Raw genomic sequence first — 113487 nt, forward strand, 5'->3', positions numbered from 1 at the left:
CTTTGCCAAATCCAGCCGGCAGCCAGCTTTGCAACTGGGGGGCCAGCACTTGGGCACTGCTGTCAAACAGCTGGCGCAGGAACTTGTCCTTGGTGGACTCCTCCTGCTCGATGGGGGTCACCTGCCACTCCTTGAGGTTGGCCAGTTCGGCGGCGGCCTTGATGGCGTCATCCAGATTGCCGAACTCGTCCACCAGACCCAGGGCCTTGGCATCCTCACCAGTCCAGACACGACCTTCGGCCGCTTTCTCGGCCTCTTCCGGGCTCAGACCACGACCCTTGCTGACCAGACCGATGAAGCGCTGGTAGGTATCTTCCACGCTCAGCTGGATCGCCTTACCGACGTGATCCGGCAGGGCGCGGGTCGGGCCTACGCCAACATAATCTGTGGTGCCAACCCCGTCGGTATGTACCCCGAACTGGGCCAACGCCTTGTCGATGGTGGCGAACATGCCGAACACCCCGATGGAACCGGTGAGAGTAGTCGGGGAGGCGAAGATCTTGTCCGCATCGGCGGAGATCCAGTAGCCACCGGAGGCGGCATAGCTGCCCATGGAGACCACTACCGGCTTGCCAGCCTGTTTCAGGGCCAGCAGCTCGGCGCGGATCTGCTCGGCGGCGAAGGCGCTGCCGCCGGGGCTGTCGACCCGCAGGACCACGGCTTTAACCTTGTCATCGCGACGGGCATCGGCCAGCAGGTCGGAGAGGCTATCACCGCCTATGGTACCGGCAGGCTGTACGCCATCCATGATGGCGCCGCTGGCGACCACCAGACCCACCTCATCCTTGCCGCTCTGGGGATATTGCTCGGGCACTGCGGCCAGATACTCTTTCAGGCCGACTCCTTTCCAGCCGTGATCGTCCGCTTCACCCACCTCTTTAATGACCGCCTGGGTCATCTCGTCGCGGGTGGCCAGCTGATCCACCAGCCCGTTGTCGAGGGCGTAGTTGGCGGCATTGCCACCGGCCTTGCGCAGCAGCTCGAGGAAGCGATCCTTGCCCGGCGCGACCGCATCGGGTTCGATCTCCCGCTGCTCGGCTACGTCAGCCACATAGGATTGCCACAGCTGATCCAGCCAGCGCTGGTTTGCTTCTTTGCTCTCGGGAGACATCTCGTCGCGGGTATAGGGTTCGACGAAGGATTTGTAGGTGCCGACCTTGAACACGTGCGGGGTGATGTTTAGCTTCTCCAGCGCCGACTTGAAGTAGGTCTGGTAGACCCCAAGCCCCTCAATCACCACGGCGCCGCTCTGGTTGAGCAGCACGTGATCGGCGTGGGCCGCCAGCAGGTATTGCCCCTGAGTGTAGAAGTCGGCCATGGCGATCACCGGTTTGCCGCTCTCCCGGAAGGAGTCGATGGCGCTCGCCACCTCCTGCAGTTTGGTGAAGTTGGCCCCCTGCAGCCCTTGCGGCTTGATCACCAGCGCCTTGATGCGCTCGTCATCCTTGGCACTCTTGATGGCCCACAGCAGGTCGGAGAGAACGATCTCGCTCGGCTGCTCGTCGCTGCTGTCCATCTGGCGCAGCAGTTGTACGGTGGGATCTGTCTGGGAGCGTTGCTCCACCAGCACGCCGTTGAGATTGAGGGTTAGCGCCCCTTCGATGGGCGCCTTGGGGGCCTCTTTCTGGCTGACGCTGAAGACGATGACCAGCACTACGATGAGAAACAGCAGATTGACCAGCATCAGCCGGGTGAAATTGAGCAGGCGCCACAGGCTGCGGAACAACCAACCCAGACCTTTGAAAATAGACATAGTCGCGTTATCGCCCTGTTAATGGGTAGAGAAGAGCCATTATTAACCAGTTGCGGGCGAAATTGCCATTTCCGACTGGCGGATCCCGCCTATCTTCGTTCAGGGCACGGCTGTTCGCTGAAAAATTGTCCAAACATTTGTTTGAAAAAGAATTTTCGATTCTTTACTCTAGCCTCAGTTTGATAACAAAAAATTAACTGGAGGCATCGTGAGCCGCTATCCGACCCTGCTGACCCCGCTCGACCTTGGCTTTACCCAGCTGCGCAACCGGGTGTTGGGCGTTGTTCCATGCACCCTGGCCTTAAAGAGGAAGGCATCATGAGTCGCTATCCCCATCTGCTGACGCCCCTTGACCTCGGTTTTACCCAGCTGCGCAACCGCGTGTTGATGGGTTCCATGCATACCGGCCTCGAAGAGGAGAAGGGCGGTTTTGACAAGCTGGCTGCCTTTTATGCCGAGCGCGCCCGCGGTGGTGTTGGCCTTATCGTCACCGGCGGTATCGCCCCCAACCTGCGCGGTCGGCTGGTGCCTCACGGCTCGCAGCTGAGCTTTCCCTGGCAGGTGAGCAAGCACAAGAAGGTGACCAGCGCCGTACATCAGGAGGGGGGCAAGATAGCGCTGCAGATCCTCCATGCCGGTCGTTACGCCTATCATCCGTTCAGTCTGGCCCCGAGCGCCCTCAAGGCCCCCATCTCCCCGTTCAAGCCACGCGCCATGAGCGAGCGGCAGATCCGCGGCACCATTCGCGACTTCGCGGCTACAGCTGCGCTTGCCAAGGCGGCCGGTTATGACGGCGTCGAGGTGATGGGCTCGGAAGGCTATCTCATCAACCAGTTCATCTGCGAGCGCACCAACAAACGCACCGATGGCTGGGGCGGCAGCAGCGAAAAGCGGATGCGCTTTCCGGTGGAGATTGTCCGCGCCATCCGCGAGCGGGTCGGCACCGACTTCATCATTATCTTCCGCCTCTCCATGCTGGATCTGGTGGAACAGGGCTCGACCCTGGAAGAGGTGATTGCGCTCGGCAAAGCGCTGGAAGCGGTGGGGGTGACCCTGATCAACACCGGCATCGGTTGGCACGAAGCGCGTATTCCCACCATTGCCACCAGTGTGCCGCGCGGCGCCTTCAGCTGGGTCACTGCCGAGCTGAAAAAACACCTCAAGGTGCCGCTTATCACTACTAACCGGATTAACACCCCCGAGGTGGCCGAGCGGATTCTGGCGGGGGGAGAGGCGGATATGGTCTCCATGGCGCGCCCCTTCCTGGCGGATCCCGAGTTTGTCATCAAGGCGGCCGAAAATCGGGCGGACGAGATCAACACCTGCATCGCCTGCAACCAGGCTTGCCTTGACCATGTGTTCAAGCAGAAGCGAGCCTCCTGTCTGGTCAATCCTCGCGCCTGTTTCGAGACCGAGCTGACCTTTGGCCGCGTGCCCCAGCCCAAGAAGCTGGCGGTAGTGGGGGCGGGCCCCGCCGGCCTGGCGTTCGCCTGTTACGCCGCCGAGCGCGGTCATCAGGTGAGCCTGTTCGATCAGGCCAGCGAAATCGGCGGCCAGTTCAACTTCGCCAAGCAGATCCCGGGCAAGGAGGAGTTTCACGAAACCCTGCGCTATTTCGCCAAACGGCTGGAGAAGTGCGGTGTCGAGCTCTATCTGGGCCAGCGCCAGAGTGCCGAGAGCCTGCTCGGCGGCGGTTTTGACGAGGTGATCCTCGCTACCGGTATCCGTCCGCGCACCCCCAATATTCCGGGCATCGAACATCCCAAGGTGATGAGTTATCTCGATGTATTGCGGGATCACAAGCCGGTCGGCCAGAAGGTGGCGGTGATCGGCGCCGGCGGCATCGGCTTTGATGTTGCTGAGTATCTGGTCGAGAAGAAGGTTGAGATGGATGCCGAGGGGCACCGTGATCACTGGCTCAAGGAGTGGGGCATCGACAAGCAGCTTGGCGAGCGCGGTGGCCTCACCACCCCTGAAATCGATGCGCCAGAGCGCCAGATCTGGCTGCTCCAGCGCAAGGAGAGCAAGGTGGGCGACGGCCTTGGCAAAACCACCGGCTGGATCCACCGTACCGTGCTCAAGAACCGCAAGGTGCAGATGCTCTCCGGCGTGCAGTACCTGCGCATCGATGACGACGGGCTTCATATTCAGGTGGGTGACAAGCAGCAGTGTCTGCCGGTGGATCAGGTGATCATCTGCGCCGGACAAGAGCCCCTCAAGGAGCTGCAGGCCGGTCTGCAGGCCGCAGGCAAGCCGGTGCATATCATAGGTGGTGCCGATGTGGCTGCCGAGCTGGATGCCAAGCGGGCGATCAGACAGGGCGCCGAACTGGCGGCGGTCATCTAATCTCTCCCCGCCATCATGAAGGAGATAAACCCCTGAGCCTCAGGGGTTTTCTTCATTCGGCGCTGTGCTAAGGTAGCGCCATCATTGCCCAAGAAGGAATTGCCCATGGATGCCCTCACCCTGCTGCTCAACCGCCACTCCTGTGGCCGTCTCGCCGATCCCGCTCCTGCTGGCGAGGTGCTGGACAATATTTTGAAGGCGGGGCTGCGCGCGCCGGATCACGGCACCCTGACTCCCTGGCAGTTCATTCTGTTTGAAGGGGAAGGCCGCGAGCGGCTGGGCAAGCTGCTGGCCGAGGCGGCCCGTGCCCGTGGCGAGGATGAAGAGAGCATCAAGAAGTGCAGCGAGGCGCCGCTGCGGGCACCGCTGGTCATCGCGGTGGCAACCCGTTATCAGGAGCACCCCAAAGTGCCGAAGCTGGAGCAGGAGCTCTCTGCCGGTTGCGCCGTGATGGCGATGCAGATGGCGGCACAGGCGCAGGGTTTCAACGGCATCTGGCGCTCCGGCTGGTTTATCTTCGACGAGCAGATCAACAAGGGGCTGGGACTGGCGGCAGAAGATCAGCTGGTGGGCTTCCTCTATCTCGGTACCCCCATGCTGGAAGCGCGTAAACTGCGCGAGCTGCCGCTCGATGAGTTTGTCCGCCGTTTCTAACTTTTCGGCCACGTTGCGGTTGAGAGAAGCAAAGCCTCGAGAAATCGGGGCTTTGCTGTTTAACCGTGAATAGTAACCAGAGTGATTGGGGAAAATAAATGGCTCAAAGAGGCTTCGCGCGCCATAGCAGGTAATTATTTAAATAGTGCGATGTACCTCGCAATCCTGTTGTATTTCACTATGTAAAACGTTTGCGTGTTCGCTAGTATCTCCCTGCCAGTTTAGAAGGGCACTCCTTCTAATTTTTCTGCGATGAGAGTCGCAATTCCGTAGCACCTTTTAACAGCCCAACGTCTTCGTGACATTGGGCTTTATTTTTTATGGGGTGTCGGGGCTGTTGTGAACTGATGGCGGTATCAAGATGCAGCCAGGTTGGCAGCCTTATGCCCTGTTTTTGGCTGGCAGGATCCGGGCTGGGTTGCCGACTACCCGAGTACCGGCCGGTACATCTTTGGTGACTACGGCACCCGCGCCGACGATCGCCTCCCGCCCTATGGTGACGCCGGGCAGCAAGATGGCGCCGCCCCCAATCCAGACCTTGTCTTCAATGGTGACCGGCAGTGCCGTCTCTGTTCCCTGAATCCGTTCGTCGGCCTCCAGCGCATGGGCTGCGGTATAGATCTGCACGTTTGGCCCAATCATCACGTTGGCTCCGATGCGGATGGGGGCATTGTCCAGCAGGGTCGCTCCCATATTGATGTAGGAGTCCTTGCCCAGGTGGATGTGGCGGCCATAGGTACAGTAGAGGGGTGGGCAGATAAAGGCGTTCTCTGCCAGTTCACCAATCAGCTCCGCCAACAGCGCCCGCTGCTCTGCTTCCTCTTCCGCCTGATTGAAACGGCGATAGCGCCGTGCTGCCTCCCGGCGCAACAGGGCCAGCTCGGGTGCCATGCAGTTGTACGGTTGGCTGCAAATCATCTTCTGGTATTCGATCATGGCAGGGCCTCAATGATGTGGAAGAACGATGTTAATCCCTCATTGGCCAGAGAAGCGTGAACCGTCCCCCAGAGTGGGAAAGGGGAGAAACAACAAGAGCACCCTCGGGTGCTCTTGTTTGATAGCGACAATAGCTTGCAACCTTAGTTGCTGACCGCCCTTAGCCGTGCTTGCGGCCGGAGAGGCGGCACCACTCCTCCTTGACGGCGGTCGGGTCCATCTCGAACCACTGGCCGTAGATGGTTTCCAGCTCCGGGGCCTGGCTCTCCAGCACGCCGGAGAGGGCCATCAGGCTGCCCGGCTTGCCGTGGCCGGCGATAAGTGGAGCCAGTTCGCGCAGTGGGCCGGCCAGGATGTTGGCGACCACCACGTCCGCTTCGACATCTTGCGGCTGGTCGGCTGGCAGATAGAGCTCAATCTGGTCGGCGACGCCGTTGCGCGCGGCGTTGTCGCGGCTGGCCTGAATGGCCTGCGGGTCGATGTCGATGCCGATGACGCGGGCGGCACCCAGTTTCAGGGCGGCGATGCCGAGAATGCCGGAGCCGCAACCAAAATCGACCACGGTTTTACCGGTCAGATCCAGCCCGTCCAGCCACTGCAGGCAAAGTGCCGTGGTGGGGTGGGTACCGGTACCGAAGGCCAGGCCCGGATCCAGCATGACGTTGACCGCATCGGGATTCGGCACGTCGCGCCAGCTCGGGCAGATCCAGAGGCGCTCGCCAAACTGCATGGGGTGGAAGTGATCCATCCACTCGCGCACCCAATCCTTGTCTTCCAGCTGCTCGACCTTGTAGCCGACATTTTCGCCGAAGATCTGCTGGAAGAAGGCGATGGTGGGAGCCGGATCGGTTTCGGCATCGAACAGACCCATCACTTCGGTCTCGCCCCAGAGCGGGGTTTCACCGGGCATGGGTTCATAGACGGGCACATCCTTGGCATCCATAAAGGTCACCGCCTGGGCTCCACGCCCCAGCAGCATGTTGCTCACCTTGTCTGCGGTCTTGGCAGTGGCGTTGATTCGAATTTGTATCCAGGGCATGGCGTCGACTCTTCATAAATGTGAAACCGCGAGATTCTACCATCATGGGGCAGTGCTGTCGTGGTTTGCCCATGACGTGGAGGGATACGGGGGCTTTTGCCGGATTGGCACGGTTCCTGTATTGCTCTATGCAGGCGAAGACGACCGGTTTTCGCTGAACGCTTTGCTCAAGTTCCGTCATCTTTCACTGCCACCCTCGGGTGGCATTTTTTTATCTGCACTCCTTTGCCTGGTAAACAGTCTGCCAGACAAAAAAAGAGCAAGGTCGGCACCTTGCTCAAGGATGGACTGACGCCGTTTTGGCGCATTCATGCTGCAGTTGGCACGCCAGATGCAAAGACTAATATGTCCTGCATAAGGATATGTGTGTGATTGTTACCCCAATGTTCAGGTATTCAGGCCATTTCTCGCGAAATGGCCTCTTTTTTGGCTGATTGTTGGATGTTGGCCTGCCGCTGGCTGGCATTAGCGCTGCTGGTTGTGCCCGTTTGGGGCATCTCCTTGGTGAACTTATCCCATCATGGTGCGTTTGAAGGCTTAGTTGGCAAAGCCGCTCATGTCGATCACCAGCTTGCCTACCATGCGGCCCGCTTCAACCTCGGCATGGGCCTGAGCCAGCATGACCGGGGTCAGTGAGGGGATGGTTCTGGTCAGGGTGGTCTGCAGTACCCCTTCATCGACCAGTGCCGCCACCCTGCAGAGCAGGTGGTGCTGCTCGATCATGTCCGGCGTCTGGAACAGGGAGCGGGTGAACATGAACTCCTGGCTGAAGGTGACGCTCTTGCTCTTGAGCAGGGAGAGATCCCACGGCTCACTCGATTCGGCGATGGTACAGATATGGCCAAACGGGCGGATCAGCCCTGCCATGGTGGCCCAGTGCTCGGCGGTGGCGTTGGTGCAGAAGATGGCATCGACCTGAGTGATGCCAAGGGCGGTCAGCTCCTCCTGCAACTTGTGGTGGTTCACAACCTGATGGGCCCCCATCTCGAGGCACCACTCGCGGCTCTCGGGGCGGGAGGCGGTAGCAATCACCTCCATGCCGGTGAGCTGGCGGGCCAGCTGGATGGCGATGGAGCCCACGCCACCGGCGCCGCCGATGATCAGCAGTTTGCCACGGCTTTCGCGGGTGAGGGCGAAGCGCTCGAACAGGGTCTCCCAGGCGGTGATGGCGGTCAGCGGCAGGGCGGCGGCCTCCACATCGCTCACGCTGGTGGGGGCGATCGCGGCGATACGCTCATCCACCAGTTGCAGGGCGCTGTTGCTGCCGGGGCGGCTGATGTCGCCGGCATACCAGACCCGGTCGCCCGCCTTGAACAGGGTCACTTCGCTGCCGGTGGCGATCACTTCCCCCACCGCATCCCAGCCCAGTACCCTGGGCGAGCTTTCAATTTTGGCCTTGGGGGAGCGCACCTTGGTATCTACCGGATTGATGGAGGTGGCGGTGACCCGCACCAGCAGATCCCGCGGGCCCGGAACCGGATCGGGCAGGTTGGCGGCGATGAAGCAGTCGGGGTGGTCGCTTGGCAAATAGTGAGTCAGGGCAATGGCTTTCATGGTTTTTCCTTTCAAATCGCTGTGTTCGGGATTGCCACTCACTCTAGTCTGGTTGATTATCAAGATTAAGATGGGTAATCGGTAAAGACTGTTTGAATATATGAACAATGTCGATCTGGAGTTGATGGGACTGTTTGCCACCGTGGTGGAGCAGGGAAGCTTTACCCGGGCTGCCGAGCTGCTCGGTATGCCCAAGTCATCGGTGAGCCAGAAGATCTCGCGGCTCGAATCCCAGCTCGGGGTGCGGCTGTTGCAGCGCACCACCCGCAGGTTGAGCCTGACCCCGCAGGGGGAACTCTATGTGGAGCACTGTCAGGGACTGCTGGCACTGGCCCGCAGCGCCAATCTGGCGATGGCGCGGCTGCGCTCGGCCCCGGCAGGGCGGGTGCGGATCACTGCCCCCGAGGCGACCGGCACCCTGCTGCTTGGCCGGATCCTCGCCGAGTTTCGTGCCCTCTATCCCGAAGTGGTGCTGGAACTGACCCTGAGTGACGAACAGCTCGATCTGGTGGGGGAAGGTTATGATTTGGCGCTGCGGGCGGCGCCGCTGAAAGACTCCAGCCTCATCTGTCGGCGTATCGGTGAGGTGGCGCGCCATCTGGTGGCGGCGCCCGCCTATCTCGCGGCCCACGGCATGCCACAACAGTTGAGCGAGCTGGGTCGTTATGCCTGTCTGGTGCACTCGGCCATGCCGGTGTGGCCATTGCAGGAGGGGGGCTGGCGGCCACAGGTGGCCTGTGTCAGCAACAGCTTGCTGGCGCTGCGGGAGATGGCGCTTCATGACGGGGGGATTGCCCTGTTGCCCCACCATGTCTGTGAAGGGGATTTGGCGGCGGGGCGGCTGCAGAAGGTGTTGCCGGATCAGCCCATTCCGGCCAACCCGTTCTACCTAATCTATCCGAGTCGGGAGCATCTGGCCCCCGCTCTGCGCACCCTGATGGATTTCGTGGCCGAGCGGTTGCCGTTTGCCTGAGTTACCAGCTGCTCTGGCTGGCCGACTCCTGATTGGGTTTGAGGCCGAGGGGGACCGACTGGCGCTCCGCCAGCATGCGGATCTGCCCTTCAATCAGGCTGGCGCTGGGGCCCAGCACCAGCACCAGCTGGTGCTCGTTGAGCTGGATCCAGGAGAGGCAGCCCAGGCCCAGCAGGCGGGATTCATCCACCAGTGAAATATCGCGCACCCGCAGGCTGAGGCGGGTGATACAGACGCTCATCGCCACCAGATTGTCCATCCCGCCCAGCACCTTGAGGTACTGGATCGCCAGCATCTGCGGGTCTGAGGGGGCAACACTGGCAAGGCGCGGATGCTCCACCGCGATGGGCTTGCTCGGCATGCTGAGGGGGGCACGCTCCAGCAGTTGGTAAAAGAGCAGGGTGTAGGCGACGAAGAACAGGATACCGACCGGGATGAGCCAGAAGCTATGCTCCCCTGCCTGATAGCTCAGCACCAGATCCAGCAGACCGGCGGAGAAGTAACTGCCCACCTTGATCCCCAGCCCGCTGCAGACCGCCAGCGACAGTCCGGTCAGCAGGGCGTGGGCGAGAAACAGCCAGGGGGCGGTAAAGGCGAACAGAAATTCGATAGGTTCAGTGATACCCACCAGTGCCGAGGTGAGCGCCAGGGTGAGCAGCAGCCCGCCCTGCGGCAGCCGCTGCATCCGCTGGCGGTGCAGCCAGATGGCAAAACAGGCACCCGGCAGGCCGAACATGATGATGGGGTAAAGACCGGCTACATATCCTTCATGAAGGGGCTGGGCGGTGGCCAGCGCCTGCAGGTTGCTCTCGCCAAGGCCGATGACGCTGCCCAATACCTGATGCAGCCCGAGCGGGATTAACAAGCGGTTGAGGGTGCCGTAGCAGAAGGCGCCAAACGGCGTGGTAAGCAGCTCCGAGGTGAGCAGGGTCAGCCCGCGCTCCAGCGGCGGCCACAGCAGCGAGAGGGGGATGGCGATCAGCAGGCAGGCCAAGGCCGACACCAGCAGGCTGGGAAACTCTCCCCTGGCGATCTGCAGCCAGCGGGGCAGTGTTTGCTGGTGAACCCAGGGGTAGATGATGGCAGTGGTTAGCCCCGCCAGCAGGCCGCAGATCATGTCGGCGTGCAGGTTGGGAGCCAGCGTATTGAAGGCGGTGCTGAGCAGCAGGAAGTTGACCGCACCCGCCAGCGTCTGTCCGCCCAGCTCCTGCCGACTCAGGCCAAAGGCGATCGCCACCGCATAGATAAGCGGCATCTGGCTGAAGATCGCCTGACCGGTGAGGGAGAGCACCGCCAAATCGAGCACGTCGGGTTGACCAAGCCGGTATATCAGCGCCGCCATCGGCAGGATGGAGACGGGCAGCAGCAGGGCATAACCGAGCCGCTGCAGGGCTTGAGTAACGACTTGTCGAGTGGCTTTAACGGGCATACAGCGGCTACGTTCTGTGACTTGGCGCACAGTTTAACCGGAAAACACCCATTTGGGGATAGTTTTGGAACCCCTAATTTATATTTTTATTATTTCTGCCCGAAAAGCTCGCGCACTTCCCGCGAGGGCGGTGCCGTCAGCAAGCTGACCGTGATAAAGACCACCAGCGCCAGCGTGAGGCTTGGCACGATGGCGTGCAGACCAGCCAGCTTGATCCCCCACTGACTCAGTACCCCATAGCTGACGATGCCGCTGACCATGCTGGCCAGCGCGCCCGGGCCGTTGGCCCGTGACCAGTAGAGGCCGAGCACCAGCGGCCAGAGGAACACAGCCTGCAGACCGCCAAAGGCGAGCAGGTTGAGCCAGATGATCATCTCGGGCGGTTGCAGCGCCGCCAGCAGCACCAGGGTGCCCAAGATCAGGGTGCAGAGCAGGGAGAGGCGCGGAATGCGCACTTCCAGCTTCTCCTGCTTTGGACTCAGATAGTTGAGATAGAGATCTTTCACCAGAGTGGCGGAAGCCTGGATCAGCTGGGAGTCGATGGTGGACATGATGGCTGCCATCGGCGCCGCCAGAAAGACCCCGGCCAGCCAAGGGGGCAGCACTTCCATCATCAGGGAGGGCATGATCTTGTCCGGGCTGTCCATGCCCGGCAGGATGGCGCGGCCAAGGGCACCCGCCAGATGCATGCCGAACATCAGCAGGGCGCTGACCACTGTGCCGATCAGAATGCCGCGATGGAGCGCCTTGCTGTCGCGATAACCAAAGCAGCGCAGCGCCGAGTGGGGCAGTCCCACCACCCCGACACAGACCAGGATCCAGAAGCTCAGCATAAAGGGCTGGGTCAGCATGTCGCCGGCTCCTTGCGGGCTCACCAGTTTGGGATCGATCTCCCTGAGCTGGTGGATAAGGTTTGGCAGGCCGTCACCTGCGACCAGAATCCCCGCCAGCAGGGCACCGGTGCCGATCAGCATGATGATCCCCTGCAGGGCATCGGTCATCACCACGGCGCGAAAACCGCCGATGATGGTGTAGAGCAGCACGCAGCTGGCAAACAGCATCAGCCCCTGCTGGTAGGAGAGGCCGGTGGCGGTCTCCAGCAGGCGGGCGCCGCCGATAAACTGCACCACCATGGTCGCGATAAAAGCGAGGATGATAGTAACGGAGCCGAGGATCACCACCGCCTTGCTCTGATAGCGGGCCCACAGCATGTCGTTGATGGTCACCGCATTGACCCGGCGGGCGATGATGGCGAACTTCTTGCCAAGCACCCCCAGAGTGAGCCAGACGGTGGGCAGCTGGATCATCGCCAGCAACACCCAGCCCAGACCGATCTTGTAGGCCGCGCCCGGCCCACCGATAAAGGAGGAGGCCGAGGTGTAGGTGGCCACTAGCGTCATCGCCAGCACCAGCCCGCCCATGCTGCGGTTGCCGATGAAGTACTCCTGCACGAAGTTGCCTTGCGCGCGATGGCGGCTGGCCCAGAAACCCACCCCCAGCACCAGCACCAGATAGATGACGAGCGGCAGCATCAACTCAAGATTCATGGGATGACTCCTTGCCGGAAGGGGAGTGGGTATCGAGGGGGATCTCCACAAACAGCCGGTTCACCATCAGGGCGCAGAGCAGAATGAACAGCAGCGGCATCACCATGCAGCTGAGCAGGAACCACAACGGCAGCCCCCACAACTCCAGCTGGAGCGGGATAAAATAGGCGGTGCCATACCAGGCAAAGAAGTAGAACAGGGTCAGCAGCAGGCAGAAAGCTGCTTCCCGGCGGGCGAGAGCAAAACGGTTCACCTTGGCCTCCGACAAATTTGAGGGGCGCAAGGATAACAAAAAAGGGCCATGTCGCCATGGCCCTTTTTCAGCAGAGGCTCCTTGCGGAGCAGACTTCCATCGGAAGTCCGGTCTCTATCAGCGATACTTACAGACCCAACTTCTTGTGCAGGTAGTGGGCGTTGGTACTGCCACCGTGCAATGTCATCGGGTCTCTATCAGCGATCCTTACAGACCTAACTTCTTGTGCAGATAGTGGATATTGGTGCCACCGTGCTGGAAGTTTTCGTCTTTCATGATCTCTTTTTGCAGCGGTACGTTGGTCTTGATCCCTTCCACCACCAGCTCGTCCAGCGCATGACGCATGCGGGCGATGGCAATGTCACGATTCTCGCCGTAGCAGATCAGCTTGCCGATCATCGAATCGTAGTGGGGCGGTACCTTGTAACCGGCATAGATGTGGGAGTCCCAACGCACGCCCAGACCACCCGGCGCGTGGAAGCGCTGCACCAGACCCGGAGAGGGCATGAAGGTGGCCGGATCTTCGGCGTTGATCCGGCACTCGATGGCATGGCCACGGATGCGGATATCTTGTTGGGTGATCGACAGGGGCTGGCCGGCGGCGATGCGCAGCTGCTCCTTGATCAGATCGATACCGGTGACCATCTCGGTGACCGGATGCTCAACCTGAATACGGGTGTTCATTTCGATGAAATAGAACTCGCCGTTCTCGTACAGGAACTCGAAAGTACCCGCACCGCGGTAGCCGATCTCGATACAGGCGCGCACACAGCGCTCGCCGATGAACTTGCGCATTTCGGCGGTGATGCCCGGTGCCGGCGCCTCTTCCACCACTTTCTGGTGGCGACGCTGCATCGAGCAGTCACGCTCGCCCAGATAGAGGGCGTTGCCCTGGCCGTCTGCCAACACCTGAATTTCGATGTGGCGCGGGTTTTCCAGGTACTTCTCCATGTAGACCATGTCGTTCTTGAAGAACTGGCCTGCTTCGGATTTGGTCAGCGCGATGGCGCCCGCCAGTTCCGCTTCATTGCGCACCACGCGCATACCGCGACCACCACCGCCACCGGCGGCCTTGATGATCACCGGATAGCCGATGCGCTTGGCAATGGCGGCGTTGTGCTTGGCGTCGTTGTCGACGGGGCCGTCAGAGCCCGGTACACACGGTACGCCTGCTTTCTTCATCGCTTCGATGGCGGAGACCTTGTCACCCATCAGGCGAATGGTCTCGGCGCGCGGGCCGATGAAGATGAAGCCGGATTTTTCGACCACTTCGGCGAAATCGGCGTTCTCGGAGAGGAAGCCGTAACCCGGGTGGATGGCCACGGCACCGGTTACCTCGGCGGCGGCGATGATGGCCGGGACGTTGAGGTAGGATTCAGTACTGGCCGGTCTGCCGATACAGATGGATTCGTCGGCCAGCAGCACATGCTTGAGCTCCCGGTCGGCGGTGGAGTGAACGGCCACTGTCTTGATCCCGAGCTCTTTACAGGCGCGCAGGATCCGCAGGGCAATTTCACCGCGGTTGGCGATGACTACTTTGTCCAACATGGGTGGCGATTTCCCTTATTCGATGATGAACAGCGGCTCGTCAAATTCGACGGCCTGACCATTTTCAACCAGGATCGCTTTGATCACACCGGCCTTGTCAGACTCGATTTGGTTCATCATTTTCATGGCTTCGACGATGCACAGGGTGTCGCCGACATTGACTTGCTGACCCACTTCCGCGAACGGCTTGGCATCCGGGCTGGAGGAACGGTAGAAGGAGCCAACCATCGGGGAGCGCATCAGGTGACCGCTCGGGGCGGCATCGGCGGCGGGTGCAGCGGCAACCGGGGCGGCAGCGGCAGGTGCGGCAACCGGAGCGGCTTGCTGCATCATCATCTGCGGCATGGCGGTGGTCACCTGACCGGAGAAGTTGCGGCTGATGCGAACGGACTCTTCACCTTCGGAGATCTCCAGTTCGGCGATGCCGGACTCTTCAACCAGTTCAATCAGCTTCTTGATTTTGCGGATATCCATTAGCATTCTCTTTCTTCTTTATCTGATCAGTGATTATCAAGCCGCGCGCAGATGGTGCACGGCCGCGGTTAAAGCGAATTGGTAGCCATCGGCCCCCAGACCACAAATGACCCCTTTGGCGACATCAGACAGATAGGAGTGATGACGGAACGGCTCCCTGGCATGGACGTTTGACAGGTGAACCTCGATAAAAGGGATGGCGACACCCAGCAGCGCATCGCGAATGGCGACGCTGGTGTGGGTGAAGGCGGCTGGATTGATGATGATAAAATCCACCTGGCCCATGGCCTGATGGATGCAGCTGACCAACTCATGTTCGGCATTGGATTGCAGATGTTCCAGAGTGACACCGAGTTCGCTGGCGTTAAGCTTCAGATCGGCGACGATCTCATCAAGCGTTTTGCTGCCGTAGATACCAGGTTCCCGTTTGCCCAGCAGATTCAGGTTTGGTCCGTTGAGCAGGAGAATGCGGTGATTTTGCGACATATTGAGTACATCCTCGATGATAATGCTGCTATCTATCAGCTATCTTGTGGACTACCAGAAATCTAGCCATTTTCTGCGCAAATCGGTGTGCCCTGGCACACAGATTTCGCAATTATATTGATTTCGTGAAAATTAGCAGCATTTTACTGGTCTAATCTCTACATCTGGCTATTTAATGCACGTTTTGGTCGGCAAGGCTCCGTAGCTACCGCCTTGCTGTTTGTTGGCAGATAAGAAACGACAAAGCCGGCACAGGGCCGGCTTTGTTGAGCAACAAACGAAGCGGGATCAGGCTGCTTCCGACTTCTCGCGGATGAGTTTGTCTACTACGCCCGGATCCGCCAGGGTGGAGATATCCCCCAAGCTGTCGGTCTCGCCGGTGGCGATCTTGCGCAGAATTCGCCGCATGATCTTGCCGGAACGGGTCTTCGGCAGCCCCTCCGCCCAGTGAATGACATCCGGCGTGGCGATGGCGCCAATCTCCTTGCGGACCCACTCCTTCACCTCTTTATGCAGCTCGCGGCTAGGCTCTTCCCCGGCGATCAGGGTCACATAGGCATAGATACCTTGACCCTTGATCTCGTGAGGAACCCCCACCACCGCGGCTTCAGCAATCTTGGGATGGGCCACCAGCGCCGATTCAATTTCGGCGGTACCCATGCGGTGGCCGGAGACGTTCAGTACATCATCCACCCGACCGGTGATCCAGTAGTAGCCGTCCTCGTCGCGACGGGCACCGTCGCCGGTGAAGTAGCGGCCCGGGAAGGTGGAGAAGTAGGTCTGCTCGAAGCGCTCGTGATCGCCGAATACGGTGCGCATCTGGCCCGGCCAGGAGTCGGTGATCACCAGATTGCCCTCGGTGGCCCCCTCCAGCGGCTCGCCCATGTTGTCGACCAGCGCCGGTTGCACCCCGAAGAAGGGACGGGTAGCAGAGCCCGGTTTCAGGTCGGTGACGCCGGGCAGCGGCGTAATCAGGATGCCGCCGGTCTCGGTCTGCCACCAGGTATCGACAATGGGGCAGCGCTCATCGCCAATGGTGCGGTAGTACCACTCCCAGGCTTCCGGGTTGATGGGTTCACCCACCGAACCCATGATGCGCAGGCTCTGGCGGGAGGTGCCGGTGACCGCTTCGTTACCCTTGGCCATCAGGGCGCGGATGGCGGTTGGGGCGGTATAGAGGATGGTAACCTGGTGCTTGTCCACCACCTGACTCATGCGGTTGGTGGCCGGGTAGTTGGGCACCCCTTCGAACATGATGGTGGTGGCACCATTGGCAAGCGGCCCGTAGACCAGATAGGAGTGACCAGTAACCCAGCCCACATCGGCGGTACACCAGTAGATATCCTCTTCGTGGTAGTCGAACACATATTTGAAGGTGAGGGTGGCGTAAACCAGATAGCCGCCGGTGGTGTGCAGCACCCCCTTGGGTTTGCCGGTGGAGCCGGAGGTATAGAGGATAAAGAGCGGATCTTCGGCGTTCATCGCCTCGGGCGGGCAGTCGCTGCTGACGGCTGCGGTCGCTTCATGCCACCAGATGTCGCGGTGGTTGTGCCAGGCGACATTGCCGCCGGTGCGCTTGAGCACGATCACCTTGTTGACCTGGGTTTCCGGGTTGGTGAGCGCTTCATCCACATTCTTCTTGAGCGGCACCGGACGGCCACCGCGCAGACCTTCGTCGGCGGTGATCACGATGCGCGAGCCGGAGTCGATGATGCGGCCAGCCAGCGCTTCCGGCGAGAAGCCGCCGAATACGATGCTGTGTACCGCGCCGATGCGGGTACAGGCCAACATGGCGATGGCGGCTTCGGGTACCATGGGCATATAGAGGCAGACCACGTCGCCGCGGTGAACCCCTTGTGCTTTCAAGACGTTGGCAAACTTGCACACTTCGCTGTGCAACTCGCGGTAGGTGAGTTTGCGATCTTCGGCAGGGTTGTCCCCTTCCCAGATGATGGCGACCTTGTCACCTCGTTCGGCGAGATGGCGATCGAGACAGTTGGCCGAGACGTTGAGCTGGCCATCTTCAAACCATTTGATGGAGACATGGCCCGGATCGTAGGAGGTGTTCTTGACCTTGGTATAGGGTTTCATCCAGTCGAGAATTTTTCCCTGCTCTCCCCAGAAGGTATCGGGATCCTCGACGGAGGCCTGATACATGGCGGCGTAGTCGCCCTTGTCTAGCAGTGCATTGCTGCTGATGTGGGGTTTGACCGGGTAGACCTTGCTCTCGCTCATCACTCACTCCTTTGAATACATACTTTTAATAATTAAGTAACAACTTATACCTTTGGTGGCGGGGGGCAATTAGACTTTTGGATAGGCGGCAACAGTTGGTTACAGGACAAAGAGTGACAATTATTCGGCGAGTGGGTAAAAGGGGCCGTGTCGATTAATTGGAGGTCATGATGTTTTCTCTGTTGCTCTGTGCATCCCTTTGGCAGTTTGATGCGCCAGTGTCCGCTGGCGAACCTCCGAAAGAGTTTGCGATCACCCATCAGGAGGCCTCACCTGCGCTGCGGGATCGGGTGGCTGATCAGCTTGGTCATGCATGGCAGGCCAAAGAGCCCGGTACCAGACTCACCTTCAGCGAGCCAGCTCCCCGTTATGCTGGCGAATCACCGCTGACGCGCATGCTCAATGATCGTGATGATGGTTGGGAATCCCGCTTGCAGATCGAGTGGTAATCCGGTCGGCAGCCAGGAGGCGGATGCCTCCCAGTTGGTGATGATGATTGCCTGCCGCTATCAGACGTAGCGTTGATGCAGGCGATCTCCCATATGTTCGACATGCAGTGGTTTGCTGAACAGATAGCCCTGTCCTTCGCCGCAGTTGAGTGATTGCAAGAAGGCGTGTTGTGCCTTGGTTTCAATCCCTTCGGCGGTGACCTCCATATCCAGACTGTCGGCCAGATTGATGATGGTGCGGCAGAGCTCCCGACTGTTCTTGTCTTCCGGTAATGCCTGCACAAACGCCCGGTCGATCTTGATGCGATCGATCGGCAGGGTCTTGAGCAGACTCAGTGACGAGAAGCCGGTACCAAAGTCATCGATGGCAATCTGCACGCCGAGATTTTTCAGGCGGGTAAAGAGATCCAGACTCTGTTCGACCCGCTGGATGATGCTCTCCGTCACTTCAATCTCCAGCCGTTCTGGCGGAAATCCGGTCTCGGCCAGAATAGCGGCGACCCGTTCAACATAGCCCGGGGAGCGCATCTCCCGCACCGAGACGTTGACTGACAAGCGGGGCACCGGCAGTCCGGCGGCCAGCCAGTTTTGTCCCTGCTCGCAGGCGTTGCGCATCACCCACTCCCCAATTTTCTCGATCAGGCCGCACTCCTCCGCCACCGGAATAAAGCGGGTCGGCGCTATCATCCCCTCATTGGGATGCTGCCAGCGCAGCAGGGCTTCCAGTCCACTCAGGTGGCCGTTGGCCAGATTGGTCATGGGTTGATAGAAGATGCAGAGCTGTTCGAGCTCCAGGGCCTTGAGCAGACCCTGCTCAATCTGCATCCGCTCGCGGGCTCGAGCCGCCATGCAGGGGGTATAGAACTGGAAGCCGTTGCGCCCCTGACTTTTCGCCTCGTACATGGCGCTGTCGGCGGCGCTGACCAGGGTTTCCGGGCTGTCTGCATGATCCGGATAGATGGCGATACCGATACTTGCCGAGATTGCCACCAGTTCATGAGCCAGCTCAACTGGTTCACGCAACACGGTCAGCAGGGTATTGGCCAGGGTTGCCAGCTCGTCAGGCTCCTCCAGATAGGGGATCAGCACCAGAAACTCGTCTCCCCCGAGGCGGGTCGCCAGATCGTTGTGCTGCAGGCAGCCGCGGATCCGCTCTGCTAGCCGCTTGAGCAGCTCATCGCCAACTCCGTGGCCCAGGCTGTCGTTGATCAGCTTGAAGCCATCCAGATCGATAAAGAGCAGCCCCAACCGTTTGCGATTGAGCTGCGCGGTTTTCAGCTCAAGGGCCAGCCGCTCCTGCAACAGATGACGATTGCCCAGCTCGGTCAGGGGATCGTGATAGGCAAGGTGATTCAGCTCGGCCTCCACCTTGCGAATGGCGCTGATGTCGGAAAGGGCGATCACATAGTGAGTGGTGTTGTTGAAGTTGTCATAGACAGCACTGATCTGCTGCCAGGAGGAGAAGTAGCTGCCATCCTTGCGCAGACAAACCATCTCGCCATGCCAGGCGTTGTTGCCGGGGCGCAGGTGATACCAGGGATAGTCGAGGTCGGTGTAGCGCCTGGGATGCATGATGATATCCGGGGTGCGGCCTATCACCTCCTCGGCATTGTATTGGGTCAGCATGGTGAAGGCCGGGTTGACCGACAGAATATGGTGCTCGCTGTCGAGGATGATGATCCCCTCGGCCGTGGTATCGAATACCACGTTGGCCTGATGGAGTCGCTCCTCCTGGCGGCGGCGGGCGGTGGCATTGTGAATGACTCCCATGACCCGGTGGCCGACCGACTCGGTGGCGGGGACATGGTCGGCATGAATATCGACCCAGTGGCGCTCGTTGAGAGCGGTGAGGTAGCTCAGGGTGAGATGGATGGGGTCATGACTTTGCAGGGCGGCCTTGAGCTGGCTGCCAGATTCCGGTTCAAAACAGTCGACGAACGCTTGCAGCCCGCCGTGGAACTGGTTGGCCTCGATGCCCAGCAGCGGCTCAATCTGGCCGTCGAACAGTAATCTGTCCTCCGCCACGTGCCACTCCCATACCCCGATTTGGGCTGCTCGCATTGCCAGCTGCAGCCGTTGTTCGGTTTCGTACTGCTCGGTGATGTCCCGCACGATGGCAAGGATGCCGTTCAGCTCCCCTTTCTCATCCCGCATCGGGCTGTAGGTGGCCTGAAAGCGGCGGGAGCTGCTGTCGTACGCCGCGGTTTGGCCCGTGATGGCGATATCTACGTAGGGCATGCCGCTGCGCATGATCTGCTGAAACATGGGCTCCAGGGTCGGGGCCAGCTTGGGAACTACCTCTCTGAGGTGCTTGCCCTGATGCTCCTCGATGCTTTTGCCATTGATGTCGGCCAGCACCTGATTGACTTTACGGTAGCGAAATTCGCAGTCAAAGACGCCGATGCCCAGAGGGGCATTATCCATCAGCTGTTCCAGGACGGTGTGATCTGACAGCTGGGTCAACATTGCCTCGGTGTCGGCGTTGAAAAGCTTCCCATCCATGATGACCTCGGCATTGATTGTTTTATCACTTGCATCAGTTCTCAGTATGGCACGAACTGTTTGGCCGGGAGTCAAGCGGAGTTATCTGGTTGTTTTGACGGCAAGAATAGGCAGAAAAACCTGATAAAAAGGATGGAAAAAGGGGCGAGTGGTTATCCCTTCTGGCGACCAAACGCCTGAATACCGCGCACAAATACCAGCCAGCCGAGCAGATGGAACGGGAGGGCAAGCAGATAGAGCAGCAGGAAGTGCGACTCGCTGCCGCTGCTGTTGATGAAGTCGATCCAGGCGGCCAGCAGCGCCAGCATGCCGGCAATCTGGAAGCGGCGGCGCAACACCACCTCGACGCCGAGATTGGCAAGGTAGAGGGTGAGCAGGATGCCGGCAAATCCGGTGAGCTGGGCGGTGCCGTAGAGCTCGCGATCTGGGTTGAACAGCAGCGCAATCAGGGGAGTAATGCCCTGATCCAGCGGGATCAGGGCCAGCAGCCAGCATACAATCAGAAGCAGGGCTGTCTTCATCGCGGCCTCAGTCGGCGGACTGTGCCGGTTTGACCAGAGAGAGGTAGTTGGCATCCATCTTGAGGAAGACCCCCAGCAGACGGGCACTGGCGCCGTAGAAGCCAAACCGGTCGGCGGCGCGACAGGCGCTCTCGAACTTGTCAAACCAGCCCAGCAGATGACCGTGCAGCAGCGCTTCCTGCTCGTCGAGCCAGCGTTCCCGCTCGGCCGCGCTCTTGGCTTCCGCCGCGCGGATGATGAGATTGCCCATCAGGTCCAGCTCGATAGCCAGATGGTCGGCAGGCTCTTTGTATTTGTCGCTGACATTGATGCCGAGGCGATCGAGGCGGGCCTGCATCTCGGCCATCGGGGCCTGCATTAGCAGCTTGGCCTCGCCGCGGTAGAGCGATTCGTAGGGCAGGGCGCCCTGTTTGGGATCCACCAGAAACAGGCCGGCGAAGTCGGCAGCGAGTTCGAGTTGGCGATCCGGGCGCACCAGCAGGCGGGCGATGGCCTCGTTGAGTTCGGCCACGGCTTCGCGCATCGGATCCAGGGTGGAGAGGCTTTTCAGGAAGCTTCGCACATCATAGGTGTCATATTCGGCGATCTGCTCATCACTGAGTTCGGCGGCGAACAGGGTGGAGAACCACCAGTAGAGTTCGGCCCGGCGTTCGCTGGTAGCCATAAATTCCTGCATTTTTCCTCCGTGGATGGCAATCGGGAGCCTTGATGGCTCCCGATTCTAACGACTTTAAAAATAAAGGAAACTCAAGGGGGTGCTTTCGTCCCCCTGGGGTCAGAGTGCCGGGAACATGGGGTCGATGCCCTTGGCCGATTCCGGCGTGCCGAAGGCAGTGACGGCAGGTGCCTGTCCGCGGAACTTCTCGATCTCCACCAGCGCGGTATGGGCCGTGGTGGCCTGCGCCAGGCTGGAGGAGCCGATGTCGGCGGTCAGCACGTTGGGATCGCCGTAGGTACAGATAGTCCCCACCTTGCCACCCTCTTGCGGGCCATACCAGGCTCCTTCCTGAATGCGCACCACGCCGGGGGCGTAGTCATCGCTTACCACCAGACCGGCCAATACCTGACCGCGGCTGTTGAACACCCGCACCAGATCGCCGTCCTTGAGGCCGCGGGATTTGGCATCCTGCGGATTCATGTAGACAGGCTCGCGACCCTGCACTGTGTAGGTGGCGCGATAGTTGTCGGAGGAGCAGAGCTGGCTGTGCAGCCGTTTGTCCGGGTGGCAGGATTGCAGGTGCAGCGGGTACTGTTTGCTGCCCGGCCCGCCGTGTGAGCGCTCGTAGGGTTCGATCCAGACCGGGTGGCCCGGGCAATCCCCATAGCCGTAGTCAGCGATGGTCTTGGAGTAGATCTCGATAAGGCCGGACGGGGTACCCAGTGGCTCCAGATCCGGCTCCTGACGGAACGACTCGTGGCGCACCCAGGGTTGGCCCGCCGGGAAGGTGACGAAGCCTTCGCCGTGCCAGAACTGGCTGAAACGGGGCAGACGAATGCCGATACCGCGACCCTGCAGGCGGGCGTCGTCATAGATGCTCTGGATCCACTCCAGCTTGCTCTTGCCACCGGTGAACTCGGCCTCGCGACCGAAGCGACGGCAGAGATCGGCGAAGATGTCGTAGTCATCCCGCGCCTCGAACAGCGGCTCCACCACCTTGTACATGGCCAGAATGCCCGCGTTGGAATGAGAACCCCACTGCTCGATATCATCCCGCTCATAAGTGGTGGTGGCGGGCAGCACGATATCGGCGAAGCGGCAGCTGGCCGTCCACTGGTGATCGATGCTGACCACGGTTTCCAGCTTGCGCCAGGCCGCGACCATCTTGTTGCGATCCTGCTGGTGGTGGAACGGGTTGTTGCCGCAGAACACCGCCATCTTCATGTGGGGGTAGGTGATGGTCTGGCCGTTGAAGGCGATCTGCTTGCCCGGATTGAGGATGCAGTCGACGAAGCGGGCCACCGGAATGTACTTGGAGTAGCCCTTCCAGTCGCCGTCATGGAGTGGCTTGACCCCGGGGATGACCGAGCTGAAACCGGACATGATGGGGCCGCTGGAGGTGATGGTGCCCGCCCCGTTGTAGTGCCAGCCAAAGCCGTAACCGCCCCCCGGCAGGCCGATCTGGCCAATCATCGAGGCCAGAACCACCAGCATCCAGGCGTACTGCTCGCCGTGGTGCATGCGTTGCACGCACCAGCCGCCGATAAGCTGGGTGCGGCCGCTGCTCATGGTGCGGGCCAGCTCGCGGATGGTCTCGGCTGGTACGCCACAGATGGCGGCGGCCCACTCGGCGTCCTTCACCTGACCATCGCTGGTGCCCAGCAGGTAGGGCAGGAACTTGTCAAAGCCGGTGGTGTAGTTCTTCAGGAACGCCTCGTCATGGCGCTTCTCGCTGTAGAGGGTGTGGGCGATGCCCAGCATCAGCGGTACGTCGGTCTGCGGATTCAGGGTCACCTGATCGCAATTGAGGTACTTCTGGGTCTTGGATTTGACCGGGTCGACACTGATCACCCGGATCTCGCCTTTGGCCACCTTCTCTTTCAGCTGTGCCCAGTAGTCGTAGACGCTGTGATCCGGCACCAGCCAGCCCACCTGCAGGTTCTTGATGGGATCGGAGCCCCAGATAACGATGGTTTTGCTGTGCTCCAGCACCAGCGGCCAGGAGGTCTGCTGTTCATACACCTCCATGGCGCCCGCCACGTGGGGCAGGATCACTTGGGCGGCACCGGTGGAGTAGTCACCGGCCTTGGCCAGATAGGTGCCGTGCAGGTTCATGGCGCGCCCCAGCATGGCGCCAGCGGAGTGCAACTTTCCCACCGACTGCCAGCCGGAGTGGCCGGCATAGAGGGCGCTCGGGCCATAGGTCTTCTGCACCCGCTCCAGCTCGTGATAGAAGAAGTCCAGCGCCTGGGACCAGGTCACCCGCACGAAGCGGTTCTGACCGCGTTCGCTGGTGTCGGACTGGTGGCCCTTGCGCAGCCAGTCCAGTCGCACCATGGGGTAGCGGATGCGGGAGGGGTTGTAGACCACCTCACTCAAGGCCTTGAGCATGTCAGTGGGGTGCTTGTCATGCTCGAACGGCAGGGTCTCGACCCAGAGTCCATCGACCACTCGGGCACGGAAGGCGCCCCAGTGGGAGCCGGACTGCACCAGCTTGTCGCCAGACTCGGCAGCCATCACGGCGCGACCGAGCAGGGAGGGGCCGATCAGGGCAGAGGCACCGCTGGCCAGCAAGCCACCCAGAAAACCACGACGGGAAATATTGATCATCTTGTTATTCCTCTTTCGAATCCGGACTTAGTGGCTGCCCTGACCACCAGTATCGGCGGCATGGTTTTGCAGGTATTTGAGCAGGGTGCGCTCCTCTTCCTTGCTCAGGCGATAGTAGGCAGACATCGCCTTGAGTCCCGAAATCCAGCCGTTGGCAGTGAAGTGAGCGGGATCCGGCGCGCCGTGGCAGGAGTTGCAGGTGGATTTGTACATCTCGCCGGCGTAATCCCAGATCGGCTTGAGCGAGGACTCAAAGCCCTTGCCATCGACCCAGGCCTGCACCTGAACCTGCTCCCACTTGATATGGGTGGCGCTGTCGGTCTCCTGCTTGAGCACTTTCTCGCTCGCTTTCAGTTCATCACGGATGGTGGCGACGAAGACCCGCTTGCCCATGTATTCGCTCAGCACCCGGCCCTTGCCGTCGCTCTCGCGCCACCCTTCGATGGTCACCTTGAGGCGATCGCCGCTGCGGTCTACGACGTCGATACGGGAGGCGGGCAGCAGTTTGCCGACCGGGTCGCTGCTCTGTTCGCTGGCATAGAGATCTTTTTCACCCAGGTTGTAGAGGGTCTCGGCGGCTGGCGCCTCTTGCGTGTCGTTGACCAGGGTGGCGTAAGTGGCCCGGAAGCCGCCCGCCATGTTGGGCAGTTCGTGGGCGATGCCCTTGTGGCACTCGATGCAGTTCATGTTCTTCGCCGCCGCATCTTTCATCGCCAGCGCAGCCGCCGGGGACTGCTTGGCGTGATCCATGTTGTCGTAGCTGTGGCAGGACTTGCAGGTCTTGGAGTTCTGGCTGCTCATCCGCGCCCACACCTTCTCGGCCAGATGCAGGCGCCGGTCCTCGAACTTCTCCTGGGTGTCGATGCTGTGGCCTATGTACTCCTGATAGAGGTCGTTGGCCGCCTCCATCTTGCGGGCCACCTTGCCGACAAAGTCCTTCGGCTGGTGACAGTCGGTACAGACCGCCTGTACCCCTGAGGCATTCTTGAAGTGGATGGACTCCTTGTACTCCGGATAGACGGTGTCTTTCATGGAGTGGCAGGAGATACAGAATTCGAGGCTGCTGGTTTTCTCAAAGCCGTAGTGCAGGCCGACGGTGCCCGCGAGGGTGACGCCGACGCCCACCAGAAGCAGCGCCAGTACCGACCAGCGACGGCTGGGGGTGCGCAGGAAGTGCCACAGTTTTTTCATCATGCTCTCTCACATCACTTTTTTGATGGGAGCCATGATAGGGAGGCGTTGTGAACAGGGCTGCCGCCACAAATTAATGAAATAGGGGTATTTATGACAAAATGTGAATAGAATAATCCTCCCTTGTCGACCATCGTGAACCCTGCCCATGAGCTACCACATTCTGGTTGTTGAAGATGATGCGGTTACCCGCGAGAAGCTGACCGGCTATTTCGAGCGGGAGGGCTATCGGGTGACGGCGGTCGAAAATGGCCAGGAGATGCGCGCCGTGCTGGCGGAACAGAGGGTCGATCTGGTGATGCTGGATATCAACCTGCCGGGGGAAGATGGTCTGCTGCTGACCCGTGAACTGCGGGCGCGCAGCACGGTGGGGATCATTCTGGTCACCGGCCGCAGCGATGCGGTGGACCGGATTGTCGGCCTCGAGATGGGGGCCGACGACTATGTCACCAAGCCGTTCGAGCTCAGGGAACTGCTGGTGCGGGTCAAGAATCTGCTGTGGCGGATCTCGCTGGCGGCCGCCGCGCCGAGCGAGCCTGCGGTGGCTGACGATGCGGTGCGCTTTGGCCCCTGGCGTTTTGATATTCCCCGCCGCCAGCTCAGCAAGGACGGGGTGCCGGTGCGTCTGACCAAGGCCGAATATGAAGTGCTGGTGGCCTTTGTCGCCCATGCCGGGCGGGTGCTCAGTCGGGAGCGGATCCTGACCCTCATCAGCCATCGCGGCGATGGCCCGAGCGATCGCACCATAGACGTGCTGATCCGGCGGCTGCGCGGCAAGATGGAAGCGGATCCGCGGGATCCCCAGCTGTTTGTCACCGTCCATGGTGAAGGCTATCTGTTTGCCGGCGAGATAGCCTCCTGACCCCGTTGCGGTGGCCTTGACCTGTTTGAGAGGTATCAGACCGGCGGGCGGGTATCAAATTGCGGGCAGTCGTCGCCAATCTGGTGCCAGGGCGCCTTGGAGCCGACAAAGATGTGAAACGCGGGTCGCTGGCTCGGCACGTCGTCCAGTACCCCCAACCGCAGATTGATCTTGCCGCTGCTGCTCTTCTGGCTGAACAGGCTGGAGCCGCAGTGACGGCAGAAGGCCAGGGTGGTCTCTGCCGATTTCCGGTAGCGGCCGATGGCCTCTTCCCCCTTCACTATGGTGACCTTGTTGCCATCAAGTCCGCCGACCGAGGCGTAATCTCCCCCTGAAAACTTGCGGCATTCGCTGCAGTGGCAGTTCCCCATATAGTCGAACTGATCCGGCAGGGTCAGGGCGACGGCGCCGCACAGGCAGCTGGCATGTAACTCTTTCATCTCTTCTCCTTGAGTGGGCTGATCGGATTTGGAACGGCTATTCGACCCGATAGACGGGACGAAAAGCGCCATCCGAGAGGGAATCGGCGGGGTTGGCCAGCGGTGCAGACAGCGTCAGAATGGGCGGCCCCATCACCCGAGGGCACTGCTCGGCATTGGCATCAGGGTGTTGCAGCAGGCAGACCGCCTGAGCGACCGCAAGGCGCCCCTGCAGCCGCATCTGATCGCTGTTGGCGGCGAGGATCTTGCCCCGGCGCAGGCCCCGCTGTACCCCGTGGCTGAAGTAGGTGCTCAGCACCCGGGGTCTGTCGAGATGGCGCTGCGCAAGCTCGTTGACCGCCACTTCGGCGGCGATGGCGCCCCCCACCAAATAGTCGAGTTCGGGATAGCGGGCTAGCGTCTGCTGTACCAGTGTGCGCTGGATTTCGCGGCTGTTGTCGCCGCGCTCGGTGGTGACCAGCTTGATGGCGCTCCCCTTGATGGCATCGGCAAAGCCCGGCTCGACGAAGTTGTTGCCGCCACTTGCCTGCGGGCCGGGGAAGAGGGCGACCGAGACCGGCTTGCTGCCGGCGGGGTGACGCTGCGCCAGCCAGTGGCCAATCTGCCAGCCCATCTGGTACCAGGAGACCCCCACTTTGGCGTGCACCAGACCGCTGGGCAGATCGTTGACCAGCCCAAAGAGCGGCAACGGCGTGACCTTGATGGCCTCGCGCAAGCCCTGATAGCTCACCGAGCCGAGCAAGATGGCGTCGCTCCCTTCCTGCACGCAACGCTGCAACTGCTGGCGCTGCTCGGCGAGGGCGCCATAGCCCCCCGCTTCGTGGATCTGCAACTTGACTCCCAGCCGCTTCGCTTCGTCCACCATACCCTGATTGACCGATAGCCAGTAGGCGTCGCGCAGATGGGGGTAGAGGGCACAGAGGGTCAGCGGTTTGGTTGCGGCGGCGGGTTCCTGCCACTGCTGGCGCACCGGCTGGCCGCTGAATTCGCCGCCGGGCCAGATATCGACCGCAAAGGCGAGGGCGGCGCGGGGCAGCGTGAGCAACCAGATCAGCAACAACGGGGAGAGATAGACGCTTCGCATGGCCAGGGGTTTTGTTAAAGTGTTGGGCCATATTATCCGGTCAAAGCTGACCACAACCAAGGGACTTCCCGTGAGAATCTTTTCCGGCCTGGGTGGCAAGTTGCTGCTGGCCTTCTCCCTGATGGCGTTGCTGACCCTGAGTGCCTCCCTGCTGGGCTGGGTGGGGCTTAGCCATCTGCGCCAGCTGGAGCAAGGGGTGCAGCAGACGCTGGCCGATCAGGAGCTGGCCCGCACGCTCTCTCGCCTCAGCGGCGAGATCCAGAGTGCGTCGCGGCTGCTGGCCACCGCAACCAGCGAGCAGGAGCGGGAGCATCAGGGACGCTTACTCACTCTGCAGGGGCAACAGCTGAAGCAGGTGCTGGCGCAACTCGGCCGTGGGCAGGGTTCAACAAGCCTCGATCAGCTCAGTCAGAGCATCATCGGCAATCTGGGTCAGCAAGGCTGGCTGGTGGGAGAGCGACTGACCCTGATGGCGCAGGGCGAGGCGCAGCGGGCCCGTCTGGTGGCGGCAGCCGGGCAGATCGCCGAGCTGGCGAGAAGCCAGATGGAGAATGCCGAAACCGTGATGGTGGCGGGGTTGGGTTCCCTCTACCAACAGCAAGGTGCGCAGGCGGCCCGGACGCTGGACCGCCTGCTGGAGCAGGATCTCGACTGGCTGGAGCAGATGACCGAGCTGCGTCATCGCACCCTGATGCAGCAGCAGCGCATCGAAGAGATGTGGCGCAGCGAACGGCAGGAACAGTTGCAAACGCTATTGCAAGAGGGGCAGCGGGAGCTGGCTATCTTGCAATTGCGGGCCGGGGCAGTGACCGACCCGGCCCGCCGGCAGGCGGTGGAACAGGCGCTGACCGTGCTGGCGCAGAGCGACAAGCTGGTGCAACTGCGCAGCGACTGGCTCGGCAAGGGGGAGGCGCTGCGGGTGCTGGCCAATGCCAATGAGGCTTTGATGAGCAGCCTCAACCAGCAGGTCGGTGAGCTGGTCAGCCGTGCCCGCGATTCGCTGGGGCAGAGCCAGCAGGCGCTAAGCCAGCGCCTCAGGCTGCTGGAGCAGGCGTTGATGGCCATTGGCCTGCTCACCCTGCTACTGCTGATGCTGCTGATGTGGCGCATGGTCTACGGCCGGATCGTCTGGCCACTGCAACGGGCGGTGGCGGGGATGAGCCGGTTGGCGCGCGGGGATCTGGCCCCCCTTGAGCCGATCGCCAGTACCGGGCGCGATGAGCTGGCGGAGCTGGGGCGGGCCCTGCAGGTGTTTCGTGACAATGCGGTGGAGCTGGGCCGCTATCAGCGCGAGCTGGAGTCGCGGGTCGAGGAGCGCACTGGCCAGCTCAGCCACGCCAACGAGCGGCTCAATGAGGAGGTGGAGAAGCAGCGGCAGGCCCGCGCCGAGGCAGAACAGGCCAACCGCGCCAAGTCGGTGTTTCTCGCCACCATGAGCCACGAGATCCGCACCCCCATGAACGGCATTCTCGGGGGCCTGACGCTGCTGGAAGATACCCACCTGAGCGATACCCAGCAGCGCTATCTGGCCGCCATCGAGCACAGTGGCGAATCCCTGCTGGAGATCCTCAACGACATTCTCGACTACTCCAAGATCGAGGCGGGTCATGTGGAGGCGCGCCGCGAACCCTTCCCCCTGTTCCAGCTGGTGGATGAGCTCAGCGCGTTGTTCCGGCCAAAGGCTGCGGCCAAGGGGGTCACCCTGGCGCTGGAATATGCGCCCGGGCTGGCGCCTGTGGTCGAGGGGGATCTGGGCAAGCTGCGCCAGGTGCTCGGCAACTTGCTCGGCAATGCGGTCAAGTTTACCGCCCGTGGCCAGATTACCCTGACGGTGGCGCCTCTTGCCTGCCAAGGCCCTTGCGCCGAGCCCTGCATCCGCTTCGTGGTGCGTGATACCGGCCCCGGCATTCCGGCCGATGAGCAGGAGGCGGTGTTCGAGGCGTTTCGCCAGCGCAAGCGTGATATAGGCCATCAGGGCGGCACCGGGCTGGGACTGGCGATCAGCCGCAAGCTGGTGGCCGCCATGGGAGGCGAGCTGAACCTTGCCAGCGAACCGGGCCTGGGGTGTGAATTCAGCTTCAGCCTGCCCTTGCAACGCTCGAGCGCCCAACTGCCCGCCGAGGCACAGCCGCTGCACCTTGGTCAGTCCCGCGACATCCTGCTGGTGGAGGATAACGAGATCAACCGGTTAGTGGCGCACGGCATGTTGACCCGCCTCGGCCATCGCGTCACCCTGGCGGAGGATGGTCGCAGCGCGCTGGCGCTGGTGACCGAGCGCCCCTTCGAGCTGGCGCTGCTCGATATCAATCTGCCCGATATGGACGGCATGACCCTGCGCGAGGATCTGGCCGCCATCAGTGAGGAGATGCATGAGCGGTCGCTGCCCGCCATCGCCATCTCGGCCCAGATGTATCCGGAGGATATCCGCCACTGCCTTGCCGTCGGCTTCGTCGATTTTGTCGGCAAGCCGGTGCGGCTGGCGGTGCTGGCGAACGCCATCGATCAACTATTTCGGCAAGAGGGCGCCGCTATCGAGCCGCAGGTGCAGTTATCAGTAGCCGTGCCCCCAACTAACCAGCCCGAGTGGACCAATCCGGTGCTGGACGCCGATCTACCCCTGCTCGGTATGGCGCGGATCCGCCAGCTGGTCGCGCTGTTTGAGTCGCAAGGGCGGGTGTTGGTAGATAAGTTGGCTCAGGGTGAGGGGAGTGAGCAACGTCAGCTGGCGCACAAGCTCAAGGGGAGTGCGCTGGCGCTGGGGTTGACCGAATTTGCCAGCCACTGTGCGGCTCTTGAGGCGGGAGGCGGGGAGCCTGCGGCAATCGGGGCGCAATTTGACGCGGCGGTGAGCGGGTTGCAGCAGTGGCTGGCGGCCAACAGGGATTCGCCGTTCTGATCCCTGCTGGCGATGCACAACGTTCAGAGGGGGCCAGTCCCTGCGCCGTTATTCGATCTCGCGAAATAGCACCTGCTTGCACTTGGCACAGACCCATTCCCGACGAAAATCGGTCAGGTGCACCATGCCCACCTCCAGCAACTCGGGGTGGCCGCAGTGATAACAGAAGATGATATCGCCATCGACTGATTCAGGGTGGGCCGCCAGATAGTCGGCTTTGGTGGGGAGCTGCTCCCACGAGGTGGTGGGGACATGTTTGCGTTGGCTGGTGTAGTAGACCCAGTAGAACAGAAAAAACACAGCCAGGATCACGAATGTCAGCAGATGGTCCATCTTGAACTCCTCCGGTTAGGTGCAGCCCCTCGGATGCATGGCTGCAATCAGCTCCATCATCATTAAATTTGTTTCGAATGAATATGTTACAGGATGGATAAAGAGGGCGTTGTGATCCCCTTCGGGTTTTGCCCGCCCGCAGCGGGATGAAAAATGTGCCGTTTGACGGAGCGGCCAGGGTATTGAACGGGGAGGGAATCTTGTTTTTTACAACATAAATTCAACATTTTTTTAGGTGGTTGGACTGTCTCTTTGATCCAGCTCACGTTACAATGCCCGCGCCCACTTCACCTAACGCGCAAACGATTTTCAGGAGAGAAACGGATGTTGAAACGTGACATGACCATCGCCAATTATGATCCGCAATTGTGGCAGGCCATCACAGACGAAACCCGTCGTCAGGAAGAGCATATCGAGCTGATTGCGTCTGAGAACTACACCAGCCCCCGTGTCATGGAAGCCCAGGGCTCCCAGCTGACCAACAAGTACGCTGAAGGTTACCCCTCCAAGCGTTACTACGGTGGTTGCGAGTATGTGGATGTGGTCGAAACCCTGGCTATCGAGCGCGCCAAAGAGCTGTTCGGTGCCACCTACGCCAACGTGCAGCCGCACTCCGGCTCCCAGGCCAACAGCGCCGTTTACATGGCTCTGCTGCAGCCGGGCGACACAGTACTGGGCATGAACCTGGCCCACGGTGGTCACCTGACCCACGGCTCTCCGGTCAACTTCTCCGGCAAGCTCTACAACATAGTGCCTTACGGTATCGATGAGTCCGGCAAGATCGACTACGACGACATGGAACGTCAGGCTGTCGAGCACAAGCCGAAGATGATGATCGGTGGCTTCTCTGCCTACTCCGGCATCGTTGACTGGGCCCGCATGCGCGAAATCGCCGACAAGGTCGGTGCCTACCTGTTTGTCGACATGGCCCACGTGGCTGGTCTGATTGCCGCTGGCGTTTACCCGAACCCGGTTCCCCACGCTCATGTGGTCACCTCAACCACTCACAAGACCCTGGCCGGTCCGCGCGGTGGTCTGATCCTCTCTGCCGCTGACGACGAGGAGCTCTACAAGAAGCTCAACTCTGCCGTCTTCCCGGGTGGTCAGGGTGGCCCGCTGATGCACGTCATCGCCGGTAAAGCCGTTGCCTTCAAAGAGGCGCTGGAGCCGGAGTTCAAGACCTATCAGGCTCAGGTCGTCAAAAACGCCAAGGCGATGGCCGCTACCTTTATCGAGCGCGGTTACAAGATCGTCTCCGGCGGTACCGACAACCACCTGATGCTGGTTGACCTGATCGGTCGCGAACTGACCGGTAAGGATGCTGACGCTGCGCTGGGCAAAGCCAACATCACCGTCAACAAGAACTCAGTGCCCAACGACCCGCGTTCCCCGTTCGTCACCTCCGGTGTGCGGATCGGTACCCCGGCCATCACCCGCCGTGGTTTCAAGGAAGCCGAGTCCATCGAGCTGACCCACTGGATCTGCGACGTACTGGACAACCACGACAACGATGCTGTGCTGGCCACCGTACGCGAGAAGGTGCTGGATATCTGCCGCCGCTTCCCGGTCTATGGCTGATAAGTCAGACCATCCGGTTTGAGACCAATGCCACCTGCGGGTGGCATTGTTTTTTCTGGCTTTTACCGGTTTTGGATGGCCGTGCTACACTGGCCGACCTAGATCCTGGCCCGCCGGGCCGGTCCCTGTTCCATTAACGCCGGAGGTCCGATGCATTGCCCATTCTGTAGTGCGGTTGATACCAAGGTGATCGATTCCCGTCTGGTGGCCGAAGGCCATCAAGTGCGCCGCCGTCGTGAGTGTCTGCTCTGTCACGAGCGTTTTACCACCTTCGAGATGGCCGAGCTGGTGATGCCCCGCGTCATCAAGTCCAACGGCTCCCGCGAGCCGTTCAACGAAGACAAGCTGCGCGCCGGCATCCTGCGGGCGCTGGAGAAGCGGCCGGTGAGCATGGAGGCCATCGAAAAGGCGGTCAACCATATCAAATCCCGCCTGCGTGCCACCGGCGAGCGCGAAGTCGCCTCCGAGCTGGTAGGCAATCTGGTGATGGATGAGCTCAAGAGTCTGGACAAGGTGGCCTATATCCGCTTTGCCTCCGTCTATCGCAGCTTCGAAGATATTCGCGAATTTGGCGAAGAGATCGCCAAGCTGGAGAAGTAAACCTCCACTCTCACCCATGTTGCCGCGTCCGATTACGCTGCGCTAATCGAACCTACGATACTGCGTAAAGTCGAGATGTGTTGTCAAAGGAGCCCGGATGTTTAGTCAAGATGATTACCAATGGATGAGTCGGGCCCTCGAACTGGCCCGCCGCGGCCGCTACACTACGGCCCCCAACCCCTGTGTCGGTGCCGTGCTGGTCAAAGATGGCGTAATGGTCGGCGAAGGGTGGCATCAGAAGGCGGGCGAGCCCCATGCGGAGGTTTATGCCCTGCGCGCCGCCGGTGACAATGCCCGTGGCGCCACCGCCTATGTGACCCTCGAACCCTGTTCCCACCATGGTCGTACCCCCCCCTGCGCCGAGGCGCTGATCAACGCCGGTGTGGCCCGGGTGGTGGCGGCCATGGTCGATCCCAATCCCCAGGTGGGCGGACGCGGGCTGCGGATGCTCTCCGAGGCGGGCATCAAGACCGATTTCGGCCTGCTGGCGAGCGAAGCTGAAGCGCTCAACCCGGGCTTTTTCAAGCGGATGCGTACCGCCTTCCCGCGGGTGACCGTCAAGCTGGGGGCCAGCCTCGATGGCCGCACCGCCATGGCGAGCGGCGAGAGCCAGTGGATCACCTCTCCCGATGCGCGCCGCGATGTGCAGCGGCTGCGGGCCCGTCACGATGCGGTGCTCTCCAGCGCCGAAACCGTGCTGGCCGATAACGCCTCCCTGACCGTGCGCTGGGACGAGTTGCCCCCCTCGGTCAAAGCCGTCTATCCCAAAGAGACTCTGCGCCAGCCGCTGCGGGTCATCGTCGATTCGCAAAACCGGCTCACCCCCGATCTGCCGCTGTTCCAGAGCGAGAGTCCGGTGCTGCTGGCCCGCCACAAGGCATCCGGCGAGTGGCCCGAGTGGGTGCAGCAGCTAGAGCTGCCGCTGCTGGATGGCAAGCTGGATCTGGTCAGCCTGTTCATGCTGCTGGCCAAGCAGAACGTCAACTCGGTACTGATTGAGGCGGGGCCCCGGTTGTGCGGCGCCCTGTTGGATAAGGGGCTGGTGGATGAGCTGGTGCTCTATCAGGCGCCCAAACTGATGGGTGATGAGGGGCGTGGTCTGTTCCATCTGCCCGGTCTGACCCGCTTGTTCCAGGCGCCCAAGCTCGCCATCAAGGATGTGCGCATGGTGGGGCCGGATATTCGCATTACCGCCAAAATAGCCTGATTTATCAATGTTCAATGGGGCATAATCAGCCCCCGTCATCAGCAAGGTGATCTGCATGTTTACCGGAATTATCGAAGCGGTGGGAACCCTGGCCGAGCTGCGCCGTCAGGGCGATGACATGGCCCTCACCGTCCACGCACCAGGTCTGGATTTTAGCGACGTCAAACTGGGCGACTCCATCGCCACCAACGGCGTCTGCCTCACCGTGGTGGCGCTGGGCGAAAAGAGCTATACCGCCGACGTGTCGCTGGAAACCCTCTCCCGTACCGGTTTTGCCGCCGCCAGAGTGGGCGATCGGGTCAACCTCGAGAAGGCGCTGATGCCCACCTCCCGCCTCGGCGGCCATCTGGTCTCCGGCCATGTGGATGGGGTAGGGGAAGTGAAAAGCGTCTCCAGCAGCGGCCGCGCCATCGAGTACTGGATCAAGGCGCCGGGCGAGCTCTCCCGCTATATCGCCGAGAAGGGCTCCATTGCGGTCGATGGCATCAGCCTCACCGTCAACGCCGTGCAGGGCGATCTGTTCCGCCTGACGATCGTGCCCCACACCGCGCAGGAGACCACCATCGCCAGCTGGAAGCCGGGCCACAAGGTCAACCTCGAGGTGGATCAAATCGCCCGCTATCTGGAGCGGCTGATGATGGGAAAAAGTCAGGAGAGCCGCGCCTCTACCCTGACCATGGAGACGCTGGCCAAGGCTGGTTTTCTCTGACGGTGAGCGCTGAATCTGGCCCCCAAAACGATTTTCTGTGATCCCGCTCTGATTGAAATGGAGCCGCTAGCCCCAATCTAGAGCAACATACACTCGCATTTGCGTTGAGCCTGCTGGCTCAACCCCCAAGCACACTGATGGAGTAGCCCATGGCGCTGAGCACAACCCAGGAAATCATTGCCGATATCAAGGCTGGCAAGATGGTGATCCTGATGGATGACGAGGACAGGGAGAACGAAGGGGACCTCATCATGGCCGCCTCCTGCGTCCGTCCGGAGGATATCAACTTCATGGCCCGCTACGGCCGTGGCCTCATCTGCCTGACCCTGACCCGGGATCGCTGCAAGCAATTGGCGCTGCCGCTGATGGTGGATCGCAACAATGCCCAGTTCTCCACCGCCTTTACCGTCTCCATCGAGGCGGCAGAAGGGGTGACCACAGGTATTTCCGCCGCCGATCGCGCGGTGACCGTGCAGGCCGCTGTGGCGCCCAATGCCAAGGCGGCCGATCTGGTGCAGCCGGGCCACATCTTCCCGCTGATGGCACAGGATGGCGGCGTGCTGACCCGTGCCGGTCACACCGAAGCGGGCTGCGATCTGGCCCGTCTGGCCGGTTTCGAGCCTGCCGCCGTCATCGTCGAGATCCTCAACGAAGATGGCACCATGGCGCGCCGTCCGGATCTGGAGGTGTTCGCCGAGGAGCACGGCATCAAGCTCGGCACCATCGCCGACCTTATCGAGTACCGCAACCAGCACGAGACCACTGTCGAGAAGGTGGCCGAATGCAAGCTGCCGACCGAGTTTGGCGAGTTCGACCTCATCACCTTCCGCGACACCATCGACAATCAGGTTCACTTCGCCCTGAAAAAGGGTGAGGTGCAGGCCGACCAGCCGACCCTGGTGCGGGTGCACCTGCACGATGTGCTGAGCGATCTGCTGCTGACCGACCGCCACGCCGCCCGCAGCTGGCCGCTGCCCAAATCCATGGCCCGCATCGCCGACGAAGGCGGGGTGCTGGTGATTTTGGGGGCGGAATCCCACGGCGCCGAGCTGCTGGCCCGGGTCAAGGGTTTTGAAGCCGCCGACAAGGGACTGGCACCGGAAGGGGCCAAGTGGCAGGGCACCTCGCGCCGGGTGGGTGTGGGTTCCCAGATCCTCAAGGCGCTCGGCGTGAGCAAGATGCGCCTTTTGAGCTCGCCGAAGAAGTACCATGCCCTCGGTGGTTTCGGTCTGGAAGTGGTTGAGTACATCGGCGAGTAACGTTCTACCAGAGAAGTACCATCCCCTTCCGGGTGGCTTCGGTCTGGAAGTCGTGGAATTTACCGGCGAGTAAGTGCGCCGGACTGGTTAAATCGCGATCATGGCTGTCTATTGCGGCCATGGTTTTTGTCGTGGGTCTGTTGTGCTAGAATGTGCGCACTTTTGACTCCGGCCCTTTTGATTGCACAGATACAGGATTTCCAATGAAGGTTATCGAAGGAAATATCGCCGCTCCTGAGGCGCGCGTTGCTATTGTTGTTGCCCGTTTCAACAGCTTCATCAACGACAGTCTGGTGAACGGTGCGGTGGACGTACTGAAGCGTCAAGGTCAAGTGCAGGACAGCAACCTGACACTGGTAAAAGTGCCGGGTGCGGTTGAAATGCCATTGGTCATCAAGAAGCTGGCCAAGAGTGGTCAATACGACGCCATCGTGGCGGTCGGTACTGTCATCCGTGGCGGCACCTATCACTTCGACCTGGTGGCAAACGAGAACAGCAAGGGCATGGCCCAGGTAATGATGGAATATGAAATTCCCGTTGCCTTCGGTGTGCTGACCACTGAAAACATTGAACAAGCCATCGAGCGTGCAGGTACCAAGGCGGGTAACAAGGGTGCAGAGGCTGCACTGGCAGCGCTCGAAATGATCAACGTCCTGAAAGAACTGGACGTGTAACGAGGAGAAGTACATTGAAACCGTCTGAGCGCCGTAAAGCCCGCCATTGCGCCACCCAGGCCATCTACCAGTGGCAGATGACCAAGGCTAACGTGGGTGACATCGAAGAGCAGTTCAAGATCGATCAGGACACCAAGGGTGTAGACCTGAACTATTTCCGCGATCTGCTGTTCGGGGTAGCCCTCCACTGCAGCGAGCTGGACAAGGTGTTTGCACCTTTCCTCTCCCGTCCGCTGGAAGAAGTGGACATGGTGGACAAGGCGATCCTGCGTCTGGCGACCTACGAGCTGACCCGTCGTGATGATGTACCGCCGCGCGTGGTCATCAACGAAGCGATCGAGCTGGCCAAAGCTTTTGCTGCCGATGACAGCCACAAGTTTGTCAACGGTGTACTGGACAAGGTGATCAAATCGCTGAACAAGCGTTGATCCTGCTGTCCGTCAGCATCTAAGAGAGGAGCCAGCTTATTGCTGGCTTTTTACTGTATGGGTGAATTTGAGCTGATTGATAAGTACTTCAAGGTTCCCCACGCCCGCAAGGACGTGGTGATGGGCCCTGGAGATGACTGTGCCCTGCTGACCCTGCCCCCCGATACCCAGCTGGCGGTGAGCACCGACACTCTGGTGAGCGGCGTACACTTCTTTCCCGACATGGATCCGGTGGATCTCGGCTACAAGGCGCTGGCGGTCAATCTCTCCGATCTCGCCGCCATGGGTGCCGAGCCACGCTGGGTGTCGCTGGCGCTGACCCTGCCTGCCATCAACGAAGGTTGGGTTGCCGGTTTTGCCGAAGGGTTTCTGGAGCTGGCCGAGTACTACAACGTGGCGCTGGTGGGCGGAGACATGACCCGCGGGCCGCTCTCCATCACCATCTCGGTGAAGGGATCGGTGCCTGCCGGTCGCGCCCTGATGCGCAGCGGTGCCAAAGCCGGTGACGGCATCTATGTGACCGGCACTCTGGGAGATGCCGCGCTGGCGCTCTCCCACCTGCTGGGCAAACGCACCCTCAACGAGAACCAGCTGGCTGCGGTGCTGCCACGGCTCGACCATCCCCATCCCCGCATTCTGGCCGGTCAGGCGCTGCGCGGGCTGGCGGGCAGTGCGCTGGACCTCTCCGATGGTCTGGCATCGGATCTCGGCCATATCCTCAAGGCGTCCGGCGTACGGGCCCAGATCGATCTCGATCTGCTGCCGCTCTCGCCGGTGCTGCAGGATGCGGTGAGCGAGCAGGAGGCGTGGCAACTGGCGCTGGCCGGTGGCGATGACTATGAGCTCTGCTTCACCGTACCGGAGGAGCACCGCGGCGCGCTCGATACGGCGCTGGCCCACAGCGGGGTCAAGTTCAGCCGCATCGGCCGCATCGTGGCGGGCGAGCCGGGCATCGACTACCTGCGTGGCGACCAGGCGGTCGAGTTGCAACTGAAAGGGTGGGATCACTTCGCATGAGTTTGTTCAGGATAAAGCCCGAGCTGACACGACTGGATCTGAAAAATCCGCTTCATTTTTTGGCGGTGGGATTTGGTTCCGGTCTCAGTCCCAAGGCGCCGGGCACCATGGGAACCCTGGCGGCCATTCCGCTCTACCTGCTGGTGAGCGGGCTGCCGACCCACTGGTTTATCGCCTTGCTGGCGGTGGGGTTTGTGGTCGGTATTCGTATCTGCCAGAGCGCCACCGATGCCATCGGTATGCCGGATCACGGCGCCATCGTCTGGGACGAGGTGATAGGTTTCGGCGTCACCATGATCGCAGCGCCTGCCGGCTGGGAGTGGGTGGTGGCGGGCTTCGCGCTGTTCCGGTTGTTTGATGTGCTCAAGCCCTGGCCCATCTCCTGGTTTGATCGCCGGATCCACGGTGGTCTGGGCATCATGCTGGACGATCTGATCGCCGGCCTGTTCGCCCTGTTTTGTATGCAATTACTGGCATTCTGGCTCGGCTGAGAGCCCCCTTCCGGGGGATGACCGTTCTGGCATCCCCCGATTTATATCTGCTTAATTTTCATTCATCGGCATATGCTGCCGTTTATCATCCATTTCACATAAATATTCACTACTCATTCGGGGCTCGTGATTGTTTTGGAAATAGTGATAAATGCTGCTTGTTGCGTTGTTGTTGAAATTAAAGTAATGATACCAATAGATGTACGGACGTACCGGCCATTTGTGTGATGAAAATCATCATTTATCTCTGCCGAATTGGTGGTTATCTGCACAAAACATTGCGGAATTGTATAACTCAATCATTTACACCCGTGGTCAAACCGTCTAAGTTACTCGCGGGTTATTCCAAAAAAATGCAAAAAACCCGCCCGGATCGCTGGTTTCGCTGCCTCATGGATTGAGCAAATATTGCCCAAGGTAACAACCGGCATCTGCGGCTGATTTACGGACGAATTATTTGGGACGGATGTCCCCCGCAGAGGTAAACATGTCCTTGCTCGAAGTAAAGAACTTGCGGATCGAGTACCCCTCCCGCTACGGGGTGCTGGCCGCGGTGAAGGATCTCTCTTTCTCTATCGAAAAGGGTGAGATTGTCGGGGTGGTCGGTGAATCCGGCGCCGGCAAGTCCACCATCGGCAACGCCGTTATCGATCTGCTGAGCCCGCCGGGTCGCATCGCCCGTGGTGATATCTATCTCAATGGCGAGCTCATCTCCGGCAAGAGCCAGAATGAGATGCGGGCCATCCGTGGCTCCCGTATCGGGTTCATCTTCCAGGATCCCATGACCTCCCTCAACCCGCTGTTCACCGTTGAGCATCAGCTGGTGGAGACCATTCTGGCCAATACCGACCTCTCTCGCGAAGCCGCTTTTGCCAAGGCATTGGAGCTGATGGGGGCGGTGGGTATTCCGCAGCCGGAGCTGCGCATCAAGCAGTATCCACACCAGTTTTCCGGTGGCATGCGTCAGCGGGTGGTTATCGCCATTGCGCTCTCCTGCGATCCGGAGCTGATCATCGCCGATGAGCCGACCACGGCGCTCGACGTCTCCATTCAGGATCAGATCCTCCAGCTTATCCGCGCCCTCTGCAAAGAGCGTCAGGTGGGCTGCATGCTGGTGACCCACGACATGGGCGTGGTCTCCAACGTCACCGACAAGGTGGCGGTGATGTATCGCGGCGATCTGGTGGAGTTTGGCCTGACCGAACAGGTACTGGGCAGCCCCAATCACCCCTATACCCGCAGTCTCATCTCGGCGGTACCCCGCTCCGACGTGAAGCTGGTGCGTTTCCCGCTGGTCTCCTATATCGAGGATGCCAGTGCGCCGGATACCAATATCGACCTCAAGACCCACTGGCTCGGCCAGAGTCAGGACGAGCGAGCCTATGAAGGGGCGCTGCTGCGGGTGGAGAACGTCGATCTGAAGTTCGTCACCAAGGACTCCATCTTCCCGAGCCGCCGCCAGTATGTACGCGCTTGCAACAACATCAGCTTCGAGATCTTCGAAGGGGAGACCTTCGGTCTGGTGGGGGAATCGGGCTCCGGCAAATCGACTATTGCCCGCGCCATCACCGGTCTCTATCCGCCTGATACCGGCAAGATTTTCTTCGAGGGGATCGATCTGACCGCCCTCAAGAGCGAGCGCGAGCGTCGCCCGCTGCGTCGCCAGATGCAGATGGTGTTTCAGAACCCCTATTCCTCGATGAACCCGCGGATGAAGGTGCGCGACATCATTGCCGAGCCGATCCGCTTCCATCAGCTGGCGAGCAGCGAGAGCCAGATTGAGGGGATTGTCGGCGATCTGCTGGATCACGTGGGTCTCGGTCGTGGTGCTGGCCTCAAGTACCCCCACGAGTTCTCCGGCGGCCAGCGTCAGCGCATCTCTATTGCCCGCGCCCTGGCCACTCGCCCGCGCTTCCTTATCTGTGACGAGCCGACCTCGGCGCTGGATGTGTCGGTGCAGGCCCAGATCCTCAACCTGCTCAAGGATCTGCAGCAGGAGCTCAAGCTCACCATGCTGTTTATCAGCCACGATCTGCCGGTGATCCGCCAGATGTGCGACCGCATCGGAGTGATGCAGCACGGCCATTTGGTGGAAGTGGCCGAGACCGAGAAACTCTTTACCAATGCCGAGCATGAGTACAGCCGCAAGCTGATCTCCCTCATGCCGGAGTTCAAGGGAATGTCCCGCGAGGGGCTGGAAATCGCAAGCTAGGAGAGCGCCGGTGCGCCGGTCTGCTTGTCAAAAAAAGTGTCATAAGAAAGCCAAAAGCATGGAGAACAAGATGAAGAAAGGATTGTCCAAGATTGCCCTGGCGCTGTTTGCCGCCGGTTTCGCCTTCAGTGTCTCAGCCGCTGATATCAAGGTGGGTGTCGCTTCTGACGCCACTTCGCTGGATCCGCAGGAGCAGCTCTCCGGTCAGACCCTGGAGATGTCGCACCTGGTATTCGATCCCCTGATGCGTTACACCCAGGACTTGCAGTTCGAGCCCCGTCTGGCCGAGAAGTTCGAGCGTGTCGATGACAAGACCGTCCGCTTCCACCTGCGCAAAGGGGTCAAGTTCCACTCCGGTAACGACTTCACCGCCGACGACGTGGTGTGGACCGTCAACCGCCTGAAATCCTCCGTCGATTTCAAGGCGATCTTCGATCCCATCAGCGAAGTGAAGAAGGTCGATGATTACACCGTGGATCTCGTCACCGCCAAGCCGTTCCCGCTGGTGCTGCAGACCGTCACCTACATCTTCCCGATGGACTCCAAGTTCTACACCGGCAAGACCGAAGCGGGCAAAGACAAGGCCGAGATCGTCAAAAACGGCGACTCCTATGCCTCTACCCACGTCTCCGGTACTGGCCCGTTCACCGTCAAGTTCCGCGAGCAGGGTGTGAAGCTGGATTATGCCCGTAACGCCAACTACTGGGACAAGGCCTCCAAGGGTAACGTTGAGAACCTGACCGTGGTGCCCATCAAGGAAGATGCGACCCGTGTTGCAGCCCTGCTGGGTGGCGACGTGGACATGATCTATCCGGTTGCGCCGAACGATCTGGAGCGCGTGAAGAATGGCAAGGACTCCCAGCTGGTTACCCTGTCCGGTACCCGTGCCATCATCATCGAGCTGAACCAGAACACCAACCCGGCGCTGAAAGACAAGCGCGTGCGTCAGGCGATCAACTACGCCATCAACCAGGTGGGTATCGTCGAGAAGATCAACAAGGGCTTCGGTACCCCTGCTGGTCAGCTGAGCCCGAAAGGCTATGCCGGTCACAACGAGGCGCTGGTACCCCAGTATGATCTGGCCAAGGCCAAGGAGCTGATGAAAGAGGCCGGTTACGAGAAAGGCTTCAAGATGACCTTCATCTCCCCGGCAGCCCGCTACGTCAATGACGTCAAGATTGCCCAGGCTGTCTCCGCCATGCTGGCCAAGATCAACATCAAGGTGGATCTGAAGACCATGCCGGTGGCCCAGTACTGGCCCGAGTTTGACAAGTGCGCCGCGGACATGCAGCTGATCGGCTGGCACTCCGACACTGAAGATACCGCGAACTTCTTCGAGTTCCTGACCTTCACCAAGGATGCCAAGACCGGTATGGGCCAGTACAACTGCGCCGGTTACGCCAACGCCGAAGCTGACAAGCTGGTGATGGATGCCAACGCCGAGACCGATCCGGCCAAGCGTGCCGAGATGCTGAAGAAGGTCGAAGCCATGCTGATCGAAGATGCTGCCTACGTGCCGTTGCACTGGGAAGATCTGGCCTATGGCGCCAAGAAGAACGTCGACATCAAGCCGGTGGTCAACGTGATGAACTTCCCTTACCTGGGTGACTTGGTGGTCAGCAAGTAAGAGAACGTCGCAAGGAAGGACGGGGCGGGGTGGTCAGCTGGTCACTCCGCTCACTAACAGAAGCCTGTGCCACGACACAGGCCACGTAGAAGGACAAGCATGTTTACATTCCTGCTGAAACGGTTCTATCAGGCCGTGATAGTGATGTTCGTCATCAGCCTGGTCGCCTTCTCCATCCAGGATAACCTGGGTGACCCGTTGCGTGAGCTGGTGGGACAATCCGTCTCCGAAGCCCAGCGTCACGAGTTGCGCGAGAAGATGGGCCTTAACGATCCCTTCCTCATCAAATACAGCCGCTTTCTGAAAAATGCGGTGCATGGGGATTTGGGCACCTCCTATTTCTTCAAGCGACCCGCTCTCGAGGTGATCCTCGACAAGCTGGTGGCTACCCTTGAGCTGGTGTTTGCTGCCGCGCTCATCATCGTGGTGGTTTCCATTCCACTCGGTGTCTATTCGGCGATCCGCCCGCGCAGCATTCCCACCAAGATCATCATGGCGGGGAGCAGTATCGGCATCTCGATCCCGGTATTTTTGACCGCCATCATGCTGATGTACCTCTTCTCCATCCAGCTGGGCTGGCTGCCTGCCTATGGCCGCGGCGAGACCCGTAACCTGCTGGGCTGGGAGTCGGGTTTCTTTACCTGGGATGGCATCCTGCACCTGATCCTGCCCGCGGTGTCGCTCTCCTCCATCATGCTGCCGCTGTTTATCCGGCTGGTGCGCTCCGAGATGCTGGAGCAGCTCTCCTCCGAGTACGTCAAATTCGCCCGCGCCAAAGGGCTGGATAACAACAAGGTCTACTACAGCCACGCTCTTAAAAACACCATGCTGCCGGTCATTACCGTCGGCGGGGTGCAGATCGGCACCATGGTGGCCTACACCATTCTGACCGAGAGCGTGTTCCAGTGGCCGGGTACCGGCTTCCTGTTCCTTGAGGCGATCCACCGGGTCGATACGCCCCTCATCACCGCCTACGTCATCTTCGTGGGACTGATCTTCGTGGTGACCAATACCCTGGTCGACCTGCTCTACGGGTTGATTAACCCGACCGTTAACCTGACTGCCAAGGGGTAAGCATGAGTAACGCTGTAACTGCAAGCCCAAGCCGTTGGGCACGATTCAAGAACTCTGACATCGTCTACTACTTCCTGCGGGACAAGGTAGCCATGTTCAGCTTTGCGGTGTTTGTGGTGTTCGTGCTGGCGGCGCTGCTGGCGCCCTGGCTCGCCCCGCACAACGTCTATGACCAGACCAGCTTTGATCTGATGGATGCCGAGCTACCACCTTCCTGGCTGGAAGGTGGCGAGGAGCGCTTCTGGCTCGGCACCGACAACCAGGGACGAGATATCTGGAGCACCATCCTCTATGGCGCCCGTATCTCCCTCACCATCGGCCTGTTTGCGGTGGCGCTGCAGCTGGTGCTTGGTATCGTCATCGGTCTGATTGCCGGTTACTTCGGTGGTCGTATCGACAACCTGCTGATGCGCTTTGCCGATGTGCAGCTGTCGTTCTCCACCATGATGGTGGCGATCATCATCTCCGCTATCTTTCAGGCAACATTCGGCTCCGAGTTCTACTCGAAGTTCGCCATCATGATGCTGGTGGTGATCATCGGTATCGCCGAGTGGCCGCAGTATGCCCGTACTGTGCGCGCCTCTGTGCTGGCGGAGAAGAAGAAGGAGTATGTGGAAGCGGCCAAGGTGATGGGGTTCCGCGCCCCGCGCATCATGTTCCGCCACATTCTGCCCAACTGCCTGTCGCCCATTCTGGTGATCTCCACCGTGCAGGTGGCCAACGCCATCATGAGCGAAGCAGCGCTCTCCTTCCTCGGTCTGGGGATGCCGGTTGATCAGCCCTCGCTCGGTTCGCTTATCAGCGTCGGCTTCAACTACATCTTCTCCGGCTCCTGGTGGATCACCGCCTTCCCGGGCATCTGTCTGGTGGTGCTGGTGCTGGTCATCAACCTGCTGGGTGACTGGCTGCGGGATGTATTTAACCCCAAGATCTACAAAGGTTAACGCGGGCTGATTCTGAGGCGCCGAGTCGCAGCTGTCAGGTCATTTGGATGAAAAAAATCCGAAACCGGTTTAGCCGGTTTCGGATTTTTATTGGTCTTGAGCAGACAGCTTGTTGATTGCACACCCATCAGTAGTGCGGCGGCGGGGTCTCTTCGGCCATGCTGGCAATCTGGCTGGGCTGTACGCTTTGCAGTTTGTCGATCAGCAGCTGGATCTGGTATTTGAGCCGATCGAGTTCACGGCCCTGGGTGGTCACCTCGTCGTTGAGCTGCTCTATGGTGTATTCCGCATAGGCGAGACGGGTTTCCAGGGTTTCGATGCGATCGTTAAGTTGCTGACTCATGGGCCTTCGGGTCCTTACTTGATTGTCCAGATTTCGGCCAGACCACTGGAGCTGGCACTGACAAGGTGGCTATTGTCGCGCAAAGCGACGCCGTAGACCACTGCGCTGGGCGGTTTCACCTTGGGTTGCGGCGAGACGCGCCAGCTCTGCAGCAGGGCACCATCGCTCACTTGCCACAGGGAGAGCTGACGGGAAGGGGCGCCGGTGATGAGCCACTTGCCATCGTTGGCAAAGCGGGCGCTGGTGTAGACCTCGAAGCGGTGATCATATTGCAGCTGACTCACCTCCTTGCCGGTTTTCAGATCCCAGATGCTGGCCCGGCTGCTGTCGGCGGTGAAGGCGTAGCGGCCGCTCGGCTCCAGTCTGGCCATGATCACCCGGCCACCATGGTTGAAGCGCCAGATCACCTGCCCGCTACGGGTATCCCACAGATAGGCGCTGTAGTCGTTGCCGCCGGTCAGGGCGTAGCGACCGTTGGCGGAGAGATCCACCGTATTGACCTGTTCGGTGTGCCCCAGAAACTGCAGGCGACGACCGCTTCGGGTATCGAGCCACTCAGCTTTGCCATCTTCCCGCCCGATCAGCACATAACGACCGTCGGCAGAGAGCGTGATGTCCCTCAGCCTGGATTCAGGAAGTGAGTAGTAGCCTTGTGATTGCCCGTCGCTCAGCCGCCAGGTTGCAAAGGTGTCGGGGGTGGCGGTGACGGCATGGCTGTTGCCTTCGGAAAAGCGGGTAATGAATACCAGATCATCCGCCGAGTCGGATTGCTTCCAGCGCCAGCGTTGACGGTTCTGTTCCAGATCCCAGACGATGATGCCCTGGCTGATGCTGGAGACGATGGCTTGCTTGCCATCACTGGAGAGATCTGCGGTCAGCAGACCCGTGCTGGCGAGGGTCATTTGCTGGTTGGGTTGGGAGCTCTGCTCGCAACCGGTGAGCATTAAACAGAGGCTCACCAGATAAATGGCACTTTTTATCATTTTTGCGGTCTCACGCTTTTGTTACCTGCGATCACGGCGTTAGTATAAGGCGCTTATCACGATAAACCTCTCATTTCACGATGGAACCGAGAGCGGTATTTGGAGTTTGGAGAAACTGATGAACAAATTTCTGAAGGTGTCCCTGTTGGCGGCGGCCGTTGCCGTCGGTCTGACTGCTTGCCAAAAAGACGAGAAGCCTGCTGCGGCCAATACCGCCGAAGTGAAGGCAGAAGCCAGCAAGCCGGCAGAGGCGACCAAGGCCGAAGCCAAGAGTTTTGAAGAGCAATCTGGCTACGCAATTGGCCTCTCCATGGGTCGTTACATCGCCAATACCCTGGAGCGTCAGCAGGAACTGGGCATCAAACTGGACAACGCCGTGATCCTGAAAGGGGTGACTGACGGTCTGGGCAAAGAAGCCAAGATGACTGATGAAGAGATCCAGAAGGTACTGCAGGATTACGATGCCAAGATCAACGAGCTGACCAAGGCCAAGGCCGAGAAAGACGCCGTTGAGAATCTGAAGAAGGGCGAAGAGTTCCTGGCTGCCAACGCCAAGAAAGAGGGTGTGAAGAGCACTGAATCCGGCCTGCAATACGTGGTCGAGAAGATGGGCACTGGCGCCAAGCCGAAATCTACCGATATCGTCAAGGTTCACTACACCGGTACCCTGACCGACGGCACCAAGTTCGATAGCTCCGTCGATCGCGGCGAGCCGGCTACCTTCCCGCTCAATCAGGTTATCCCGGGTTGGACTGAAGGTGTTCAGCTGATGCCGGTTGGTTCCAAGTTCAAGTTCTTCCTGCCGTCCAAGCTGGCCTATGGCGAGCACGGTGCAGGCTCCATTCCGGCGAATGCGGTGCTGGTGTTTGACGTTGAGCTGCTGGCTATCGAGAAGCCGACTGCAGACGATGCCAAGAAGTAATCTTTTCTTGTAGTGAAAAACGGCTCCTTAAGGAGCCGTTTTTACTTGTGTATTCCCTGCAATCGCGGGATAACAGAGCTGTCTTGGCGTTGGGTTTGCGCGCGAAAATAAGGCAAAATAGATCGCAGAATCAAATACAAGGATGAGTCCAGTGGCTGAAAATAAATCGCGTGTCCTGCTGGTGGAAGATACCCGTAGTCTGGCGGTGGTCTATGAACAGTACCTGCGCCAGGAGGGGTATGAGGTGGTGCTGGCCGATTGTGGTCAGCAGGCGTTGGCGCAGTTGCTGGCAAGTCCTCCCCCCGTGGTGCTGCTGGATCTGGAGCTGCCGGATATATCCGGTATGGATATTCTGCAAATGATCACCGAACAGCAGTTGCCTTGCTCGGTGGTGGTGATCACCGCTCACGGCTCGGTGGATGTGGCGGTGGAGGCGATGCGCCTCGGTGCCTTCGATTTTCTGACCAAGCCGTTTGACAGCAAGCGGCTCTGCGCCACCGTTCGCAATGCCTTGAAACACCAGCAGTTGAGCTCGCTGGTTGCCCACTATCGGGAGAATTTCGAGCGCAGCTCCTTCTTCGGTTTTATCGGTGCCTCCATGTCGATGCAGGCGGTCTATCGCATCATCGAGAGCGCGGCGCCCAGCAAGGCGACCGTCTTTATCACTGGCGAGAGCGGCACCGGCAAAGAGGTGTGTGCCGAGGCGATTCACCAGTGCAGTCCCCGCAGCGAACAGCCCTTTATTGCCCTCAACTGCGCCGCCATTCCTCACGATCTGATGGAGAGCGAGATCTTCGGTCATGTGAAGGGCTCTTTTACCGGTGCGCAGGGGGATCGCAAGGGGGCAGCCAGTCTGGCCGATGGAGGAACCCTGTTTCTCGACGAGATCTGCGAGATGGACCTGGATCTGCAGAGCAAGTTGCTGCGCTTTATTCAGACCGGGACCGTGCAGCGGGTCGGTAGCGGCAAGCTCGAGACGGTGGATGTGCGCTTTATCTGCGCCACCAACCGGGATCCGCTGGTCGAGGTAAAAGCGGGCCGTTTTCGCGAGGATCTCTACTATCGGCTCCACGTCATTCCGCTTACCCTGCCGCCGCTGCGGGAGCGGGGTGAGGATATCCTGCTGCTGGCGCGTACCCTGCTGCAGAGCTACGCCAAGGAGGAGAACAAACGCTTCAAGGATTTTGATGTCGAGGCTGCACGAGTGCTGCTCGACTACCCCTGGCCCGGCAACGTACGCGAGTTGCAAAACGTGGTACGCAATATCGTGGTGCTCAATGACAAGGAGCTGGTGAGCCCGGATATTCTGCCGCCACCGCTCAATGGGGTTCGTCCCCAGCTACCGACTGCGATTGCGGCAGCGGTGGCATCGGCTCCGGCCGCCACCGGGGTGGCCAACGGGCCAATTCGTCCGCTCTGGCTGGTGGAAAAAGAGGTGATCGAACAGGCCATCGCCAGCTGTGACGGCAACATTCCCAAGGCGGCGGCTTTGCTCGAGATCAGCCCCTCCACCATTTACCGTAAAAAGCAGGGGTGGGAGGAGTCCAATCGGGCCTGAACCATCTTGCCAGCAGAAAGGGCGGCTAGCGTGCCGCCCTTTCTATTTTGGGGATCAGAGTTTGGCGAGGCGCTTGAGGCGGGCCAGTCGCTCCCCCTCGTTGGCGCTGAACCAGCGGTCCTGTGACAGCAGAAACCAGGCGCGGGAGAAGTATTCCGCGGCCAGCGGATCGTCCAGCACCAAGGCATTCTCCCCCAGCTCCTCGAACAGATAACCATCCTCAGGTTCGCCTGCCTCGGCCATATCGGCCTTGAGTTGGTGCAGCTCTGCCTGCGCCTGCTGGTGCTGACCCTGGGCCCGGGTCAGGCGAGCCAGACTCCAGCGAGCGATAAACGCCTTGGCCGGCTGGTTATGTTGCAGATGCCAGGCCAGACACTTCTGCTGCTGGATTTTCGCCTCATCAAAGCGGCCCAATTCGAACAGGGTCCAGCCCTGATTGTTGTAAAGGGGGGCCAGCCAGCCACGCACCTTCTCGTCACTGCTGCGTTCCGCCAGCTCCATCGCCAGTTGATGCCAGCGGCTCTGCTCTTCCAGTGGTGCGGCGATGGCGATCATGTGAGCGGCGTCGATGGCGAGATAGGTTTCTTTCTCCTTGAGCCCCCATTGCCAGGCTTGTTCAAACAGCGGTTTGGCACTGGCTTTGTCGCCCGCCGAGTTAAAGGTGCGGCCCCGTTCCAGCAGGGCCCGGATCCGCGCTCTGGGGGTTGTGTCGGTGAGGCGGGGCTCTATCTCGTCGAGCAGCTGATGGGCTTCGGCAAACTGGCGTTGCAGCGAGTGGGTGCGGGCAATTTGGGTCAGCAACTCCAGTTCGAGTTGCAGGTCGGCGGCGGTGCGCGCTTCGGGAAGAAGGGTGTGAAAACGCAGTGCGCTGGCGGCGGGATCCTGATAATCCCACAACGTCATGAAATCGGGCGGATTGTCCATTTGGCCTCCTTGCTGGTTATCCTGTCACCAAGATGCCTGCAGGCCATTGTTTGTACAAGGGGCGCCCATCACAGAGCGCCCCTTGAGCCATGCTAACGGTTGTGCCAGCCGATCAGTAGACCATGGCCAAGCTCATCAGCATCAGGCCGAGGGCGGCAAAGGCCCCCTCCTTGATCGCGAGCCTTGGCACCAGCGCCTTGGGCAGGGCCGGAAACAGGCTCAGGGCAAAGCCAAGGCCCGGCATCAACCAGTGGAATGCCGGATCGCGCAGGGTGGGATCGGCGGCTCCATTGATGATGATCAGCAAAATAAACAGGGTGAAGGCGGGGAGGATAAACCAGCGTACCCCACCGGCGGCGACCGCCCGCAGCGGCGAAATGCGATAGAGCAGCATGGTCACAAGGAACAGAACAAAAGGGGCCAGCAGATAGAGCGGAGCGGGGTTCATAACATCTTTCCTGAAAACTGAGCGTCAAAAAACAGGGAGTCCGGTGCAAGAGGCGCGGGATTTAATCACTCTTCGCAGGTAATCACCAGCAGCTCGGGTCCGGGCTGTGAAGAGGATCCCGGATAAAGGTTTGCTAGCGCGTCTTAGTGCAACCAGAACCAGGCTGTAGCAAATCCTAGCCAGCTCAGCACCAGCAAGATCCAGGGCAGGGGATGCTGATGGCTTACTTCAATCAGCTCCAGCTGATCGTCTTGTTCTTCGGTTTGGGGCGCCCCCTGTGGCTGCCTGGCTTTGGCCTGCAATTTTTTCTGGCGGCTCGCTTCACGGGCCCGCGCCTTCATCTGTTTCTTGTATTCGTCGATGCCTTTCTGGATCCCTTGCGCGATAAGCTGGGTCTGTTCCTTGGTCTGCCCCGGCTTCTGGTTGGCACGGGCAATTTTCATCGCCTCCTGCTGGGTCTCGGGGGAAATCTTGTCGTACTTGGCCATCAAATCATCTCCTCGGGCATGGCTGGCTGGGAAGTATGCCATAAAGGGGCGTCCGGGTGGCGCCTCCTTGGTGCGGGAGGGGCGCAAGTGAGTGACTGCTCAACAAAAAACCTGATAAATCAGCAGGAAGCCGGATGTTGGGCCGAAGATCACAATTAGCAGAATTTGTGAGTCATCGATGAAAAACGGTCATCTGTTGTTTGTTATATTGGCGCCCGACCCGCTGGACAGGGTTGATAAATAACAAAACAATCAAGGTGATATGGAAATGAATAATAACTTTATCAAAGGCGGCGTGGCACTGGCCGTGCTTGCTGCACTGACTGGCTGTAATACCTCGACTAATGACACCGTTGCACCCTGCACCGAAAATGTCTGCAAACTGACCATCCTGCACACCAACGATACCCACGGCCGTTTCTGGCATAATGAGAAAGATGAGTACGGCATGGCTGCCCAGAAGACCTTGGTCGATCGGCTGCGTAGCGAGGCCAAGGCGGCTGGCAGTGAAGTGCTGATGCTCTCTGGCGGTGATGTAAATACCGGGGTACCCGAGTCCGATATGCAAAATGCCAAGCCTGATTTCGTCGCGATGAATAGCATTCGTTACGATGCCATGGCGGTGGGTAACCACGAGTTTGACAATTCGCTTAAAACGTTGGAAGAGCAGCGCAGCTGGGCCAAGTTCCCCATGCTCTCCGCCAACATCTATGACAAGGCGAGCGGCACGCGCTACTTCGACCCCTACAAGGTGTTCAAGCTGGAGAGCGGCCTCAAGGTTGCTGTACTGGGTCTGACCACTGAAGATACTGCTCAGCTGGCGGCAACTGCCAATGTGGAAACCTTGGAGTTTCGCGATCCAACCACGGAAGCGGCTGCATTGAGCAAGCAGATCCGTGACAAGAGAGAGGCCAATCTGGTCTTCGCCATCACTCATATGGGCCACTATGCCGATGGTCAGCACGGCAGCAACGCGCCGGGCGATGTGGAGATGGCTCGTGCACTGCCGGCTGGCACCCTGGATGGCATCATTGGTGGTCACTCCCAGAACCCGGTCTGTATGGAGCCGAGCACCCCGAACAAGTACAACGCCAATTTCAAGCCGGGTGATAATTGTAAACCGGATAACCAGAATGGCACCTGGATTATGCAGGCCCATGAGTGGGGCAAATATGTGGGCCGTGCCCAGTTTGACTACCAGAATGGCAAGTTGACCCTGACCAGCTATGATCTGATCCCGGTCAACCTGAAAGGCAGTGATGGCAAGTTTGTACAGGACGAAATTATCAAGGATCCTGAGCTCTATAACACCCTGCTCGCCTATCAGGAACAGGGCCAGGAAAAACTCAATGAGCGCATCGGTGATACTGATGGCTTGCTGATAGGTAACCGTTCTGTGGTGCGAGCAAAGCAGACCAACCTAGGTCGTTTAATCACTACCGCCACAGCTTCCCGTTTGAACACTGACTTTGGCATCGTCAACTCCGGCGGTGTGCGTGATGATATTCCTGCAGGTGAAATCACCTACCGCAGCGTTTTGAAGGTGCATCCTTTCGGCAACCAAGTTAACAGGGCTGAGATGCAGGGAAGCGAGCTGGCTGCCTATCTGGGACAAGTTGCGACCAAGACCAGCGGCTCCGGCGGTTATGCCCAGTTTGGCGGTATCGAGATGGTAGTGGATTGCCAAGCCAAGAGCGTGAATATTTCTCGCGTTGGTGGCAAGGCGTTTGACCCTGCGGCTACTTACAGCTTTGCTATTCCGAGCTACAGTGCGGATGGCGGTGATAGTTATCCCAAGATCACAACCAAAAACGCAGGTTTGGTTGATGCTGATGTGTTGAAAAACTATATCCAGGATCAAAAGTTCATTTATGTTGCCGCTTATGAGCCGAAGAACGAGGTGAGCTATATCAACTCAACAGTTAACTATGGTTGCAAGTGAGTTCCATTATTTTGGCATAATCATAACATGAGCTACACTCGGAAGCCCTTTTAGAGAAATCCCCAGGCATTACCTGGGGATTTTTTCGAACCGTTAGTGAATGTTCCAGTCTATTGCATCACATCTTGTCTCGCCAGGCTTGCAGCCAGCTTTCGATGCTGCGCTGGATGCCTGAATCGTCCAGACCGAGCAGGGCATAGATTTCCTGCTGGGTACCCTGTTCCACGAAGCGATCCGGCAGGCCGAGGTTGAGCACCGGCTTGCACTGCTTGCTGCGCATCAGCAGCTCGTTCACCGCCGAACCGGCGCCGCCCATGATGGCGTTGTCTTCGATGGTGACGAACTGATCGTGGCTGGCCGCCAGCGACAGCACCAGTGCCTCATCCATCGGTTTGACAAAGCGCATGTCCACCAGGGTGGCATCCAGTGCTTCGGCGGCCGCTTTCGCGTGGTGCAGCAAGGTGCCAAACGCCAGAATGGCAGTGCCCTTGCCCTCTCGCAGGATACGTCCCTTGCCAAGCGCTAGCGCCTGCATCTCTGACGAGATGGGGGCATCGCTCAGGCTGCTGCCGCGCGGATAGCGCACTGCGGCAGGGCCCTGATGGAGATAGCCGGTATAGAGCATCTGGCGGCACTCATTCTCATCAGATGGCGTCATCACCACCATGTTGGGCACGGTGCGCAGGAAGCTGATGTCGAACGCCCCCTGATGGGTCGGGCCATCGGCGCCCACCAGACCGGCCCGGTCGATGGCGAATAGCACCTGCAGATCTTGCAGCGCTACGTCGTGGATCACCTGATCGTAGGCGCGCTGCAGGAAGCTCGAATAGATGGCCACCACCGGCTTCTTGTCGGCGATGGCAAGACCCGCGGCGAAAGTGACCGCATGCTGCTCTGCAATGGCCACATCGAAGTAGCGATCCGGATATTGCTGGCTGAATTTTACCAGCCCCGAGCCTTCGCGCATGGCGGGGGTGATGCCGACCAGCTTCTCGTCTTTGGCCGCCATGTCGCACAGCCACTGGCCAAAGATGGCGGAGAAGGTGGGTTTGGCACTGCTCGCCTTGGGCAGGGAGCAATCGTCAGGATTGAACTTGGGCACGGCGTGATAACCGATGGGGTCTTTCTCCGCCGGCTCGTAACCCTTGCCCTTCTTGGTCTTGACGTGCAGCAGCTGCGGGCCCTTGAGGTTGCGCATGTTGCGCAGGGTCTCGACCAGCGCCTCGATATCGTGACCGTCGATGGGGCCGATATAGTTGAAGCCGAACTCCTCGAACAGGGTGCCGGGCACCACCATCCCCTTGAGGTGCTCTTCAGCCCGCTTGGCCAGCTCCTTGACCGGCGGCAGACCCGCCAGCACCTTCTTGCCGCCTTCGCGGATGGTGGTGTAGAGCTTGCCGGACATGACCCGGGCCAGATGGTTGTTGAGCGCACCGACATTTTCGGAGATGGACATCTCGTTGTCGTTAAGGATCACCAGCATGTCCTTGTGGACATCGCCAGCGTGGTTGAGCGCTTCAAACGCCATCCCCGCAGTAATGGCTCCGTCCCCTATCACCGCAACCACCTTGCGACCCAGTCCTTCGCTCTCGGCGGCAACCGCCATACCGAGGGCGGCACCGATGGAGGTGCTGGAGTGGCCGACGGAGAGCACGTCGTACTCGCTTTCGCCGCGCCAGGGGAAGGGGTGCAGCCCATCCTTCTGCCGGATGGTGTGGATCTGGTCACGGCGCCCGGTCAGGATCTTGTGGGGATAGGCCTGATGGCCCACGTCCCAGATCAGCCGATCGAACGGGGTGTTGTAGACGTAGTGCAGGGCCACGGTCAGTTCGACCGTGCCGAGACCGGAGGCAAAGTGTCCGCTGGAGCGGCTGACAGAGCGCAGCAGATATTCGCGCAGCTCGTTGCACAGCACCGGCAGCCGATCTTTGGGCAAGGAACGCAGCTCGACCGGAGTGTCCGCGAGGGCCAGGTTGGGGAAATTGCTAATATCAACGCTCATATTGTTACTGTTATCCAGCGTTTAGTGGGTTCGCTCGATGATGTAATCGGCAAACGCTTCCAGAATGTCGGTATTGTAGGGCAAGGATTGCAGGGCTGTTAAGGCTTTCCCATGCAGTTCGCGAGCCAGCTCACGGGCATTTTCGAGTCCGAGCAGGGCCGGATAGGTACTTTTCTCCAGCGCCAGGTCAGAACCTTGCGGCTTGCCCAGGGTGGCGGTATCACCTGTGATGTCGAGGATGTCATCCTGCACCTGAAAGGCGAGGCCAATCGCGGTGGCATAGGTTTGCAGTGCAGCCAGCGTGGCGTCATCGACATCGGCTTTGCACAGGGCGCCGAGCGCCACGGCACATTCAATCAGTGCACCGGTCTTGTGGCGGTGTACCTGCTCCAGCTCGGCGAGCGAGATCTGGCACCCTTCGGCCTGCAGGTCCAGCGCCTGACCGCCACACATACCGAGATAGCCGGAGGCGCGGGCGAGGGTACTCAGCATCCGCACCCGGTTGGCCATCAAGGAGTCGGGCATGGGGTGATCGGCGAGAATGGAGAACGCCAGGGTCTGCAGCGCATCACCGGCCAGAATGGCTGTTCCTTCGTCAAACGCCTTGTGAACGGTTGGCTGACCACGACGCAGGTCGTCGTTATCCATGGCGGGCAAGTCATCGTGCAGCAGGGAGTAGGCGTGGATGCACTCCACGGCAGCCGCGGGGCCATCCAGCAGTTCGCTCTTGACGCCCAGCATCTCGCCGACCGCGTAGACCAGAAACGGGCGAACCCGCTTGCCGCCCAGCAGCAGGCCATAACTCATGGCATCGCGCAGGCGCGGCGCCATGGCGGGCAAGGATTCAAGTTGTGCTGACAGACAGTCGTCAATACGCTGACGATGCAGACGGGAAAAATGGTCCAGCGCCACTCACTCCTCTCCTTGTTCTGGCTGGAAGGGGGCGAGCTGGTCACTGCCATCGGCTTGACTGAGCAGGATCTGGATCTTCTGTTCGGCCAGTTCCAGCTTCTGCTGACCGGCCCGAACCAGATGAACGCCCTGCTCGAACTGCTTGAGTGCCTCTTCCAGGGGTAGGGAACCTTGTTCCAGCTGATGAACGATGGTTTCCAGCTCTTCCAGAGTGGCATCAAAACTCAGACGGTCGATTTTTTTACTGGCCATGTCCATCCTCGGGGATTGAAAAAAACGGCTTATATTAACATCGACCGTCCACAGGGGGGAGGCAGAAAAGCATTGCCCTCTCAAACTCTCGCTAAACTGGCCGATAATGAGCCATCATTCTCAGTGGATGCATGCTTGCCGCTAGGGTCGCAATAGCAGAAAATTCAACAGACTATAAATAGACATAAGAACCGGTGACAGGAGTAGGGACGTGGATCTAGGGAGCTTGTTAGGTATCGTTTTAGGATTCGGTGTCGTGATTTACGGCATGATCCTTGGTGGCTCGTTGAGCATGTTTATCGATATGCCATCGGTCTATATCACTATTCTTGGCTCAATCTTTATCGCCATGATGAAGTTCAATATCGGGCAGTTTTTTCTGGCTTTCAAGGTGGCGGGCAAAGCCTTTATGTACAAGGGCGACAAGCTCGACGACCTGATTGCCAAAGCCGTGGAACTGGCTGACGCGGCTCGCAAAGGTGGCTTTCTGGCACTGGAGGCTGCAGAGATCCCCAATGCATTTATGAAAAAAGGGATCGACATGCTGGTGGATGGTCACGATGCCGAAGTGGTGCGCGCCGTGATGGAAAAGGATATCGACCTGACAGCCGAGCGCCATGTCATTGCCATCAAGGTCTTCCGTACCCTTGGGGATCTGGGCCCAGCGATGGGGATGATAGGTACGTTGGTGGGCCTGGTAGCTATGTTGTCAAATATGAGTGACCCCAAGTCGATCGGTCCGGCAATGGCTGTGGCCTTGCTTACCACCCTGTACGGAGCGATTGAGGCCAACATGATCGCTATTCCTATTGCTGACAAGCTGGAGCTGCGCAGCGGGGAGGAGAAGCTCAGTCGTACCTTGATCCTTGATGCCATTATGGGGATTCAGGATGGCCAGAACCCGCGGGTGATCCAGTCCATGCTGCAGAACTATCTGAGCCAGTCCAAACGCAATACCGGCGCGGAGTAAGCACCATGTCTGATTGCAAATGTCCCCCTCCCGGTCTTCCTGCCTATATGGGAACCTTTGCCGACCTGATGTCGCTGCTGATGTGCTTCTTCGTGTTGCTGCTCTCCTTTGCCGAGATGGACGTACTCAAGTTCAAGCAGATCGCGGGCTCTATGAAGAATGCTTTCGGAGTGCAGAACATCCTTGAGGTAAAAGATATTCCCAAGGGAACCTCGGTGATTGCCCAGGAGTTCAGGCCCGGTCGCCCTGAGCCCACGCCGATTGATACCGTGATGCAGCAGACCATCGATATGACTCAGACCGAACTGGAGTTTCTGCCCGGCGAGGCGGATCAGGCCGGTGGTCAGGACAAGAGTGATGGCAAACAGACAGGGGGCGATACCGCGCAGGATGCGAAGAAGGCGCAAGAACAGTCCAATACCCTGGCCAAAGCCCTCGCCGAACAGATGAAAGATCAGATCCAGGACGGTGCCATCGAAATTGAAGCGCTGGGCCAGCAGATCATCATCCGGATCAGGGAAAAAGCGTCGTTCCCGGCCGGTTCGGCATTTCTGCAGCCCCAGTTCTGGCCGGTCATTCGCAAGGTCGCGACCCTGCTCAAGGATGTGCCGGGTGAAATCACCATCTCCGGTCATACCGACAACGTGGCGACCGAAGATGAGCTGTTCCAGTCCAACTGGGAGTTGTCGTCGCAACGGGCGGTGGCGGTGGCGCACCAGATGCTGAAGGTCCCCGGTTTTGATCAGGGGCGACTGGTGGTGCAGGGGATGGCGGACTCCCAACCATTGGTGCCCAATACCACCCCGGAAAATCGTCGGATGAACCGGCGGGTGGAGATCGCCATCATGCAGGGCAAACCGACTGTTTCGTCCCCCATTTCCGTACCGGAAGGAAAGTAAGCGAGGGGAATGTCGATGACGCAAGTGGGATCTGCATCAGGGGGCTGACGTGGATTTTGTGTTGGCTTCATATTAAGATGCCTCATCCGAACCGATTGCTGCGGCCTCCTTGCAGATGGCCGCAGTTTCTATTTTCAAGCAACCCAGGTTTCGACTATGAATCATACTCCGATGACTGTTCGCGGCGCTGAGAAGCTGCGCGAAGAGCTCGATTATCTCAAGACCGAGCTTCGTCCCCAGATTATCGAAGCGATTGCCGATGCCCGTGAGCACGGTGATCTGAAGGAAAACGCCGAATACCATGCCGCTCGCGAGCAGCAGGGGTTCTGTGAAGGCCGCATTCAGGAGATTGAAGCCAAGCTCTCCAATGCGCAGGTGATCGATGTCACCAAGATGACCAACAACGGCCGCGTTATTTTTGGCGCGACTGTGACTCTGCTCAAGAGCGAGACAGAGGAAGAGGTGGTTTACCGCATCGTGGGTGATGATGAGGCTGATATCAAACAGAACCTCATCTCTGTCAACTCCCCCATTGCCCGCGCCCTGATTGGCAAGGAAGTGGACGATGTTGCAATCGTAAAGACCCCTGCTGGCGATGTGGAATACGAAGTGCTGGAAGTTGCTTATATCTAAGCTAATGCTACAGACAATGAAACAGGGGGGCTTACGCTCCCCTGTTTGTCTTTATCTATGTGATTATTGATAAAAATCAGGACAGATACGCCTCGGTAAAGGCGTCCTGATGACGCTGAAACAACCAGTGGCGCAGCCGTTCGATGTTGTTCTCGCTCATCTGAAAGCTCAGCGCCCAGGTGGCATGGTCGGCATTGGCTTTGATGCGCCTTACCAGTCGTCCCTGCAGTGGAAGAGGGGCCTCTTGCTCGATGCAGAGCTCGCCGTTGATGGGGGTATCGGCCACCATGTCGATGGGCAAATTTTCCACGATGAGGCCGTTGAGGGAGAGGCTGAGTACCTGAAACAGGCCCAGGTCGCTGCATAGCTTGGCTTTTTGGGTGAGACGCCAGGCGCGCGGTTGCGCAAATCCCAGCTCCCTGATGACCGGTGCCGATAACCGGGGCTCGACGAAGCCATCTTCCCCTTGGGTAAAGCTCAGGGGAAAACGCAGCTGATGACCTGCGAAGCGGGCTTCGAGTACAAGGTGTTCGGCTTTTTGCAGCAAGCCAAGCATGGGGGCATCGAGGTGACCACTCAGAACATGGGTGTCCTGATTGCTCCCCAAGTCCCGCAGCATGGCCAGCTCATCGTCGGTCAGAATAGGATGGTGAGCCATAATGCGTGTCCGGAAGTATTCATCGCAGGTTAAGGGCTTTGCGACTACTTTGGCAAGCGACTCGGGAAGAAGTGGAATAAGGAAAGAGCGATGCTCTTTCCTTTTACTTGCGGGGCAACTGGATTTTGGGTTCGTTGGCTTGACGATAAATGGTCAGCACATGACCCATGCTTTGCACCTTGATTGAACCGGTTTCACGGACGATAGCATCCATAACCAGTTGTTTCATTTCGCGATCTTCAGAGGCAACCTTAACCTTGATCAGCTCGTGATGGTTCAGTGCCAGATCGATCTCGGCCAGTACACCTTCGGTCAGACCATGCTGACCCAGCAGGACGACAGGCTTGAGGCTATGGGCAAGGCCCTTGAGGTACTGTTTCTGTTTATTGTTGAGAATCATCGCAATTTCTTCATAAGTCAGGGTTGAAAGGGGCGTATTCTACCCCCACTTAGCCCTTAATACTAATAACCCTTGTGGTTTTTTAAAGTCGATTATCATGACCCAGAAAAAACGTTCCCCCAGTTCAACTCGCTGGTTAAAAGAACATTTCGACGATCAATACGTCAAAAAAGCCCAGAAAATGGGCCTGCGTTCTCGTGCTGTTTTCAAGATTGACGAGATCCAGGGCAAGGATCGCTTGCTGAAACATGGCATGACCGTAGTGGATTTGGGTGCTGCCCCCGGTGGTTGGTCCCAGTTCGCGGTTGAACAGGTTGGTGATTCGGGTCGCGTCATCGCATGTGACATTTTGCCGATGGATCCCATTGCTGGTGTCGATTTCCTGCAAGGGGACTTTCGGGAGGAAACTGTACTCGGCGCCTTGCTGGAACGAGTGGGCCCCGACAAGGTCGATGTCGTGATGTCTGATATGGCGCCCAACATGAGCGGTACCCAGCAGGTGGATCAGGCTCGCGCCATGTATCTGGTCGAGCTGGCGCTGGACATGTGCAATCAGGTATTGCGTAGTGACGGCAGTTTCGTAGTGAAGGTGTTTCAGGGAGAGGGCTTTGATGCCTATCTCAATGAAATTCGTAAACTTTTCTCCGCTGTCAAAATTCGTAAACCAGACTCATCCCGCGCCAGATCACGGGAAGTCTACATTGTGGCTACCGGTTTTAAACTGTAGTACCCTAACCTTCATCGTTAACTGTCAGTCTGCGAGGTTACTGATTTGAGTGACATGGCGAAAAACTTAATCCTGTGGCTGGTCATCGCCGTCGTTTTGATGTCGGTGTTCAATAGCTTCAGCCCCAGCGATACCACCAGTCGCCAGCTGGACTATTCCAGCTTCGTTAAAGAGGTGACCCAAGAGCAGATCCGTGAAGTGCGGATGGACGGTAAGGTCATTAATGGCGTCAAGCGTACTGGTGAAAGATTCACCACCATCATCCCTGCGCCGGATCCCCAGCTGCTCAACGACATGCTCAATCACAATGTCAAAGTGATGGGCGAGAAGCCGGAAGAGCCGTCTCTGTTGACCTCTATCTTCATCTCCTGGTTCCCGATGCTGCTGCTGATCGGTGTCTGGGTCTTCTTCATGCGTCAGATGCAGGGCGGCGGTGGCAAAGGTGCCATGTCGTTTGGCAAGAGCAAGGCTCGCCTGATGAGCGAAGATCAGATCAAGACCACCTTTGCTGACGTTGCAGGTTGCGATGAAGCCAAGGAAGAGGTGAAGGAGCTGGTCGACTATCTGCGCGACCCGAGTAAATTCCAGAAACTGGGCGGCAAGATCCCGACCGGTGTGCTGCTGGTTGGTCCTCCCGGTACCGGTAAGACCTTGCTGGCCAAGGCCATTGCGGGCGAGGCCAAGGTGCCGTTCTTCACCATCTCTGGTTCCGATTTCGTGGAGATGTTCGTCGGTGTCGGTGCCTCCCGGGTGCGTGACATGTTCGAACAGGCCAAGAAATCCTCCCCCTGCATCATATTCATCGATGAAATTGATGCGGTCGGTCGCCAGCGTGGCGCCGGTCTGGGTGGTGGTCACGATGAACGTGAGCAGACTCTTAACCAGATGCTGGTCGAGATGGATGGCTTTGAAGGCAATGAAGGTATCATCGTCATTGCTGCCACCAACCGTCCTGACGTACTGGATCCGGCACTGCTGCGTCCGGGCCGTTTCGACCGTCAGGTTGTGGTCGGTCTGCCTGATGTCCGTGGTCGCGAGCAGATCCTGAAAGTGCACATGCGCAAAGTTCCGCTGGCGGATGACGTCAATCCGGCGCTGATTGCCCGTGGTACACCCGGTTTCTCCGGTGCGGATTTGGCCAACCTGGTCAACGAAGCTGCCCTCTTCTCTGCCCGTGAGAGCCGCCGAGTGGTCTCCATGGCCGAGTTCGAGAAGGCCAAGGACAAGATCATGATGGGTGCGGAACGCCGCTCCATGGTGATGAAAGAGTCCGAGAAAGAGATGACTGCGTATCACGAAGCTGGCCACGCCATCATTGGTCGTCTGGTGCCGGATCATGACCCGGTTTACAAGGTCTCCATCATTCCGCGCGGTCGTGCGCTGGGTGTGACCATGTATCTGCCGGAGCAGGATCGCTGGAGCCACTCCAAGCAGCATCTGGAGTCGATGATCTCCAGTCTGTATGGCGGTCGTCTGGCAGAAGAGCTGATCTATGGTGCCGAGAAGGTTTCTACTGGTGCTTCCAACGACATCGAGCGAGCGACCGACATTGCACGCAAGATGGTGACCCAGTGGGGTATGTCCGAGCGTCTCGGCCCGATGCTCTACGCGGAAGAAGATGGCGAGGTGTTCCTCGGTCGCAGCATGGCCAAGGCCAAGCATATGTCCGACGATACCGCTCGCGTGATCGATGCCGAGGTCAAGCAGGTCATCGACCGCAACTACGCCCGTTCCAAGCAGATCCTGCTGGATAACATGGACGTGTTGCACAGCATGAAAGATGCGCTGATGAAGTACGAGACCATTGACGCCAAACAGATCGATGATCTGATGGCGCGTCGCGAGGTACGTGCTCCGAGCAACTGGCATGACGAGCACGGTGATACCCCGCAAGGCGGTTCCACTGTGGCTGCCGAGGCCAAGCCTGCCGATGAGGCTGCACCGGTGGCGGATGTCACTATCGACAAAGCCAACGACGCGCCGGCCAAATAATCGTGACTCTCCAAACCCCGGGCTTGCCCGGGGTTTTTCTTTATCAGATGGACATGAAAATGCAGTTAACCAGCAAGGGGCTCAGCCTCTCCCTCGATCGTCCCCATGTGATGGGGATCCTCAATGTGACGCCCGACTCATTCTCCGATGGCGGTAATTTCAACCAGTTTGAACGGGCAATGGCCCATGCGCGCCAGATGGTCTCTGACGGTGCGACCCTCATCGACATTGGTGGCGAGTCAACCCGCCCTGGTGCGCCCGATGTGAGCGAGCAGGAGGAGCTGGACAGGGTCATTCCTGTCGTGGAGCAGATGGCCCGTGAGCTGGATGTGATGATCTCCCTCGATACCTCTAAAGCGGCTGTGATGCGGGAGGGTTGCAAGGTGGGTGCCCATCTGATCAACGATGTGCGGGCACTGCAAGAACCTGGATCACTGCAAGCCGCGGCCGAAGCGCGGGTTCCGGTCTGTCTGATGCATATGCAGGGGCAGCCGAGAACCATGCAAGTCGAGCCGCACTATGACGACCTGATCGGGGAGGTACGCGCCTTCTTTGATGAGCGTATTGCGGCTTGTCTGGCGGTCGGGATCCGTCGTGAAGAGCTGTTGCTGGATCCGGGATATGGCTTTGGCAAAACCCTTGCACACAACTATCAGCTGTTGGCGGCTCAAAAGGAACTGCTTGATTATGGCTTGCCGCTATTGGTGGGGATGTCGCGAAAGTCTATGATAGGCAACCTGCTGGGCCGTCCGGTGGATGAGCGTCTGGCGGGCAGTCTGGCATGCGCCCTTATCGGCATGCAGCATGGGGCCCGCATCATCAGGGTACACGATGTACGGGAGACCATGGACGCATTGCGCGTCGGTTGGTTGGCAATGACGGGACAAGATTTTATTTCCAGATAATAAAGAGAACAGACAATGGCAAGAAAGTATTTCGGTACCGATGGTGTGCGCGGCAAGGTTGGCGAATTCCCGATCACTCCTGATTTCGTGATGAAATTAGGTTGGGCTGCCGGCAAGGTGCTCTCCAAGAAGGGCACCAAAAAGGTGCTGATTGGCAAAGATACCCGCATCTCCGGTTACATGCTGGAATCCGCGCTGGAAGCGGGGCTCTCCGCGGCAGGCCTTAAAGCCATTCTGATGGGGCCCATGCCCACGCCGGCGGTTGCCTACCTGACTCGCACTTTCCGTGCCGAAGCTGGCATCGTCATCAGTGCTTCCCACAACCCCTTCTACGACAACGGCATCAAGTTCTTCTCCGCCGACGGCACCAAGCTGCCCGATGATGTCGAGCTGGCTATCGAAGCCGAGCTGGATCACGAGCTCAAGTGTGTCGAGTCGGCCGAACTTGGCAAAGCGGTGCGCATTGATGATGCCGCCGGTCGCTATATCGAATTCTGCAAGAGCACCTTCCCCTCTCACATGAATCTGGATGGGGTGAAAATGGTGGTCGACTGTGGCCACGGCGCTACTTACCACATTGCGCCGTCGGTTTTCCGCGAGCTGGGTGCCGAAGTGATCACCATGGGCTGCGCCCCGGATGGTCTCAACATCAACGATGGTGTCGGTTCGACTGCACCTGACGCTCTGGTTGCCAAGGTACTGGAGTGCAAGGCCGATCTGGGGGTTGCCTTTGATGGTGACGGCGACCGTCTGATCATGGTTGACCATACCGGCTATCTCATCGACGGTGATGAAGTGCTCTATATCATCGCGCGCGATGCCCTGCGCAATGGTCGACTCAAAGGCGGTGTCGTCGGCACCCTGATGGCCAACATGGGTCTGGAGCTGGCGCTGCAAACCCTGGGTATTCCGTTTGCCCGTGCCAAGGTGGGTGACCGCTATGTGCTGGAGATGATGGAAGAGAAGGGCTGGCGCATCGGTGGCGAGAACTCCGGCCACATTATCTGTCTTGATCAAACCACTACGGGTGATGGCATCGTGGCCGCCTTGCAGGTACTTACCGCCATGCGCAGTGCCGAGATGCCGCTTGCCAAGCTGCGCTCCGGCATGAGCAAGTTCCCGCAGGTGCTGGTGAATGTTCGCTTTGCCGAAGGCAAGGATCCGCTGGCCGCTGATGCTGTCATGGCTGAGGTTGCCAAGGTGGAACAGGAGCTTGCTGGTCGTGGTCGCGTACTGTTGCGTAAATCAGGTACCGAACCGCTGATCCGGGTCATGGTCGAAGGGGAGCATGAACAGCAGGTACGTGACATGGCTCAGCGCATCGCCAAGCAGGTTGAATCGGCGTTTTAATGAACAACCAGGGCGGCTTTTTAGCCGTCCTGGTTGTATCTTGTTCAAACGATTCAAAAATTTAAAAATAGCACTTGTCAGCTGAGCATCCTCTGGATATTATCAGCCCCGCTTTCGCAAGGGAGTTGCCGATGGGACATCGCAAGCCGTTTGTAGCAGCCAACTGGAAGTTGCACGGTAGTAGGTCGCAGTTAGAGCAGTTTACGAGTCAGTGCCTAAACGGCGTTGACGGAAAAGTAGATGTGGTTCTCTGTCCTTCCCATGTGCATCTCGACTTTAGCGCTTCACTGCTCAATGAGCAGAAAGTAATAAAGTTGGGGGCTCAGAATGTGAGTCAGCACGCTACTGGCGCTTACACTGGAGAAATCTCGTGTCAGATGCTGGTTGAGGCTGGGTGTCGTTACGTATTGGTAGGGCACTCCGAGCGCAGGCGTCTATTTGGTGAGACTAGTTTTATGGTCGCAGAGAAGTTTGCGGCAGCCAGAGCGGCAGGCTTGATTCCCATCCTCTGTTTAGGTGAATCAGGTGCGGCTAGGCAGGCGAGAAGAGCCTTCGAGGTAATCGCTGAAGAGCTGGATATCGTCATAGAGAAAAATGGCGCGATGGCTTTCGATAATGCTATCATCGCCTACGAGCCGATTTGGGCTGTAGGTACAGGTAAATGCGCCACACCCGAGCAGGCACAAGAGGTTCATTCCTTTATACGTGGTCGCTTGGCGGAGGATACTCCGGTAATAGGTGAGAAAGTTAGAATCATCTATGGTGGGAGCGTAACGCCGAGCAACGCGAGAGATTTGTTTGCACAGCCCGATATTGATGGCGGACTGATTGGCGGAGCAAGCCTCGATAGCGATGCGTTTTTAGGAATTGTTGAAGCGGCAAAGGGTGCAAGTTAAATGTACGAGATTCTTTTAGTCGTTTATCTGCTGGTTTCACTGGCTCTGATTGGTCTGGTGATGATTCAGCAAGGTAAAGGGGCTGATATGGGCGCCTCCTTCGGCGCAGGAGCATCGAACACAGTATTCGGCTCCGGTGGTTCAGGCAGTTTCCTGACCCGAACAACAGCAATTTTGGCTACTCTGTTTTTCGTTATCAGCCTGGTGCTTGGATCTATGTCCAGCAATAAGGTAAAGCAGGGTAGTGAGTGGGAAAATCTGCAACAAACCCAACAGGTTGAGCAGACCAAAGCGCCAGTGAAGAAAGATACTGACGTTCCCGAGTAAGAGTTTTGCCGTGGTGGTGGAATTGGTAGACACGCTATCTTGAGGGGGTAGTGCTCTAGGGTGTGCGGGTTCGAGTCCCGCCCACGGCACCAATTAAGCAGTGAGCTCGGGAAACCGAGTGTATTATAGCCAGTCAGTCTTGTATCGAGAGAGTGAAGTGGCTATAATCTCGCACGATTTCGGACGCGGGGTGGAGCAGCATGGTAGCTCGTCGGGCTCATAACCCGAAGGTCGTCGGTTCAAATCCGGCCCCCGCAACCAAATTTCACGCATTTCCTACGCTCAGGAAGGCGGTCGCTGCGAGGCGACAATCAGGGTAAAGCGCCAAGCCCCGATTTGACATCGGGGCTTTTTGTTATGTGCAATTTACTCTGAATCGATATCTATCTGGGCTTTATGCCCTTTTTTTGTTTTTCGGAGGGTGACTTTGGCTACGTTGGAACAACGTTTGACCGATCTGCTCGAGGCTCCGGTCGTTGCCTTGGGTTTTGAACTTTGGGGTATTGAGTTTATCCGTGCGGGTAAACACTCCACCTTGCGTGTCTATATCGACGGCGAGCAGGGTGTGACTGTCGAGAACTGTGCTGAAGTCAGCCATCAGGTTGGCGCCATCATGGACGTCGAAGATCCCATCACAGAGGAGTACTACCTCGAGGTGTCCTCCCCAGGCCTGGATCGTCCCCTGTTCAAGGTTGCCCATTTCGAAAAATACGTTGGCCAAGAGGCGGCGGTAACGCTTCGGATGGCAACAAACAACCGCCGCAAGTTCAAAGGCGTAATCAAAGCTGTGCAAGGCGACATGATCACCCTGACAGTAGATGGTAAGGACGACGTGTTGGCTTTCACCAATATCCAAAAAGCGAACATAGTGCCGAACTTTGGTTAACGAGGCTATCGGATATGAATAAAGAGATTTTGCTGGTCGTTGACGCAGTATCCAACGAGAAAGCGGTACCCCGCGAGAAGATCTTCCAGGCTCTGGAAACCGCGCTGGCGACTGCGACCAAGAAGAAATATGAAGGCGAGATTGAAGTTCGGGTCGAAATCGATCGCAAGACCGGTGACTACGACACTTATCGCCGCTGGGTAGTCATTGCGGATCAAGCCGCGATGGAGAACCCCTATGCTGAAATCACCCTGGAAGCGGCACAAATTGATCAGCCGGAAATCCAGATCGGTGAGTATGTTGAAGACCAGATCGACTCTGTGACCTTCGACCGTATCACTACCCAGACCGCCAAGCAGGTTATCGTGCAGAAAGTGCGCGAAGCCGAGCGTTCACAAGTAGTTGATCAGTTTAAAGATAAAGAAGGCACCATCATCAGTGGTGTAGTCAAGAAGAGCAACCGCGACAACGTCATCCTGGATCTGGGCAGCAATGCTGAAGCCGTGATCTTCCGTGATGACATGCTGCCGCGTGAAACCTTCCGCCCGGGCGACCGTGTCCGTGGCTTGCTCTATGCTGTGCGTCCGGAAGCCCGTGGTTCCCAGCTGTTTGTCAGCCGTTCCAGCCCGGACTTCCTGAAAGAGCTGTTCCGTATCGAAGTACCGGAGATCGGTGAAGAGATGATCGAAATCATGGGCGCTGCCCGTGATCCGGGTTCCCGCGCCAAGATCGCGGTGAAGACCAACGATCGTCGTATCGACCCGATCGGTGCCTGTATCGGTATGCGTGGCGCCCGTGTGCAAGCTGTCTCCGCCGAGCTGAGCGGTGAGCGCGCCGACATCGTGCTTTACGATGACAACCCGGCCCAGTACGTGATCAATGCCATGGCACCTGCTGATGTGGCCTCCATCATCGTTGATGAAGACAACCACACCATGGATATCGCCGTGGAAGCTGCCAACCTGGCTCAGGCCATCGGTCGCAATGGTCAGAACGTGCGTCTGGCCTCCCAGCTGACCGGTTGGGAGCTGAACGTGATGACCGTTGAGGACATGCGTGCCAAGCACCAGGCCGAAAACGACCGCATCATGAACCTGTTCACCAGCACCCTGGACATCGACGACGATTTCGCCGGTCTGCTGATGGAAGAGGGCTTCTCTACCCTGGAAGAGATCGCCTTTGTACCGGTCAACGAGCTGCTGGCTATCGACGGTCTGGATGAAGACATGGTCGAAGAGCTGCGCAAGCGCGCCAAAGATGCCCTGACTACCAAGGCACTGGCCAAAGAAGAGTCTTTCGATGGCGTTGAGCCGTCCGAAGAGCTGCTCAATCTGAACGGTCTGAGCCGCGAACTGGCTTACGCTCTGGCGGGCCGTGGCGTGGGCACCCTGGAAGATTTGGCTGAGCAAGGTATCGATGACCTTGCTGATATTGAAGGGCTGACTGCCGAGAAGGCAGGTGAGCTCATTATGGCTGCTCGCAATATCTGTTGGTTCGGAGAAGAGCAGTCCGAGTAAGATCAAACGGAGGAAAATGAATGGCAGAAGTATCAGTCAAACAACTTGCCACTGACATCGACACACCGGTTGATCGTCTTCTCCAGCAGTTTGTCGATGCCGGTATCAGCAAGAGCAAGGCCGACGACATGGTCAGCGAGTCTGAGAAACAGGCTCTGCTGGCACACCTGAAGAAACAGCATGGAGGTGACGAGGTCGCCGCTCCTGCCCGCATGACCTTGCAGCGCAAGACCAAGAGCACCATCAGTGTTCAGGGGACTGGCGGCAAGAACAAGGAAGTGCAGGTAGAAGTGCGCAAGTCTCGCACCTATGTAAGACGCTCGGCGCTGGAAGATGAACAGCGTCAGGCGGAAGCCGAGGAAACAGCGCGTTTGGAAGCAGAAGAAAAAGCTCGTCGCGAGGCCGAAGAGAAGGCTCGCCTCGAAGCTGAAGAGAAGGCTCGCCGTGAGGCTGAGCAAGCTCGTCGTGAAGCTGAGGAAAAGGCGCGGATCGAGGCACAATCAAAGGCTCGACAGGCTTCACAGCCCGCCAAAGCAGCCAGTAGCACAGCTCAGCAAGAGGCAGAAAAGATGGCCAAGCGCGAAGCAGAAGAACTGAAGCGCCAACAGGAACAAACAGCTTTGAAAAAAGCTGAAGAACTCGCCGCGAAGAAAGCCGAAGAGGCTCGTCTCATGGCGGAACAGAACGCAGCCCGCTGGGCTGAAGAAGAGGCCGCTCGCGCCAAAGAGAGCAGCGACTACCATCTGACCACCAACAAGCATGCGCAAGCCGCAGAAGACGAGTTGGATCGGAAAGAAGAGACCAGCCGCCGCACTGCCGCAGCTGCCAAGGCACCGAAGAAAGCCGGTCGTCGTGAAGATGATCGCGACTCTCGCAACCCGCGTGCCCGCAAAGGCAAGCGCGGCAAGGTCGCCATGCCGAACGCCATGAAGCACGGCTTCAACAAGCCGGCTGCCGTGGTGAACCGCGACGTCGTCATCGGCGAGACCATCACTGTGGCCGAGCTGGCCAACAAGATGGCCGTCAAGGGCGTTGAAGTCATCAAGGTGATGATGAAGATGGGTGCCATGGCCACCATCAACCAGGTGATCGATCAGGAGACCGCTCAGCTGGTCGCCGAGGAGATGGGTCACAAGGTTGTGTTGCGTCGTGAGAACGAGCTGGAAGAGGCGGTACTGTCCGATCGTGACGAGACCTCCGAAGCCAAGCCGCGCGCACCGGTCGTTACCATCATGGGTCACGTTGACCACGGTAAGACCTCGCTGCTCGACTACATTCGTAAAGCCAAGGTTGCTGCTGGCGAAGCCGGTGGTATTACCCAGCATATCGGTGCTTACCACGTCCAGACTGACAGTGGCATGATCACCTTCCTGGATACCCCGGGTCACGCGGCGTTTACCTCCATGCGTGCTCGTGGTGCCAAGGCGACCGATATCGTTGTTCTGGTTGTTGCAGCTGACGACGGCGTGATGCCGCAAACCATCGAAGCTATCCAGCACGCCAAGGCTGCCGGTGTGCCGCTGGTTGTGGCGGTCAACAAGATCGACAAGCCGGAAGCGGATCCGGATCGCGTCAAGACCGAACTGGCCCGTTACAACGTCATGTCCGAAGATTGGGGTGGAGACTGCCAGTTCGTGCACGTGTCCGCCAAGTCCGGCGAAGGCATCGACGACCTGCTGGAAGCCATCCTGATCCAGGCCGAAGTACTGGAGCTGAAAGCGGTGGTTGATGGCATGGCCAACGGCGTCGTGATCGAATCCTTCCTGGATAAAGGTCGTGGTCCGGTTGCTACCGTACTGGTACAAGAAGGTACTCTGCGTCAGGGCGACATCGTTCTGTGTGGTCTCGAGTACGGCCGTGTTCGCGCCATGCGTGACGAACTGGGTCGCGAGATCAAGGAAGCGGGTCCGTCCCTGCCAGTGGAAATCCTGGGTCTGTCCGGCGTTCCCTCTGCCGGTGACGAAGCCACCGTTGTCCGTGACGAGAAGAAAGCCCGTGAAGTGGCGCTCTATCGTCAGGGCAAGTTCCGCGAAGTCAAGCTGGCTCGCCAGCAGAAGGCCAAGCTGGAAAACATGTTCGCCAACATGACCGAGGGCGAAGTGTCCGAAGTGAACGTGGTGATCAAGGCCGACGTACAAGGTTCTGTGGAAGCGATCTGCGATGCGCTGGTCAAACTCTCCACCGACGAAGTGAAGGTGAAGATCGTGGGTTCCGGCGTAGGTGGTATCACCGAAACCGACGCGACCCTGGCTGCTGCTTCCAGCGCCATCCTGGTTGGTTTCAACGTCCGTGCCGACGCATCTGCGCGCAAGGTCATCGAATCCGAGAGCCTGGATCTGCGTTACTACTCCGTCATCTATGACCTGATCGACGAAGTGAAGCAGGCCATGAGCGGCAAGCTGGCCCCTGAGTATCGTCAGGAAATCATCGGTCTGGCTGAAGTGCGTAGCGTCTTCAAGTCTCCGAAGTTCGGCGCCGTTGCCGGCTGTATGGTTACCGAAGGTGTGGTCAAGCGTTCCAACCGTATCCGCGTTCTGCGTGACAACGTGGTTATCTATGAAGGTGAGCTGGAATCCCTGCGCCGCTTCAAGGATGACGTCAACGAAGTTCGCAACGGCTACGAGTGTGGTATCGCGGTCAAGAACTACAACGACGTGCGCGAAGGCGACCAGATCGAAGTTTACGAGACTGTTGAAATCCAACGGACTCTGTAAGCCGAGAGTTAGACAAAATAGGGGGCCGCGGCCCCCTTTTATCGCAGGATAGAATATGGCCAGAGAATTCAGCCGGACCCGTCGGGTCGGACAGCAGATCCAGCGTGAAATTGCGCTGATCCTGCAGCGCGAGGTGAAAGACCCGCGCATCGGCATGGTGACCGTTTCCGATGTGGAAGTGTCCCGTGACCTCAACTATGCCAAGATTTACGTCACCTTCTTGCAGCTGGAAAATGATGCCGAGCGCATCAAGGAAGGCTTGCAGGGTCTGACCGAAGCAGCCGGATATATCCGTAGTCTGCTGGGCAGTGCCATGCGTCTGCGCGTGGTGCCCGAGCTGCGTTTCTACTACGACCAGACCCTGGTCGAGGGGATGCGTCTCTCCAACCTGGTGACCAACACTGTGCGTGAAGACAAGCGTCGCATGGCCGAATCCGGCCGTGACGAAGAAGCTGAATCCGCACCGGATGACACGACTGAGGATAAAGCCTGAGATGACCCGAAGACGTCGTTTCAAGGGCCGTGATGTGCACGGCATTCTGCTGCTGGACAAGCCGACCGGCCTGACCTCCAACGATGTGTTGCAGAAGGTCAAGCGCATCTACAACGCCGCCAAGGCCGGTCACACCGGCGCACTGGATCCGCTGGCGACCGGCATGCTGCCGATCTGCCTCGGCGAGGCCACCAAGTTCTCCCAGTATCTGCTGGAAGCGGACAAGCGCTATGAGGTGACCGCCAAACTGGGCGAGCGCACCAACACCAGCGACTCCGATGGTGAGGTTGTCTCTACTCGTCCGGTGAACGTGGCTGTCGGTACCCTGATCGAGGCGCTGGACCAGTTCCGCGGCCCCATCATGCAGGTGCCCTCCATGTACTCCGCGCTCAAGCACAACGGCCGTCCGCTCTACGAATATGCCCGCGAAGGCATCGAGATCGAGCGAGAAGCCCGTCCCATCACCGTATTCGAGCTCAAACTGCTGAGCTTTGAAGGTGATGAAGTGCGCCTTGAAGTGCACTGCAGCAAGGGCACCTACATACGCTCTCTGGTGGATGATCTGGGGGAAGTGCTGGGCTGTGGTGCCCACGTGACTCAGCTGCGCCGTACCCAGGTGGCCAGCTATCCGTATGAACGGATGCTGACTCTGGAGCAACTCGAGTGCATCTTCGAGCAGGCCAAGGCCGAGAGCATCCCGCCGCGCGAGCAGCTGGATCCTTTGTTGCTGCCGATGGACACCGCCGTAGCAAGCTTGCCCGAGGTGAACATGCTGGCGGTTGTGGCTGCCTATGTGAATCAGGGCCAGGCCGTGCAGGTGGCAGGTGCGCCGCAAAGCGGTCAGGTTCGCATGACGGTCGGCCCGGAGCGCGAGTTCATCGGGGTTGGCGAGATTGATGATGATGGCCGCGTCGCTCCCAAGCGACTGGTGCGTTATCACGACGAGGAGTGATCCTCAGGCGGTATCAGCGCGTCTTTCCCGTTTCGCCTCTTTATCGTTGCGAAAAGGGGCGGGGACGATTATGATACCGCCCTCATTTCACGGCTGAATTAGAGATTGGCTGTGAACCTTTAAACACTCTACTGGAGTATTACCATGTCTCTAAATGCTGAGATCAAAGCTCAAATCGTTGCTGACAACGCTCGTTGCGCCAACGACACCGGTTCCCCCGAAGTGCAAGTTGCCCTGCTGACTGCCCAGATCAACCATCTGCAAGGTCACTTCAAAGAGCACTCCAAGGACCACCACGGTCGTCGCGGTCTGCTGCGCATGGTTTCCCAGCGTCGTAAGCTGCTGGACTACCTGAAGCGTAAAGATTCCGAGCGTTATGCTGCTCTGATCGCCAAGCTGGGTCTGCGTCGTTAATCGACCATCAGATTTCGCGAAAAAGGGGAACCGTCAGGTTCCCCTTTTTTATTGCTCTTCAAGCCGTTGCCTGCCTCACAGAATTCACGTCGCCGCTTACCTTTTGCATCGAATCAAGTATACTTGTGCGCGAATTTAAAGAGCCAAATTGTAAAAAGGAAATTCACGTGAATCCTATTGTAAAGTCATTCCAGTACGGTCAACACACCGTCACTCTGGAGACCGGTGTGATGGCCCGTCAAGCCACTGCGGCCGTTATGGTCAGCATGGACGATACCTGCGTATTTGTGACCGTAGTCGGCAAGAAAGAGGCCGATCACGGCCGTGATTTCTTCCCGCTGACCGTCAACTACCAGGAGCGTACCTATGCTGCTGGTCGTATCCCGGGTGGTTTCTTCCGTCGTGAAGGCCGTCCGAGCGAAGGCGAGACCCTCATCTCCCGTCTGATCGACCGTCCTATTCGTCCGCTGTTCCCGGAAGGCTTCCTCAATGAGGTTCAGGTCGTTGCGACCGTAATGTCCGTGAATCCGGCCGTATCCCCCGACATCGTTGCCATGATCGGTGCCTCTGCTGCACTGGCCATCTCCGGTATCCCGTTTGGCGGCCCGATCGGTGCTGCTCGCGTGGGTTACATGAACGGTCAGTATGTGCTGAACCCGACCACCACCGAACTGCCGCAGAGCGACTTGGATCTGGTGGTTGCCGGTACTGCCAACGCGGTACTGATGGTTGAGTCCGAAGCGGCCATCCTTTCCGAAGAGGTAATGCTGGGCGCCGTGGTATACGGTCACGAGCAGATGCAGACCGTGATCAATGCGATCAACGAGTTTGCCGCTGCTGTCGGCACCAAGCCGTGGGACTGGACTCCGCCTGCCGTCAACGAAGCGCTGAAAGCCAAGGTTGCCGAGCTGGCGAGCGCCGAACTGGGTGAAGCCTACCGCATCACCGAGAAGGCAGTTCGTTACGAAACCATCGCGGCCATCAAGGGTCGTGTGGTTGAGCAAGTTATCGCTTCCGGCGTGGAAGAAGATGCCAAGAAGATCGGCGAAGAGTTCCACAGCCTGGAAAGCCGCATCGTTCGTGGTCGCGTAGTACGTGGTGAGCCGCGTATCGATGGTCGCGATCCGGAAATGATCCGCGCCCTGAGCGTAGGTACCGGTATTCTGCCCCGTGCTCACGGCTCTGCCCTGTTCACCCGTGGTGAAACTCAGGCCATCGTGGTCGCCACTCTGGGTACCGAGCGTGATGCCCAGAACATCGACGAGCTGACCGGCAACCGTGCCGATCGCTTCATGTTGCACTACAACTTCCCGCCATACTGTGTCGGTGAGACCGGCATGATGGGTAGCCCGAAGCGTCGTGAAATCGGTCACGGCCGTCTGGCCAAGCGCGGCGTTGCTGCCGTGATGCCGAGCGCCGCCGAGTTCCCGTACGTGGTGCGCGTGGTCTCTGAAATTACCGAATCCAACGGTTCCTCATCCATGGCGTCTGTCTGTGGTTCCTCTCTGGCGCTGATGGATGCCGGTGTGCCGATCAAGGCCTCCGTTGCCGGTATCGCCATGGGTCTGGTGAAGGAAGAAGAAGGTTTCGTCGTGCTGTCCGACATCCTGGGTGACGAAGATCACCTGGGCGACATGGACTTCAAAGTAGCCGGTACCACCGAAGGTGTGACCGCGCTGCAGATGGACATTAAGATCGAAGGCATCACCAAAGAGATCATGGAGATTGCTCTGAAGCAAGCTCGTGGCGCTCGCCTGCACATCCTGAAAGTGATGGATGAAGCTATCCAGGCTCCCCGTGCCCAGATCTCCGATTTTGCACCGCGTATCCACACCATCAAGATCAATCCTGAGAAGATCAAGGACGTGATCGGTAAGGGTGGTTCCGTGATCCGTGCGCTGACCGAAGAGACCGGCACCAACATCGAGCTGGATGATGACGGTACTGTACGTATCTCCGCCGTGGCCAACGAAGCCGCCATGGAAGCGATCCGTCGCATCGAGGCCATCACCGCCGAGATCGAAGTGAACCGCATCTATGAAGGTAAAGTTGTTCGTCTGGCCGATTTCGGTGCATTCGTCAACATTCTGCCGGGCAAAGATGGTCTGGTACACATCTCCCAGATCACCGACGCTCGCGTGCAGAACGTGGCTGACCACCTGACCATCGGTGACGTAGTCAAGGTGAAGGTACTGGAAGTGGACCGTCAGGGCCGCGTACGTCTCTCCATCAAGGAAGCGAACGCTCCGACCGAAGCAACTGCACCTGCTGCTGACGCAGCTCCGGCCGCTGAAGAAGCGCCTGCTGCAGAGTAATCTGCTCGCCTGATACCGGATCGGTTCCGGTTGATGTAAAAAGTCCGGCTCCCCAATGGGAGCCGGACTTTTTTATGGTCAAAACGCGCGATAAGGGATTACTTGCCGAGGATGGCGTATTGCATCTCTTGCAAGGGAAGCACATGGCGGGCAGCTCCCAGCTTGATCGCCTCCTTTGGCATGCCGAAGACCACGCAGGATGCCTCATCCTGGGCATAGGTGTTGGCACCCGCATCCAGCATCTCGCGCAATCCCCGGGCACCGTCATCCCCCATGCCGGTCATGATGATGCCGGTGGCATTCTTGCCAGCATATTTGGCGACGGAGCGAAACAGCACATCCACCGAGGGGCGATGGCGGTTGATAAGCGGCCCGTCGACTACCTCGACGTGATAGTAGGCACCGCTGCGTTTGAGCAGCGTATGCTTTCCTCCGGGGGCAATCAGCGCCAGCCCCGGGATCACCCGGTCATTGTTCCTCGCCTCCCGCACTTCTATCTGGCAGACCCCGTTCAACCGCTCGGCAAACATGGCGGTAAATTTCTCCGGCATGTGCTGCACTATGACGATGCCGGGGCTGACCCGGGGCAAGGCAGTCAGCACGGCTTCCAGCGCTTGGGTGCCGCCGGTCGAGGTGCCGATGGCGATGAGGCGCTCGGTGGTTTGTGCCATGGCGTGCTGGTTGGGCGCCAGCATGGCATCCGCGTTGAGCTTGGCGCTGACTGGTACAGAGGAGGGCTTGCCCACGCGCTTGAGATTGGCCTGGGCCGCAGCACGTACCGCCATGGCCAGGTCGTGGGCAGATTCTTGCAGAAAGCTTTTTATCCCCATGGTCGGCTTGGTGATGATGTCCACCGCGCCGGCAGCCATTGCCTGCAAGGTTGTCTCGGCCCCCTTTTCGGTGAGGGAGGAGCAGATCACCACCGGGGTTGGATGCTCTGCCATGATCTTGGTGAGAAAGGTGATGCCATCCATACGGGGCATCTCCACATCGAGCACGATGACGTCAGGCCACTCTTTCTTCAGTTTTTCCTGGGCAAACAGGGGATCCGATGCTGTGGCTATCACCCGGATATCGGGCTCCTGCTCCAGCACCGCTTGCAATACCTGTCTGACCACGGCGGAATCATCCACCAGCATGACCCGGATCTGCTTCATTCTCGCGACTCCCGTTGATGTGGCAGACGATGATGGCGGAGCCAGACACTGCCGTTGCTGAGCTCAAAGAGCAAGCTTCGGTGGCCGCTATGGCCAAGATGATGAGCCTTGATATCAAGGCCAAGGTGTCGGGTCAGCTGCCAGGCTGCCTGAATATTTTTGGCGGCGACATTGTTGTCGCTCTGTGCGTATTGAGGCTCGGTAAACATGTTGCCACCCCCGAACAACTTGGCCTCATATTCATGGATAGGGGCGGGATAGTGACTGGCCGCTTGCAGCAGCAAGGCGAGGGCCTCATCGGCATAGCGCCCATCCAGCTTGGTAGAGGGATTGCGCCGACTTGGCAGCATGTAGTGACACATTCCTCCCTGTTTCTGCTCCGGATGCCACAAGGTGATGGCAATACAGGAGCCCAGTACGGTTCTGACCACCACATCCTCCTTGCCAAAAAAGAGCTCTCCCGGTTGCAGGATCACCTCCCGAGTCATGACTTATCTCTTCTGATAGATGGAAGGCGAGACAAGCTGCAGGCCGTGGTGCAGGCCATGCAGGCTCTCGGCGTGGCTCACCAGCAGGTAGCCACCGGGTTTGAGTCTGGGTACCAGCCGCTGCAATACTTGCCCTTTGGTCTCCTTGTTGAAGTAGATCATCACGTTTCTGATGAAGATGACGTCAAACATGCCGATGTCCGGCAGATCCTGATTGAGGTTGATCTGCATGAACTGCACCTTGTCCCGCAACTTGCGATCGATGATGAAGATGCCCTCCTGCAGGCCCACACCCTTGAGGCAATATTTCATCAAAAAGGGCAGTGGAATATTTTGCGCCCGCTCGATGGGGTAGCGACCGCTCATCGCCTGTTCCAGCACCCGGGACGAGATATCGGAGGCCAGGATCTCCCAGTTGAAGGTACTGCGTTTTTCCGCGAGGGTCATGGCCAGACTGTAGGGCTCCTCGCCGGATGAGCTGGCAGCGCTCCAGACCCGCAATGGTTGCTCGGGCGGGAGCGCTGAGACTATCTCCCGTGTCAGAAACTCGAAGTGTTTGGGCTCCCTGAAAAAGTAGGTTTCGTTGGTGGTAAGGAGATCGAGCGCCAGCTGCAGTTCGCTGCTGCGATCGTTCATGATGAGCTGGAAGTAGTCGTCATAACTATCCAGCTCATAGTGGCAGAGTCGCTTCGCCAGGCGGCTGGCTACCAGCGCCTTCTTGGCCGGAGACAGCTCTATCCCCGCCGTTTGATGAAGCCAGCGTTGGAAACGGGAGAACTCATCATCATGCAGCTGGGTTTGATACAAAAAACTGTTCCTCTACCTGTGTTGTCGGAGATGGGAGAGGCAACGCCTCTCCCGTGACTAGAACCGGACAAAATCGCCATCGCCGATGGGGCGTTGCACTGTGGCGGCTCGTTCCCGACTGTTGGCAGTGCTCTCGTTCATAAAGCGACCTCGGGTATTGGGGTGAAGATGCGAGCTGGCTGCTTTACCTTCTTTGGCGTGGGCCTCCAGGGTAAAGAACTCCATGGCCAGTTGCAGCTGTTCAGCCTGGCTGCTCATCTCTTCTGCTGTGGCAGCCAGCTCTTCGCTGCAAGAAGCGTTCTGCTGGGTAACCTGACTCAGCTGGTTCATGGCCTGGTTGATCTGGCTGACACCGGTGGATTGCTCAACCGAAGCGGCACTGATCTCCTGCACCAGATCCGAGGTCTTGTTGATTGAAGGAACCATCTGATCCAGCAAACGACCTGCTTTTTCCGCCATCTCGACACTGCTGGAGGCCAGCTCGCCAATCTCCTGTGCTGCAACCTGGCTGCGTTCGGCCAGTTTGCGCACCTCCGCCGCCACTACGGCAAAGCCTTTGCCGTGATCGCCTGCCCGCGCCGCTTCGATAGCTGCGTTGAGAGCCAACAGATTGGTTTGGTAGGCGATGTCATCGATGATGCCAATCCGTCTGGCGATCTGCTTCATGGCATCCACAGTCAGTTTGACCGCTTCTCCTCCCTCTACGGCCTCTTTGGCTGCCTTGCTGGCCATGCCATCGGTGACCTGGGCATTGTCGGTATTCTGGTTGATGCTGGCGCTCATCTGTTCGATGGAGGCGCTGGTCTCCTCCATGCTGGAGGCCTGTTCACTGCTGGATTGGCTGATCGACTGGGCGGTCGCGCTTACCTGCTCGGCGGCACTGGAGAGGTTGTCAGAGGCGCCGCGCACTTCGGTGACGATGTTGGTGAGCGAAGCGATGGTCTTGTTGAGCGCATCCTTGGTGGTGCCAAACACACCGGGGTAGTCCGCCTCAATCTGTTGGGTCAGATCCCCTTTTGCCAAACATTGCACGACCCGGATGACGTCGTTGAGGGTGCTGTCGATCACTTCTGCAATCTGGTTGATCCCTTCTCCCATCGCCTGAAAGAAGCCGCTCTTGCCAGCAAGTTCCATCCTGCGGTGCAGCTCGCCATTAATCACGGCCTGCACAATGTCGGACATCTCTTTCTCTATCATCACTTCCTTGGTTCTGTCGGCCCATTCGACCACGGATCCCAACCGTTCTCCGGTATCGTTGAAGACCGGATTGGCGATCAGGGAGAAGGTGCGCCCCCCCAGCTGTATCTGGGTGCGGTAGGTGCTGTTGAGTTTGGCCAGCATGGCGCGCTGATGGCCGGGATTTTTATGAAAGCTGTCGATGTTGGCGCCCATCAGCTGATTGGCGTTGAAGCTGTAGAGCTCTTTCTTGATGTCGGTCTCAGCCTGATTGAGCATGCCGGTCACTGCCTCGTTCATATAGATAATGTCGAGGTTGGTATCGGCAATCATCACGTTGGTACTGGCGCAGTCGAGGGCTTTGCGAACCAATTGGTTCTCATGGAGCAGTACCTGGTTCTTTTTAATGTCGTTGCGGCTCTGTTCCAGCTTGTCACTGAGCAAGGTGACCACCTCGTTGATGGCATGTCCTACTTCACGCAAGGGGCTATCCATACCGGAAAGATCGAGTGGTGCTGGAACCTGCTCTGCCAAGACTGCGTGTTGCAGCTGGCCGATTGCGTCGAGTAACTGGGTCCGCTGCCTCACTTCGGTGGCATTGTCTCCGAAGAGTTTTCCTAAGAGTGATTGGGTCATGAGCGTTTCCTTATGCTGCATGTCGTGGAGTATGGAGGCCTTTTCAGGAGGGTTGCAGGTTGCCTTGTGGCAACCTTGCCTGTGGCTGGGCCAGTTCGTTGAGTTGAGCCATCTCATCGAGTGACAACACTTTCCCGGTATCGATGAGGATGACGAATTTGCCGTTGACCTTGCCCATGCCGCTGATGAAATCGGCCCGGATGCGGGCACCAAAACTGGGTGGGGGCTCGATATCTGCTTGTGGGATACCCAGTACTTCCGATACGGAATCCACCACAACGCCAATATCCTGACCTAAAGGTTCATCGCCCTGCGGGGCCACCCCCTCAATAATGACGATGCAACTACGGCGAGTGATGACCGAAGGTGCATTGCCAAAGCGGGCATTCAAGTCTACGACCGACACTACCGCTCCTCTGAGGTTGATTACGCCGCGAATAAAACCCGGCATCATCGGAACCGGAGTGATATTGCCGTATTCGATGATCTCTTTGACCCCCAGAATATTGATGGCGAACATCTCGTTGTTGATCAGAAATGTCAGGTACTGGGCATCGCCACTGCTCTCGTCAGCGGCCGCTGATGGCACCGTGATGTCGGTGGATGTATGCATGGTCGCCTCCGGTTAAAAGCGGACAAAATCCGCGTCATCAATGGAATGGGATGATGGTTGATTGGGCTGGCTGGCCCGTTGTGGGGGGGCGATGAAACTGCCTCTGGGAGGCATGCCCTTGTGGCCGGTTTCATGGGGCCTGATGTTGAGCTGCGCACTTTTCTCTAGAGCAAAAAAGGCCATGGTTTGCTGCAGTTCGCTGGCTTGCGAGCTCATCTCTTCGGCTGTGGCTGCCAGCTCCTCGCTGCTGGCCGCATTCTGCTGTGTCACCTGGTTAAGCTGGTTCATGGCCAGACTGATCTGGTTGGCAGCACTGGCCTGCTCGCCTGAGGCAGCATTGATCTCTTGTACCAGATCAGAGGTTTTGCGAATGGAGGGGACGATCCTCTCCAGCAGGTTGCCAGCCCGCTCTGCCTTGCTGACGCTGTCGGAAGAGAGTTCACCAATCTCCTGCGCTGCGATCTGGCTGCGCTCTGCCAGTTTTCTTACCTCGGCAGCAACCACCGCGAAGCCTTTGCCATGCTCTCCGGCGCGAGCCGCCTCGATGGCGGCGTTTAGGGCAAGCAGGTTGGTCTGGTAGGCAATGTCGTCGATGATGCTGACTTTCTTGGCGATTTGCTGCATGGCGGTCACCGTCTGTTGAACGGATTGGCCCCCTTCGGTTGCCTCCAGCACCGAGTTGCTGGCCATGCTGTCGGTGATCTTGGCGTTCTCGGTGTTCTGATTGATGCTGGCGCTCATCTGCTCGATAGAGGCGCTGGTCTCTTCAACGCTGGCTGCTTGCTCGCTGGTGGCCTGGCTCAATGCCTGCGCCGTATTGCTCACCTGATTGGAGGCATTGGTCAGGTTGTCGGCGGCGTTGCGTACCTCTTCGATGATATTGGTCAGCGCAGTGATGGTCCGGTTGAGGCCGTCTTTGGTCTGGCCAAAAATACCTGGGTAGGGCTCATCGATCCGTTGGGTCAGATCCCCTTTGGAGAGCGCGGTGGCGATGCGCATCACATCTTCCAGACTGGTATCTGTCACATGGGAGAGGCGATTCAGCAGCTCGGATACCCGCTTGATATATCCTTGACGATCCTCCAGCGCAATCTTGTGGCTGAAGTCGCCCTGTTCGACAGCGGCGGTGACCAGCGTTTCGATATCCGTGATCAAGGCTCCCAGTTTCTTGACCATGTTATCCATCGCCATCAAGAGCTGACCCGCTTCATCGTTGGACTCTATCTGGATCGATACATCCAGATTGCCATCGGCCAGACTATTGGCCACGCGCAGAGCCTGTTCGATGGGGGTGATGATGCTTTTGATTAGCAGGGTGCCAAACCAGGCTGCGAGTGCGATGCCGACCGCGATAACCACCGCCATGGTTATCAGCATCACGTCATACCAGGATTGCGCTGCGGTATATTCCGACTTGGCCACATTGAGCTGCAGGTTGACCAGCTCGGTGATTTTGTTGCCTATCGGGTCGATGGAGCCATAGAGGGCACCGTCAAAGTTGTTCAGCATGCCAGTAATCATGCCGTGCTGGGTGGCGAGGTATTTCTCCAGCTTGCCAATATCGGTATCGGCCGCGTTGAACAGGGTTGTCGCCTCGGCTGACAAACGCTGTTCATCTGGTGTGAGAGTGGTGGACTGGTAGTGATGCCACTCGTTTTTGATTGTCTGCTGGGCCTGTTGTATCTGCTTCAAAGCCTCTTCTGCCGGGATCAGCCCCGCATTGGCCTTGTTGAGGTTGTCGATGATCGAGACGGCATAGCTGTCGGAGATAGTCTTCAGCTGCTTGAGGGGAACCACCCTGTCGTTGTAAACGCGCTGCAACCCGGTATTGCTGCTCTGCATGTTGTATAACCCGAGGCTGCCAACAGCCAGCAGCAGCAGGCAGAGCATGCAGAGCAGTACGATAAGACGCAATTTGATGGTGGAATTTTTTAACATGATGGTCCCCTCAGTTGATGCTGGATTGAGGCAGGTTGCGCGACACTGTCAACCTGTTGAGCTGACAGGATTCCTGAGTGATTGCGTGCTGGATCAGCGAAGGAATGTCGAGGATCAGGGCGACCTCTCCCCCCCCCAGAATGGTTGAACCACTAATGCCCTGCAGGCGCTGGAACAATTTTCCCAACGGTTTGATGACGGTCTGGAATTCTCCCAGCAGTTCATCCACTACCAGCCCGGATTTTTTGCCTGCATGGCTGACCACGACAATGTTCTCGCGCCTCCCTTTGCTGCCATTGGTATCGAAGTAGTGTTGCAGGCGGATAAAGGGCAGCACCTCGCCACGCAAATTGATGTAATTGCGACCCTGGGTATCGGACAGTGCACTCTGGGTCAATTCAACGCACTCGATCACCATATCGAGGGGAATGACGTAGTGGGTGTCGCAGACTCGCACCAGGAAGCCGTCGATGATGGCAAGGGTGAGCGGCAGGCGGATCTGCACACGGGTTCCTTTTCCCGGGATGCTGTCCAGATCGACCGTGCCGCGCAGGGCAGTGATGTTGCGTTTGACGACATCCATGCCAACCCCGCGACCGGAGAGGTTGGTTATCGCCTCGGCGGTAGAGAACCCCGGCTCGAAGATCAGGTTGTATATCTCCTGATCTGTCAGCGTGGTGGTTGGGCTGATCAGACCGCGCTCGATGGCTTTTTGCTGGATCCTGGCTTTGTTGAGACCAGCTCCGTCATCCCGAATTTCGATGACGATACTGTTGGAGTCGTGATAGGCATTAAGATTCAGGGTGCCACGGGGGGATTTGCCTGCCAGCAGCCGTTGCTCTGCCGATTCGATGCCGTGATCCATCGAGTTTCTGACCAGATGCATCAGCGGATCGCCGATCTTCTCTACCACCGATTTGTCCAGTTCAGTCTCGGCTCCGGAGATCACCAGAGTGATATCCTTGTTCAGCTCCTGACTGACATCGCGCACCACCCGCTGGAAGCGGTTGAAGGTATCGCCGATAGGCACCATGCGCAGGCGCAGTGCACTGTCGCGGATCTCTTCCACCAGCATGGCAATGACTGAGGTGGCTTCCTGCAGTTGGCTTTCGCGGGTACGTTGGGCCAGCAGATTGGCTCCTGAACTGGCGACTACCAGCTCCCCGACCAGATTGATTAGATCATCCAGCTTGTCGGCATGCACCCTGACGTAACGGCCCTCTTTGCTCTTGCTCTCCTTGGTCTGGTTCTGTTTTTTCAGGGCGGCATCGACGACGGCTTCGTTGACGGCACCCTGCGCAATCAGGATTTCTCCGAGTTTGGGCGCTTGTTCTGCCGGGGTCGCTTGTTGTGCCTGCAGACCGCTTGCTAACTCCTCTGCGGTGAGGGCGCCGGTGTTGACCAACAACTGGCCCAGCATGGTGCTATCTTCCGGTAGCGACTCGATCAGGTTGATGAACTCGGTGATCTTGCTGTGGGGCGGCAAGATGGTGATCTGACAGTCATCTCTGACAAATTCAAAGACATCGCTGATGGCCGTCTTGTCTGCCTGCGAGTCGAAGTCTATCTCGTAGCCGAGGTAGCAATTCTCCGGATCGAACTGTTCCCAATCCGGTAGCGCCTGATGGATGGTCTCCACTGAACATATGGTTCCGAGGGTGCCGAGATAGCGCAGAAATGCGGCCGGATCCATGCCATTGCGCAGCACATCGGGGCCAAAACGCAGGGAGATATGCCACAGGGAGGCGGCGCTGGTAATCCCTCCCTCTTTTTCGATCTTGGGTTCCGGCATATGTACAGTATCTGGCAGCGTGGCATGGGGGGCGCACTGATGACGGGTGAGAGTGAGCCTCAGCCGTTCATCCTGGTTGGCATCGCCCTCGCTTAAGGTGCTGCCCTGTTCTGCAACGACACTGATGAGCGTCTGGATGTGGTCACAGCTTTCCAGCAGGTCCTTGATCAGAGGAGAGGTGACGGTGAGCTGCTGATTGCGGATCTGGTCTAGCAGATCCTCGACAATATGGGTAAACCCGACTATTGGTTGCAGACCAAACAGGCCAGCCGACCCCTTGATGGTATGAGCAGCACGGAAGATGGCTCCAATCAGCTCGCTATTGTCAGGGTCCGATTCCAGTGATAGAAGGGCTGACTCCATCTCTTCAAGCAACTCGCGTGCCTCGGCGATATAGGTTTGTAAAGCCTGATCAAGATCGATGCTCACGGTGACTCCTTGTCATGGTGGCTCAGGGCCGTTCGCCATGGGTGATGAGGGTGGGGTCGCCAAAAAAGGCCGAGAGTTGGCAGAGCTCCAGCAGTTCAAGCACAACATGGCTGTGCCAGACCAGCGCCAGGGAGGTGCCCTGCTGCAGAGCGGTTTTCTTCGCTGCCAGCAGCAGTTGCAGCCCTGCGCTGTCTATCTCGGATACCGCCGCCAGATTCAGCTCCAGTTCGTTCCCCTGATGCAATAAGGGCGAGAGAGCATCTTTCAGCTCGCTGACTGTATAAATGGTGATCTCGTCCGGCATGGTCACCACTACCTTGTTGTCGAGTAGCTCACTCTGTAGTTGCATGATGTGCTCCGGATCACGGCATGATGAGCTTGGCGACTGCGGCCAGCATCTGTTCGGGCTGGAAGGGTTTGACCACCCAGGCTTTGGCTCCTGCGGCTTGTCCCTCCTGCTTCTTGCTGTCCTGAGACTCGGTGGTCAGCATGATGACAGGGGTAAATTTGTAGTTGGCCAGCTTTTTGGCCTCTTTGACGAAGGTGATGCCATCCATGTTCGGCATGTTGACGTCACTGATGATCAGGTTGATCTTCTTGCCATCTAGTTTGTTGAGCGCATCTTTGCCGTCAGAGGCTTCCATGACCTCATAACCGGCTCCCTTGAGGGTCATGCCCACGACTTGGCGAATAGTTGCCGAGTCATCCACGATCAGGATCGTTTTGCCCATATCTCTCTCCTAGAAAAATGTGATGTCGGCGCTGCTTGGTTGCGCGTTGACTGTACGGGTGGTGCGACCATGGTGAATATTGCGCTGTTCGTCGGTGGCGTATGAGAGCTCCATCTCTGCCAGCCAGCGATTGGCATCGATCTGGATTGGCCCTGTCGCATTGCTGCTCTGCTCCGAAGCAACCAGATGGCTGGAGAGGCTCTCCATGTTTTGTCTGACGTGGCTGAGGATCTGGCTGACTCTGTCTTGAAATTGCAGCGAGACAATGACGCTGGAGATTTCGCGATGGATATCGGTGCTCTCGTTTTGCAGCAGGGAGGCGGATTCCGCCAGGCTGTCAGTGGCATGGCGAAAACGGGCCAGTACCTGTTCAATTGTCTGCTCCGAATTGAGCGCTGAGGCGTGATCCCGTGCGGCAGCATTTTCGGCAATCTGGAAGGCGCGACCGATAGCAGTATTGATGGTGTCTACCTTGTCGGTCATCTTCTGGGCGGTTTCGCTAGAGAGGCGGGAGAGGTTGCGCACTTCATCCGCGACCACAGCAAAGCCACGGCCTGCTTCCCCAGCGCGAGCCGCTTCAATGGCGGCGTTGAGGGCCAGCAGGTTGGTCTGGGAGGCGATTTTGGCCACATCCATGGCCATGGTGTTGAGCTCTATGGTGTAGGTGGTCAGGCTTTTTATCTCACCCAGCATGGCATCCCGATTGGCTTGGGCGGAGTGCAGGATGGCCACTACCTCATTGAGCTGCTGCTGGCTCTCGCTCAAGACTCCTGCCATGCCACGGGAATTGGCATCACCCAGTTCTCCTGCTGCCAGATGAGAAGCATTGACTGCTTCCTCCAGCTTGTTGGCCAAGCCGCTGAAGCGTTGGGTCAGGTCAATCATCGCGGCTTCGGTTTGTTGACGAGAGCTTTCAATTTGCTGGGACCAGATAGGTAGAGCCTTCTCGCACACCTGTTCGAGCCCGATGATGGAGTGGGCGAGAGGATCGGTCGCGACGGTTTGTTCCTCTCCTGCACGATGTCGGAGTGTGTGCTGGTGGAAGTGACTCGATGTCCAGAGCGCGGCGGCAATACCAACCAGCACATTGAGCAGCAGGTAGAGAGGTGACAGCGCATCGGCGAGCTGCAGCAACAGGCAGCTCAGCAGAGCAAGCCCGATGCAGCAAATCCAGCAAACCGGTTCCCAAAGCGGTGTGTTCACGCCACTTTTGTGTTGTGCCATACGTAGCTTATCCCTGTGCAATTATTTGGTAAGAGGTAAAGGCGCAGGACCGAAACAGTCATGGTGCCCCTTGACGCTCTTTTCTTTATTTATAGTTGGCACAATAAGGTTAGCGGAAAAAAATTAATTGGCTGCAAATCGGAGTTGTTTGTATCAGCGATTGCCGTATCAAGCGGCTTGCGAAGTGGGGGGCGGAGCTTGGTGGGGATGAAAAGGAGAGAGGGAGCCTGAGGATTCAGGCTCCTGATGAGGATCAAGCCTCGTTGGCGTGAGCCTTCTGGCAACCTTCCACGGCGTGGGCGATGAGCTCCAGTGCGCTCTTGTCGCACGGGGGCAGTTCGGCATCGCACGCCTTGATGGGGGTGACGCGATCGCCCCACTTGATGATGGCGGCACCCCAAGTCAGGCCGGCACCGAAAGCGGCGGTCAGCAGATAGGAGTTCGGCTTGACGCGGCCCTGCTCCAGCGCTTCGCAAAGGGCGATGGGCACAGTGGCTGCGGAGGTGTTGCCGTAGTTTTCGATGTTGACCATCACCTTCTCCATCGGCGCATTCATCCGCTTGGCGAGGGTCTCGATGATGCGGATATTGGCCTGGTGCGGCACGATCAGATCGACCTGCTCCGGCGCAATACCGGCCTGCGCCAGCACAGTGCTGGTGGCTTCACCCATGCCGCGCACGGCGCGTTTGAAGATCTCCGGCCCTTCGAAGTTGAAGGTGAACAGCCCATCGATATCGGCAAAACGCACCCGATCGGTACCGAAGTTCGGTACGTGCAGGATCTCCCGCGCTTCGCTGTCACAGCCGAGCTTGTTGGCGATCAGGCCACACTCCTGCTCGTTTGCCTCGATCACCACGGCACCGGCACCATCGCCAAACAGCACGGCGGTATCGCGGCGCGCCCAGTCCAGCAGGTAGGTGAGGCGCTCAGCACCGATCACCAGCACCTTCTTCATCATGCCGGTCTGCACCAGCGAGGTGGCGACCGAGAGAGAGTAGACGAAACCGGTGCAGGCGGCGTTGAGATCAAACACGGCAGCGTTGACGGCGCCCAGTTTCTTCTGCACGGCAGAGGCGGCGCTTGGCAGAAGGTTGTCCGGGGTGGCGGTGGCCAGGATGATGCCATCGAGATCGCTCGCTTCCAGACCGGCGCAGGCCAGCGCGCGGCGACCGGCCAGGGTGGCGAGATCCGAGGTGCTGACATGGGAGATCCGGCGGGCCTTGATGCCGGTGCGCGGATAGATCCACTCGTCTGACGTATCCATGATGGTGCTGAGGTCGTCGTTGGTCAGCACGGAGGGCGGCAGGCATTTGCCCCAGCCGGTGATATTGGCGTATTTCATCTTGTTACCGCTTCTCAAAGTGGATCGCCCGCGGGCGGAAAATCGTGCAATTATGCCGTACGAGACAACCACTGTCATCTTGTGGTCATGGTTATGTGCGGGGGGCTCAGCTGTGCCATCTGGTCGCAAAGGGCTGCAACGTGCTGAACATGGCAGGAAATTTTGCTTAAAACGCGGGACTCCTCTGCCCTAAGATAGGCGTTTCCCACCGATGAGGGTATCTCCTTGCTCAGAGCCAATCTCAACTTGTTGCCGACCCTCAAGGTTCTGCTGGAGACCCGCAATATCAGCCGCGCCGCCGAGCTGCTGCACCTGAGTCAGCCCTCCATCAGCAAGCAGCTTGCCCAGTTGCGCAGCGAGTTTGACGACGAGTTGCTGGTGCGGGAGGGGCAACGCTGGCTGCTGACGCCACGGGCCGAAGCGCTGGCCGCCCAGCTGGCGGATTCTCTCGGTGCGCTGGAGCGGCTCTACGAGGCCCCCGGGTTTGACCCGAGCCGCTGCGAGCGGGTATTTCGGCTCGCCTCCTCCGATTATGTGGCCCAGCATATCCTGCCCGATATCTGCGCCGCGCTCGCCAAAGAGGCGCCGTTGGCGGCGCTGGAGTACAGCCTGTGGGACAAACGTCAGCTGCCGCAGTTGTGGCAGTCCGAGCTGGATCTGGTCTCTACCATCACCGAGCAGGTACCGGAGCAGATCCGAGGTCTGCATCAGGGGGAAGATCGGCTAGCGGTGTTGATGGGACGTCATCACCCGCTGGCGGGCAAGGCGCTGAGTCTCGATGACTATCTCGCCTGGCCTCACCTGCAGGTGAGCGGGGGAGGCGACAAGGACAGCCCGGTTGAGCAGGTATTGGCGCCGCAGGGACTGAGTCGGCGCTGGTTTGCCAGAGTCCCCTTCTTTCAGGCGGCAGTAGAGGTGTTGCTGCGCACCGATTGCCTGATGACCACCCCGGCTCATATCGCCTGGCAGCTCTCCTGTGGCCATGAGCTCACCTTTGTCGACCTGCCCTTTGCTACCCGCGACCAGCAGTATCATCTGCTGTGGCATCAGCGCCACCATCAGGATCCGGCCCATCGCTGGTTTCGCGAGCTGGCCTACCCCTTCCTGCGGGATCACCTGCAACGCACCGTCGGCGAGAGTCGCAAGCTGCTCGATCTCGGCGGTTAGTCCAGTCAGTTGTGTGGCGCTATAGCCATTAGTTATGGAATCTATTCATAACTTTCACTACTGGCATAATGGCTCAGCCCGTACCCTGAGTGCAGGTCATCATATCGAGCATATAAAGAGGAAAAGCATGGAACTGACGAGTTGGCTGGCACTGGCCGCAATCTGCGTGATGGGCGCCATCAGCCCGGGGCCGAGTCTGGCGCTAATCATCCGCAACACGGTGCAGGGCGGGCAGGGGCACGGCGTCGCCACTGCGCTCGGTCATGGCCTCGGGGTTGGTATCTATGCGCTGGTCACCGCTCTTGGCTTATCTATCCTGATCACCCAGACCCCGATCCTGTTTGATCTGATCCGCTACGGCGGCGCCGCATTTCTTGCCTGGCTCGGGGTGAAAGCTCTGCTAGCCAAACCAGCCGGTAGCGAAGCGAATGAAGAGGTACACCAGCTGCGCGGTCGGCAGGGGGCCTTTGAAGGCTTTATGGTGGCCTTCCTCAATCCCCAGCTGGCGGTGTTCTTTATCGCCCTGTTCAGCCAGTTTGTGCGGGCCGATACCGGCTGGAGCGAAGGGGGCATCATGATGCTCACCGCGGGCGGGATCGATGCCGTCTGGTACGTGCTGGTGGCGCTGTTGCTCTCGCGTGGGCCTGTGCTGGCGTGGCTTAAAGCCAAATCCTTTGTGATCGATAAGGTGAGCGGCTTGGTGCTGCTGGGACTGGCACTCAAGGTGGTTATCTAATCCTGCATTTTGCGGATACCTTAAGCGGGATCAAGGTACGCGGGTGGTGAATGGGCTAGAGTAGCGCCCATTTGCTGTCCGCCCTGATCCCGAGACCATGCACCAGAACAAGCACCCGTTAAGCCATAACAACCGGTTGGAGCTGCTGGCTCCGGCCAAGAACCTCGCCTACGGCATCGAAGCCATCAACCATGGTGCCGATGCCGTCTACATGGGCGGCCCAGCCTTTGGCGCCCGCAGCGCTGCGGGCAACACCATCGAGGATATCGAGGCGCTGGCGCGCCACGCCCATCGCTTCGGTGCCCAGGTCTTTGTCGCCTTCAACACCCTGCTGCACGATCACGAGCTGGAGCAGGCCCGGCGGCTGACCCACCAAATTTACGAAGCCGGTGCCGATGCGCTCATCGTGCAGGATATGGGACTGCTGGCGCTGGATTTGCCTCCCATCGCGCTCCATGCCAGTACCCAGACCGACAACCGCACGCCGGAGAAGGTGAAGTTTCTGCAGGATGTGGGTTTCTCTCAGGTGGTGCTGGCGCGCGAACTGTCTCTTGCGCAGATCCGCGAGATCAGTGCAGCGACCAATGTGCAGCTGGAGTTCTTTATCCACGGTGCGCTCTGTGTCTCCTACAGCGGCCAGTGCAATATCAGCCATGCCCGCACCGGCCGCAGCGCCAACCGAGGTGAGTGTGCCCAGCTCTGCCGTCTGCCCTGCTCACTGCAAAAGCCGGACGGTGAAGTGCTGGTGGCCGACAGCCACCTGCTGTCCCTCAAGGATATGGATCAGACCGACAACCTGGAGGCCTTGATCGAGGCGGGGATCCGCTCCTTCAAGATTGAAGGGCGACTCAAGGGGCTCGACTACGTCAAAAACGTTACCGCCTGGTATCGCCAGAAGCTGGACGCCATTCTGGATAGTCGCTCCGATCTGGTGGCTGCCTCTGCTGGCCGTTGCAGCTACAGCTTCACGCCTGACCCCAAAAAGAGCTTCAACCGCAGCAGCACCGATTACTTCCTCCATGGCCGCCAGCAGGGGATCGACTCCACCAAAAGCCCGAAATATGTGGGCGAGCCGCTGGGGCGGGTCACCAAGGTGACCCGTGACGGTATCGAGATTGATGGCAAACAGGTCACCCTCAACAACGGCGACGGTCTGGGCTTCTTCAAGCCGAATAACGAGCTGGTGGGGATGCGTCTCAACAAGGTCGAAGGTAAGCAGTTACTCCTGTCAGAACGCATGCCGGGGCTGAAGGTGGGGACAGAAATCTACCGCAACCACGATCAGGCGTTCAGCAAGATGCTGGAGAAGGCGAGCGCGGATCGCCGCATCCGGGTCGATATGGTGCTGGCAGAGTGCGATGAGGGCGTGATTCTCACGCTCACCGACGAGCAGGGCATCAGTGCCGCGGTGACCCTGCCTTGCGACAAACAGCCTGCCGACAACCCGGAGCGGGCGCTGCAACAGGCGCGGGATCAGCTTGGCAAACTCGGCAATACCCTGTTTGTGGCGCGCAAGATTGAGTTGGCATTCACTCACCCGCTATTTATCGCCGCATCACAGCTCAACGGTTTGCGCCGGGATGGTATCGCTGCGCTGGAGGCCGCGCGGGTGGCCAGCTACCAGCGCCCCGAGCGACGCATCGCCCTGCGGGATATCAGCTATCCCCAGCACCGTCTCTCCTACCTTGGCAACGTGCTGAACAGCGCCGCTGAGCAGTTCTTCCGCGAACACGGGGTGGAGAGGATTGCTCCCGCCTATGAGGCGAACAAGGAGGAGCGGGAAGTGGTGCTGATGATCACCAAGCACTGTATCCGCTATAGCCAGAACCTCTGCCCGAACGAGGTGCCCGGTCTCAAGGCCGAGCCGCTGGAGCTCAAGATGGGTAAGGACACCTTCCGCCTGCGTTTTGACTGCAACCGCTGCGAAATGCATGTGATGGGCAGCCTGAAACGCTGATCAATGAGCCCCTTTCTCCAGCCGGAAAGGGGCAATTTTTTATCGCAGGTGCTCTACTCAGACTCCTTTAATTGCCCCTCTCCAGCGCCAGCAGCGCTTTTTTAATCTCCAATCCCCCCGCATAGCCGGTCAGGCTGCCGTTTTGGCCGATCACCCGATGGCAGGGGACGATGATAGAGAGCGGATTGCGGCCATTCGCCGCGCCCACTGCCCGCACCGCATCGGGTTTGCCGATGGTGCGAGCGATATCGCTGTAGCTGCGGGTCTCGCCGTAGGGGATGTCGCACAGCGCTTGCCACACCGCCTGCTGAAAAGCTGTGCCACGGGCGGCAAGGGGCAGGGAGAAGCGCTGCAAGCGACCGGCAAAATAGGCGTCAAATTCGGCGAGGAAGGGGGCCAGCGCCTCGTGATCTTGCTGCCAGCCGCTCATATCGGGCAGCGCCCGCAGGCCCGCCACAAAGTCCACGTGCACCAAGCCATACTCGTTGATGGCAACCAGCAGATTGCCGCAGCGGGTCGGCAGGATATCGTAGCGGATCATGGGGTTCTCTCCTGTTGTTGGGTATCTGGCTGGTTTTCGTTGCCAGTGGCACGGAACAGCAAATCGGGCGCTTCGCTCATGGCGTGCCACAGCCAGCTGGCCGCATAGCTGCGCCACGGTTGCCATGCTGCGCTTTGCGCCAACACCTCTTTTACCGGCAGCTTGGTGCCGCCTCCGAGTGCCTTTTGCAGCACCAGATCGGAGGTGGGGAAGGCGTCGGTATCCAGCCCGCAACGCAGTCGCCAGTAAGAGACCGTCCAGGGGCCTATGCCCGGCAGCGCCAGCAACTGCTCATCACTGGCTGTCGTGAGGGTCAGCTCACCGCTGGCCAGTGCCTTCGCCACTCCCCGCAGGGTGCGAATGCGGCTGCCGGGCATGCCGATACCGTCGAGATCGAGTTCGCACAACTGGGCGGGGGTCGGTAGTTGCGCCACCCCGAATTGCGCCTCGGTACGGGCTACCAGTCGACCGAGTATGGTGATGGCTCCCTTGACCGACACCTGCTGGCCGACGATGGCGCGCAGCATCACCTCGTATTCGTCCCAGCCACCCGGCAGCCGCACGCCGGGCCAGCGCGCCTGCAAGCGGGCGAGCAGCGGATCCTGACCGAGTAGATCTCCGATCCGCTGCATGTCGGCATCGAGGTCCCACATCCTGCGCACCCGATAGAGCAGATCGGGCAGCGCTGCGAGCGGCAGATCATGGACTGTGAGTTGCAAGTTGTGCCCCTTGCCCTGCGCGATGCGCACCAGCGCGACCTGATCGCCGACCCGGTAGCGCCGCTCATACACCTCACCATCTACCCGCTCCAGCCTGGGGATCGCCCGCAGCCGGTAGAACGCCAGCATGGCCGCCACGTCATACGGAGGGCGGTAGGGCAGTTGCAGCGTCAGGGTTGCGCCGCGCGGCTGATCGCTCATGTGCTCTGGCGCATGACCCTCTTGTTGGCGCAGGGTACGTGGGGCCAGCCCGTAGGCGTTGAGCCAGGCGTCATTGAAGCGACGGATGCTGGCAAATCCGGCGGCAAACGCGATGTCGGTAATGGGCAGCCCGGTTTCGGTCAGCAGCCTTTTTGCAAGCAGCAGGCGGCGTGTTTGCTCCACCTGTTTTGGCGAGGCGCCGAGATGTTGCTCGAACTGGCGGCGCAGGGTGCGTTCGCTGATCCCTGCCTCAGCGGCGAGTTCAGCGAGCGTGCCCTCAGCCAGCTCGCCGCGATCGATGCGCGCCAGCAGACGTGCCAGTTCAACCGGCAGATCGCCACGGGCGGCGGGGGCCAGCTCGGGGCGGCAGCGCAGGCAGGGGCGCAGCCCATACTGCTCGGCGGCCGCGGCGCTTTGGAAGTAGCGCACATTGTGCTCGTGGGGTGGCCGTGCTGGGCAGACTGGCCGGCAGTAGATGCCGGTCGAGAGCACGCCGGTAAAGAAGCAGCCATCAAAGCGAGCATCGCGGGCGAGCCGTGCGGCATGGCACTGCTCACGGCTGAGGGTGTTGATCACCTCATCTTGTGACGACTCTGGGCTGGGCTTTGCATTCATGGTGTGGGCGGCTTTGCTGGAATAGATGGCAAGAGAGTAAGGGGGCTCAGGGGCTGTGACTAGCCAGAAACGGACAGGGATAGCAAAAATTGGCCAAAGGTTTTTTTGCTCTTTTATTGCACGGCCGGGTTTCACTCTTCGTCACGCTGTTATTCATGTATCGCGGCTCGACAGAAGGGGGCATAACGGACGGGTCGTAGGCACGATTGGCTTAGCTTTATTTGCTTAGCGAGATTAGTGGCGGCGAAAACTGCTTAAAAATTAATAACAGATCACATAACTATCTTTTTTACATTGAGTGTGGTGATTTTGTGTTGTTCAATCGAGTCAGTTAATTTTTGGTGATTATTAAGTCATCACATCTGCGGCCTTAGGCCGACCAATAACAACAACACTTGCCAAGGATGATAAGTGAACGACTGTAAGGCATGGCCCCATTGCTGGGGGTTTAGTCTGAGCGAGTTGTTGATCGCCATGACGGTTGTCAGCATTCTCGCGGCCATCGCGTTGCCAGCGTATCAGGGTTATCTGCAACAGGGACGTCGTTACGAAGCGCAGCAGCAATTGCTGGAGCAGGCGCTCGCCCTCGAACGTATCTATACCCAACAGGGCCGTTATCCCGATACGTTTGCTACCCCTTCCAACACGGATTTCTACCAGTTCAGCTACAGCCAGCAAGATGCTGGCGACTACCTGCTCAAAGCCATTCCAACGACGCGACAACAGGATGAGTGCGGCACTCTGACCCTCGATCAGACCGGTTATCGCGCGGCCAATCGCCATGACTGCTGGGGATCATAAGATGAATGTGCGCGGATTTACCCTTATTGAGTTGATGATCACGGTCGGCATCGCCGCCATCTTGCTATTGGTCGGGTTGCCCTCCATGAGTCAGCGCCTCGCGGCCGAACGGCTCGATCGCAGTGCGACCGAACTCGCGTCAGCCTACCGCTTTGCCCGCAGCGAAGCGGTCAAGCTGACCCTGCCGGTGGTGCTGCAGGGCACCGAGAACGGTGGCTGGGAGGTGATGGCCGACAGCCAGCGGTTGCGTCAGGCATCGGCTCCCGGTGGCGGCGTGGTGATCAAGCCGTTTGACCCCATCCAGATTGCGCCAACCGGCAGCAGCAGCCATGCCGAGATCATTCTGGCCAATCGGCTCGGTGAGCAGCGGGTGCTCTGCGTGGCCCCGAGCGGCCAGCTGCTGCAGGGGAGCTGCTCATGAGACACGCCGCACTTGCCCGCCAGCAGGGTTTCAATCTGGTGGAGATCATGGTTTCCATGGTGTTGGCGGTGATGGTGTTTCTCGGTCTCGCCAAGGGGCAGGTGGTCTCGTTGCAGCAGGCGCATTACAGCTTGCAGAGCACGCTGGCCACGATCGAGGCGAGCAACAGCGTGGAGCAGATCTGGAGCTCGCTGTGTGAAGTGCAGCGCAAGCCCGAGCGGTTCACCCAGGCCGATTTTCTTGCCCGCTTCACCCTGCACGAGGGCCACCGGCTGGTACTGCCGAACCGTTATAGCGACAACTTTGTGGTCGCTATCGAGTGGCAGGATGAGCGGGTCTCCGGCGCCAAGCGGGTGGAGCTGAACGCAGGATTTCCGCCTTTATGCTGAGCGTCCACTCCCGGCAACGAGGTGTCAGTCTTGTCGAGCTGATGATCTCTATGGTGCTCGGTCTGATGCTGATGCTGGCGATTTTTGCCGGTTACGCCCCGATCAAGAGCACGGTCGAGCAGAGCAAGGCGCTGGAGCAGGCGAACGAGGTGTTGCGCTTTGCCACTCTGACCTTTACCAACAGCATCAAGCAGGCGGATCAGCTGATAGCCGTCACCCCTGATCGCCTGACGCTGGCCTTCAAGGTAGAGGGGGGCAATCAGGTGCTCTCCTGCCTTGGCAACCAGAAAACCGCCGATTTTACCGAGCAGTACCGCTTCACACCGCCGGTGCTCAGTTGCGATGACGGAGATGGTCCGCGCCTGTTGCTGGCCCATCTTCAGGATCTTGAATTCGGCCAGCAGGGTGCGTTGGTCAATATCCGCATCTTGCCCGAAGGGCTGCCGAGCTATCTGGCACCGGGAGTAGAGGTGCAGGTGGCCCGCCGCAAGGCGGTCTGGGCGGAAGCGTTGGCCACATCCGGTGCCAACGCCACAGCAGGGGGAGCGGGATGAACAAGGGATTGCAGGGGCAGCGGGGAGCCGTACTGCTGGTTGTGCTGGTGGTGAGCCTGCTGTCGAGTCTGCTGGTGTTTACCAGCATTCAGGAGAACCAGTTGCAGGCTCGCCTGAGCGGCAATTTTCACAAGAAGATCAATGCGCAGCTCAGTGCCGAGCAGGGGATGAACGAGAGCTATCGCGCCCTGCATCAGGCGCTTGGCGCCGAACCGCGGATAGAGTGGGAGCAACTGGTGCAGAAGGTGCCTGGCAAGGGGGAAGGAGCCATGGCGGGCAGCCGCTTCCGCATCGATCAGCTGGAAGCCTCCACAGGCAGCAAGCTGGCGTTGCAGAGCCATGGTCACTATCTGGAGGGGAATGCCAGCCTCAACGCGCTGTTTGCCCTTAAGCGCGAGCCCGGCAATCTCATCTTTCAGGATTCGGTGGTGGCATGCGAAGGGCTCAGCCTCTCCGGTAGCGGTTTTATCGACAGCTACGATTCGCGCAAGGGCAAATATGGCGGCACCAACATTAAGCAGAATGCCAAGGTGGCGACTGTCAGTGACAAGGCCAATGTGGTGCTCGACGGCAATTCGCCTATTTGGGGCGATGTACGGGCGACGGGCTCCGTGACCCTGAACGGATCTTCCCCCATCTCCGGCAACGTGAATGCCGGGAGTGACGTCATTATCTCCCCCTCTTCTGACAAGATTGTCCGGGTCTCCGGCAATGTGAAAGGGGGCGGCAGTTTGACCCTGAAAGGGGGGCGCATCGGTGGTCAGGTTGCGGTCAACGGTAATGTCTCCATGGATTGGGGCACCAGCATCGACAGCGGCAAGCTCAATTATGGTGGCGCTGGTTTTTTTAAAGATCAGGAGAACCAGAAATATCTGGATCCCGAGTACCGCAACGATCCCAGGTTACCACCGGTGGCCGGGCAGGTGTGTGACCCGCTCAATGTGGCCGCGCTGCCCAAATCGTTTCCCCCTGCAACGCTGCCCATCAATGGCCCGCTGACGCTCGGGGCCACCCAGCAGATGGTGCTGACCACGGATCCTGCCACTGGCTCGGTCACCAGCAGCAACCAGCACAAGCCCGGGCTACCGCTACCCGGCAAGGGGGAGTTGTTTGGCAAGGAGCAGACCATTTATCAGCTCGACAGCCTCAATATGGGGGCCGATGCCAGTCTCACCATCAAGGGGGATGTGGTGCTGCTGATCGACAAGGATTTCACCATGACTGGCAGCAACAAGTTGACGGTGAGCGAGGGGAGCAGTCTGACCCTGATCGTCAGCGGCAAGGTCGATCTCGGGGCCGGTGCCGAGGTGACGGCAGCCAAGCAGGGGCTGACTGCTGGCGGTACGCCCGCTATCTCCATCTATTCCGCGTATAGCGGCAAGGATGGGATCAAGCTGTCGGGCAATACGCCGCTCTATGCCGCCCTCTATGCCCCGCTGACCGAGATGCAGATCAGCGGAAGTGGCGGTTTGTACGGGGCGGTGCGTGCCAAGCATCTGACCGAGAGCGGTGCGGGCGGTGTGCACTACGACGAGGCGCTGGGCATGGCAGATCTGGGGGACGATCAGGGGCCGCCGCCGACACTGGCGCTGCGGCAGTGGCACTTTGTGCAGTGAGGCTGGCGAGCGGCTAAAAAGGATCGAACGGGGCGCGCAATTGTGAGAAGGTGGAGATCTGTCCACCCAGCCGTTCACTGTTGAGGAGAGCTCCATGCCAGGCCCCGCTCGCGCCGGTGCCCTGATCTATGCCAAGGATCCGGGCCTGCTGACCCACTTTTACCGTACCTTGCTGCAGATGGTGGTCTGCAGTCAGGATGAGCAGCTGGTGGTGCTGGAAAACAGCGATATCCAGCTGCTGATCCACGCCATTCCTGAGCCTTATGCCGGGCAAGTCGTTATCAAGCGGCCGCCGGCACTGCGGGAAGAGGGGGCCATCAAGCTGTTCTTCACCGTCTCCAGCCTCGCTTGGGCAGAAGCGAAGGCGGCGGATCTCGGCGGCGGTTTGTTGTCACAGCAGTGGACGGGGCCCGGCTTTGTGGTGCGCAACGCCTTCGACCCTGAGGGCAATATCCTGCAACTGCGCGAGTTGCTGGGTTCCCCTGATCCTCTCTGAATTTTCTCTTTTTACAGCATGGTGGCGGCGTGCTGTGCCATGCACCGCCATAAAAACGGGGCCCTGTAGTGGTCAACTAAAAAGGGCCCCGTTCTGCTGTTAGCTTACTGCGCTCATTACTTCAGGTAGCGCTGTTCCAGATGCTGGCGCAGCCAGTGCGGGTTGAGCGCTTCACCGGTGGCGCGGCGCACCAGCTCGTCGGTACTGTGCCGGCTCCCCTGTGACCAGATGTTGCGTCCGAGCCAGCCGAAGATCTCCGGCAGGCGGCCCGCCGCGATCACCTCACCCATGCTGCCCAGCTCTTTCTCGAGGGCAAAGCGCAGCTGGGCGGCATACATGGCGCCCAGGGTGTAGCTCGGGAAGTAGCCAAACGAGCCGTCGGTCCAGTGAATATCCTGCATGCAGCCATTGCGGTAGTTGCCCTTGGTGGAGAGCCCCAGCCACTGCTGCATCTTGGCATCCCACAGCTCGGGGATGTCGGCCACCTCGATCTTCCCTTCCACCAGATCGCGCTCCAGCTCGTAGCGCAGGATAACGTGGGCCGGATAGGTCACCTCGTCCGCATCGACCCGGATAAAGCCCGGCTCGACCCGGCTGTAGAGCTTGGCCAGATTGTCCGGCGCAAACGCCGCCTGCTCGCCGAAGTGGTGACGAATGCGTGGTGCCAGCAGCGCGAGGAAGGCCGGATGATGCCCCAGCTGCATCTCGCAAAACAGGCTCTGACTCTCGTGGATCGCCATGGAGCGCGCTTCGGCCACCGGCTGACCCAGCAGATGGCGCGGCAGCCCCTGTTCGTAACGGGCGTGGCCGGTCTCGTGCACTATGCCCATCAGGCTGGAGACAAACTCCTGCTCGTTATAGCGTGTTGTGATCCGCACGTCGGTCGGCACGCCGCCACAGAAGGGGTGACTGCTCACATCGAGGCGACCGTGTGCGAAATCAAAGCCGAGCAGCCCCATTACCTCCTGACCGAGCGCCTGCTGGGTGGGGATGGGGAAGGGGCCTTGCGGCAGCAGCAGGGCATCGCCCTTTTGTTGTTCACTCACGGTCTGGATAAGAGCCGGCAGCCAGCTGGCGAGATCGCCGAAGATCTGATCGAGCCGTGCGCTGGTCATGCCCGGCTCATAGAGGGCCAGCATGGCGTCGTAGGGGCGCACGCCAAGCGCATCGGCTCGCAGTTGCGCCACTTCACGGGAGAGTTTCACCACCTCCTCGAGATTGGGAGCAAAACCGGCCCAGTCGTTGTTCTTGCGCTGGCTGCGCCAGGCGTGCTCGCACTTGCTGCCAGCGAGCGACAGCGCTTCGACCAGCTCACCGGGCAGCAGGCTGGCATCTTGCCACTGGCGCTTGATTTCGCCGAGGTTGGCGCGTTGTACTTCATCCAGCGGCTCACTCTCGGCCTTGGCAATCCAGTCGCCCAGCTCGGGAGCGGTACGCTTCTGGTGGATTAGCAGACCGAGTTCGGCCATCGCTTCGGCGCGGGCATCGTTGCCCCCTTCCGGCATCATGGCCGCCTGATCCCAGCCGCAGATGGCGGCGAGGTGGCTAAAGCGGTGGATCTGCTGCTGATGTTGTTCAAGCTTTTGATATGACATGGGATTGTCCTTGTTATCGTCCCTGATGGTATGCCGCCCCGTACCTGGCATGATCGGGGCCGTTCGATGCTAACACCGCCGCTGTATAGTTGACCACCTTCATGCAGGCGGGCCAAAGGCGTGGGGGGCGAAACGCGGATTAGCCGAGCCGCTTCTGGTGCCGTTCGCGGTTTTCCGCTTTTTTGCGTTCGCTTTTGCGCAGCAGCACATAGAGCGCGCCGCTGCCGCCGTGGCGACGCTCTGCGCTGTGGATCGCCATGACGGCGGGCAGTTGCGGCAACCAGGCGCTCACATAGCTTTTCAGCAGGGCGCGCGGGGTGCTGCGCTCCCCCTTGCCGTGCAGGATCAGCAGGCAGCGGATATCCCGGACTTCACAATCCGCAATGAACTGCACCAGCGTCTGGCGCGCTTCGTTGAGGGTTTTCTGGTGCAAGTCCAGGCTGGCCTGTAGCTCGTATTTGCCGAGCCGCAGCTTCTTGTAGACCCCCTCCTGCACCCCATCGCGTTTGAAGCCGACGATTTCGTGCGGATCGCGCATCTCGATGGCCTCCATGGTGAGGTGGTCGAGGGCGAGTTGTTCGGCGGTGGCAGCCTGACGGCGAGCGAGCTGCGCCTCGGTGGGGGCGGATTTGGCCGCATGGGGATGGATGTTGTCGCTGCGAATGGGCCGCACGTCGGCCACTTCATTCATAAATAGCGAGAGTTCGTCGTTATGAGACACGGCAGGCTCCCCATAAGAAAAAGTGGGGGCCATTATAACGGTCGTAACCGGCACAGAAAACGGGGAAAGGGGGAGGGGATAAGGGGCACCCGGCATGGACGCTGGTGCAGCCTGGCCCGGGAAGCACAGTCGCGAACCATAAAACAGCACAGGCGGTCAGTGTGAGCTGCCGCCTGTGGTCAGAGGATTATTTGCCCTCTTTGGGTTGTTGAGAATGGGGTTGCTGTGAATGAGGTGGTTGCGAGTGCATCACCTTGTAGATGAAGTAGGCCGCGTAAGAGCTGATGAGCAAGAAGGTGCCGATAATCACCAGCATCGACATCAATCCCACGCTGTTGCCAAACATCAGGTCCAGCCAAAAGTCCATTTTATTGCTCCTGTCACCCGGTTGATGACAGGCATGATAAATACCTCTTTGCCCCGTCCGGGATGATCCCGATCAACTCCCTTGCAGGTTGTTTAATAACCAGTGCGATCTGTGATCGTTCTCACTGGACTCCTTGCGACCGAGCCTGCACCGGACCCGGTGTGGTGAGCGGGGTAATGCGCCACCCTTGCTGCTCCAGCAACGCCAGCAACCCCTGTTCGCCGTAAAGGTGCAGGGCGCCTACCACGATAAAGCTCTCGTTGGGCAGGGTGGACCATTTTTTCAGCCAGTTATGGTTGCGCTCGGCCAGCAGGGTCTGCTCCATCCAGCTTTGTAGCGCGGGGGGAGCCATCTCCTCCTTGAGCAGATTGATCAGCGTCGCCTCATCTCCCTGCTGCCACGCTTTCATTACGGCGGCGAAACCTGTCTCCAGCATCGGCAGCTCATCCAGGGTGCTGGCGAGCATCAGGGTCTGGTTGTCACCCACGCTGGCCAGATAACCGAGCTGCTCCAGCAGGGTTTCAAAACCCACTACCGGTTTGCCCTCTTTGGCGGCCCGGACGGCAAAGTGCTGGTCTATCCCGAGTTCACTCTTGAAGTCGGAGCGGGCCATGGCGGCCTGGGTCAGGGTTATGGCGGCAAACCAGGGGCGCAGGGTGGCGAGGGTAGCCTCGTCGATGCCATAGCGGGCTCCCGCCATCAGGGTGCGTTGATAGAGCTCGGTAGGCAGATGATCCTTGAGCGGTTTGCCATCCACCAGTCGGGTGAGGGAGCCGGTCTGTTGCCACTGATCCGGCGTGATGCTGTTCATGTCCACCTCCATCACCAGTGCGCGACTCTGCAGCCAGGCACGTTCCACTGGCTCGGGCAGAGGATAGAGGGCTGGTTTGCCCGCATGGATGGAGCCCAGCAGCCAGTGTTGCTGGTTGCCCTTGCTCACCCGATAGAAGGCGGGATCGGCAAAGGCGTGCAGCGGTAGCAGCAGGCAGAGCAGGAAGGCAAAGAGGGTGCGATGAAATCTCATGGGGATCCTTAATATGCGCCGGGTGACTTCTCTTGCTGACAATAACTCCTATGATAAGTCCTCATTTCAGATAACCAAGAGGTTTGCCATGCCCCATCTTCGTTTTCGCGCCGTGGCGCTCGATACCCTGCAACAGGTGAGCGGCCCGCTGCTGGCCGAGCTTTGCGAGCTGACCGGCGGCAAGCCGGAGTTTGTCACCATGGAGCGGATTGATAGCTGCTGGATACGCAACGGTGAGCCAGAGACGGGTTTTCCGTTTGTCGAGCTGCACTGGTTCGAGCGGCCACAAGAGATGCAGGACGCCGCCGCGCGCCTTATCACGCGCCATTTGAAACGGGTGCTGGGAGAGCAGATCTATGTGGTGGTGCAGGTGATCCCCTTGGTCAAGAGCGCCTACTACAGCAATGGCGAGCACTATTGAAGAGAGGGACAAACCAGGTTGGCGGGACGGGTGACGCCGCTACCCGGCTAACGCCACTTGGGCGGCAGGATGCTTGTCGCCAATCACGGGATCAGGCCGATTTGGCCAGCAGTTTATCGAGCCAGCGAGTGGGCAATACCCGTCGCAGGAATGCAAAAAGCCGGGTCGGAGTGGTCACCGGATAGCGTGCCTTGGGATGGGTGTGGGTCAGCGCATGGAGCAGCGGCGGGATGCAGGCTTCGCTCGGGAGAGTAAAGCCGCTGGTGGCCCCCTCTTTTTCCAGCCGCGTCAGGGTCTGGCGGTAGGCCGACTGATGACGGCTCTGAGCCGGATCGATGTGGCGCAAGAAGGCGCTGCGGGCATTGGCACGAAAACGGGTATCGATGGGGCCCGGTTCAATCAGGCTGATATGTACCCCGCTACCCGCCAGTTCGAGGCGCAGAGTGTCGCTATAACCTTCCAGCGCAAATTTGCTGGCGTTGTAGGCGCCGCGATACTTCATGGCAACCAGTCCCAGTACCGAGCTGTTCTGCACTATCCGCCCCTCCTTGGCCTCCAGCATCGGCGGCAGCACCTGACGGATCAGATGGTGCCAGCCAAACAGGTTGGTATTGAATTGTTCCCTGAGCGCCTCGGTGGGCAGATCTTCCAGCGCCCCGGGTTGGCCATAAGCGCCGTTGTTGAACAGGCCATAGAGGCGCCCGCCTGCCAGATGGAGCGCAGCACTGGCACCCAGCTCGATGGAGGCAGAATCCGCCAGATCCAGCTGTACCGCTAGCAATCCCTGTTGCTGCAGACGGGCCACATCTTCCGCCTTGCGCGCCGAGGCGATCACGGTAAAACCGTGCTGCCCGAGCGCCTGTGCGGCGGCGAGGCCAATACCGCTGGAACAACCGGTGATCAGAACAAAACGGGGCATGATGGCGTCCTTGTGACTGCTGACAAAAGCGTGCGGGCTGGTGAGCGGATAAAACCCTTATCCGGCTCGCATGTTAGCCTGCCAACCGGAAAAAAGAAAACCGGGCCAAGTGGCCCGGTTTGCTGACATCGTATTGCCTGATTACATGAAGGTAAGCGGCATGATGATGTGGAACTTGACGTCTTTCTCTGACGCAAATACGTTCGGGTATGCCCAGCTAGGCAGATCGTTGTTGTAGTCGGTGTAGTGCAGCTTGAACAGGGTGCCTTTCAGCTTGCCATCCTGCACGGTATAGCTGACATCGAAGTTGGCTGCCCATTCAGTATCTTCACCGGAAGCATGCTTCTTGCCATAGCCATCCTCAATATCCCAGCCATAAGCACCGGATACACCGACAGACCAGCCAGGGGCACCAACCAGGTCATCCAGAGAACGGGTCACGCCGAAGAACAGCGCTTTTTCGTTGTTGGCGTTCCAGTCAGAGCGGGAGTCCCACCAAATTTCGTTGGCGCCCTGAGAGTTGGCGTAGCCACGGGTCAGACGGGGCAGGTAGTTGCCTTCATCACCCTCAGCCTTGGTCCACAGACCTTCCAGACGGAAGCCGTATTGGGCGTAGTTCCAAGCTGCGGTCAGCGCTTGTTGCCATGCCAGCCCATCGTAGGTCTTGCCTGAATCGCCGCCAGCAACGGCACTTGCATCAAAGTCAGAAGTTTCGGAACCGTAGAATTGGTAGCTGGTGGAGAGACCGCCAATCACATCAAACTTATGAGCTAGTTTGAAGTGGTAGCTATCCATATAGTCTTTGGATTGACCGAAAGAACCGGTTACAGCAGTGCCATTTTCGAAGGTATAGCGCGCAGCGATACCATGGATGTAATCGATCTTGTATTGCTCTTCTTGCGGGCTGTAGCCAGAAACCCACGGCTTGGATTTAGCTCGTGAGAAAATTTGGGTTTCTTTGAACCATGGTGCTTTGTATTCATCTGCGATGGCGTAGGTCAGGTAGAGACCGCCAAAGTTGCCTTCGACTTGACCACCACGATAGGTACCCGGCTGATAAGACCAGTTAACACCGATAACGCCTGGAACATAGAGCTGGGTATAGCCGCCTTTGGCTGTAATACTGTCACCAAATTTGAACTTCAGAGCTGCGTTAGTGACGCTAAAACCGTTGCCGGCATTTCCATCTTTAAAGTTGTTATCCCAGTTTCTACCGGCGAAAGAAAATTCATTCTCTTGGTTGGCAGGAGAGCGATCATCGGTGAGGTCATAGGCACCATAGCCACCCAAGTCCAATCCAACGACATTCCAAGCGTAACCGGAGTTAAAGTTCAGTGCGGCTTGAGTCGTTGCGTGACTCAGATTGGATGCGTACTCACCTGTGCCGCCAGTATCTTTGCGGTCGCGATCACGCTGGAAGTAGAACAGACCGCCGGTCAGTTTGGAGTCTTTAACGAAGGTTTCATAGGACTGGCCGTATTCCGGGCTCATCATATCCTGAGCTGCCAACGCCATACCGGGGGCGACCAGAGCGGCTACCACAGCGGCACTCAAAGCGGCGCGCTTGAAGATCACTTTTTCCATTTTTATTGCTCCTGATTTTATGGACTTAGCTTTTTTTTCCGGCAGTTGGCATCGGGCCTACCGCTCGGTATTGGCATTGCAATCAAAACCCCGAAGGGCAAAAAATCTTGTCTTGGCTACCTGCAAACCCGGATGTCTTGGCACATCTGTAGTTGGCAGTCCTGATCATCACATGTTGTTTTTTTATGTTCCGATTCTTGGCTATCGGACAACCTCAAGAGTACGTTCGCGGTGCGAAATATCAATGAAAAGTTCCCTCAACGTTTCAAAAGTATGACCGAGTGCAAATAATCATGGGCAAGGTCGTAAACAGCCTCATGGCAGGTATCACGGTGATGAGAGCGTTTTCTTGAGGCTGCGGCCAGCGCCAGTGCGGGTTTTCATCCGGTACGGGGGAAGAGGTGTCAGTTAACCTGCCGATAACAGATAATTTTGTGCTACAAAAAAACTTTCCCTCTCATTGAGGGAAAGTGATCTGGTGAGGAGGCGGGGCGAATAGGGATCAGCCTTGCTGGCCGAGGATGCGGGGGATCTGCTGCGCCTGATGGTGGATATGGGACGAGACCTGCACCGAGAGCTGACTCACCTGACGGGCATGCTGATGGATACGGGTGATCAGATCGGCAAAACTGGCCAGCTTGTGTTCCTGACTTTTGGCGTTGTCGGCGCCCTGCAGGGCTATCACTGCGGTGTTGCGGGCGATCTCCCGCACTGCCTGGGTGGTCTGGCGCAGTTGTTCCGCCTGCGCCCGCTGGCGGCTTGACTCGCTGGTGATCCGGTTCAGTACAGTGCCAAGCTGTTCACCGGATTGGGTCAGACGCCCCAGAATATCGGTGATCTGGTTGAGGGATTGTTGGGTATTGGCCGAGAGGTGGCGCACCTCATCGGCAACCACGGCAAAACCGCGTCCCTGTTCCCCTGCGCGGGCCGCTTCGATGGCGGCGTTGAGGGCCAGCAAGTTGGTCTGCTGAGCGATATGACCGATCACATCGACAATGGCCGTCACATCGGCAACCGAGCGGGTGAGGGCTTGCAGCGCCTCATCGCTTTCGTCAATCGCCAGTCCTGTCTGATGAGTGGCGTGTAGCATGCTGCCCACCAGATCTTCGCTCTGGCTCATCGCCTGTTCGTTATGGTGGGCATGCCGGGCGATGTCGGCGGCGACCTGATGGACCTCTCCGGCCAGCTGGTTAAGCTCATCCATCATCTGACCGCTCTCGTCGACCACCTGTTCGGTGGTGCGGGTGCTGTGGTGGATCTCGTCAACCTGGCTGACCATCCCTTGCAGACTGAGGGATACCGCAGACAGCTGCCCCTCTTTTTGTTGTTGGTCCAGTTGCAGGCGACCGATCAGCCGGTTGTAGCTGGCAACAATATCGGCCAGCTCGTTGCGATCGCGCCCGGTAGGCAACGGCTCGGCCTGCCCCGTCTGATCGAGCTGCAGAAAGGCTCCGCGCAGTCGCAACAAGGGGGCGAGCAGCCAGCGTCGTTGCACCAGCGCAAACAGCAGGGCGACAACCACCAGGCAAAGCGCCAGCGTACCGAGGATGGTGGCCAGCTCCTGATTGACTGCTTGCCGTTTGTGGGCAAGTTGTTCCCCCATCTGTCTGGTCGCTTGCAACATGGCCATGATGTCTTGCTGCACGGTCTGGCGGCCAGCCTGTTGCTGTTGTAGCGCCGTGCGGCTGTTGGCCAGCTCCTGCGGATAGCGGCCCAGCAGTGAGCGTAATTCGCTGCGCGGTTGATCTCCCAGCTCCTTGCGTACCGGCTCCCCCAGCGTGAACTCATCGGCGGGCGCCTCTTCATACAGGCCGATCAGCGGCAAGGCTTGCAGCGCTTGCGCCTGTTTTTGCAGTGCCTCCAGCTCAAAGCGGATCCCTTCGAGCAGCTTCTCATTGCCCTGCTCCATATAGCTTTGGCGCAAATGGGCGAGGCGCGGCAGGCCCGCCAGGATTTCGGCCGCACCGCGGCGATATTGCTGTGCCGCGGCAGATTGTTCCGCGCTGGCGCCTTGCTCCCCATAGCGGATCAGCGCCATGGCTTGGCTGCCCAGCTCACTCTCCGCATTTTGCAGCAGCAGCTGGCTGTTGCCCGAGAGTTTGCCTGCGGCCTGATAGTCGTGCGCGATGCGTTGCGCCATCTGTTCGAGTTGCTGCCTGAGCGGGGCCGCCACGGCATCATCCTGAGCGGCCAGCGAGGAGAGCGCTTGCTGGCGGATCTTCTCCGCAGCGGTCAGTTGCTGTGGATCGCCGCTGTTGAGGTAGTCACGCAGGCTGTTTTGCAGGGTCACCGTCACCAGTTGCTGCAGCGTCTCGTGCTGATGCTGGGCCTGATTGGTATGGGCAAGCTGCTGCCAGCCGTGGTAGAGGGCCAGCGCCTGTCCTCCCGCAACCAGTAGCAAAACAAGGGAGGATAGGGTGGCGTAATGGGCGATTTTCACGGGGTAATTCCTGTCAGCACAGACCATGGGGGAGCGTGGCCCGAGCCTAAACAGGGATGATGGCGTTTTTATGACAGCATGGTCAGGTGGCCCTATTATACCGACTTAACTGGCTGGTGATGCCAGTGCTCTGTTGTGTTGGCCAAGCATACCGAGCAGGGCGCCTCCCATGATAAGTGCACCGGCCAGCAGATGGCGCGAGGTCAGTGCTTCTCCATTGAGCAACACCAGCAGCAAGGTGCTCAGCAGCGGTGTCAGGTAGGCAAGGGCACCGATCCGGCGTGGATCGCCGTCTCGCAGTGCCAGATACCAGGTCACAAAGGCCGCCCCCATCGGGCCCAGCGCCAGCCCGATGATCAGCCACCAGTCACTGGTGGGGATCTGCGCGAGTGGCAGGGGCCCCTCCAGCAGACGGGCGAGCAGCAGCGCCAGCAAACCAGCGGGCAAGCAGGCTGCCGCAGTGACCACGGCAGGGGCTGGCGGCAGACGGCGTGACAGCACCGAATAGGCCCCCCAGACGACAGCTGCACCGAGCGCCAACAGGTATCCCGGCAGATAGGCCTGCTGCAGTTGCAGCTCGCCATTGACCATCACCAGCATGGAACCCGCCAGACCGAAGGCGCCAGCCAGCAGGTGACGGGCATGGAGGGGATGGCCGGGCAACAACAGCGGGGTGAACAGAATGATGCAGAGCGGCCAGAGGTAGTTGATGAGGTTTGCCTCCAGCACCGGGGCATGGCGAAAGCTCATAAAGAGCAGCAGATGGTAGAGTAGCAGTGCCGTAACCGTCACCAGCCAGGTAATGGGACGAGCACGCCATTGTCGCCAAAACAGCAAGGCCCCAACCCCGCAGAAAAACAGCACCAGCCCGACCAGCACCAGCGGTGACACGCTGGTGACCCGTGACGTCAGCGCCGCCAGTGAAGCCCACAGCACAATGGTCAGCAAGGCAAAACCGGTGGATCTATCCCACCAGGAACATCCGGACATCCAACACTCCTTTGCAAGATGAAACAGGGCTTGGCCTCAAAGACAAGCCGAAGAGAAGCAGTCTATCAGAGAGCGCATGCTCTGAACGCAGAAAGGAGAGGGTCATTACGGTTGGATGGTCGGATTCATTGTCGCCAAAAACGACCAAGGGGTTAGCATCGTGAAGATGCCAACCCCTTGTTTTATATGGCGCTCCCGACTGGAGTCGAACCAGTGGCCTGTCCCTTAGGAGTCCAGAAATTATTAGTTTCATATAGAATCAGTTGGTTTTATATGAAATGTTTTTTTGATTAAAAACAGTTGTTTACATAAAATATCTGTACCAAGTGGTTTCATAAAGTCTCACTCCAATGCACTGCGCTGGAGGGGTACGGGGAGGGGTACGGATGGCGATAAGTAAAGACTTGGAGATCTCGTCACTCAAGCCAGTCGAAGGGGTTAAAGTGAAACGCTATGCGATTCAATCGAAGCATGGTGGTGGACTCAAAATAGAAATCCGTGAAAGTGGCCTCAAGCGTTTTGTATATCGCTTCAAGATTGGTGGTAGTGAAGGCGAATTGTTGCTGGGGAGTTATCCTGCCCTGACTCTGGCTAAAGCCAGAGAGGAGCATGGGAAAGCGGTGCTGCTTGTGAAGCGGGGCATTGATCCCACCAAGTTTGCGGCTCAAGAAAAGGCTAAAAATGAAACGGCCCTGACGATGGATGAGTTGCTTGGACGATGGCTCGATGCACAGCGTGTTGCTCAGGTCGTCAAACCCAAAACCCTCCAATGCCATCAGGATCGTTGGAATCGTCATCTCAAGAAGACTCTAGGCAACATTCGCTTAATCGATCTGACTCGTGCCCACTTGGCACAAGCGTTAGAGATAACCAGGCGTGCAACAAAAGATGAAACCCGTAAAGGGTTGGGAACGCTGAACCAGATGTTAGATTATGCAGTGGTTCACTGTCTGCTTGAGGCCAACCCTGCGAGACTGTTGCGCCCAAAAGATTTTGGTGCCAGTGCTGGCTCGCCAAGAGAGCGATGGTTGACCGTCCCCGAATTGCGCAGGTTATGGAAGGCGATAGATGAGGATCTTGGGAGTGGTGGTAGCTTGGCGGCCGGAGGGCGTGGTGTTTCTCGCCATGCAACGATTTCTATACCTGCTGCGAATGCGATTAAGTTATTAATACTGACCGGATGTCGTAGAGGTGAAGTCGCTAATATGCGTTTTTCACAGATAAAAGATGATATATGGACTATACCTGAAACCAAAAATGGTAGAGCTCATACTGTCTTTATTTCCCCTCAGGCGAAATCGGTCATTGAAGAGCAGGCGCAGTATGCCAATGGTGATTTAGTATTCGAATCTGATCGTCCAAAAACAGATGAAATCGAGCCAATTTTAGTTGATTCCATTACTCGGGCTCTAAGGCGATTCATCGCACGATGTTTACCTGATATGGACCCATTTACTGTCCATGATTTGCGGCGTAGTGCGGCTACTAACTGGGCTGAAAGGCTAGATGTTGAGGAAAGAGTTATTGAGCTTTGCTTGAATCACACCCCCATTAACAAACTTATTAGAACTTATCACCGTTCACGTCACACCGAGAAAACCCGACTTGTCTGGATTAATTGGGGGAGACTGGTAGCTGATGAGGTGATGCAAGATCCTGTTACTGAAGCAGCAGTTAATAACGTTGTGAAGGTGAGCTTTAATAGAAAGTAAATGTGGCTATGATGATTTTTAGTGATGGACTGAATGATTTAATCATTCAGTCCACTTTTTATATTGCGCACCGTTTTGCGTATGCCTCTCTAATCAACTCTTCTATGATGGTGTTTTTATTTTTCTGTTCCATTTGGCTTAGTTTGTCAAGAATATTACCTATATCTTTACTCATGTTAATGCTGTATTGTTTCTTTTCTATATTTTTATCACGATATACTTTTTGGCTCCATGCTTTCTTGATGTTGGAAACTAAAAGTTTATATCTATCAATATTAGTGATGCTTAATACATCTAAAAATGAAACAAGATCATCTTTTTGAGCTGATGTACCATTTAAAACTAATGGGACATAATCTATTTCTTTATGCTCAAGATATTTGTGTAGCCATGTTGTTTTTTCCTTGTTTTGTTTGTTAAGCCAAAACTTAACATCATCATTTTTCATTGCTGATTCAGCAGATTTGGATATAGCTCGTACTAATTTTTCCTTTTCTATTTTGTTGCAAGGTAGTCTGTTGATAAGTGCAGTTATATCCTGTGTGCTTATTTCAGTATTCCATTTTTTATTAGTGTGTGTGTGCGTTTTTATGTTTTCATCGAGTATTGATGGGCTCAATAAAAACACGCACTTATGTTCTAGTTGTTGGTCTTTTTTTTCTATGGATATACCTAAGTGACTCAAAAATCTCCATGTGAAGTAATGCAGTCTCGTATTTTTATTATCTAGCCAGTAATAATATTTTTCTGTAAGGCATCTTGTGTGAAATTCATCCAGTAAAGTGTCAATCCATTTTTCAAGTCCATTAGGTCGTTCATTTCTTACATTGTAATTATGCATAAAAGCAAAAGCACTAGCAGTATTGCAGGCATCTTTTAAATTCTTGATTAGTATATGGCGAGGTGGTGTATCTACAGCTTGAGCTTGATTGATTTGACCTGTTCTATACCAGAGGTAGTCCACAAAAACAGGGTCATCTAATTTCTTATAAACTTGCACATCCACACCATTATCATGAATTGCCATAATACCACCTCCCTTAATCTACATTGTAGTGTTTTGTGTTGATTTATAGTTGTGTTTAGTGTGTTATTTTTCATGGTATTTTTCAAGCTTTTATTGTTGCTTATGTTGGCGGGCTGACCTGTGAATGCATGGCTCAGGCTCTGCAATCTAACCTACTTAGTGGCATTGAAGCACTCTGGGATAACTAGTGATTGTTTCTTCTGCATAGCTAATCGGCTTAGGGGCAATGTGAGAAGCTATAAACGTAAATATTAACATTGTTGGTCCAGCTATGGAAAAATAGTCGGATCCAAAAAATGAAACTAATCAAACTCAAAGAAGTCACGGAAATGACGACGCTATCCAAAGCGACAATTTATCGTTTGATGAGCAAAGGGGAGTTCCCTGGTGTCGTTCGCTTAGGGCCTAGAGCGGTCGCTTGGATGCAGAGTGAAGTAATAGAATGGATTGATTCGAAGGCATCTGCTAGATAGGAGAGGGCAAGCTAAGTTCAGAGTAATTTTCTTGCTTTAATAACCGGTATTACTGGGGTTTTATTTAAAATAATTACGTATTCCCCGGTGATTTAGGAGGTCGCTAAGTTCGGTAATAGTAATATATACACCCAGGTGTATAACAAGGTAGAGGGTGTAGGAGATATATCGAGAGAGTGATACACCGTCAGAGTGTATCACAGAGTATACCAACGAGAACATGTGATATATACACGAAGTGTATACCAATCAGATATACATCGGGCTTGTACGTCAGATACAAGCCATTAGCCGTATACATCGGCATAGCGCAGCATATGCAAAGCACAGAGTGCTAAATGCAGGTTGGTATATCAACCTAGTGGTTTAATAAGAGAGCAAGGTATCAGTTGACCGTAAAGTTTTACGCAGCGGTCCTCATTAATGACGATGAGTACTGTCACCTGAGCATCTAACCAACTTGCATGGGTATTCCATGTAAATCATAGGGCCGTATATGAAATCAAATGGCGGGTATTGTTTAATAGGCAACGAGCTAGGCAACTTACGAGTTGTGGCTGAGGCCAAGTATGGTGAAATATCCTTTGAACAGTTGAAAACATCCGTGGAGGTGATCGCCAGCTTTTTGAATAAACATCCGCGAGTGTTTACTGTACGTGTTGATCTACGCTTTCCCCAGATACCAGTTATGGATGATCCGGACATGCCGACAGGCTTTCCACCGGAGGTAGAAGAGGAAAAGGTTATTACGCGCTTTATTGCTTCACTAAAAAGCCAGATACATGCGTTACGTCACCGTAAGGGTAAAACTGGTAAACGATTCTTCTTGGGTTATATCTGGGCAAAGGAGCAGGTAACAAGCCAGTACCCTCATTATCACGTGGTGCTACTATTTAACCGAGATGATTACGGTTATCTTGGTGACTACGCTAATTTTGATGCGGATAACATGGCTACGCGTATTCGTAAAGCTTGGTGCAGAGCATTGAGGCTTGCATACCCTGATTATGCGTCTTTGGTGCATTTCCCTCCTGACGCAGAGTATCGATTTGATCGCAGAGATGCAGATCTGCAGAATGAGAATTTTTATAAATTCTTGGTGAGGATCGGGTATTTATTTAAATTGCGTTCGAAAGTACGAGGTGAGCGTAATTTCGGGCATAGTGAACGGATAAGGTAATGTTCACTCTTAATTCACTGGCCCTAGTGGGGATGCTTGGACATTCAAATTCAATTCGGGAGTTTCTACTCCCGGATCTGTTAAGCTAATCCCTCATTTGTTATCGCATCAGTTGGAGTAACCCATGGCAGCCTATTCCCCTTCCTTCACCCATGACCCATGCCATGTTGAGTCGAGTTGCGGATATCGCTGAGTTGCTGCGGCTGTAGCGGTTTGCTCAGAGCTCTCAGGTTCTTATGTTGCGTCGAGAGAACCGGATCCGCACCATCCAAGCTTCGCTAGCTACTGAGCACAATACTCTGAGTGTTGAGCAGGTGACGGCAGTGATTGAGGGGAAGACGGTACTTGGGCTTCCACGGGAAATCCAAGAGGTCCGTAATGCGTTTGCGGCCTATGAGGCAATGCCTAATAGGGATCCAGCTTCAGCGGAAGATTTACTTGGTGCTCACGGACTACTGATGCGTGGACTCTGTGATGATGCGGGTCACTGGCGTAGGTATTTATCGAGGCGAGCAGTTAGTGCATATGGCTCCCCCTGCGAACCAGGTCCCTCGTCTGATGGGACAGCTATTGACTTGGCTGGCTGAGAACGAGGCTCATCCGCTGCCATATAAAGGGGTTTGGTCGGTGTGAATTGCCCCTAGTTCCCTAGAGACCTAACTGCCTTAAAATGAGGCCAGCATTGGAGGTGCCATGGTCCGTCAGCGTTATCCAGAAACTTTCAAAATCGAAGCTGTTAAACAAGTTACTGAGCGTGAGATGCCTGTGGCTGACGTTGCACGAGCCCTTGGGGTATCCAGCCACATTCTGTATGCCTAGCTCAAGCCGTACGGCAAGCCTGCAGAGCAGCAACACGAAGAGTCTGCCTTGCAAGCCGAGATACACTGCTTGAAAACCGATCTGCGTCAATTAACCGAGGAGAGCGCAACATCTTAAAGGAGGGTGGGATTCAATCGGGTGTGTCACGGCCATGTGAAAACATGCAGTTGCGGAGGATTGTTGAATGCAACGAACATTTACAGCAAAGGAAAAGGGGACTGCCGAAGCAGTCCCTGAGTTAGGCTCATTGCGATAACACATGTCTGAAGTTTGGTTCAATTGTATTATCTACATGTTAACCACAGCTGCTCACAGAGAGCGTTGTTTAACTCAACTAAGTCGAGCGTTCACCGTCTAGCAGGGCGGCTATACCATGACCAGTCTGGAAATACGTGACCATTACAATATTGAGGTGTCAGCGAACATATCAGAGTGGGCCGGCTCCGGCGGAGGGCTTACAGATATAGATGCTCGGGGCCAGACCGCTCACTTGGGGATAACGAATATTAACCTGTTCGCACACTGCTGCTGTCAGTGACTGTGGAACCAATGCAACCACACAGCCACCAAACCCGCCACCAGTCATCCTCACACCACCACGACTGCCGATGATCTCTTTGATCATGTCGACCAAGGCGTCGATAGCAGGCACTGTGATGGCAAAATCATCACGCATCGAGGCATGGGACCGCGCCATTAATTCGGCCATCATGACCATGTCTTCATTCGCAAGCGCATCGGCTGCTGCCAGCGTTCGTTCATTCTCGGAGATGACGTGGCGTGCACGGCTCGCGACGACAGGATCCAGTTCGTTGGCTCGCTCGGTGAACTGGGTCATCGTCAGATCGCGCAGTGCCTTGACCCCAAAATGCCGTGCGGCCTCTTCACACTGTGCCCTGCGGGTATTGTATTCGCTATCCACCAGGCCCCGACGTACGTTCGAGTTGATAATGACCACATCAATGTCGGCTGGCATGCTCACAGGACAGGTATTCAGACTGCGGCAATCGATCAGCAGAGCATGATCTTGCTGACCCAGAGCCGAGATGAACTGATCCATGATGCCGCAGTTGCAACCGACGAACCTGTTTTCCGCCAGTTGTCCATTCAGGGCGATATCTGCTTGGCTGATGTCGAGGTGATTCATCTCTTTGAAGATCTGTCCTACTGCCACTTCCAGAGAGGCGGAAGAGCTCAGGCCTGCTCCCTGAGGTACATTGCCACTGATTACCAGGTCTGCCCCTGTCAGTTGAC

General features: G+C 58.2%; 103 protein-coding genes, 2 tRNA genes and 1 pseudogene (2 of these 106 cut by a window edge). 54 read left to right on the forward strand and 52 right to left on the reverse strand.

Going from position 1 to position 113487, the window contains the following annotated elements:
- Positions 1-1753 carry the 5' portion of a signal peptide peptidase SppA gene (sppA, locus tag AB5Z02_RS08910; RefSeq protein ID WP_368215878.1) on the reverse strand. Its footprint begins 92 nt before the window's first position, so 1753 of the gene's 1845 nt are visible here — the first part of the coding sequence; it begins with the start codon at positions 1751-1753; its stop codon lies beyond the left edge, outside the window.
- 318 nt (positions 1754-2071) lie between these two features.
- Between sppA and AB5Z02_RS08915 the strand changes: the two genes are divergently transcribed.
- Both AB5Z02_RS08915 and AB5Z02_RS08920 read left to right on the forward strand, forming a co-directional pair.
- A complete protein-coding gene (locus tag AB5Z02_RS08915; RefSeq protein WP_368215879.1) occupies positions 2072-4099 on the forward strand; it encodes an FAD-dependent oxidoreductase in 2028 nt (675 codons plus the stop codon).
- Positions 4100-4204: 105 nt separating this feature from the next.
- Positions 4205-4753 (forward strand): NAD(P)H nitroreductase, encoded by a 549-nt coding sequence (locus tag AB5Z02_RS08920; RefSeq protein WP_368215880.1) that lies wholly within the window; start codon positions 4205-4207, stop codon positions 4751-4753.
- A 381-nt stretch (positions 4754-5134) separates the two neighbouring features.
- Here AB5Z02_RS08920 and AB5Z02_RS08925 read toward each other — a convergent pair whose 3' ends face one another.
- The 3 genes from AB5Z02_RS08925 to AB5Z02_RS08935 form a co-directional block, all read right to left on the reverse strand.
- Positions 5135-5689 carry a sugar O-acetyltransferase gene (locus AB5Z02_RS08925; RefSeq protein WP_368215881.1) on the reverse strand — a complete coding sequence of 185 codons (555 nt, stop codon included), beginning with the start codon at positions 5687-5689 and terminating at the stop codon, positions 5135-5137.
- Between the two features lie 160 nt (positions 5690-5849).
- Positions 5850-6728, reverse strand: coding sequence for a 50S ribosomal protein L11 methyltransferase (gene prmA / locus AB5Z02_RS08930; protein ID WP_005358410.1), 879 nt, complete (start codon positions 6726-6728; stop codon positions 5850-5852).
- Positions 6729-7265: 537 nt separating this feature from the next.
- On the reverse strand, positions 7266-8282 hold the full coding sequence (locus AB5Z02_RS08935) for a zinc-binding alcohol dehydrogenase family protein (protein WP_368215882.1): 1017 nt from the start codon (positions 8280-8282) through the stop codon (positions 7266-7268).
- Positions 8283-8382: 100 nt separating this feature from the next.
- Between AB5Z02_RS08935 and AB5Z02_RS08940 the strand changes: the two genes are divergently transcribed.
- On the forward strand, positions 8383-9255 hold the full coding sequence (locus tag AB5Z02_RS08940; RefSeq protein WP_231719493.1) for a LysR family transcriptional regulator: 873 nt from the start codon (positions 8383-8385) through the stop codon (positions 9253-9255).
- 1 nt (position 9256) lies between these two features.
- On the opposite strand, the gene AB5Z02_RS08945 is transcribed toward AB5Z02_RS08940, so the two are convergent.
- The 7 genes from AB5Z02_RS08945 to acs all read right to left on the reverse strand — a co-directional run bounded on the left by AB5Z02_RS08945 (position 9257) and on the right by acs (position 17227).
- Entirely contained in the window at positions 9257-10684 is a 1428-nt protein-coding gene (locus AB5Z02_RS08945; RefSeq protein ID WP_088870041.1) for a PTS transporter subunit EIIC, read from the reverse strand.
- An 89-nt stretch (positions 10685-10773) separates the two neighbouring features.
- The gene (panF, locus tag AB5Z02_RS08950; protein WP_236321215.1) at positions 10774-12231 is read right to left on the reverse strand and encodes a sodium/pantothenate symporter; all 1458 of its coding nucleotides are present in this window, start codon (positions 12229-12231) and stop codon (positions 10774-10776) included.
- A complete protein-coding gene (locus AB5Z02_RS08955; protein ID WP_005349483.1) occupies positions 12221-12484 on the reverse strand; it encodes a YhdT family protein in 264 nt (87 codons plus the stop codon). The genes panF and AB5Z02_RS08955 overlap by 11 nt, the downstream gene beginning before the upstream one ends.
- 207 nt (positions 12485-12691) lie before the next feature.
- Entirely contained in the window at positions 12692-14032 is a 1341-nt protein-coding gene (gene accC / locus AB5Z02_RS08960; protein ID WP_005338910.1) for an acetyl-CoA carboxylase biotin carboxylase subunit, read from the reverse strand.
- A 15-nt stretch (positions 14033-14047) separates the two neighbouring features.
- The gene (accB, locus tag AB5Z02_RS08965) at positions 14048-14506 is read right to left on the reverse strand and encodes an acetyl-CoA carboxylase biotin carboxyl carrier protein (RefSeq protein WP_005338908.1); all 459 of its coding nucleotides are present in this window, start codon (positions 14504-14506) and stop codon (positions 14048-14050) included.
- 36 nt (positions 14507-14542) lie between these two features.
- Positions 14543-14992, reverse strand: a complete 450-nt coding sequence (gene aroQ, locus AB5Z02_RS08970) for a type II 3-dehydroquinate dehydratase (protein ID WP_058057284.1) — start codon at positions 14990-14992, stop codon at positions 14543-14545.
- A gap of 288 nt (positions 14993-15280) precedes the next feature.
- Complete coding sequence (gene acs / locus AB5Z02_RS08975) at positions 15281-17227, reverse strand: acetate--CoA ligase (RefSeq protein ID WP_123173670.1); 1947 nt, start codon at positions 17225-17227, stop codon at positions 15281-15283.
- Positions 17228-17394: 167 nt separating this feature from the next.
- Here acs and AB5Z02_RS08980 point away from each other — a divergent pair, with 167 nt between their 5' ends.
- Entirely contained in the window at positions 17395-17676 is a 282-nt protein-coding gene (locus tag AB5Z02_RS08980; RefSeq protein ID WP_236382247.1) for a hypothetical protein, read from the forward strand.
- A gap of 60 nt (positions 17677-17736) precedes the next feature.
- Here AB5Z02_RS08980 and AB5Z02_RS08985 read toward each other — a convergent pair whose 3' ends face one another.
- The 5 genes from AB5Z02_RS08985 to torC form a co-directional block, all read right to left on the reverse strand.
- The gene (locus AB5Z02_RS08985; RefSeq protein ID WP_233267188.1) at positions 17737-20142 is read right to left on the reverse strand and encodes an EAL domain-containing protein; all 2406 of its coding nucleotides are present in this window, start codon (positions 20140-20142) and stop codon (positions 17737-17739) included.
- 188 nt (positions 20143-20330) lie between these two features.
- Positions 20331-20699 (reverse strand): hypothetical protein, encoded by a 369-nt coding sequence (locus tag AB5Z02_RS08990; RefSeq protein ID WP_368215883.1) that lies wholly within the window; start codon positions 20697-20699, stop codon positions 20331-20333.
- A gap of 7 nt (positions 20700-20706) precedes the next feature.
- Complete coding sequence (gene torD / locus AB5Z02_RS08995; RefSeq protein ID WP_368215884.1) at positions 20707-21375, reverse strand: molecular chaperone TorD; 669 nt, start codon at positions 21373-21375, stop codon at positions 20707-20709.
- Positions 21376-21474: 99 nt separating this feature from the next.
- Complete coding sequence (gene torA / locus AB5Z02_RS09000) at positions 21475-23967, reverse strand: trimethylamine-N-oxide reductase TorA (RefSeq protein WP_368215885.1); 2493 nt, start codon at positions 23965-23967, stop codon at positions 21475-21477.
- A gap of 27 nt (positions 23968-23994) precedes the next feature.
- Positions 23995-25161, reverse strand: a complete 1167-nt coding sequence (gene torC / locus AB5Z02_RS09005) for a pentaheme c-type cytochrome TorC (RefSeq protein ID WP_110303391.1) — start codon at positions 25159-25161, stop codon at positions 23995-23997.
- A gap of 145 nt (positions 25162-25306) precedes the next feature.
- Here torC and torR point away from each other — a divergent pair, with 145 nt between their 5' ends.
- Positions 25307-26020 carry a two-component system response regulator TorR gene (torR, locus tag AB5Z02_RS09010; protein ID WP_179903230.1) on the forward strand — a complete coding sequence of 238 codons (714 nt, stop codon included), beginning with the start codon at positions 25307-25309 and terminating at the stop codon, positions 26018-26020.
- Positions 26021-26055: 35 nt separating this feature from the next.
- Here torR and AB5Z02_RS09015 read toward each other — a convergent pair whose 3' ends face one another.
- Together AB5Z02_RS09015 and torT are read right to left on the reverse strand one after the other, a co-directional pair.
- On the reverse strand, positions 26056-26460 hold the full coding sequence (locus AB5Z02_RS09015) for a GFA family protein (RefSeq protein WP_005338893.1): 405 nt from the start codon (positions 26458-26460) through the stop codon (positions 26056-26058).
- 37 nt (positions 26461-26497) lie between these two features.
- Positions 26498-27544, reverse strand: a complete 1047-nt coding sequence (torT, locus tag AB5Z02_RS09020; protein ID WP_368215886.1) for a TMAO reductase system periplasmic protein TorT — start codon at positions 27542-27544, stop codon at positions 26498-26500.
- A gap of 70 nt (positions 27545-27614) precedes the next feature.
- Between torT and torS the strand changes: the two genes are divergently transcribed.
- A complete protein-coding gene (gene torS / locus AB5Z02_RS09025) occupies positions 27615-30440 on the forward strand; it encodes a TMAO reductase system sensor histidine kinase/response regulator TorS (protein WP_368215887.1) in 2826 nt (941 codons plus the stop codon).
- Between the two features lie 48 nt (positions 30441-30488).
- On the opposite strand, the gene AB5Z02_RS09030 is transcribed toward torS, so the two are convergent.
- Entirely contained in the window at positions 30489-30773 is a 285-nt protein-coding gene (locus AB5Z02_RS09030) for a hypothetical protein (RefSeq protein ID WP_368209724.1), read from the reverse strand.
- A 324-nt stretch (positions 30774-31097) separates the two neighbouring features.
- Here AB5Z02_RS09030 and glyA point away from each other — a divergent pair, with 324 nt between their 5' ends.
- The 13 genes from glyA to AB5Z02_RS09095 all read left to right on the forward strand — a co-directional run bounded on the left by glyA (position 31098) and on the right by AB5Z02_RS09095 (position 44593).
- Positions 31098-32351 carry a serine hydroxymethyltransferase gene (glyA, locus tag AB5Z02_RS09035; protein WP_005338884.1) on the forward strand — a complete coding sequence of 418 codons (1254 nt, stop codon included), beginning with the start codon at positions 31098-31100 and terminating at the stop codon, positions 32349-32351.
- Between the two features lie 150 nt (positions 32352-32501).
- Positions 32502-32951: a transcriptional regulator NrdR gene (gene nrdR / locus AB5Z02_RS09040; protein WP_005338880.1), complete on the forward strand. Its 450-nt coding sequence runs from the start codon at positions 32502-32504 to the stop codon at positions 32949-32951.
- Positions 32952-33048: 97 nt separating this feature from the next.
- Positions 33049-34158: a bifunctional diaminohydroxyphosphoribosylaminopyrimidine deaminase/5-amino-6-(5-phosphoribosylamino)uracil reductase RibD gene (gene ribD, locus AB5Z02_RS09045; RefSeq protein WP_231719484.1), complete on the forward strand. Its 1110-nt coding sequence runs from the start codon at positions 33049-33051 to the stop codon at positions 34156-34158.
- A gap of 55 nt (positions 34159-34213) precedes the next feature.
- The gene (locus AB5Z02_RS09050) at positions 34214-34867 is read left to right on the forward strand and encodes a riboflavin synthase (RefSeq protein WP_368215888.1); all 654 of its coding nucleotides are present in this window, start codon (positions 34214-34216) and stop codon (positions 34865-34867) included.
- A gap of 149 nt (positions 34868-35016) precedes the next feature.
- On the forward strand, positions 35017-36126 hold the full coding sequence (ribBA, locus tag AB5Z02_RS09055) for a bifunctional 3,4-dihydroxy-2-butanone-4-phosphate synthase/GTP cyclohydrolase II (protein ID WP_021230382.1): 1110 nt from the start codon (positions 35017-35019) through the stop codon (positions 36124-36126).
- Positions 36127-36329: 203 nt separating this feature from the next.
- Positions 36330-36800: a 6,7-dimethyl-8-ribityllumazine synthase gene (gene ribE / locus AB5Z02_RS09060; protein ID WP_005338866.1), complete on the forward strand. Its 471-nt coding sequence runs from the start codon at positions 36330-36332 to the stop codon at positions 36798-36800.
- Positions 36801-36814: 14 nt separating this feature from the next.
- Positions 36815-37228 (forward strand): transcription antitermination factor NusB, encoded by a 414-nt coding sequence (gene nusB / locus AB5Z02_RS09065; RefSeq protein ID WP_005343514.1) that lies wholly within the window; start codon positions 36815-36817, stop codon positions 37226-37228.
- Between the two features lie 57 nt (positions 37229-37285).
- Entirely contained in the window at positions 37286-38245 is a 960-nt protein-coding gene (gene thiL, locus AB5Z02_RS09070; protein ID WP_026034998.1) for a thiamine-phosphate kinase, read from the forward strand.
- Positions 38242-38736, forward strand: coding sequence for a phosphatidylglycerophosphatase A (locus AB5Z02_RS09075; RefSeq protein WP_005349509.1), 495 nt, complete (start codon positions 38242-38244; stop codon positions 38734-38736). Before thiL ends, AB5Z02_RS09075 begins: the two co-directional genes overlap by 4 nt.
- Positions 38737-39223: 487 nt before the next feature.
- Positions 39224-40948: an ABC transporter ATP-binding protein gene (locus AB5Z02_RS09080; protein WP_100654430.1), complete on the forward strand. Its 1725-nt coding sequence runs from the start codon at positions 39224-39226 to the stop codon at positions 40946-40948.
- Positions 40949-41018: 70 nt separating this feature from the next.
- Positions 41019-42575 (forward strand): ABC transporter substrate-binding protein, encoded by a 1557-nt coding sequence (locus AB5Z02_RS09085; RefSeq protein ID WP_021230378.1) that lies wholly within the window; start codon positions 41019-41021, stop codon positions 42573-42575.
- A gap of 99 nt (positions 42576-42674) precedes the next feature.
- Positions 42675-43649, forward strand: a complete 975-nt coding sequence (locus AB5Z02_RS09090) for an ABC transporter permease (protein ID WP_042080630.1) — start codon at positions 42675-42677, stop codon at positions 43647-43649.
- 2 nt (positions 43650-43651) lie between these two features.
- A complete protein-coding gene (locus AB5Z02_RS09095) occupies positions 43652-44593 on the forward strand; it encodes an ABC transporter permease (protein ID WP_040068611.1) in 942 nt (313 codons plus the stop codon).
- Between the two features lie 127 nt (positions 44594-44720).
- Here AB5Z02_RS09095 and AB5Z02_RS09100 read toward each other — a convergent pair whose 3' ends face one another.
- Positions 44721-44936 (reverse strand): SlyX family protein, encoded by a 216-nt coding sequence (locus AB5Z02_RS09100; protein ID WP_005335285.1) that lies wholly within the window; start codon positions 44934-44936, stop codon positions 44721-44723.
- A gap of 14 nt (positions 44937-44950) precedes the next feature.
- The gene (locus tag AB5Z02_RS09105) at positions 44951-45919 is read right to left on the reverse strand and encodes a hypothetical protein (RefSeq protein ID WP_368215889.1); all 969 of its coding nucleotides are present in this window, start codon (positions 45917-45919) and stop codon (positions 44951-44953) included.
- Between the two features lie 118 nt (positions 45920-46037).
- On the opposite strand from AB5Z02_RS09105, the gene fkpA reads away from it, so the two are divergent.
- A complete protein-coding gene (gene fkpA / locus AB5Z02_RS09110; protein ID WP_005335283.1) occupies positions 46038-46841 on the forward strand; it encodes an FKBP-type peptidyl-prolyl cis-trans isomerase in 804 nt (267 codons plus the stop codon).
- Between the two features lie 151 nt (positions 46842-46992).
- Positions 46993-48399 (forward strand): sigma-54 dependent transcriptional regulator, encoded by a 1407-nt coding sequence (locus tag AB5Z02_RS09115; RefSeq protein ID WP_201982166.1) that lies wholly within the window; start codon positions 46993-46995, stop codon positions 48397-48399.
- 54 nt (positions 48400-48453) lie between these two features.
- Here the strand turns inward: AB5Z02_RS09115 and AB5Z02_RS09120 are convergent, their stop codons facing one another.
- The 3 genes from AB5Z02_RS09120 to AB5Z02_RS09130 all read right to left on the reverse strand — a co-directional run bounded on the left by AB5Z02_RS09120 (position 48454) and on the right by AB5Z02_RS09130 (position 50259).
- Entirely contained in the window at positions 48454-49323 is an 870-nt protein-coding gene (locus AB5Z02_RS09120) for a hypothetical protein (protein ID WP_231719477.1), read from the reverse strand.
- A gap of 112 nt (positions 49324-49435) precedes the next feature.
- Entirely contained in the window at positions 49436-49771 is a 336-nt protein-coding gene (locus AB5Z02_RS09125; protein WP_005335280.1) for a hypothetical protein, read from the reverse strand.
- A gap of 143 nt (positions 49772-49914) precedes the next feature.
- Entirely contained in the window at positions 49915-50259 is a 345-nt protein-coding gene (locus AB5Z02_RS09130; RefSeq protein ID WP_368215890.1) for a DUF2956 domain-containing protein, read from the reverse strand.
- A 268-nt stretch (positions 50260-50527) separates the two neighbouring features.
- Here AB5Z02_RS09130 and ushA point away from each other — a divergent pair, with 268 nt between their 5' ends.
- Complete coding sequence (ushA, locus tag AB5Z02_RS09135) at positions 50528-52201, forward strand: bifunctional UDP-sugar hydrolase/5'-nucleotidase UshA (protein WP_368215891.1); 1674 nt, start codon at positions 50528-50530, stop codon at positions 52199-52201.
- Between the two features lie 118 nt (positions 52202-52319).
- Here the strand turns inward: ushA and dxs are convergent, their stop codons facing one another.
- From dxs to xseB, 3 genes are read right to left on the reverse strand one after another with little or no spacing between them, the layout of a single operon-like run.
- The gene (gene dxs / locus AB5Z02_RS09140) at positions 52320-54203 is read right to left on the reverse strand and encodes a 1-deoxy-D-xylulose-5-phosphate synthase (protein WP_231719476.1); all 1884 of its coding nucleotides are present in this window, start codon (positions 54201-54203) and stop codon (positions 52320-52322) included.
- A 21-nt stretch (positions 54204-54224) separates the two neighbouring features.
- Positions 54225-55115: a (2E,6E)-farnesyl diphosphate synthase gene (gene ispA / locus AB5Z02_RS09145; protein WP_368215892.1), complete on the reverse strand. Its 891-nt coding sequence runs from the start codon at positions 55113-55115 to the stop codon at positions 54225-54227.
- On the reverse strand, positions 55116-55367 hold the full coding sequence (xseB, locus tag AB5Z02_RS09150; RefSeq protein ID WP_005338838.1) for an exodeoxyribonuclease VII small subunit: 252 nt from the start codon (positions 55365-55367) through the stop codon (positions 55116-55118).
- 211 nt (positions 55368-55578) lie between these two features.
- Between xseB and pomA the strand changes: the two genes are divergently transcribed.
- The 3 genes from pomA (at position 55579) to greA (ending at position 57869) form a co-directional block, all read left to right on the forward strand.
- A complete protein-coding gene (gene pomA / locus AB5Z02_RS09155; protein ID WP_005338837.1) occupies positions 55579-56337 on the forward strand; it encodes a flagellar motor protein PomA in 759 nt (252 codons plus the stop codon).
- A gap of 5 nt (positions 56338-56342) precedes the next feature.
- Positions 56343-57236 carry a flagellar motor protein MotB gene (locus AB5Z02_RS09160; RefSeq protein ID WP_005338834.1) on the forward strand — a complete coding sequence of 298 codons (894 nt, stop codon included), beginning with the start codon at positions 56343-56345 and terminating at the stop codon, positions 57234-57236.
- Between the two features lie 156 nt (positions 57237-57392).
- Positions 57393-57869, forward strand: a complete 477-nt coding sequence (greA, locus tag AB5Z02_RS09165; RefSeq protein WP_005343528.1) for a transcription elongation factor GreA — start codon at positions 57393-57395, stop codon at positions 57867-57869.
- Positions 57870-57945: 76 nt separating this feature from the next.
- Here greA and AB5Z02_RS09170 read toward each other — a convergent pair whose 3' ends face one another.
- Together AB5Z02_RS09170 and yhbY are read right to left on the reverse strand one after the other, a co-directional pair.
- Complete coding sequence (locus AB5Z02_RS09170) at positions 57946-58527, reverse strand: PilZ domain-containing protein (RefSeq protein WP_231719474.1); 582 nt, start codon at positions 58525-58527, stop codon at positions 57946-57948.
- A 103-nt stretch (positions 58528-58630) separates the two neighbouring features.
- Positions 58631-58927 carry a ribosome assembly RNA-binding protein YhbY gene (gene yhbY / locus AB5Z02_RS09175; RefSeq protein WP_005338829.1) on the reverse strand — a complete coding sequence of 99 codons (297 nt, stop codon included), beginning with the start codon at positions 58925-58927 and terminating at the stop codon, positions 58631-58633.
- 97 nt (positions 58928-59024) lie between these two features.
- Between yhbY and rlmE the strand changes: the two genes are divergently transcribed.
- The 15 genes from rlmE (at position 59025) to pnp (ending at position 74415) form a co-directional block, all read left to right on the forward strand.
- Positions 59025-59654 (forward strand): 23S rRNA (uridine(2552)-2'-O)-methyltransferase RlmE, encoded by a 630-nt coding sequence (gene rlmE, locus AB5Z02_RS09180; RefSeq protein ID WP_005338828.1) that lies wholly within the window; start codon positions 59025-59027, stop codon positions 59652-59654.
- Between the two features lie 45 nt (positions 59655-59699).
- Entirely contained in the window at positions 59700-61646 is a 1947-nt protein-coding gene (gene ftsH, locus AB5Z02_RS09185; RefSeq protein WP_005343537.1) for an ATP-dependent zinc metalloprotease FtsH, read from the forward strand.
- Between the two features lie 59 nt (positions 61647-61705).
- Complete coding sequence (folP, locus tag AB5Z02_RS09190; RefSeq protein ID WP_231719473.1) at positions 61706-62551, forward strand: dihydropteroate synthase; 846 nt, start codon at positions 61706-61708, stop codon at positions 62549-62551.
- 15 nt (positions 62552-62566) lie between these two features.
- Positions 62567-63901: a phosphoglucosamine mutase gene (gene glmM / locus AB5Z02_RS09195; protein ID WP_042060098.1), complete on the forward strand. Its 1335-nt coding sequence runs from the start codon at positions 62567-62569 to the stop codon at positions 63899-63901.
- Positions 63902-64032: 131 nt separating this feature from the next.
- A complete protein-coding gene (tpiA, locus tag AB5Z02_RS09200) occupies positions 64033-64797 on the forward strand; it encodes a triose-phosphate isomerase (protein ID WP_231719472.1) in 765 nt (254 codons plus the stop codon).
- Positions 64798-65124 (forward strand): preprotein translocase subunit SecG, encoded by a 327-nt coding sequence (gene secG / locus AB5Z02_RS09205; RefSeq protein WP_005338811.1) that lies wholly within the window; start codon positions 64798-64800, stop codon positions 65122-65124. It abuts the gene before it with no gap.
- Between the two features lie 7 nt (positions 65125-65131).
- A tRNA-Leu gene (locus AB5Z02_RS09210) sits at positions 65132-65216 on the forward strand.
- Positions 65217-65308: 92 nt separating this feature from the next.
- Positions 65309-65385, forward strand: a tRNA-Met gene (locus tag AB5Z02_RS09215).
- Between the two features lie 166 nt (positions 65386-65551).
- Positions 65552-66010, forward strand: coding sequence for a ribosome maturation factor RimP (rimP, locus tag AB5Z02_RS09220; protein WP_005338809.1), 459 nt, complete (start codon positions 65552-65554; stop codon positions 66008-66010).
- A gap of 14 nt (positions 66011-66024) precedes the next feature.
- Positions 66025-67527, forward strand: a complete 1503-nt coding sequence (nusA, locus tag AB5Z02_RS09225) for a transcription termination factor NusA (RefSeq protein ID WP_005338808.1) — start codon at positions 66025-66027, stop codon at positions 67525-67527.
- Positions 67528-67547: 20 nt separating this feature from the next.
- Entirely contained in the window at positions 67548-70241 is a 2694-nt protein-coding gene (gene infB / locus AB5Z02_RS09230; protein ID WP_005338806.1) for a translation initiation factor IF-2, read from the forward strand.
- A 55-nt stretch (positions 70242-70296) separates the two neighbouring features.
- Positions 70297-70734 carry a 30S ribosome-binding factor RbfA gene (gene rbfA, locus AB5Z02_RS09235; RefSeq protein ID WP_005338799.1) on the forward strand — a complete coding sequence of 146 codons (438 nt, stop codon included), beginning with the start codon at positions 70297-70299 and terminating at the stop codon, positions 70732-70734.
- Position 70735: 1 nt separating this feature from the next.
- Positions 70736-71686, forward strand: coding sequence for a tRNA pseudouridine(55) synthase TruB (gene truB / locus AB5Z02_RS09240; protein ID WP_005338798.1), 951 nt, complete (start codon positions 70736-70738; stop codon positions 71684-71686).
- Positions 71687-71830: 144 nt separating this feature from the next.
- Positions 71831-72100: a 30S ribosomal protein S15 gene (gene rpsO, locus AB5Z02_RS09245; RefSeq protein WP_005338797.1), complete on the forward strand. Its 270-nt coding sequence runs from the start codon at positions 71831-71833 to the stop codon at positions 72098-72100.
- Between the two features lie 167 nt (positions 72101-72267).
- A complete protein-coding gene (gene pnp, locus AB5Z02_RS09250; protein WP_042080647.1) occupies positions 72268-74415 on the forward strand; it encodes a polyribonucleotide nucleotidyltransferase in 2148 nt (715 codons plus the stop codon).
- Between the two features lie 98 nt (positions 74416-74513).
- On the opposite strand, the gene AB5Z02_RS09255 is transcribed toward pnp, so the two are convergent.
- The 11 genes from AB5Z02_RS09255 to AB5Z02_RS09305 form a co-directional block, all read right to left on the reverse strand.
- The gene (locus AB5Z02_RS09255) at positions 74514-75572 is read right to left on the reverse strand and encodes a chemotaxis response regulator protein-glutamate methylesterase (protein WP_368215893.1); all 1059 of its coding nucleotides are present in this window, start codon (positions 75570-75572) and stop codon (positions 74514-74516) included.
- On the reverse strand, positions 75569-76060 hold the full coding sequence (gene cheD, locus AB5Z02_RS09260; RefSeq protein WP_005349556.1) for a chemoreceptor glutamine deamidase CheD: 492 nt from the start codon (positions 76058-76060) through the stop codon (positions 75569-75571). The genes AB5Z02_RS09255 and cheD overlap by 4 nt, the downstream gene beginning before the upstream one ends.
- Positions 76061-76063: 3 nt before the next feature.
- Positions 76064-76867 carry a protein-glutamate O-methyltransferase CheR gene (locus AB5Z02_RS09265; protein WP_040068586.1) on the reverse strand — a complete coding sequence of 268 codons (804 nt, stop codon included), beginning with the start codon at positions 76865-76867 and terminating at the stop codon, positions 76064-76066.
- A 57-nt stretch (positions 76868-76924) separates the two neighbouring features.
- Positions 76925-78679, reverse strand: a complete 1755-nt coding sequence (locus AB5Z02_RS09270; RefSeq protein ID WP_231719469.1) for a methyl-accepting chemotaxis protein — start codon at positions 78677-78679, stop codon at positions 76925-76927.
- Between the two features lie 43 nt (positions 78680-78722).
- Complete coding sequence (locus tag AB5Z02_RS09275; protein WP_110303373.1) at positions 78723-79292, reverse strand: chemotaxis protein CheW; 570 nt, start codon at positions 79290-79292, stop codon at positions 78723-78725.
- Between the two features lie 12 nt (positions 79293-79304).
- Positions 79305-81230 carry a methyl-accepting chemotaxis protein gene (locus tag AB5Z02_RS09280; RefSeq protein WP_110303372.1) on the reverse strand — a complete coding sequence of 642 codons (1926 nt, stop codon included), beginning with the start codon at positions 81228-81230 and terminating at the stop codon, positions 79305-79307.
- A 10-nt stretch (positions 81231-81240) separates the two neighbouring features.
- Complete coding sequence (locus tag AB5Z02_RS09285) at positions 81241-83451, reverse strand: chemotaxis protein CheA (RefSeq protein ID WP_139409929.1); 2211 nt, start codon at positions 83449-83451, stop codon at positions 81241-81243.
- Between the two features lie 22 nt (positions 83452-83473).
- On the reverse strand, positions 83474-83800 hold the full coding sequence (locus AB5Z02_RS09290) for an STAS domain-containing protein (protein WP_005349569.1): 327 nt from the start codon (positions 83798-83800) through the stop codon (positions 83474-83476).
- A 13-nt stretch (positions 83801-83813) separates the two neighbouring features.
- The gene (locus tag AB5Z02_RS09295) at positions 83814-84182 is read right to left on the reverse strand and encodes a response regulator (protein WP_005338778.1); all 369 of its coding nucleotides are present in this window, start codon (positions 84180-84182) and stop codon (positions 83814-83816) included.
- Positions 84183-84191: 9 nt separating this feature from the next.
- On the reverse strand, positions 84192-85406 hold the full coding sequence (locus tag AB5Z02_RS09300; protein ID WP_058057310.1) for a methyl-accepting chemotaxis protein: 1215 nt from the start codon (positions 85404-85406) through the stop codon (positions 84192-84194).
- Between the two features lie 253 nt (positions 85407-85659).
- Positions 85660-86748 (reverse strand): ketoacyl-ACP synthase III, encoded by a 1089-nt coding sequence (locus AB5Z02_RS09305; protein WP_019446274.1) that lies wholly within the window; start codon positions 86746-86748, stop codon positions 85660-85662.
- Between the two features lie 225 nt (positions 86749-86973).
- On the opposite strand from AB5Z02_RS09305, the gene AB5Z02_RS09310 reads away from it, so the two are divergent.
- From AB5Z02_RS09310 to AB5Z02_RS09320, 3 genes are all read left to right on the forward strand, one after another.
- Positions 86974-87915, forward strand: a complete 942-nt coding sequence (locus AB5Z02_RS09310; RefSeq protein WP_107682532.1) for a LysR family transcriptional regulator — start codon at positions 86974-86976, stop codon at positions 87913-87915.
- A 127-nt stretch (positions 87916-88042) separates the two neighbouring features.
- Complete coding sequence (locus tag AB5Z02_RS09315) at positions 88043-88651, forward strand: LysE family translocator (protein ID WP_162519741.1); 609 nt, start codon at positions 88043-88045, stop codon at positions 88649-88651.
- 97 nt (positions 88652-88748) lie between these two features.
- Positions 88749-90608 (forward strand): U32 family peptidase, encoded by a 1860-nt coding sequence (locus tag AB5Z02_RS09320; protein ID WP_368215894.1) that lies wholly within the window; start codon positions 88749-88751, stop codon positions 90606-90608.
- Between the two features lie 67 nt (positions 90609-90675).
- On the opposite strand, the gene AB5Z02_RS09325 is transcribed toward AB5Z02_RS09320, so the two are convergent.
- Positions 90676-91149: a methylated-DNA--[protein]-cysteine S-methyltransferase gene (locus AB5Z02_RS09325; RefSeq protein WP_219264499.1), complete on the reverse strand. Its 474-nt coding sequence runs from the start codon at positions 91147-91149 to the stop codon at positions 90676-90678.
- On the reverse strand, positions 91146-92684 hold the full coding sequence (locus tag AB5Z02_RS09330; RefSeq protein ID WP_368215895.1) for an AlkA N-terminal domain-containing protein: 1539 nt from the start codon (positions 92682-92684) through the stop codon (positions 91146-91148). The genes AB5Z02_RS09325 and AB5Z02_RS09330 overlap by 4 nt, the downstream gene beginning before the upstream one ends.
- Before the next feature lie 411 nt (positions 92685-93095).
- Between AB5Z02_RS09330 and AB5Z02_RS09335 the strand changes: the two genes are divergently transcribed.
- The 6 genes from AB5Z02_RS09335 to AB5Z02_RS09360 all read left to right on the forward strand — a co-directional run bounded on the left by AB5Z02_RS09335 (position 93096) and on the right by AB5Z02_RS09360 (position 96961).
- A complete protein-coding gene (locus tag AB5Z02_RS09335) occupies positions 93096-93485 on the forward strand; it encodes a type IV pilin protein (RefSeq protein WP_368215896.1) in 390 nt (129 codons plus the stop codon).
- A 1-nt stretch (position 93486) separates the two neighbouring features.
- Complete coding sequence (locus AB5Z02_RS09340) at positions 93487-93906, forward strand: GspH/FimT family pseudopilin (protein WP_005349592.1); 420 nt, start codon at positions 93487-93489, stop codon at positions 93904-93906.
- Positions 93903-94295, forward strand: coding sequence for a prepilin-type N-terminal cleavage/methylation domain-containing protein (locus AB5Z02_RS09345; RefSeq protein WP_120414906.1), 393 nt, complete (start codon positions 93903-93905; stop codon positions 94293-94295). The genes AB5Z02_RS09340 and AB5Z02_RS09345 overlap by 4 nt, the downstream gene beginning before the upstream one ends.
- A complete protein-coding gene (locus AB5Z02_RS09350; protein WP_058059416.1) occupies positions 94289-94849 on the forward strand; it encodes a PilW family protein in 561 nt (186 codons plus the stop codon). The genes AB5Z02_RS09345 and AB5Z02_RS09350 overlap by 7 nt, the downstream gene beginning before the upstream one ends.
- Positions 94846-96465, forward strand: coding sequence for a hypothetical protein (locus AB5Z02_RS09355; protein WP_368215897.1), 1620 nt, complete (start codon positions 94846-94848; stop codon positions 96463-96465). Before AB5Z02_RS09350 ends, AB5Z02_RS09355 begins: the two co-directional genes overlap by 4 nt.
- Positions 96466-96559: 94 nt before the next feature.
- Positions 96560-96961, forward strand: coding sequence for a VOC family protein (locus tag AB5Z02_RS09360; RefSeq protein ID WP_106842329.1), 402 nt, complete (start codon positions 96560-96562; stop codon positions 96959-96961).
- Positions 96962-97077: 116 nt separating this feature from the next.
- Here the strand turns inward: AB5Z02_RS09360 and AB5Z02_RS09365 are convergent, their stop codons facing one another.
- From AB5Z02_RS09365 to AB5Z02_RS09380, 4 genes are all read right to left on the reverse strand, one after another.
- On the reverse strand, positions 97078-98556 hold the full coding sequence (locus tag AB5Z02_RS09365) for a carboxypeptidase M32 (RefSeq protein WP_106842330.1): 1479 nt from the start codon (positions 98554-98556) through the stop codon (positions 97078-97080).
- Positions 98557-98695: 139 nt separating this feature from the next.
- Complete coding sequence (gene smrA, locus AB5Z02_RS09370; protein WP_005338734.1) at positions 98696-99277, reverse strand: DNA endonuclease SmrA; 582 nt, start codon at positions 99275-99277, stop codon at positions 98696-98698.
- Between the two features lie 187 nt (positions 99278-99464).
- Positions 99465-99644: a DUF3149 domain-containing protein gene (locus AB5Z02_RS09375; protein ID WP_005338733.1), complete on the reverse strand. Its 180-nt coding sequence runs from the start codon at positions 99642-99644 to the stop codon at positions 99465-99467.
- 121 nt (positions 99645-99765) lie between these two features.
- Entirely contained in the window at positions 99766-100668 is a 903-nt protein-coding gene (locus AB5Z02_RS09380) for a TraB/GumN family protein (RefSeq protein WP_368215898.1), read from the reverse strand.
- Between the two features lie 88 nt (positions 100669-100756).
- Here AB5Z02_RS09380 and AB5Z02_RS09385 point away from each other — a divergent pair, with 88 nt between their 5' ends.
- The gene (locus AB5Z02_RS09385; protein WP_231719461.1) at positions 100757-101089 is read left to right on the forward strand and encodes a DUF1904 family protein; all 333 of its coding nucleotides are present in this window, start codon (positions 100757-100759) and stop codon (positions 101087-101089) included.
- A 91-nt stretch (positions 101090-101180) separates the two neighbouring features.
- Here AB5Z02_RS09385 and AB5Z02_RS09390 read toward each other — a convergent pair whose 3' ends face one another.
- From AB5Z02_RS09390 to AB5Z02_RS09405, 4 genes are all read right to left on the reverse strand, one after another.
- The gene (locus AB5Z02_RS09390; RefSeq protein WP_231719460.1) at positions 101181-102008 is read right to left on the reverse strand and encodes an SDR family oxidoreductase; all 828 of its coding nucleotides are present in this window, start codon (positions 102006-102008) and stop codon (positions 101181-101183) included.
- A gap of 141 nt (positions 102009-102149) precedes the next feature.
- On the reverse strand, positions 102150-103592 hold the full coding sequence (locus tag AB5Z02_RS09395) for an OprD family outer membrane porin (RefSeq protein ID WP_042080675.1): 1443 nt from the start codon (positions 103590-103592) through the stop codon (positions 102150-102152).
- A gap of 502 nt (positions 103593-104094) precedes the next feature.
- Positions 104095-106032 (reverse strand): methyl-accepting chemotaxis protein, encoded by a 1938-nt coding sequence (locus AB5Z02_RS09400; RefSeq protein WP_368215899.1) that lies wholly within the window; start codon positions 106030-106032, stop codon positions 104095-104097.
- Positions 106033-106137: 105 nt separating this feature from the next.
- Complete coding sequence (locus AB5Z02_RS09405; protein ID WP_236267980.1) at positions 106138-107022, reverse strand: DMT family transporter; 885 nt, start codon at positions 107020-107022, stop codon at positions 106138-106140.
- Between the two features lie 386 nt (positions 107023-107408).
- On the opposite strand from AB5Z02_RS09405, the gene AB5Z02_RS09410 reads away from it, so the two are divergent.
- The gene (locus tag AB5Z02_RS09410; RefSeq protein ID WP_081396153.1) at positions 107409-108734 is read left to right on the forward strand and encodes a site-specific integrase; all 1326 of its coding nucleotides are present in this window, start codon (positions 107409-107411) and stop codon (positions 108732-108734) included.
- 58 nt (positions 108735-108792) lie between these two features.
- Here the strand turns inward: AB5Z02_RS09410 and AB5Z02_RS09415 are convergent, their stop codons facing one another.
- Positions 108793-109761, reverse strand: a complete 969-nt coding sequence (locus AB5Z02_RS09415; protein ID WP_144713878.1) for a hypothetical protein — start codon at positions 109759-109761, stop codon at positions 108793-108795.
- A 296-nt stretch (positions 109762-110057) separates the two neighbouring features.
- Between AB5Z02_RS09415 and AB5Z02_RS09420 the strand changes: the two genes are divergently transcribed.
- The 3 genes and pseudogenes from AB5Z02_RS09420 to AB5Z02_RS09430 form a co-directional block, all read left to right on the forward strand.
- Positions 110058-110234, forward strand: coding sequence for an AlpA family transcriptional regulator (locus AB5Z02_RS09420; protein WP_076362302.1), 177 nt, complete (start codon positions 110058-110060; stop codon positions 110232-110234).
- 496 nt (positions 110235-110730) lie between these two features.
- Entirely contained in the window at positions 110731-111414 is a 684-nt protein-coding gene (locus AB5Z02_RS09425) for an inovirus Gp2 family protein (protein ID WP_100654395.1), read from the forward strand.
- A 693-nt stretch (positions 111415-112107) separates the two neighbouring features.
- Positions 112108-112335: pseudogene (locus AB5Z02_RS09430) on the forward strand (transposase); the annotation flags it as partial.
- A 325-nt stretch (positions 112336-112660) separates the two neighbouring features.
- Here AB5Z02_RS09430 and galK read toward each other — a convergent pair.
- Positions 112661-113487: the 3' portion of a galactokinase gene (gene galK, locus AB5Z02_RS09435; protein ID WP_100654394.1), read on the reverse strand. 331 nt of this gene lie beyond the right edge of the window; the window shows 827 of its 1158 coding nt (coding positions 332-1158); its start codon lies off the right edge, out of view; the stop codon is at positions 112661-112663.

The sequence above is a fragment of the Aeromonas sp. R2-3 genome (genome assembly GCF_040908375.1).
GTDB lineage: Bacteria > Pseudomonadota > Gammaproteobacteria > Enterobacterales > Aeromonadaceae > Aeromonas > Aeromonas veronii.

What these genes read in the sequence shown, in the direction of transcription:
- AB5Z02_RS09415 (WP_144713878.1), bottom strand. Translation starts at nt 109,761, where the DNA reads ATGGCAATTCATGATAATGGTGTGGATGTGCAAGTTTATAAGAAATTA.
- AB5Z02_RS09365 (WP_106842330.1), bottom strand. Translation starts at nt 98,556, where the DNA reads ATGTCATATCAAAAGCTTGAACAACATCAGCAGCAGATCCACCGCTTT.
- nrdR (WP_005338880.1), top strand. Translation starts at nt 32,502, where the DNA reads ATGCATTGCCCATTCTGTAGTGCGGTTGATACCAAGGTGATCGATTCC.
- AB5Z02_RS09080 (WP_100654430.1), top strand. Translation starts at nt 39,224, where the DNA reads ATGTCCTTGCTCGAAGTAAAGAACTTGCGGATCGAGTACCCCTCCCGC.
- AB5Z02_RS09320 (WP_368215894.1), top strand. Translation starts at nt 88,749, where the DNA reads ATGCACCAGAACAAGCACCCGTTAAGCCATAACAACCGGTTGGAGCTG.
- cheD (WP_005349556.1), bottom strand. Translation starts at nt 76,060, where the DNA reads ATGACTCGGGAGGTGATCCTGCAACCGGGAGAGCTCTTTTTTGGCAAG.
- accC (WP_005338910.1), bottom strand. Translation starts at nt 14,032, where the DNA reads ATGTTGGACAAAGTAGTCATCGCCAACCGCGGTGAAATTGCCCTGCGG.
- AB5Z02_RS09305 (WP_019446274.1), bottom strand. Translation starts at nt 86,748, where the DNA reads ATGAAATACGCCAATATCACCGGCTGGGGCAAATGCCTGCCGCCCTCC.
- torT (WP_368215886.1), bottom strand. Translation starts at nt 27,544, where the DNA reads ATGCGAAGCGTCTATCTCTCCCCGTTGTTGCTGATCTGGTTGCTCACG.
- rlmE (WP_005338828.1), top strand. Translation starts at nt 59,025, where the DNA reads ATGACCCAGAAAAAACGTTCCCCCAGTTCAACTCGCTGGTTAAAAGAA.
- AB5Z02_RS09360 (WP_106842329.1), top strand. Translation starts at nt 96,560, where the DNA reads ATGCCAGGCCCCGCTCGCGCCGGTGCCCTGATCTATGCCAAGGATCCG.
- AB5Z02_RS09325 (WP_219264499.1), bottom strand. Translation starts at nt 91,149, where the DNA reads ATGATCCGCTACGATATCCTGCCGACCCGCTGCGGCAATCTGCTGGTT.
- AB5Z02_RS09120 (WP_231719477.1), bottom strand. Translation starts at nt 49,323, where the DNA reads ATGGACAATCCGCCCGATTTCATGACGTTGTGGGATTATCAGGATCCC.
- AB5Z02_RS08945 (WP_088870041.1), bottom strand. Translation starts at nt 10,684, where the DNA reads ATGCCCGTTAAAGCCACTCGACAAGTCGTTACTCAAGCCCTGCAGCGG.
- AB5Z02_RS09410 (WP_081396153.1), top strand. Translation starts at nt 107,409, where the DNA reads ATGGCGATAAGTAAAGACTTGGAGATCTCGTCACTCAAGCCAGTCGAA.
- torA (WP_368215885.1), bottom strand. Translation starts at nt 23,967, where the DNA reads ATGATCAATATTTCCCGTCGTGGTTTTCTGGGTGGCTTGCTGGCCAGC.
- AB5Z02_RS09090 (WP_042080630.1), top strand. Translation starts at nt 42,675, where the DNA reads ATGTTTACATTCCTGCTGAAACGGTTCTATCAGGCCGTGATAGTGATG.
- AB5Z02_RS09425 (WP_100654395.1), top strand. Translation starts at nt 110,731, where the DNA reads ATGAAATCAAATGGCGGGTATTGTTTAATAGGCAACGAGCTAGGCAAC.
- AB5Z02_RS09105 (WP_368215889.1), bottom strand. Translation starts at nt 45,919, where the DNA reads ATGATAAAAAGTGCCATTTATCTGGTGAGCCTCTGTTTAATGCTCACC.
- folP (WP_231719473.1), top strand. Translation starts at nt 61,706, where the DNA reads ATGCAGTTAACCAGCAAGGGGCTCAGCCTCTCCCTCGATCGTCCCCAT.
- AB5Z02_RS09345 (WP_120414906.1), top strand. Translation starts at nt 93,903, where the DNA reads ATGAGACACGCCGCACTTGCCCGCCAGCAGGGTTTCAATCTGGTGGAG.
- ribD (WP_231719484.1), top strand. Translation starts at nt 33,049, where the DNA reads ATGTTTAGTCAAGATGATTACCAATGGATGAGTCGGGCCCTCGAACTG.
- AB5Z02_RS09295 (WP_005338778.1), bottom strand. Translation starts at nt 84,182, where the DNA reads ATGGGCAAAACGATCCTGATCGTGGATGACTCGGCAACTATTCGCCAA.
- truB (WP_005338798.1), top strand. Translation starts at nt 70,736, where the DNA reads ATGACCCGAAGACGTCGTTTCAAGGGCCGTGATGTGCACGGCATTCTG.
- glyA (WP_005338884.1), top strand. Translation starts at nt 31,098, where the DNA reads ATGTTGAAACGTGACATGACCATCGCCAATTATGATCCGCAATTGTGG.
- AB5Z02_RS09340 (WP_005349592.1), top strand. Translation starts at nt 93,487, where the DNA reads ATGAATGTGCGCGGATTTACCCTTATTGAGTTGATGATCACGGTCGGC.
- torD (WP_368215884.1), bottom strand. Translation starts at nt 21,375, where the DNA reads ATGCAGGAATTTATGGCTACCAGCGAACGCCGGGCCGAACTCTACTGG.
- AB5Z02_RS08985 (WP_233267188.1), bottom strand. Translation starts at nt 20,142, where the DNA reads ATGTTGACCCAGCTGTCAGATCACACCGTCCTGGAACAGCTGATGGAT.
- AB5Z02_RS09125 (WP_005335280.1), bottom strand. Translation starts at nt 49,771, where the DNA reads ATGAACCCCGCTCCGCTCTATCTGCTGGCCCCTTTTGTTCTGTTCCTT.
- AB5Z02_RS09385 (WP_231719461.1), top strand. Translation starts at nt 100,757, where the DNA reads ATGCCCCATCTTCGTTTTCGCGCCGTGGCGCTCGATACCCTGCAACAG.
- ribE (WP_005338866.1), top strand. Translation starts at nt 36,330, where the DNA reads ATGAAGGTTATCGAAGGAAATATCGCCGCTCCTGAGGCGCGCGTTGCT.
- ushA (WP_368215891.1), top strand. Translation starts at nt 50,528, where the DNA reads ATGAATAATAACTTTATCAAAGGCGGCGTGGCACTGGCCGTGCTTGCT.
- AB5Z02_RS09390 (WP_231719460.1), bottom strand. Translation starts at nt 102,008, where the DNA reads ATGCCCCGTTTTGTTCTGATCACCGGTTGTTCCAGCGGTATTGGCCTC.
- accB (WP_005338908.1), bottom strand. Translation starts at nt 14,506, where the DNA reads ATGGATATCCGCAAAATCAAGAAGCTGATTGAACTGGTTGAAGAGTCC.
- panF (WP_236321215.1), bottom strand. Translation starts at nt 12,231, where the DNA reads ATGAATCTTGAGTTGATGCTGCCGCTCGTCATCTATCTGGTGCTGGTG.
- AB5Z02_RS09100 (WP_005335285.1), bottom strand. Translation starts at nt 44,936, where the DNA reads ATGAGTCAGCAACTTAACGATCGCATCGAAACCCTGGAAACCCGTCTC.
- rbfA (WP_005338799.1), top strand. Translation starts at nt 70,297, where the DNA reads ATGGCCAGAGAATTCAGCCGGACCCGTCGGGTCGGACAGCAGATCCAG.
- rpsO (WP_005338797.1), top strand. Translation starts at nt 71,831, where the DNA reads ATGTCTCTAAATGCTGAGATCAAAGCTCAAATCGTTGCTGACAACGCT.
- acs (WP_123173670.1), bottom strand. Translation starts at nt 17,227, where the DNA reads ATGAGCGAGAGCAAGGTCTACCCGGTCAAACCCCACATCAGCAGCAAT.
- AB5Z02_RS09330 (WP_368215895.1), bottom strand. Translation starts at nt 92,684, where the DNA reads ATGAATGCAAAGCCCAGCCCAGAGTCGTCACAAGATGAGGTGATCAAC.
- fkpA (WP_005335283.1), top strand. Translation starts at nt 46,038, where the DNA reads ATGAACAAATTTCTGAAGGTGTCCCTGTTGGCGGCGGCCGTTGCCGTC.
- AB5Z02_RS09095 (WP_040068611.1), top strand. Translation starts at nt 43,652, where the DNA reads ATGAGTAACGCTGTAACTGCAAGCCCAAGCCGTTGGGCACGATTCAAG.
- AB5Z02_RS09255 (WP_368215893.1), bottom strand. Translation starts at nt 75,572, where the DNA reads ATGAAGCAGATCCGGGTCATGCTGGTGGATGATTCCGCCGTGGTCAGA.
- AB5Z02_RS09030 (WP_368209724.1), bottom strand. Translation starts at nt 30,773, where the DNA reads ATGGACCATCTGCTGACATTCGTGATCCTGGCTGTGTTTTTTCTGTTC.
- AB5Z02_RS08940 (WP_231719493.1), top strand. Translation starts at nt 8,383, where the DNA reads ATGAACAATGTCGATCTGGAGTTGATGGGACTGTTTGCCACCGTGGTG.
- AB5Z02_RS09395 (WP_042080675.1), bottom strand. Translation starts at nt 103,592, where the DNA reads ATGGAAAAAGTGATCTTCAAGCGCGCCGCTTTGAGTGCCGCTGTGGTA.
- AB5Z02_RS09300 (WP_058057310.1), bottom strand. Translation starts at nt 85,406, where the DNA reads ATGGCACAACACAAAAGTGGCGTGAACACACCGCTTTGGGAACCGGTT.
- ribBA (WP_021230382.1), top strand. Translation starts at nt 35,017, where the DNA reads ATGGCGCTGAGCACAACCCAGGAAATCATTGCCGATATCAAGGCTGGC.
- AB5Z02_RS09160 (WP_005338834.1), top strand. Translation starts at nt 56,343, where the DNA reads ATGTCTGATTGCAAATGTCCCCCTCCCGGTCTTCCTGCCTATATGGGA.
- AB5Z02_RS09085 (WP_021230378.1), top strand. Translation starts at nt 41,019, where the DNA reads ATGAAGAAAGGATTGTCCAAGATTGCCCTGGCGCTGTTTGCCGCCGGT.
- thiL (WP_026034998.1), top strand. Translation starts at nt 37,286, where the DNA reads ATGGGTGAATTTGAGCTGATTGATAAGTACTTCAAGGTTCCCCACGCC.
- AB5Z02_RS09420 (WP_076362302.1), top strand. Translation starts at nt 110,058, where the DNA reads ATGAAACTAATCAAACTCAAAGAAGTCACGGAAATGACGACGCTATCC.
- nusA (WP_005338808.1), top strand. Translation starts at nt 66,025, where the DNA reads ATGAATAAAGAGATTTTGCTGGTCGTTGACGCAGTATCCAACGAGAAA.
- tpiA (WP_231719472.1), top strand. Translation starts at nt 64,033, where the DNA reads ATGGGACATCGCAAGCCGTTTGTAGCAGCCAACTGGAAGTTGCACGGT.
- greA (WP_005343528.1), top strand. Translation starts at nt 57,393, where the DNA reads ATGAATCATACTCCGATGACTGTTCGCGGCGCTGAGAAGCTGCGCGAA.
- AB5Z02_RS08925 (WP_368215881.1), bottom strand. Translation starts at nt 5,689, where the DNA reads ATGATCGAATACCAGAAGATGATTTGCAGCCAACCGTACAACTGCATG.
- AB5Z02_RS09280 (WP_110303372.1), bottom strand. Translation starts at nt 81,230, where the DNA reads ATGTTAAAAAATTCCACCATCAAATTGCGTCTTATCGTACTGCTCTGC.
- yhbY (WP_005338829.1), bottom strand. Translation starts at nt 58,927, where the DNA reads ATGATTCTCAACAATAAACAGAAACAGTACCTCAAGGGCCTTGCCCAT.
- AB5Z02_RS09350 (WP_058059416.1), top strand. Translation starts at nt 94,289, where the DNA reads ATGCTGAGCGTCCACTCCCGGCAACGAGGTGTCAGTCTTGTCGAGCTG.
- AB5Z02_RS09170 (WP_231719474.1), bottom strand. Translation starts at nt 58,527, where the DNA reads ATGGCTCACCATCCTATTCTGACCGACGATGAGCTGGCCATGCTGCGG.
- AB5Z02_RS09015 (WP_005338893.1), bottom strand. Translation starts at nt 26,460, where the DNA reads ATGAAAGAGTTACATGCCAGCTGCCTGTGCGGCGCCGTCGCCCTGACC.
- AB5Z02_RS08920 (WP_368215880.1), top strand. Translation starts at nt 4,205, where the DNA reads ATGGATGCCCTCACCCTGCTGCTCAACCGCCACTCCTGTGGCCGTCTC.
- AB5Z02_RS09075 (WP_005349509.1), top strand. Translation starts at nt 38,242, where the DNA reads ATGAGTTTGTTCAGGATAAAGCCCGAGCTGACACGACTGGATCTGAAA.
- dxs (WP_231719476.1), bottom strand. Translation starts at nt 54,203, where the DNA reads ATGAGCGTTGATATTAGCAATTTCCCCAACCTGGCCCTCGCGGACACT.
- AB5Z02_RS09315 (WP_162519741.1), top strand. Translation starts at nt 88,043, where the DNA reads ATGGAACTGACGAGTTGGCTGGCACTGGCCGCAATCTGCGTGATGGGC.
- infB (WP_005338806.1), top strand. Translation starts at nt 67,548, where the DNA reads ATGGCAGAAGTATCAGTCAAACAACTTGCCACTGACATCGACACACCG.
- AB5Z02_RS09375 (WP_005338733.1), bottom strand. Translation starts at nt 99,644, where the DNA reads ATGGACTTTTGGCTGGACCTGATGTTTGGCAACAGCGTGGGATTGATG.
- torC (WP_110303391.1), bottom strand. Translation starts at nt 25,161, where the DNA reads ATGATGAAAAAACTGTGGCACTTCCTGCGCACCCCCAGCCGTCGCTGG.
- AB5Z02_RS08915 (WP_368215879.1), top strand. Translation starts at nt 2,072, where the DNA reads ATGAGTCGCTATCCCCATCTGCTGACGCCCCTTGACCTCGGTTTTACC.
- AB5Z02_RS09290 (WP_005349569.1), bottom strand. Translation starts at nt 83,800, where the DNA reads ATGCAACTACAGAGTGAGCTACTCGACAACAAGGTAGTGGTGACCATG.
- AB5Z02_RS09130 (WP_368215890.1), bottom strand. Translation starts at nt 50,259, where the DNA reads ATGGCCAAGTACGACAAGATTTCCCCCGAGACCCAGCAGGAGGCGATG.
- prmA (WP_005358410.1), bottom strand. Translation starts at nt 6,728, where the DNA reads ATGCCCTGGATACAAATTCGAATCAACGCCACTGCCAAGACCGCAGAC.
- AB5Z02_RS09050 (WP_368215888.1), top strand. Translation starts at nt 34,214, where the DNA reads ATGTTTACCGGAATTATCGAAGCGGTGGGAACCCTGGCCGAGCTGCGC.
- aroQ (WP_058057284.1), bottom strand. Translation starts at nt 14,992, where the DNA reads ATGTCGCAAAATCACCGCATTCTCCTGCTCAACGGACCAAACCTGAAT.
- secG (WP_005338811.1), top strand. Translation starts at nt 64,798, where the DNA reads ATGTACGAGATTCTTTTAGTCGTTTATCTGCTGGTTTCACTGGCTCTG.
- AB5Z02_RS09405 (WP_236267980.1), bottom strand. Translation starts at nt 107,022, where the DNA reads ATGTCCGGATGTTCCTGGTGGGATAGATCCACCGGTTTTGCCTTGCTG.
- AB5Z02_RS08980 (WP_236382247.1), top strand. Translation starts at nt 17,395, where the DNA reads ATGATGTTTTCTCTGTTGCTCTGTGCATCCCTTTGGCAGTTTGATGCG.
- AB5Z02_RS09270 (WP_231719469.1), bottom strand. Translation starts at nt 78,679, where the DNA reads ATGACCCAATCACTCTTAGGAAAACTCTTCGGAGACAATGCCACCGAA.
- AB5Z02_RS08935 (WP_368215882.1), bottom strand. Translation starts at nt 8,282, where the DNA reads ATGAAAGCCATTGCCCTGACTCACTATTTGCCAAGCGACCACCCCGAC.
- AB5Z02_RS09355 (WP_368215897.1), top strand. Translation starts at nt 94,846, where the DNA reads ATGAACAAGGGATTGCAGGGGCAGCGGGGAGCCGTACTGCTGGTTGTG.
- torR (WP_179903230.1), top strand. Translation starts at nt 25,307, where the DNA reads ATGAGCTACCACATTCTGGTTGTTGAAGATGATGCGGTTACCCGCGAG.
- AB5Z02_RS09275 (WP_110303373.1), bottom strand. Translation starts at nt 79,292, where the DNA reads ATGCATACATCCACCGACATCACGGTGCCATCAGCGGCCGCTGACGAG.
- AB5Z02_RS09380 (WP_368215898.1), bottom strand. Translation starts at nt 100,668, where the DNA reads ATGAGATTTCATCGCACCCTCTTTGCCTTCCTGCTCTGCCTGCTGCTA.
- AB5Z02_RS08990 (WP_368215883.1), bottom strand. Translation starts at nt 20,699, where the DNA reads ATGAAGACAGCCCTGCTTCTGATTGTATGCTGGCTGCTGGCCCTGATC.
- xseB (WP_005338838.1), bottom strand. Translation starts at nt 55,367, where the DNA reads ATGGCCAGTAAAAAAATCGACCGTCTGAGTTTTGATGCCACTCTGGAA.
- glmM (WP_042060098.1), top strand. Translation starts at nt 62,567, where the DNA reads ATGGCAAGAAAGTATTTCGGTACCGATGGTGTGCGCGGCAAGGTTGGC.